Source organism: Mesorhizobium sp. CA12 (assembly GCF_020165255.1).
Taxonomy (GTDB): Bacteria; Pseudomonadota; Alphaproteobacteria; order Rhizobiales; family Rhizobiaceae; genus Mesorhizobium.
In genome coordinates this window covers 115,343-230,685 of record NZ_JAIUHT010000005.1, presented here as the reverse complement: position 1 = coordinate 230,685, position 115,343 = coordinate 115,343, and the positions used below count along the sequence as shown (strand labels likewise).

Annotated in this window: 99 protein-coding genes and 1 pseudogene (2 of these 100 running past the window's edge); 45 read left to right on the top strand and 55 right to left on the bottom strand. The window is 63.8% G+C overall.

Annotated elements, in window-relative coordinates:
• The 14 genes and pseudogenes from ctaD to LB520_RS11350 all read right to left on the bottom strand — a co-directional run.
• Positions 1–1,588, bottom strand: the 5' portion of a protein-coding gene (gene ctaD, locus LB520_RS11415) for a cytochrome c oxidase subunit I (protein WP_224637558.1). The gene continues 389 nt to the left of window position 1, outside the view; only the first 1,588 of its 1,977 coding nucleotides appear in the window; the start codon lies at positions 1,586–1,588; its stop codon lies off the left edge, out of view.
• Positions 1,585–2,598 (bottom strand): cytochrome c oxidase subunit II, encoded by a 1,014-nt coding sequence (gene coxB / locus LB520_RS11410; RefSeq protein WP_224637557.1) that lies wholly within the window; start codon positions 2,596–2,598, stop codon positions 1,585–1,587. Before coxB ends, ctaD begins: the two co-directional genes overlap by 4 nt.
• On the bottom strand, positions 2,595–3,128 hold the full coding sequence (locus tag LB520_RS11405) for a c-type cytochrome (RefSeq protein WP_140839289.1): 534 nt from the start codon (positions 3,126–3,128) through the stop codon (positions 2,595–2,597). Before LB520_RS11405 ends, coxB begins: the two co-directional genes overlap by 4 nt.
• A complete protein-coding gene (locus LB520_RS11400; RefSeq protein ID WP_140839287.1) occupies positions 3,125–3,994 on the bottom strand; it encodes a substrate-binding domain-containing protein in 870 nt (289 codons plus the stop codon). Before LB520_RS11400 ends, LB520_RS11405 begins: the two co-directional genes overlap by 4 nt.
• The gene (locus LB520_RS11395) at positions 3,975–5,807 is read right to left on the bottom strand and encodes a methanol/ethanol family PQQ-dependent dehydrogenase (RefSeq protein WP_210239540.1); all 1,833 of its coding nucleotides are present in this window, start codon (positions 5,805–5,807) and stop codon (positions 3,975–3,977) included. The genes LB520_RS11400 and LB520_RS11395 overlap by 20 nt, the downstream gene beginning before the upstream one ends.
• A gap of 41 nt (positions 5,808–5,848) precedes the next feature.
• Positions 5,849–6,586 carry a heme-binding protein gene (locus LB520_RS11390; protein ID WP_140839283.1) on the bottom strand — a complete coding sequence of 246 codons (738 nt, stop codon included), beginning with the start codon at positions 6,584–6,586 and terminating at the stop codon, positions 5,849–5,851.
• A 986-nt stretch (positions 6,587–7,572) separates the two neighbouring features.
• A pseudogene (locus LB520_RS11385) lies at positions 7,573–7,719 on the bottom strand (Arm DNA-binding domain-containing protein); the annotation flags it as partial.
• Between the two features lie 570 nt (positions 7,720–8,289).
• A complete protein-coding gene (locus LB520_RS29355) occupies positions 8,290–8,436 on the bottom strand; it encodes a MucR family transcriptional regulator (protein WP_224637630.1) in 147 nt (48 codons plus the stop codon).
• A 20-nt stretch (positions 8,437–8,456) separates the two neighbouring features.
• Positions 8,457–9,230, bottom strand: a complete 774-nt coding sequence (locus LB520_RS11375; protein ID WP_224637556.1) for an SDR family NAD(P)-dependent oxidoreductase — start codon at positions 9,228–9,230, stop codon at positions 8,457–8,459.
• A 5-nt stretch (positions 9,231–9,235) separates the two neighbouring features.
• Complete coding sequence (locus LB520_RS11370) at positions 9,236–10,570, bottom strand: dihydroorotase (protein WP_224637555.1); 1,335 nt, start codon at positions 10,568–10,570, stop codon at positions 9,236–9,238.
• 3 nt (positions 10,571–10,573) lie between these two features.
• A complete protein-coding gene (locus LB520_RS11365) occupies positions 10,574–11,503 on the bottom strand; it encodes a polysaccharide deacetylase family protein (RefSeq protein WP_224637554.1) in 930 nt (309 codons plus the stop codon).
• Positions 11,504–11,514: 11 nt separating this feature from the next.
• Positions 11,515–12,537, bottom strand: coding sequence for an NAD-dependent epimerase/dehydratase family protein (locus LB520_RS11360; RefSeq protein ID WP_224637553.1), 1,023 nt, complete (start codon positions 12,535–12,537; stop codon positions 11,515–11,517).
• Positions 12,538–12,561: 24 nt separating this feature from the next.
• Positions 12,562–13,323: an SDR family NAD(P)-dependent oxidoreductase gene (locus LB520_RS11355; protein WP_140839273.1), complete on the bottom strand. Its 762-nt coding sequence runs from the start codon at positions 13,321–13,323 to the stop codon at positions 12,562–12,564.
• Complete coding sequence (locus LB520_RS11350) at positions 13,323–14,510, bottom strand: MFS transporter (RefSeq protein WP_224637552.1); 1,188 nt, start codon at positions 14,508–14,510, stop codon at positions 13,323–13,325. The genes LB520_RS11355 and LB520_RS11350 overlap by 1 nt, the downstream gene beginning before the upstream one ends.
• A 293-nt stretch (positions 14,511–14,803) precedes the next feature.
• On the opposite strand from LB520_RS11350, the gene LB520_RS11345 reads away from it, so the two are divergent.
• Genes LB520_RS11345 through LB520_RS11315 form a run of 7 tightly spaced genes read left to right on the top strand, consistent with a single transcriptional unit; the run spans position 14,804 to position 21,926 of the window.
• Positions 14,804–15,154, top strand: a complete 351-nt coding sequence (locus LB520_RS11345; RefSeq protein WP_095768554.1) for a RidA family protein — start codon at positions 14,804–14,806, stop codon at positions 15,152–15,154.
• Between the two features lie 22 nt (positions 15,155–15,176).
• Positions 15,177–16,607: a dihydropyrimidinase gene (hydA, locus tag LB520_RS11340; protein ID WP_224637551.1), complete on the top strand. Its 1,431-nt coding sequence runs from the start codon at positions 15,177–15,179 to the stop codon at positions 16,605–16,607.
• Positions 16,592–17,506, top strand: a complete 915-nt coding sequence (locus LB520_RS11335) for a nitrilase-related carbon-nitrogen hydrolase (protein WP_224637550.1) — start codon at positions 16,592–16,594, stop codon at positions 17,504–17,506. Before hydA ends, LB520_RS11335 begins: the two co-directional genes overlap by 16 nt.
• Before the next feature lie 7 nt (positions 17,507–17,513).
• Positions 17,514–18,833: a Coenzyme F420 hydrogenase/dehydrogenase, beta subunit C-terminal domain gene (locus LB520_RS11330; protein ID WP_224637549.1), complete on the top strand. Its 1,320-nt coding sequence runs from the start codon at positions 17,514–17,516 to the stop codon at positions 18,831–18,833.
• Positions 18,830–19,990, top strand: a complete 1,161-nt coding sequence (locus LB520_RS11325; protein WP_224637548.1) for an NAD(P)/FAD-dependent oxidoreductase — start codon at positions 18,830–18,832, stop codon at positions 19,988–19,990. The genes LB520_RS11330 and LB520_RS11325 overlap by 4 nt, the downstream gene beginning before the upstream one ends.
• Positions 19,987–21,264: a Zn-dependent hydrolase gene (locus tag LB520_RS11320; RefSeq protein WP_224637547.1), complete on the top strand. Its 1,278-nt coding sequence runs from the start codon at positions 19,987–19,989 to the stop codon at positions 21,262–21,264. Before LB520_RS11325 ends, LB520_RS11320 begins: the two co-directional genes overlap by 4 nt.
• Positions 21,261–21,926, top strand: a complete 666-nt coding sequence (locus LB520_RS11315) for a cysteine hydrolase family protein (RefSeq protein WP_224543007.1) — start codon at positions 21,261–21,263, stop codon at positions 21,924–21,926. Before LB520_RS11320 ends, LB520_RS11315 begins: the two co-directional genes overlap by 4 nt.
• On the opposite strand, the gene LB520_RS11310 is transcribed toward LB520_RS11315, so the two are convergent.
• The 9 genes from LB520_RS11310 to LB520_RS11270 all read right to left on the bottom strand — a co-directional run bounded on the left by LB520_RS11310 (position 21,911) and on the right by LB520_RS11270 (position 33,269).
• Positions 21,911–23,401, bottom strand: a complete 1,491-nt coding sequence (locus tag LB520_RS11310; RefSeq protein WP_224637546.1) for an N-acyl-D-amino-acid deacylase family protein — start codon at positions 23,399–23,401, stop codon at positions 21,911–21,913. The two genes, LB520_RS11315 and LB520_RS11310, sit on opposite strands and share 16 nt — an antisense overlap.
• A gap of 9 nt (positions 23,402–23,410) precedes the next feature.
• Positions 23,411–24,952 (bottom strand): trimethylamine methyltransferase family protein, encoded by a 1,542-nt coding sequence (locus LB520_RS11305; RefSeq protein WP_224637545.1) that lies wholly within the window; start codon positions 24,950–24,952, stop codon positions 23,411–23,413.
• Between the two features lie 62 nt (positions 24,953–25,014).
• A complete protein-coding gene (locus LB520_RS11300; RefSeq protein ID WP_224637544.1) occupies positions 25,015–25,983 on the bottom strand; it encodes a D-2-hydroxyacid dehydrogenase in 969 nt (322 codons plus the stop codon).
• A gap of 7 nt (positions 25,984–25,990) precedes the next feature.
• A complete protein-coding gene (locus tag LB520_RS11295; RefSeq protein ID WP_224637543.1) occupies positions 25,991–26,899 on the bottom strand; it encodes a dihydrodipicolinate synthase family protein in 909 nt (302 codons plus the stop codon).
• 2 nt (positions 26,900–26,901) lie between these two features.
• Positions 26,902–27,483 (bottom strand): hypothetical protein, encoded by a 582-nt coding sequence (locus LB520_RS11290; protein WP_224637542.1) that lies wholly within the window; start codon positions 27,481–27,483, stop codon positions 26,902–26,904.
• The gene (locus LB520_RS11285; protein ID WP_224637541.1) at positions 27,484–30,339 is read right to left on the bottom strand and encodes a 2Fe-2S iron-sulfur cluster-binding protein; all 2,856 of its coding nucleotides are present in this window, start codon (positions 30,337–30,339) and stop codon (positions 27,484–27,486) included. It lies immediately after the preceding gene.
• On the bottom strand, positions 30,336–30,602 hold the full coding sequence (locus tag LB520_RS11280) for a sarcosine oxidase subunit delta (protein WP_224523179.1): 267 nt from the start codon (positions 30,600–30,602) through the stop codon (positions 30,336–30,338). The genes LB520_RS11285 and LB520_RS11280 overlap by 4 nt, the downstream gene beginning before the upstream one ends.
• A 20-nt stretch (positions 30,603–30,622) precedes the next feature.
• Positions 30,623–31,864, bottom strand: coding sequence for an FAD-dependent oxidoreductase (locus LB520_RS11275; protein WP_224637540.1), 1,242 nt, complete (start codon positions 31,862–31,864; stop codon positions 30,623–30,625).
• A gap of 7 nt (positions 31,865–31,871) precedes the next feature.
• Positions 31,872–33,269 (bottom strand): MmgE/PrpD family protein, encoded by a 1,398-nt coding sequence (locus LB520_RS11270; RefSeq protein WP_224637539.1) that lies wholly within the window; start codon positions 33,267–33,269, stop codon positions 31,872–31,874.
• Positions 33,270–33,438: 169 nt separating this feature from the next.
• Here LB520_RS11270 and LB520_RS11265 point away from each other — a divergent pair, with 169 nt between their 5' ends.
• The 4 genes from LB520_RS11265 (at position 33,439) to LB520_RS11250 (ending at position 39,708) form a co-directional block, all read left to right on the top strand.
• The gene (locus tag LB520_RS11265) at positions 33,439–34,332 is read left to right on the top strand and encodes a LysR substrate-binding domain-containing protein (RefSeq protein ID WP_095768685.1); all 894 of its coding nucleotides are present in this window, start codon (positions 33,439–33,441) and stop codon (positions 34,330–34,332) included.
• A gap of 177 nt (positions 34,333–34,509) precedes the next feature.
• Entirely contained in the window at positions 34,510–36,165 is a 1,656-nt protein-coding gene (locus tag LB520_RS11260; RefSeq protein WP_224600558.1) for an ABC transporter substrate-binding protein, read from the top strand.
• Positions 36,166–36,311: 146 nt separating this feature from the next.
• Positions 36,312–38,729: an FAD-dependent oxidoreductase gene (locus LB520_RS11255; RefSeq protein WP_224637538.1), complete on the top strand. Its 2,418-nt coding sequence runs from the start codon at positions 36,312–36,314 to the stop codon at positions 38,727–38,729.
• Between the two features lie 76 nt (positions 38,730–38,805).
• The gene (locus LB520_RS11250; RefSeq protein ID WP_224637537.1) at positions 38,806–39,708 is read left to right on the top strand and encodes an SMP-30/gluconolactonase/LRE family protein; all 903 of its coding nucleotides are present in this window, start codon (positions 38,806–38,808) and stop codon (positions 39,706–39,708) included.
• Between the two features lie 27 nt (positions 39,709–39,735).
• On the opposite strand, the gene LB520_RS11245 is transcribed toward LB520_RS11250, so the two are convergent.
• From LB520_RS11245 to LB520_RS11200, 10 genes are all read right to left on the bottom strand, one after another.
• Positions 39,736–40,653, bottom strand: a complete 918-nt coding sequence (locus LB520_RS11245) for an allantoinase PuuE (protein WP_224606358.1) — start codon at positions 40,651–40,653, stop codon at positions 39,736–39,738.
• 22 nt (positions 40,654–40,675) lie between these two features.
• Positions 40,676–41,752, bottom strand: a complete 1,077-nt coding sequence (locus tag LB520_RS11240; protein WP_224637536.1) for a pyridoxal phosphate-dependent aminotransferase — start codon at positions 41,750–41,752, stop codon at positions 40,676–40,678.
• A 255-nt stretch (positions 41,753–42,007) separates the two neighbouring features.
• A complete protein-coding gene (locus LB520_RS11235; protein ID WP_224637535.1) occupies positions 42,008–44,104 on the bottom strand; it encodes an ABC transporter permease in 2,097 nt (698 codons plus the stop codon).
• Positions 44,101–45,162, bottom strand: a complete 1,062-nt coding sequence (locus tag LB520_RS11230) for a glycine betaine/L-proline ABC transporter ATP-binding protein (protein WP_140839232.1) — start codon at positions 45,160–45,162, stop codon at positions 44,101–44,103. Before LB520_RS11230 ends, LB520_RS11235 begins: the two co-directional genes overlap by 4 nt.
• 93 nt (positions 45,163–45,255) lie before the next feature.
• Positions 45,256–46,194: an ABC transporter substrate-binding protein gene (locus tag LB520_RS11225; RefSeq protein ID WP_224637534.1), complete on the bottom strand. Its 939-nt coding sequence runs from the start codon at positions 46,192–46,194 to the stop codon at positions 45,256–45,258.
• An 83-nt stretch (positions 46,195–46,277) separates the two neighbouring features.
• The gene (locus LB520_RS11220; RefSeq protein ID WP_224637533.1) at positions 46,278–47,105 is read right to left on the bottom strand and encodes an SDR family NAD(P)-dependent oxidoreductase; all 828 of its coding nucleotides are present in this window, start codon (positions 47,103–47,105) and stop codon (positions 46,278–46,280) included.
• 18 nt (positions 47,106–47,123) lie between these two features.
• Positions 47,124–47,894, bottom strand: a complete 771-nt coding sequence (locus tag LB520_RS11215; RefSeq protein WP_224523148.1) for a glucose 1-dehydrogenase — start codon at positions 47,892–47,894, stop codon at positions 47,124–47,126.
• 8 nt (positions 47,895–47,902) lie between these two features.
• The gene (locus LB520_RS11210) at positions 47,903–48,409 is read right to left on the bottom strand and encodes an acetone carboxylase subunit gamma (protein WP_224637532.1); all 507 of its coding nucleotides are present in this window, start codon (positions 48,407–48,409) and stop codon (positions 47,903–47,905) included.
• Positions 48,410–48,415: 6 nt separating this feature from the next.
• The gene (locus LB520_RS11205) at positions 48,416–50,611 is read right to left on the bottom strand and encodes a hydantoinase B/oxoprolinase family protein (protein WP_224637531.1); all 2,196 of its coding nucleotides are present in this window, start codon (positions 50,609–50,611) and stop codon (positions 48,416–48,418) included.
• Between the two features lie 14 nt (positions 50,612–50,625).
• A complete protein-coding gene (locus LB520_RS11200) occupies positions 50,626–52,767 on the bottom strand; it encodes a hydantoinase/oxoprolinase family protein (protein WP_224637530.1) in 2,142 nt (713 codons plus the stop codon).
• Positions 52,768–52,877: 110 nt separating this feature from the next.
• On the opposite strand from LB520_RS11200, the gene LB520_RS11195 reads away from it, so the two are divergent.
• Positions 52,878–53,660, top strand: coding sequence for a helix-turn-helix domain-containing protein (locus LB520_RS11195; protein ID WP_224637529.1), 783 nt, complete (start codon positions 52,878–52,880; stop codon positions 53,658–53,660).
• Between the two features lie 456 nt (positions 53,661–54,116).
• On the opposite strand, the gene LB520_RS11190 is transcribed toward LB520_RS11195, so the two are convergent.
• Both LB520_RS11190 and LB520_RS11185 read right to left on the bottom strand, forming a co-directional pair.
• Positions 54,117–55,001, bottom strand: a complete 885-nt coding sequence (locus tag LB520_RS11190; RefSeq protein ID WP_224637528.1) for an NAD-dependent epimerase/dehydratase family protein — start codon at positions 54,999–55,001, stop codon at positions 54,117–54,119.
• A gap of 73 nt (positions 55,002–55,074) precedes the next feature.
• Positions 55,075–56,232 (bottom strand): mandelate racemase/muconate lactonizing enzyme family protein, encoded by a 1,158-nt coding sequence (locus tag LB520_RS11185; protein WP_224637527.1) that lies wholly within the window; start codon positions 56,230–56,232, stop codon positions 55,075–55,077.
• A 293-nt stretch (positions 56,233–56,525) separates the two neighbouring features.
• Here LB520_RS11185 and LB520_RS11180 point away from each other — a divergent pair, with 293 nt between their 5' ends.
• The gene (locus LB520_RS11180; protein ID WP_224600570.1) at positions 56,526–57,512 is read left to right on the top strand and encodes an aldo/keto reductase; all 987 of its coding nucleotides are present in this window, start codon (positions 56,526–56,528) and stop codon (positions 57,510–57,512) included.
• A gap of 77 nt (positions 57,513–57,589) precedes the next feature.
• On the opposite strand, the gene LB520_RS11175 is transcribed toward LB520_RS11180, so the two are convergent.
• Positions 57,590–58,285 carry a FadR/GntR family transcriptional regulator gene (locus LB520_RS11175; RefSeq protein ID WP_042638970.1) on the bottom strand — a complete coding sequence of 232 codons (696 nt, stop codon included), beginning with the start codon at positions 58,283–58,285 and terminating at the stop codon, positions 57,590–57,592.
• Positions 58,286–58,629: 344 nt separating this feature from the next.
• Between LB520_RS11175 and LB520_RS11170 the strand changes: the two genes are divergently transcribed.
• The 5 genes from LB520_RS11170 to LB520_RS11150 all read left to right on the top strand — a co-directional run bounded on the left by LB520_RS11170 (position 58,630) and on the right by LB520_RS11150 (position 63,653).
• Positions 58,630–59,910 (top strand): ABC transporter substrate-binding protein, encoded by a 1,281-nt coding sequence (locus LB520_RS11170; protein ID WP_224637526.1) that lies wholly within the window; start codon positions 58,630–58,632, stop codon positions 59,908–59,910.
• A 2-nt stretch (positions 59,911–59,912) separates the two neighbouring features.
• On the top strand, positions 59,913–60,836 hold the full coding sequence (locus LB520_RS11165) for a carbohydrate ABC transporter permease (protein WP_224637525.1): 924 nt from the start codon (positions 59,913–59,915) through the stop codon (positions 60,834–60,836).
• Complete coding sequence (locus LB520_RS11160) at positions 60,833–61,711, top strand: carbohydrate ABC transporter permease (protein WP_224637524.1); 879 nt, start codon at positions 60,833–60,835, stop codon at positions 61,709–61,711. Before LB520_RS11165 ends, LB520_RS11160 begins: the two co-directional genes overlap by 4 nt.
• Before the next feature lie 104 nt (positions 61,712–61,815).
• The gene (locus LB520_RS11155) at positions 61,816–62,571 is read left to right on the top strand and encodes a ribonuclease activity regulator RraA (protein ID WP_095768587.1); all 756 of its coding nucleotides are present in this window, start codon (positions 61,816–61,818) and stop codon (positions 62,569–62,571) included.
• A gap of 26 nt (positions 62,572–62,597) precedes the next feature.
• Positions 62,598–63,653 carry an ABC transporter ATP-binding protein gene (locus tag LB520_RS11150; RefSeq protein WP_224637523.1) on the top strand — a complete coding sequence of 352 codons (1,056 nt, stop codon included), beginning with the start codon at positions 62,598–62,600 and terminating at the stop codon, positions 63,651–63,653.
• A gap of 39 nt (positions 63,654–63,692) precedes the next feature.
• Here the strand turns inward: LB520_RS11150 and LB520_RS11145 are convergent, their stop codons facing one another.
• On the bottom strand, positions 63,693–65,285 hold the full coding sequence (locus LB520_RS11145; protein ID WP_224637522.1) for a GMC family oxidoreductase: 1,593 nt from the start codon (positions 65,283–65,285) through the stop codon (positions 63,693–63,695).
• Between the two features lie 207 nt (positions 65,286–65,492).
• On the opposite strand from LB520_RS11145, the gene LB520_RS11140 reads away from it, so the two are divergent.
• The 4 genes from LB520_RS11140 to LB520_RS11125 all read left to right on the top strand — a co-directional run bounded on the left by LB520_RS11140 (position 65,493) and on the right by LB520_RS11125 (position 70,203).
• The gene (locus LB520_RS11140; RefSeq protein WP_224637521.1) at positions 65,493–66,575 is read left to right on the top strand and encodes a sugar ABC transporter substrate-binding protein; all 1,083 of its coding nucleotides are present in this window, start codon (positions 65,493–65,495) and stop codon (positions 66,573–66,575) included.
• 163 nt (positions 66,576–66,738) lie between these two features.
• Positions 66,739–67,722, top strand: a complete 984-nt coding sequence (locus tag LB520_RS11135) for an ABC transporter permease (protein ID WP_224637520.1) — start codon at positions 66,739–66,741, stop codon at positions 67,720–67,722.
• 5 nt (positions 67,723–67,727) lie between these two features.
• Positions 67,728–69,230 carry a sugar ABC transporter ATP-binding protein gene (locus LB520_RS11130; protein ID WP_095768592.1) on the top strand — a complete coding sequence of 501 codons (1,503 nt, stop codon included), beginning with the start codon at positions 67,728–67,730 and terminating at the stop codon, positions 69,228–69,230.
• Positions 69,231–69,234: 4 nt separating this feature from the next.
• Positions 69,235–70,203 carry an ABC transporter permease gene (locus tag LB520_RS11125; protein WP_095768593.1) on the top strand — a complete coding sequence of 323 codons (969 nt, stop codon included), beginning with the start codon at positions 69,235–69,237 and terminating at the stop codon, positions 70,201–70,203.
• Positions 70,204–70,286: 83 nt separating this feature from the next.
• Here the strand turns inward: LB520_RS11125 and gloA are convergent, their stop codons facing one another.
• The gene (gene gloA / locus LB520_RS11120; RefSeq protein ID WP_224523124.1) at positions 70,287–70,700 is read right to left on the bottom strand and encodes a lactoylglutathione lyase; all 414 of its coding nucleotides are present in this window, start codon (positions 70,698–70,700) and stop codon (positions 70,287–70,289) included.
• Between the two features lie 162 nt (positions 70,701–70,862).
• Here gloA and LB520_RS11115 point away from each other — a divergent pair, with 162 nt between their 5' ends.
• Positions 70,863–72,305 (top strand): FAD-binding oxidoreductase, encoded by a 1,443-nt coding sequence (locus LB520_RS11115; protein ID WP_224637519.1) that lies wholly within the window; start codon positions 70,863–70,865, stop codon positions 72,303–72,305.
• 3 nt (positions 72,306–72,308) lie between these two features.
• Positions 72,309–73,085 (top strand): FadR/GntR family transcriptional regulator, encoded by a 777-nt coding sequence (locus LB520_RS11110; protein ID WP_224542975.1) that lies wholly within the window; start codon positions 72,309–72,311, stop codon positions 73,083–73,085.
• Positions 73,086–73,104: 19 nt separating this feature from the next.
• Here LB520_RS11110 and LB520_RS11105 read toward each other — a convergent pair whose 3' ends face one another.
• A complete protein-coding gene (locus LB520_RS11105) occupies positions 73,105–74,094 on the bottom strand; it encodes an NAD(P)-dependent oxidoreductase (protein WP_224637518.1) in 990 nt (329 codons plus the stop codon).
• 77 nt (positions 74,095–74,171) lie between these two features.
• On the opposite strand from LB520_RS11105, the gene LB520_RS11100 reads away from it, so the two are divergent.
• The 8 genes from LB520_RS11100 to LB520_RS11065 all read left to right on the top strand — a co-directional run bounded on the left by LB520_RS11100 (position 74,172) and on the right by LB520_RS11065 (position 82,066).
• Positions 74,172–74,921 (top strand): FadR/GntR family transcriptional regulator, encoded by a 750-nt coding sequence (locus LB520_RS11100; RefSeq protein ID WP_140839184.1) that lies wholly within the window; start codon positions 74,172–74,174, stop codon positions 74,919–74,921.
• Positions 74,922–75,182: 261 nt separating this feature from the next.
• Positions 75,183–76,169, top strand: a complete 987-nt coding sequence (locus tag LB520_RS11095; protein ID WP_140839181.1) for an aldo/keto reductase — start codon at positions 75,183–75,185, stop codon at positions 76,167–76,169.
• Positions 76,170–76,174: 5 nt separating this feature from the next.
• Positions 76,175–77,056 (top strand): amidohydrolase family protein, encoded by an 882-nt coding sequence (locus LB520_RS11090; protein WP_095768600.1) that lies wholly within the window; start codon positions 76,175–76,177, stop codon positions 77,054–77,056.
• 267 nt (positions 77,057–77,323) lie between these two features.
• Complete coding sequence (locus tag LB520_RS11085; RefSeq protein ID WP_224523109.1) at positions 77,324–78,556, top strand: ABC transporter substrate-binding protein; 1,233 nt, start codon at positions 77,324–77,326, stop codon at positions 78,554–78,556.
• Positions 78,557–78,642: 86 nt separating this feature from the next.
• On the top strand, positions 78,643–79,512 hold the full coding sequence (locus LB520_RS11080) for a branched-chain amino acid ABC transporter permease (RefSeq protein ID WP_095768602.1): 870 nt from the start codon (positions 78,643–78,645) through the stop codon (positions 79,510–79,512).
• Between the two features lie 7 nt (positions 79,513–79,519).
• Complete coding sequence (locus LB520_RS11075; protein WP_176477098.1) at positions 79,520–80,608, top strand: branched-chain amino acid ABC transporter permease; 1,089 nt, start codon at positions 79,520–79,522, stop codon at positions 80,606–80,608.
• Positions 80,595–81,323 carry an ABC transporter ATP-binding protein gene (locus LB520_RS11070; RefSeq protein WP_224637517.1) on the top strand — a complete coding sequence of 243 codons (729 nt, stop codon included), beginning with the start codon at positions 80,595–80,597 and terminating at the stop codon, positions 81,321–81,323. The genes LB520_RS11075 and LB520_RS11070 overlap by 14 nt, the downstream gene beginning before the upstream one ends.
• Positions 81,320–82,066, top strand: a complete 747-nt coding sequence (locus LB520_RS11065) for an ABC transporter ATP-binding protein (protein ID WP_224637516.1) — start codon at positions 81,320–81,322, stop codon at positions 82,064–82,066. The genes LB520_RS11070 and LB520_RS11065 overlap by 4 nt, the downstream gene beginning before the upstream one ends.
• Positions 82,067–82,238: 172 nt before the next feature.
• On the opposite strand, the gene LB520_RS11060 is transcribed toward LB520_RS11065, so the two are convergent.
• Entirely contained in the window at positions 82,239–83,141 is a 903-nt protein-coding gene (locus LB520_RS11060; RefSeq protein ID WP_224637515.1) for a LysR family transcriptional regulator, read from the bottom strand.
• A gap of 174 nt (positions 83,142–83,315) precedes the next feature.
• Here LB520_RS11060 and LB520_RS11055 point away from each other — a divergent pair, with 174 nt between their 5' ends.
• From LB520_RS11055 to LB520_RS11045, 3 genes are all read left to right on the top strand, one after another.
• Positions 83,316–84,596: a serine hydrolase domain-containing protein gene (locus LB520_RS11055; protein WP_224637514.1), complete on the top strand. Its 1,281-nt coding sequence runs from the start codon at positions 83,316–83,318 to the stop codon at positions 84,594–84,596.
• Positions 84,597–84,628: 32 nt separating this feature from the next.
• A complete protein-coding gene (locus LB520_RS11050) occupies positions 84,629–85,510 on the top strand; it encodes an NmrA family NAD(P)-binding protein (protein WP_224637513.1) in 882 nt (293 codons plus the stop codon).
• 488 nt (positions 85,511–85,998) lie between these two features.
• Positions 85,999–87,123, top strand: coding sequence for an FAD-dependent oxidoreductase (locus tag LB520_RS11045; RefSeq protein ID WP_224637512.1), 1,125 nt, complete (start codon positions 85,999–86,001; stop codon positions 87,121–87,123).
• Between the two features lie 156 nt (positions 87,124–87,279).
• Here LB520_RS11045 and LB520_RS11040 read toward each other — a convergent pair whose 3' ends face one another.
• The 4 genes from LB520_RS11040 to LB520_RS11025 are packed head-to-tail and all read right to left on the bottom strand — an operon-like array spanning position 87,280 to position 89,427.
• Positions 87,280–87,453, bottom strand: coding sequence for a hypothetical protein (locus LB520_RS11040; protein ID WP_181174704.1), 174 nt, complete (start codon positions 87,451–87,453; stop codon positions 87,280–87,282).
• A 34-nt stretch (positions 87,454–87,487) separates the two neighbouring features.
• On the bottom strand, positions 87,488–88,615 hold the full coding sequence (locus LB520_RS11035) for a WD40 repeat domain-containing protein (RefSeq protein WP_140839164.1): 1,128 nt from the start codon (positions 88,613–88,615) through the stop codon (positions 87,488–87,490).
• Positions 88,616–88,629: 14 nt separating this feature from the next.
• Positions 88,630–88,938: a hypothetical protein gene (locus tag LB520_RS11030; protein WP_140839161.1), complete on the bottom strand. Its 309-nt coding sequence runs from the start codon at positions 88,936–88,938 to the stop codon at positions 88,630–88,632.
• 12 nt (positions 88,939–88,950) lie between these two features.
• Positions 88,951–89,427, bottom strand: a complete 477-nt coding sequence (locus LB520_RS11025; RefSeq protein WP_224600591.1) for a hypothetical protein — start codon at positions 89,425–89,427, stop codon at positions 88,951–88,953.
• 549 nt (positions 89,428–89,976) lie between these two features.
• On the opposite strand from LB520_RS11025, the gene LB520_RS11020 reads away from it, so the two are divergent.
• From LB520_RS11020 to LB520_RS10980, 9 genes are all read left to right on the top strand, one after another.
• Positions 89,977–91,650 carry an aromatic/alkene/methane monooxygenase hydroxylase/oxygenase subunit alpha gene (locus LB520_RS11020; protein ID WP_224637511.1) on the top strand — a complete coding sequence of 558 codons (1,674 nt, stop codon included), beginning with the start codon at positions 89,977–89,979 and terminating at the stop codon, positions 91,648–91,650.
• 100 nt (positions 91,651–91,750) lie between these two features.
• Positions 91,751–92,809: an NADH:ubiquinone reductase (Na(+)-transporting) subunit F gene (locus tag LB520_RS11015; protein WP_224523078.1), complete on the top strand. Its 1,059-nt coding sequence runs from the start codon at positions 91,751–91,753 to the stop codon at positions 92,807–92,809.
• 52 nt (positions 92,810–92,861) lie between these two features.
• Positions 92,862–93,920, top strand: a complete 1,059-nt coding sequence (locus LB520_RS11010; protein WP_224523075.1) for an aromatic/alkene monooxygenase hydroxylase subunit beta — start codon at positions 92,862–92,864, stop codon at positions 93,918–93,920.
• A 17-nt stretch (positions 93,921–93,937) separates the two neighbouring features.
• Positions 93,938–94,306 carry an MmoB/DmpM family protein gene (locus LB520_RS11005; protein WP_112097527.1) on the top strand — a complete coding sequence of 123 codons (369 nt, stop codon included), beginning with the start codon at positions 93,938–93,940 and terminating at the stop codon, positions 94,304–94,306.
• 87 nt (positions 94,307–94,393) lie between these two features.
• Positions 94,394–95,416 carry an amidohydrolase family protein gene (locus LB520_RS11000; protein ID WP_224523074.1) on the top strand — a complete coding sequence of 341 codons (1,023 nt, stop codon included), beginning with the start codon at positions 94,394–94,396 and terminating at the stop codon, positions 95,414–95,416.
• A gap of 4 nt (positions 95,417–95,420) precedes the next feature.
• Complete coding sequence (locus LB520_RS10995) at positions 95,421–96,218, top strand: iron-sulfur cluster assembly protein (protein WP_224523073.1); 798 nt, start codon at positions 95,421–95,423, stop codon at positions 96,216–96,218.
• Positions 96,219–96,294: 76 nt separating this feature from the next.
• Positions 96,295–97,926, top strand: coding sequence for a molecular chaperone GroEL (locus tag LB520_RS10990; RefSeq protein ID WP_140839148.1), 1,632 nt, complete (start codon positions 96,295–96,297; stop codon positions 97,924–97,926).
• A gap of 29 nt (positions 97,927–97,955) precedes the next feature.
• Positions 97,956–98,999: an NAD(P)-dependent alcohol dehydrogenase gene (locus tag LB520_RS10985; protein WP_140535659.1), complete on the top strand. Its 1,044-nt coding sequence runs from the start codon at positions 97,956–97,958 to the stop codon at positions 98,997–98,999.
• 72 nt (positions 99,000–99,071) lie between these two features.
• A complete protein-coding gene (locus LB520_RS10980) occupies positions 99,072–99,761 on the top strand; it encodes an MIP family channel protein (protein ID WP_224523072.1) in 690 nt (229 codons plus the stop codon).
• Positions 99,762–99,836: 75 nt separating this feature from the next.
• Here the strand turns inward: LB520_RS10980 and LB520_RS10975 are convergent, their stop codons facing one another.
• The 3 genes from LB520_RS10975 to LB520_RS10965 all read right to left on the bottom strand — a co-directional run bounded on the left by LB520_RS10975 (position 99,837) and on the right by LB520_RS10965 (position 102,917).
• Positions 99,837–101,885 (bottom strand): sigma-54-dependent Fis family transcriptional regulator, encoded by a 2,049-nt coding sequence (locus LB520_RS10975; RefSeq protein WP_224523071.1) that lies wholly within the window; start codon positions 101,883–101,885, stop codon positions 99,837–99,839.
• Between the two features lie 113 nt (positions 101,886–101,998).
• On the bottom strand, positions 101,999–102,472 hold the full coding sequence (locus tag LB520_RS10970) for a hypothetical protein (RefSeq protein ID WP_224523070.1): 474 nt from the start codon (positions 102,470–102,472) through the stop codon (positions 101,999–102,001).
• A gap of 238 nt (positions 102,473–102,710) precedes the next feature.
• On the bottom strand, positions 102,711–102,917 hold the full coding sequence (locus LB520_RS10965) for a hypothetical protein (protein ID WP_224637510.1): 207 nt from the start codon (positions 102,915–102,917) through the stop codon (positions 102,711–102,713).
• Positions 102,918–103,268: 351 nt separating this feature from the next.
• On the opposite strand from LB520_RS10965, the gene LB520_RS10960 reads away from it, so the two are divergent.
• A complete protein-coding gene (locus LB520_RS10960; RefSeq protein WP_224637509.1) occupies positions 103,269–105,857 on the top strand; it encodes an EAL domain-containing protein in 2,589 nt (862 codons plus the stop codon).
• A gap of 167 nt (positions 105,858–106,024) precedes the next feature.
• Here the strand turns inward: LB520_RS10960 and LB520_RS10955 are convergent, their stop codons facing one another.
• The 8 genes from LB520_RS10955 to LB520_RS10920 all read right to left on the bottom strand — a co-directional run.
• Entirely contained in the window at positions 106,025–106,774 is a 750-nt protein-coding gene (locus LB520_RS10955; RefSeq protein WP_224637508.1) for a glucose 1-dehydrogenase, read from the bottom strand.
• Between the two features lie 89 nt (positions 106,775–106,863).
• Positions 106,864–107,868 carry a sugar-binding protein gene (locus LB520_RS10950; protein ID WP_224637507.1) on the bottom strand — a complete coding sequence of 335 codons (1,005 nt, stop codon included), beginning with the start codon at positions 107,866–107,868 and terminating at the stop codon, positions 106,864–106,866.
• 51 nt (positions 107,869–107,919) lie between these two features.
• Entirely contained in the window at positions 107,920–109,002 is a 1,083-nt protein-coding gene (locus LB520_RS10945) for an ABC transporter permease (RefSeq protein WP_224517261.1), read from the bottom strand.
• Positions 109,003–109,036: 34 nt separating this feature from the next.
• The gene (locus tag LB520_RS10940; RefSeq protein WP_224625716.1) at positions 109,037–109,777 is read right to left on the bottom strand and encodes an ATP-binding cassette domain-containing protein; all 741 of its coding nucleotides are present in this window, start codon (positions 109,775–109,777) and stop codon (positions 109,037–109,039) included.
• A 592-nt stretch (positions 109,778–110,369) separates the two neighbouring features.
• The gene (locus tag LB520_RS10935; protein ID WP_224625715.1) at positions 110,370–111,182 is read right to left on the bottom strand and encodes an NAD-dependent epimerase/dehydratase family protein; all 813 of its coding nucleotides are present in this window, start codon (positions 111,180–111,182) and stop codon (positions 110,370–110,372) included.
• 3 nt (positions 111,183–111,185) lie between these two features.
• A complete protein-coding gene (locus tag LB520_RS10930; protein WP_224637506.1) occupies positions 111,186–112,388 on the bottom strand; it encodes a pyridoxal phosphate-dependent aminotransferase in 1,203 nt (400 codons plus the stop codon).
• Entirely contained in the window at positions 112,388–114,004 is a 1,617-nt protein-coding gene (locus LB520_RS10925) for a hydantoinase B/oxoprolinase family protein (protein ID WP_224637505.1), read from the bottom strand. Before LB520_RS10925 ends, LB520_RS10930 begins: the two co-directional genes overlap by 1 nt.
• On the bottom strand, positions 114,001–115,343 hold the 3' portion of the coding sequence (locus LB520_RS10920) for a hydantoinase/oxoprolinase family protein (protein ID WP_224637504.1). 754 nt of this gene lie beyond the right edge of the window; only the last 1,343 of its 2,097 coding nucleotides appear in the window; the start codon falls outside the window, past its right edge — the gene reads right to left on this strand; it ends in the stop codon at positions 114,001–114,003. Before LB520_RS10920 ends, LB520_RS10925 begins: the two co-directional genes overlap by 4 nt.

The following is a 115,343-nucleotide window of genomic DNA, read 5'->3' as shown; positions in this document are numbered from 1 at the left end:
TCAATGCGCTGTGGACGAGGTTGAAGGCAAACAGCACGAAGCTCAGGAAGAAGAGCACCGCGCCGGCACTGATGAAGAGGTTGATGTTCCCCCAGCCGAGCTCGGCCGGATAGGTGTAGACCCTGCGCGGCATGCCCCACAGGCCGACGATGTGCATGGGGAAGAAAGCCGCGTTGAAGCCGACCATCGCCAGCCAAAAGTGCCAACGCCCGAGGCGCTCGCTCATCATGCGGCCGGTGATTTTGGGAAACCAGAAATAGGCAGCTCCGAGCAGCGGAAAGACCGAGCCGCCGATCAGCACGTAATGGAAGTGAGCGACGACGAAATAGGTGTCGTGCACCTGCAGGTCGAGCGGCACGGAGGCAAGCATGACGCCAGTCAGGCCGCCGATGACGAAGATGAAGAAGAAGCCGAAGACGAACAGCAGCGGCGTGCGGATCACCGGTCTGCTGTCCCAGAGAGTCGCCAGCCAGCAGAAGATCTGAGCGCCGTTGGGGATTGCGATCATCATGCTCGAGGCGGTGAAGAAGCTGGCCCCCAGTTTCGGCAGCCCGGTCGCGAACATGTGGTGGACCCAGAGGCCGAACGATAGGAAACCGACGGCGATCAACGACAGGACCAAGCCGAGATGGCCGAACATCGGGCGCCGGGCGAAGGCCGGGATGATGGCGGAGACCATGCCGGTCGCGGGCAGGAAGATGATGTACACTTCGGGATGGCCGAAGAACCAGAAGAGATGCTGGAACAGCAGCGCGTCACCGCCTTCCGCCGGGTTGAAGATATGCGTGCCGACCAGCCGGTCGAGGATCAGGAAGGTCGAGGTGACCATTACCGCCGGCATGGCGAAGACGACGACGAAGGACGTGACCAGCAATGCCCAGACGTAGAGCGGGATCTTGTCGAGCGACATGCCGGGCGCGCGCTGCTTGAATACGGTGACGATGGTCGCGACGGCGACCGCCAGGGATGAGACCTCGGTATAGGTGATCATCTGCGCCCAGACGTCTGCGCGCTTGCCTGGAGCGTATTCCGGCCCGGACAGCGGCACATAGGCGAACCAGCCGACATCCGGCGCCATCGAGAGGGCGAAGGACACCCAGGCGAAGAGGCCTCCTGAGACATAGACCCAATAGCTGAAGGCATTGAGGCGCGGGAAGGCGATGTTGCGGGTCCCGACCATTAACGGCACCAGATAGATTCCTGTCGCCTGGACGATGGGCACAGCGAACAGGAACATCATGGTGACGCCGTGCATCGTGAACAGCTGGTTGTAGAGATCCGGCCCGATCAGGCCGCGCCGCGGGCCGGAGAGTTGGATGCGCATGACAACGGCGTTGAGGCCGCCCAAACACAGAAACAGGAACGCGGTGATCAGATAACGCCGTGCGATGACCTTGTGATCGACGCTCGACAGCGCGCCGATGATACCGGGAGGCGTACGCCACGTCCGCGCCAGCCACCGATGCAGGCTGCTATCGTCCAAGCCGGTGTCGCGCGGCCCGTCGCGCTCGGGTGCAAGATCGCCTTTGGCGGACGCCTCGCGTTCGGGCGGCAGATCGCGTTCGCTGGTGAGATCCGCGCTGCTCATTTCAGCCCCTCGAGATAGGCGACGATGGCGTTGAGCTCGTCGCCGCTCAGATCGGCTACCGGCATGTGAGAACCCGGCTTGATGCCCTGCGGATCGGCTATCCAGGCGGCGAGATTGCCGCGGCTCATCGTCAATGTTCCGGCCGCAAGCGTTTGCCGGCTGGCTATATGCGTCAGGTCGGGAGCGACCGTTCCGCCTGCGGGGGTGCCGCCGACTTTGTGACACATGACGCAAGGGCGTTTCAGGAACAGGTCCTCGCCTGCCTTGGCCTCGTCGCTCATTGGAGCGGCGGCTGGTTGCAGCTGATCGTTCCACCAGGCGTCGAACTTTTCGCGCGGTTCGGCGATGATGAAGGTGCCCATGTTGGCGTGCTGCGCGCCGCAGAACTCGGCGCATTGGCCACGATAGACGCCCGGTTTATCGGCTTTGATGTCGAGCACGTTCATGTGGCCCGGAATGAGGTCGAGCTTGCCGGAAAGGCTCGGCACCCAGAAGGAGTGAATCACGTCGGTCGAGGTGATAAGAAGCCGCACCGGCTCGCCGGCTGGAATGTGGATCTCGTTCGCCGTCGTCAAGATGCGGCTCGGCGTAGCGTCCTCATAGCGCACCTCCCACCACCATTGGTGACCTGTGACGCGAATGGTCAGCGCGGCGTCCGAGCCGATCGCGGCGAGCGTCCTGTTGGCGAAGAAGCTTAGCAGAGTGAGGCCGACCAGGATCACGGCGGTCAGCCCGATAGCGGTCATCACCACGCGCAGCTTGCGATTGTCGGCATCGGCGTCGATTACAAGCGGCTCGGCGCGTTCTCGTGGACGCATCATCAATGGCAAGGCAAGGGCGATCATCACCAGCACCCACACCGCCGCGCACAGGCCGGTGAAGAACCAGATCAGCCATGCGAGCTCACTTGCCGCGGGACCTTTCGGGTCGAGCGCCGATTGCCAGCCTGCGCATCCCTGAAGAAACAGGGCGATTGCCGTGGCGAACGCAATCGGGGCGAAGCGTTTCACGGCGACTTCCCCAGCGTGGCGGCATTCGGCATACGGTTTTCCGATGGGTGCGCCATCATGTCGTCATTGCGGGATGGCGCGGCGGAGGAGGGCGCGTTGCCGCTCAACGAGCGAACGAAGGCCGCAAGCTCCCAGATCTGGTCGTCCGGGATCTTGTCGCGGAAGCTGGGCATGCCGTTCGGACGGCCGTCGCGGATGGTGGCATGAATGCTTTCCATAGAGCTGCCATAGATCCATTTTTCGTCCATCAGCGCCGGGCCCATGCCGCCGCCGCCATTGGCATGGCATCCTGAACAGTTGAACCAACCGAACAGGCGCTTGCCTTCGCTCAGATGAAAGGCATTGGCCTCGAAGCTCGCCGCTTTGTTGTCTGTGGGGGAGGGCCGCTGCCCGCCGGGTTCCAGAGTTGTCACCGGCGTCGGCTGCTCGCCCGAGCCGAGGGCCGATTGAGGGCGCGTGTCCCGTTCCTCGCGCTGGCAGGCAACGAGCATCAGCACCACAGGAAAGAGCAGAGCGGCAGCGCACCTCATCGCACCGTGCTCCCCAAGGCATCGAGGCGCGGCACGCCATACTGCGCCAGCAATGCATCGATCTCCGCCTTGTGCCTGGCCAAGGCATTGTTCACGTCGCCGCGCAAGGCGTCGTCCTCGCGTCGCACGCCCATCGAAATATCGTAGATCATGGGTAATTGCGGTCCGTCGATGCGAGGCGCAACCGGCGTGATGCGCAGCGGGACCTTCTGCTTCTGGGCAAAATAGCCGGCAAGCGGGCCCCATACCACGGCTAGGTCGATCTCGCCGCTCGCCACCGCCTCGACGATGCGGGCCGGCGGATTGGGGGCGGAGTAGTCGCCATAGACGGGATAGCCCACCAAGTGACCGATGATGCCGCGGCGGCCGAGCGCCTGGACCGGAGGCGAGTTGGCTCCGTCGTCGCCGATGAGTTGAACGCCGATGCGCATGTCGCGCAGCCGCGGGTCGTTGAAGGAGGCCACGTCGGGACCGTCCTGGCGGGTCACGAAGACATAGGACGATCGGTAGTAGGGAGTGGTGGTGCGCAGCATTTCGAGATTGGCCGGCGTGCCGGGCACGAGATCGCAGAGACCCGCCTTCAGCGTGTTGCGCACGAAGCCGCGGCGCTGCGCCCACCAGGTGTAGGTCAGCTTCGCGCCGAGATCGGCGGCAATGATTTCGGCGATCCTGTTCTCGAATCCCTGTCCAGCCGCATTGGAAAAGGGCAGGTTGTTCGGGTCAGCGCAGACCCTGAGCTCACGAGCGCCGGCCGTCGCCGGAAAGAGCAGCAAGGCGAGCGCGGTGATGCCGAGCGCTATCGGCGGGAAAGCCTTCCGCGCCACGCTGTGGATCACACCGAACACATCAGGGCAGCCGGAACACATAGAGCGTGCCTCCCGCCGTGGTCGCGTTCTTCAGGTCCTTCATCGCATTGACGAAACCGAGCGCGGCGGTGGCATCACGCGGGTCGAGGTCGCCCGACACGATGGCGCCTGCCCAACCGCCGACGCCGGACAAGATGGCGACGTATTGGTGGCCGTCCGGGCCGCGATAGGTGATGGGCTGGCCGATAATGCCGGACGAGGTCTTGAACTGCCAGAGCAGGTCGCCGGTCTTGGCGCTCACCGCCTTGAACCAGCCTTCCATCGTTCCATAAAAGACCACATCGCCGGCGGTGACGACCGCGCCGCTCCACACCGGGAAATTCTCCTTGAGGCTCCAGGCGGGTTTTTCGGCCGCGATATCCCACGCCGTGAAGGCGCCGCGATTGCCGCCCGGCCCCGGGATCATGCGTACGTTCATCCCGACGTAGGGCGTGCCGGCGATGTAGTTCACCTCGACACCTTCTTCGTCCATGCACAGATTGTTGTGCGGGATGTAGAGCAGACCGGTCTTCGGAGAGAAGGCGGAAGGCTGCCAGTCCTTGAGGCCCGACGCGGTCGGGCAGATGTCGCGGACGACCTTGCCGGTGCCCGTCAGCTTGTCCGGGTTTTCGATCAGGCGGCCGGTCTTGAGATCCACGCCCTTGCTGGAGTTGACGGGGCCGTAAGGCTTTGCGGACAGGACCTCGCCGGTGGTGCGATCAAGGACGTAGAGATAGCCGTTGCGTTCCGGCCGGACCAGCACCTTGCGCGGCTTGCCCTGCCAGTTCATGTCGAGCAGGATCTGCTCGTTGATGCCGTCATAGTCGTGCAGGTCGTGCGGGGTCCACTGGTAGAACCATTTCGCCGCCCCGGTATCGGGGTCGCGGGCGAAAATGCCCGATGTCCACTTGTTGTCGCCAGGCCGCAGATCGGGATTCCAGGGGCCGGGATTGCCGGTGCCGTGGAAGATAAGGTTGAGATCCGGATCGTAGGAAATCCAGCCCCACATATTGCCGCCGCCGATCTTCCAGGCCTCCGGCGGCCATGTCGTGACGCCGAGATCCTTGCCCTTGTCCATGTCGTAATGCGGCTTGAAATCCAGGCCGATCAGCACCTCCTTGTCGGGGCCCGTGTTGTAAGCCGTCCAGACGACATGACCGTCGCCAGCGTCGAGCGCCTTGACCCAGCCGCGAACGCCCATCTCGCCGCCGGAATTGCCGACCAGCACTTTGCCTTTCACCACAAGCGGCGCCATGGTGATGGTTTCGCCGATATTGATGTTGCCGACATGGGCGTTCCAGACCGGCTGGCCGGTGTTCGCATCGAGCGCGATGGTGTGGCCGTCGAGCGTGTTGAAGAATATGCGTCCATTCGCGAAGGCAGCACCGCGGTTGACGACATCGCAGCAGGCAACCCCTTGCGCGGCAGGCTCAGGATTGGGCTCGTATTTCCACTTGATCGGCGCGCCAGACTTGGAAAGGTCGAGCGCGTAGACGATGTTGGGAAACGGGCTCACGATGTACATCGTGCTGCCGACCACCAAGGGCGCCGCTTCCTGGCCCTTGTTCACCCCGGTCGAGAAGGTGAAGGCGACCTGCAGATTCTTGACGTTGCCTTCATTGATCTCGGCGAGCTCGCTATAGCGGGTCGAGGCGTAGTTCTTGGCGGGCATCGTCCATTGCCCGTCATCGGGCGGCGCGGCCGCGGCAGGCGGTGAGATCGCGGGTGCCGGCGGCGATTCCGAAGCGGCTGTCAGCAAGGGGGCGCAGACCAACAGCATCGCTGCAATGGCGCCCGGAGAATGTTTTCGGGGCGCCGACGAGCGCTTGGTCATCGGGGCTTCCCCGCAGGATCGTACCGGTTGCGCTGCTTGCTTCATTTCGGCGTCGAACCTCCGACGCCGGAACCGATTTCCGCCGCTATATCGGCCTCGTGCCCGGCACAAAGCGGGTGGCCCCAGCCCGAGGCGCTTTTCCCGCCGGGATCAAGATCGTAGATGATGGCATCCTTGCGGTTGGGATTGACGCCCGCCGGAACCTTATTGAGCCCCAGGGCGGCGCGAACGCGCCAGGCGACGTTGTGGTCAGCGCAGGAGGAATCGCCGCTGATCCCGAGGCCACCGACGATCGCCTTGCCGTCGTAGAGAGCCAGGCCCCCGCCGAACACGACGACGCCGCCGATCGGCTCGCCGATCAGCGGATCGTTGGCGCTGCCGAACGTCTTGGGGTCGCCTGTGTAAGCCGCTGCCTGGTTGACGGGATTGGTGGTCTGCAGACCGAACAGCGGTCCGCCTGGTTGCACCCCGGCATAGAGATTGGCTGTCGACAGCGCCATGTTCACTAGGCTGAGGCCATTGGCCGTATTGGCCTTCTCGGCCGCGATCAGCCGGCTGCCCGGCCATTGCGCATCGGCCGTGGGTCCACTGAAGGCAACGGCGCAGACGGTGCCGTCGCGGGCAACGATTGCCGCCCATTCATTGGTCTCGAAGCCGCCATTCGCGGGGCCGCCGCTCGCCTTGACGTTGGCCTTCAAGGCCGAAAGCAGCTTGTCGTGATCGGCCGGGCAGGGCGCTTGCGCGTGAGCGGCGTTTTGCTGCGTCGAGCCAAACGCCAAGACCAGAAGGCCCAAAGCTAGCAACGAAAACCGACGATGAGCCATGATCCGGAACAACTTGTTGAATGTTACCGAACTGACAGCCGGCTGCTTTGTTCCTCCTTCATGAAGAGGTTTGTAGCCGACCAAGACCGCTGGCCTGTAAGGACGCCGGGCAGCGGAACCAGTTTGGATCACTGGCCGCACCAATGCGTCGACGACAGGCCGAATTATGGCGTTGGACAGGCTTGGCCATTTGTTGCGACCTCGGCAGGTAGCAAAGCTACCTGACCTGTCTGAAACGCGAATTCCCTGAACCGCTCAGTACGCCGATCGAGATCGAGTTAAGTGGTTACATGCGCTTTTGCCGATTATCCCAGCCTCGCCAGAAATGCCTGGCGCAAGCAGCTGTTCCGGCGAGGGAAGACGGCCACCACGCTCGAACGCGGACTTGCTTCGCTCAAATCAAATTTTGATCCAAGTACTCGGGTTCGCGCAACAGGCTGCCGTGACCTGTTCTGGCGTTAGAGCAGCCACCCAACGTCCCCACAGCTTGTTCCTGCCTCGAGCTGGAAGCTCAGAACTTTTTACATTTGCCGGCAAATCAGGAAGGTCATATGCCGCTCGCATTGTTGCCCCTTGGAACAACTATGTTGGCGCATCGTTTGGGGCAGATGGAACAACTTCGCTCAGATTTCGCCGCAATAGCGCAGCCGGGCTATTGGATCGCTCTCGGACTTCTCATCATCCCTTATGGAGTGGGCGTATTTTTCCTTATTAGGATTTGCCACTGTATGTAATTGCGCGTGTCGTGCGGTCCAGGGGACGCATTGGTAGCTTTAATGGCTAAATCGCCGTTCAAAGGTAGGGCCGAGCGATACGGAGCCATCCTGGAGAGCTTCTGATCTTTGCCCGCGATAAATCAAGAACTTCGACGCACCCACGTCTATGTTGCGATCAACAAGCGGAAAGCTGGGCATCAAGCATCGACTTCACGGAGGCGCGCGCCGGTGCTTGCCGTCAAAGCGATATGCGAGGCGCCAGAGGCGAGATCCCGTAGGCTGCACCCACAGTTGGAGTCCGCAACTGTCAGAGAGTTTCACAAGCTTAGTAGCGGGGCGAGCGTTTCGGCATTTCACATCAGAAAGGGCCATTCGTGAGACCTCCCTTTGGCTGTTTCGATACCAACAGGATGTCCAATACCAACGAAAATACCATCCCCACCCGCCGTTGGACCAAATGCACTCGAAACGGCCCAACCGCGCTCAAATTCGCGAACTGACCCGAAAAGGCCAACAATTTCAGGCCTTTGCAGAGGCTGCGGCGTAGAAGCTATCGCCGATAGGGACTGTCGGGAGAAGAGGGGATGGTGCCCAGAGGCGGATTCGAACCACTGACACGAGGATTTTCAGTGAGCGATAGGGCGGTGTTGCCCGGAATACCGACCTTAACAACGTCAGGTGAGACTATAGCGAGCCCAAGTGGTGAACCCGGCAGGAATCGAACCTTCGACCTACGATTAGCGAATAAGAAGGTGGCTCATTTCGGGTTCTTATCCGGTTCGCCAGACCATGCGAGACGATACGAAGGATATGGGTTGGCTAACCATCCGCTAAGCCATTGATTTTCTTCGAAGGTCTCACACCCTCCGGGCCCACCATGACCTTTGATTTCATTGCAAAAAAATGGCTTTGCCCACGGCTTGCCCGCGCTTTGCCCACGCCCTAGAAACTCGAGGCCGGACGCCTTCCTTCGTTAGTTCGAGATTCCGATCGGGCGGCAGAATAGTTTGGGGCAACCATAGGGTAGTTCCTTCGCCAGTCCCCTCTTCGCCCGGTATTCGTAGGCGTCATCCCGTGCCTGGTTGCCAGAGCGGCCCGGCAATCACTCGTCAGCCGGCCATCCAGCCGCCGTCAACCATCAGGTTTATCCCGGTGACGTAGCTGGCCATATCGCTGGCCAGGAACAGCGCCGCGCCCGCCACGTCGTGAGGATGCCCGAGCCGCGGCCACGGCGTGCGCCGGCGCGAATACTCGAGCGCATCAGGATCGTTGGCGACGCCCGGCTTGCCGGTGATGATCTTGCCCGGCGCGATGGCGTTGCAGACGATCAGGTCGTCGGCATGGTCGACGGCGATCTGGCGCGTCATCTGCACGATACCGCCCTTGCTCACCGAATAGGGAAAATCGCCGGGGCAGGCAACCATGCCGTGCTGCGAGGAGATGTTGATGATCCGGCCGCGCACCTCATTGACCGGCGCCTGGGTCAGCATCTGCGTGACGGCGCGCTTGTTGCAGTAGAAGAACCCGGTCAGGTTGACGCCGATGACGCGGTTCCACTGTTCCGGCGTGGTCTCGATCAGGTTGGTGCTGGTGTAGATCGCCGCATTGTTGACCATCACGTCGAGGCGACCGAACCGCGCGACCGTTGCGCCCACCAGCGTATCGACGGCACTCCAGTCGGATATGTCGGTCTTGACGTAGATTGCAGCGCCGCCGGCCGAGCGGATCATGTCGGTGGTGCTCTCGCCGTCCTCGATCGGCTGCTCCACCATGTCGGCAACGACGACGCTCGCGCCCTCCGCCGCGAATTTCAGCGCGATGGCACGGCCGATGCCGGAGCTCGCTCCGGTGACGATGACGGTTTTACCTGCGAGCAAGGCCATGGTGTTCAGCTCTCCCGGGTGACGATCTTTCCCTGCGCCGGGCCGACCAGCCTGCCTGCGCGCACGATCTCGCGGCCGCGCAGGAAGACGTTGGTCAGGCGCGCTTTCACGGCCCAACCGTCGAAGGGCGTATAGCCGGCCCGAGACACCTGGTCGGCATTGGCGATCGTGCTGGGTTGGTGCGGATCGAGGATCAGCAGATCGGCGTCGTAGCCGGCGGCGATGCGGCCTTTGCGTCGGCCGAGGCCGAACCGCTCGGCCGGATGGCGAGAGCACATGCGCACCAGATCGGGGAGGGCGATGAGCCCGTCATCGACCAGCTTCAGCATGGTGGGAAGCAGCGTCTGCAATCCCGGCATGCCGCCCGGAATGTCAGCGAAAGCCGCATAAGGCGCCGCCTTCTCGGCCGGTGCGTGCGGAGCATGGTCGGTGGCGACGATGTCGATCAGTCCCGCGCCGAGCGCAGCGTGCAGCGCATCGACGTCATGCGGCGACCGCAAGGGCGGCGAAGCCTTCAGATTAGCGCCCAGAGCTTCGTAATCTTGCGCTGTGAAGAACAGGTTCTGCGGCGTCGTCTCGACGCTGGCGTCGGCCATGCCGCGCAGCCGGCTCCAGGTCTCGACACCCAGTTCGGAATTGATCTGCCGGACGTGGATTTTTGCCTCCGCCGAGGCCGCGACGACAAGGGCGCGGGCGATGCCGTTGGCTTCGGCCAGCGGCGGCCGGCTGTCCAGAAAGGCGGCGATGGCGCCCGAGCGGTCGCGCATAGCGCTGCCGTTCAGGATCGATTGATCGCCGGGTGAAATGCCGATCAGCGTATCGGCACCGGCAAAAGCTTTGAGCGCTTCGGCGACCGCGTCGAGCGAGGCAAAGAGGAAGACGTCCGGCACGTCGGCGGTGAACAGCTCGAACGACACCGGCGCAAGGCTAAGCAGGCCAGGGATGAGCGACAGGTCGCGGCTGATCACGGCCTGCAGGCCGACGTCGACATGGATGCGGCCTTCGGCGATCGCCATCTTGTCGGCGAGTTGCGTTGGCGTGGCCGTCCACGGTTCGTCGGTCGGCATGTCGAGCACGGTCGTCACGCCGCCGAGTGCGGCCGCATGCGTGCCGGAGGAGAAATCTTCCTTTTGAGTCAGGCCAGGGTCGCGCAGATGTGCATGCGCATCGACCAGACCTGGCAGCAAGAAGCAGTCTGAGGCATCGACGACCATCCTGGCTTCGGCGGCTTCGCCGGGCGCGATGATTGCGGCGACCTTGCCCGCGGCGATTCCGATATCGCTGTGGCTGATGCCTTCGGCATTCACCACCGTTCCACCGCGGATCAGCGTTTCGAACATCGCTCAGCCGCGCTGTTCGATGCGGGTATGGTTCGCATGCCAGAAGCGGGCGATGTCCTCGCGGCGCATGAAGGCGGCGCCGTCGCTTTGTTGGACATGCTCGATCACCTCGCGTAGACCCGATGCGCGGTTGGGCTGGCCCGTCCAGCGGGCGTGGATGCCGATGGTCAGCATGCGGCCGCCGGTCTCGTCGGCTTCGGAGAGCATATAGTCGATGGCCGAGCGGCAGTCCTCGGCGAAGTCGCGGGGATTGCTATAGCCCGGAGCCACCAGATAGCGGCTGTCGTTGAGCGTCTTGGAGTAGGGGACGACCAGTATCTCCGTGCCCCGGTGATCGAGGAAATAAGGCAGGTCGTCATTGCAGGGATCGGAGTGGTAAAGGAAGCCGCCTTCCTTCACCAGAAGGTCGCGCGTGTTGACGCTGGGCAGCGAGCGGCAGTTCCAGCCGAGCGGCCGCTTGCCGAGCAGCTTCTCGTAAAGCGCGATGGCTTCGTGCAGGTGACGCTCTTCCTCGCCGCGCTCCATCATCGTGTAGTCAATCCAGCGCAGGCCATGGCCCATCAGGTCTTGGCGGCGGCTCTTCATCCACTCGACCAAAGGCGGGTTGCGCTCCAGCGCCACGGCGCAGGCGGAAAAGGTGACCGGAATGTCGTAGCGATCGAAGAGGCGCACCAGGCGCCAGACGCCGGCGCGGCTGCCATATTCGAAATGCGTCTCGGTGCCGAGATCGCGCACCGGCGGGCTGCTGGTCAGATTGTATTCGCCCCAATTGTCGTTGCGGCCATCATCCAGCCAGTTGTATTCCGAACCTTCCTCGTAGTTGAGCACGAGGTTGACAGCGAGCTTCACGCCGCCCGGCCAGGTGACGAAGGGCGGATGCGGGCCATAGCCGACAAAGTCGCGCGGCTGGGCATGCTGGAGATCGATCGGCATCGGTACTCTCCTCAGCTTTCGTTGGCGGCAATCCAGTCCATATAGGCGTGGAAGGCTTCCTTGCCGGGACGCGGCCGCCATGTGGTGTCGCGCAGGATGCGGGCGATGTCATAGGCGCCCCACATACCGCCTTTCAGCGCCACGTCCTGGACGATGTTGGCGTCTTCTCCTGATGTCACCTCGGCCTTCAGCCCCGGCACGCGTTCCTTTGCCCAACCGATGATCTCGCCGATGGTCTGGCTGGAGCCGGAGCCGATATTGTAATGACGGTAATTGAGGTGCGGCGCGTCGATCAGCGCGAGGATCGCTGCGGCAACGTCGGTCGAGGCGACATAGTCGCCGACAGGCTCCAGGCTGTTCGGCCTGATCGTCTCGCCGGCCAGAGCCATATGCGCGACGCGGTTGGGGACATGGCGAAAGTTGCGGCTCTCGGTGGCGCGGTCCATCGGCCCGTAGACGGAAGCAAGCCGCACCGAGACCGCCGACAGGTTAAACAGGTCGGCATAGCGGTTGGTGACCATCTCGGAAGCGAATTTCGAGATGCCGTATAGCGTCAGCGGCGCGACATAGCCGTCTTCCGGCAGCGGCTCGCTACTCCAGTCGGGCCCGTTGTGGCGGTAGACCGAACCGGAACTGACATAGACGAAGCGCTTGAGGCCGGCCCTCGCACGCGCCCACTCCAGCATGCGCACGGTGCCCATCAGATTGACGTCGACGATGCGTGCCGGATCCTCGGCCTCCGGCTGGCGCTTGGCCTCCGAAGCACTGCCGCGTGAGATCGGCGTGATCGTCGCGCCGTGGACGATTGCCGTGATGCCTTGCTGGTCGAGCGTCGCGGACCAGGCTTGCGGGTCGAGGATATCGGCAGCGATTACCGTCAGCCGGTCGCGCACCGGCGCGAAATGCTTTTCAGCGGCTGCGTCGAGGCCGGAGCGGTCGAGGATCACGGCGCGGGCCAGAGGGTCGCGATCCAGCCAAGCGCGCGCAACCACGCTCATGACGAAGCCGGTGCCGCCAGTGACGAGCAGGGTCATGGGAACTCCTTTGAAAATACGGGCTCAGCGCGTCGCATAGCCGCCGTCCACGAGCATGTCGGATCCGGTGACGAAGGATGCATCCGAGGAAAGCAGGAAAGCCGCCGCCGCGGCGATCTCGTCAGGATCGGCGATGCGGCCGAGCAGGTGGGCGGGACCAAGGCCGGCATTGGCGGCCTCGAAATCGGCGAACCGGCGCAGCAGGCGGGTCGTGGCTACCGCGCCGGGCGACAGGCTGTTGACGCGAACCTTGTCGGGCGCGTGGTCCACGGCCATCGCCTTGGCGAGGTGGATCAGCCCGGCCTTGGCAGCGCAATAGGCGACGGCCTTGGTCGTGGCGACGCGCCCGAATTGCGAGCCGATGAAGACGATCGAGCCGCCGCCGCTTGCGGCGATCAGCGGCACGGCGAACTTGCTCATCAGAAAGGCGCCGGTCAGGCCGATATCGATCTCGTGCCGCCACGCACCTTCATCGAGATCGACGACGGTGGCGTTGGTGGAGGGGGCCGCGGCATTGTGCACCAGCCCGTCGAGCCGGCCGAATTTTTGCCGGGCGAACGCGACGGCCGCTTCGGCGGACTCGATGTTCGTCACATCGCACTGGCAAGCGGCCGCTGCAGGGCCAAGCGCTTCGGCAAGCTTCGTCGCAGCCTCAAGATCGTAATCCGCGCAGACGACGCTTGCGCCTTCGGCAGCGCAGCGGCGTGCAATCGCCGCACCGATGCCGCTGGCAGCGCCGGCGATGAGAATGACGCTGCCCTTCATGCGGTTCATTGCGTCCGTCATCAGACCTGCTCCTCGGCTGACTGCATCGTCGGCGCGATGACCGGCCGGCGTAAAAGATTGTAGCAGGCAGCTATCGTCACCAGCACGGCGCCGCCGCCGAGCAAGAGGAACATGGCCGGCGCGCCCATGCGGTCCATCAGGCCGGCGGAAATGCCGGGCGTCGCGACATTGCCGATCGAATAGAGCAGGAGCAGCGTGCCGGAAGCGCCGACCATGTGCCGGCTGTGCAATTGCGAGGCGCCGAAGGCCATCGCCACGGGATAGACGGTGAGCGCCGTGCAGCCATAGAGGAAGAACAGCACGAAGAGCAGCGGCACCGAAAAATTGCCGAGCCAGGCGATCGCAGCGCAGAGCGTGACGGACAGGACGCCCTGGACAAGCAATATGATTCGCCGCTCAAACCTGTCCGACAGCCAGCCGACTGGCGTCTGCGCCAGCATGCCGGCGATGCTGATGGTCGTAACCAGCCCGACCGTCGTTGCCGCCGACAGCCCGATCTGCGTGCCGTAGATCGGCGTCAGCACGAAGATGTTCATGTTGGTGATGCCGCCCTGGAAGATCGCCACGACCGTCACCGGCGCCAGCCGAAAGAGCGCCAGCGGGCCGAGGCGCTTGACCGGTCTCGCCGAACTTGCGTGCTCCGGATCGCTGGCCGGCAGCGCCGGCCAGCGACCGCCGATGAATTTGGAGATCAACGCCAGAAGCACCGTCGCCGCCGCGACCGGGAACAGATGCGGCGATTGCGGACCGACCAGGCCGACAAGGAGTTGTCCGAGCAGCACGGCGATCGCCGTCGTCAGCATGTAGAGCGAAAACAACGCGCCGCGATTGTGGTGCTCGGCGTAGAGGTTGATCCAGCTTTCGCAGACCACGAACAACGACGCCATCGCCATGCCGCCGAGCAGGCGGAAGCAGATCCAGCTCGGCAGGAAGTCGGTGAAGACAAAGCCTGAAGCGGCCAGCAGCGCCAGCACAAGGATCGCGACGAAGGTGCGCTCGTGGCCGTATTGGGCGACAGCCGGGCGCGTGACCAGGCACCCGACGAGGAAGCCCACGGGATAGGCGGTCAGCACGATCTGCACGACCTGGGGCGAAATGCCGGGCTTGCCGAGATGCAGCGACACGGCGGTGGTCAGCATGGCGCTGCCGATGCAAGCGAGGCAGACGCCGACCATGATCGGCAGCATGGCGCGGGAGCGCTCAGCATTTTGCCAAAGCCTCATCGCGGATTGAGCGATCGACCTCATGAATGCGGCTGCGGCGGCTCCCTGGCGGCACCGTTGACCGACGGCAGCCCGAGCTGAAGCTACACTTTATAGTGGCTGCCACAAACGAAGATTGACGCGGCTATGGCTTAAATTTTTTTGGCCATGCCGGCAAAGGAAAGCGGCGTCTCGGCGCGTCGCGGGCTTTACAGCGGTTTTGCACCCTCCTTACCATAGGCAAAAACCGGATCTGGAACCCAGCGGAAGGGAACATCATGACGATCGAACGCCTCGAAAACGGCCAGCGCTTCTGCCGGGTACTCCGCTATAACGGCACCGTCTATGTGGCCGGCCTGACCGCGGATGATCTTTCCGGCGACACCACCAGCCAGACCAAGCAGATCCTGGCCAAGATCGATACGCTTCTGGCCAAGGCCGGCAGCGACAAGTCGAAGCTGCTCAGCGTCCAGATCTGGCTCCGCGACATCGCCGATTTCGAGATGATGAACACGGCCTGGGACGCCTGGATCGACAGGAGCGCCATGCCGGTGCGCGCCACGGTGGAAGCGCGGCTTGCCGGCGACCAGTACCGTGTCGAGATCATGGTGACGGCGGCCGTCGGATGAGCCGGCCGGCGAGGGGACGCCAATGCATGAGCTGGTGATCAAAGGCGGGCGCGTGGCGCTCGACGACGGCTGGGCCGAGTGCGACATCGGCATCGACGACGGCCGCATCGCCGCGATCGGCAAAGGCCTGACCGGGGGGAAATCGATCGACGCCGGCGGCAGCTGGGTGATGCCCGGTGGCATCGACGCGCATTGCCATCTCGACCAGCCGGTCTGGGGCGGCGCGGGTAATGCCGACGATTTCTATTCCGGCACGATCTCCGCGGCCTTTGGCGGCACCACCTGCATCGTCCCGTTCGGCATGCCCGGGCAGGACATGACCACCATCGGCGCCATTGACCGCGCGCTGCAGCGCGCGGCGGGGCGTCCCGTGATCGACTATGGGCTGCATGCCGTGGTCACCATGGGCACTGGCGCCGATGTCGAGGCGCAACTTGCGGCGCTTGCGGTACGCGGCATCTCCTCGGTGAAGCTGTTCATGACCTATCAGGGTTTTGCCGTCGACGACGACCTGTTCTTCCGAGTGCTCGATACGGCGAGACGACTAGGCTGGATCGTCATGGTCCATGCCGAAAATGACGCCGCGATCCGGCGCACGCGACAGCGGCTCATCGATCTCGGCCGCACCGATATCCGCTATCATGTCGTCGCCCACAGCGAGACGATGGAGCGCGAGGCGACGCATCGCGCTTTAGCCTTCGCCGAGATGACCGGCGCGCGCATGACCATCGTGCATGTCTCCTCCTGGCAATCGGCGGAGGAAGTGGCGCGGGCAAAGACGCGCGGCGTGGCCGCCATTGCCGAGACCTGTCCGCAATATCTCTTTCTTGGGGCGGCTGACCTCGACCGCGACGCAGTCGACGCGGCCCGCTTCGTCTTTTCGCCGCCGCCGCGGTCGCCGCGCAGCCATGAGCATCTGTGGCAGGAGCTGATTAACGGCGGTATCGACCTCTGGTCGTCGGACCATTCGCCATATTATTTCGCCGACAAGATCGGCCGCTCCGAAACACCCGGTTTCACAACGACGCTGAGCGGCATTCCCGGCATCGAGACACGCCTGCCGCTGCTGTTTTCGGAGGGGCTGCTCACAGGCCGCCTGACGCTCGAGCGCTATCTCGACCTCACCTCGCGCAACGCCGCCTCGATCTACGGTTTCGCCGATCGCAAGGGCAGGATCGCCGTCGGGCTCGACGCGGACCTCGCGCTGTGGGATCCGGCTGCGCGCTGGACGCTCGGGCACAAGGCGCTGCATTCGCACGTCGATTTCACGCCCTATGAGGGCAAGGTCGTCACCGGCCGGCCGACCACCGTCCTGGTGCGCGGCGTGCCGGTGGTCGCCGACGGCAAGCTGCAGGCCGAACCGGGGTTCGGGCGCTTCGTGGCGCGCGCCGCCGCCGATCCGGCGCTTTTGGGAAAACCAGTCGAGGATTGGACACCATGGCTCGATGCCTGACCATCGCCGTTTGCCAGACCGGACCGATCCAGCGCAGCGCCACGCGCGCCGAGACAGTCGGGCGGCTGGTGCATCTGCTCGAAAAGGCAGCGGCTTCCGGCGCCGAGATCGCGGTGTTTCCGGAAATGGCGCTGACCACGTTCTTTCCGCGCTCGCGCATCAACGACCAGGCCGAGATCGATGCCTTCTTCGAAGTCTCGATGCCAGGACCCGAGACGCAGCGGCTCTACGATGCCGCCGCGCGGCTGAAGGTCGGCTTCGCGCTCGGCTATTGCGAGCTTGCGCATGAAGAGGGCCGCACACGCCATTTCAACACGATGGATCTGGTCGGACCGGATGGCGCTTTCATCGGCCGTTACCGCAAGATGCATGTGCCGGGCTCGAGCGAGCCGGAGGCGGGCACGACCACGCATCTCGAACGACGCTACTTCGAACCGGGCAATCTCGGCTTTCCGGTGTTCGACTATCGCGGCGTGCGCGTCGGGCTTGCCATCTGCAACGACCGCCGCTGGCCGGAGACCTATCGCATGCTCTGCCTCAACGGCGCCGAGGTGGCGTTGCTCGGCTACAACACGCCGCTGCTGCTCGACGAGGCGCCGGCGCTGGCGCATCTGAGAATGTTCCACAATCATCTGCCGATGCAGGCCGGCGCCTACCAGAACACGCTTTGGATAGGCGCCGCCGCCAAGGCGGGCCTGGAAGACGGGCAAGCGCTGATCGGCGGATCCTGCATCATCGCGCCGACCGGCGAGATCGCCGCGCAGGCGATGTCGCTCGACGACGAGGTCATTGTCCACCGCGCCGATCTCGATCTGATCGAGACCTGCCGGAAGGTGAATTTCAACTTCGAGCTCTATCGCCGCCCCGACCAGTACAAGCGCATCTCGGAGCCTGTCTGAGACCGCGATGGGCCTGATCGAAACCGGATACAGCCAGGGCACCGCGGCGCTCGCAGCCGACCCGCTGTCGCTTGGCGACATCGTGGAGAACGGACTTTGCATCGGTTGCGGCCTTTGCGTCTCGATTGCCGGTGCTGGAGAAATCCAGATGGTGATGACGCCGGAAGGCCGAGAGCGGCCAGTGGCGAGGCAGGCGTTGGATAAGGCGACCTTGGCGAAGATCAACGCCGTCTGCCCAGGAACGAGGATCGCCGGTCCGCCTCCGGCGCAAAGACGCGAGGCCAGGCTAGCGGATACTGTCTGGGGGCCTGTCGAACGGCTTGTGCTCGGCTCCGCTGGAAATCCCACAGTGCGGTTTGTCGGCTCCGGCGGCGGGACGCTGACGGCGCTCGGGCAGTTCCTGCTCGACTCGGGACGGGTCAAGTTCGTGCTGCACGTCGCGGCCTCGCGTTCCATGCCGATGCGCACGGAACGAAGGCTAAGCTTCGACAGCGCTTCGGTGCTCGAAGGCGCCGGCTCGCGCTATGGGCCGGCGGCGACGCTGGTGGATTTCAACGACATCCTCGACCGCGGCGAGCCGTTCGCCCTGATCGCCAAGCCCTGCGACATCACCGCGGTGCGAAACCTGGCGCGGCTCGATCTGCGTGTCGACGAATATATGCGCTATGCGCTCGCCTTCGTCTGCGGCGGGGCCTCTGACCTGACCAAGTCGGAACAGGTGCTGGAGCGTTTTGGCCTTCGTGAGGACGAGCTCGCTCTCTTCCGCTACCGGGGATATGGAAATCCTGGCCTGAACCGCGTCGAAACCAGAGACGGCCGCGCCTTCGAGATCAGCTATCGGCAGCTGTGGGAAGACGAGGACAAATGGATGATCCAGCCGCGCTGCAAGATCTGCCCCGACGCGATCGGGCAGGTGGCGGATATCGCGGTATCGGATTCCTGGCTGAACGGCGGACCGGCCGTCGAGGACGAGCCACTCAATGGCATCATCGTGCGCACGAAGCGCGGGCTGGAGCTGTTCGACGCGGCCGTTGAGACTGGCGTACTGCAGATCAAGCGGGAGAGCGGCATCGCCGAGATCAGCGAATTGCAGTCGCATCAAGTGCGCAAGCGGCGCGCCGTGTGGGCGCGGCTGACAGGCATGGCAATCGCAGGCAAGCCGGTGCCTTTTGTCAGCGACCTCGCTTTGCGGGATTGCGCCGTGCAGAACTCGCCGGCCGACAATCTGGCCGAAGGGCGGGGCGCCCGCGATCGCGCGCGCCGCGGCCGCCTGGGCGAGCCGCCAGCCGTGCCGCGCAAAATAGTCGTGGAGGATGAGCGCCGATGAGCGGGCAGACCGAAGTCATCATCATCGGCGGGGGCATGGCCGGCGCCGGCGCTGCCTTCGAGATTTCGCGCGATAAGAAGGTCGTGCTGCTCGAGCGCGAGAGCCATTGCGGCTATCACACCACGGGACGCTCGGCGGCGAGCTTCACCGAGAATTACGGCAACGGCGTCATCCGCCGCATCGTGCTCGCCAGCCGGGCGTTTCTCACCGAGCCGCCGACGGGTTTTTGTGACTATCCGCTGCTCAGCAAGCGCGGCATGATCACCGTGGCGCGCACCGACCAACTCGACCTTTTGCGTGAAGATCTGGCGGCCGCGCAGGCGCTCGTTCCCACGATCGTCGCGATGACGCCGGCGGAGGCGATCGCGCGCGTGCCGGTGCTGCGCCGGGACTACCTCGCCGGCGCCTATATCGAACCGCATTCGATGGACATCGACGTCAACGGCCTGCACCAGGGTTTTTTGCGCGGCGCGCGAGCGCATGGCGCGCGCATCGTCACCAAGGCGGGTGTACGGACCATCGGCCGACAGGGCGGTCTATGGCGGGTCGAGACGGAGGCGGGAACATTCCTTGCGCCGCTGATCGTCAATGCGGCTGGCGCCTGGGGCGACGAGGTCGCTGCGATGGCTGGCGTGCGCCCGGTCGGCCTGCAGCCAAAGCGCCGCACCGCCTTCAACATTCCCGCACCTGCGGGTGTCGACATTAGCGACTGGCCGCTGGTCAACGATGTCGGCGCGGAATTCTATTTCAAGCAGGATGCCGGGCAATTGTTCGTGTCGCCGGCCGACGCCACGCCGTCGACGCCGATGGACGCATTTGCCGAAGACATCGATGTCGCGATCGGCGCCGAGCGTCTCGAACGGGCAACGACAATCGAGGTGCAGCGCGTGTCGCGCTCCTGGGCGGGCCTGCGGACATTTGTCGCCGACGGGTCGCCAGTGGTCGGGCCGGATGACGAATTTCCGGATTTCGTCTGGCTGGTCGGGCAGGGCGGCTACGGCATCAAAACCTCGCCGGCGTTGTCGCGCATCTGCGCCAGCCTGATCGCCGGCGGCGGCCTGCCGGACAATGTCGCGAGGCAAGGCGTTTCCTTGGACGATCTGACGCCGCACCGGCTGCGCGGCGCCGAGGGCGAAGCTCGACGGGCCGCGCCATGAGCTCACTGACGGCCGGTGGGAAACTGGCGGGACGTATCCTGAACGCACTCGCCGAAGCCACGACGGACGCGCCGGGAATCACGCGCGTTGCTTACGGGCCGGGCGAGCGCTTCGCCCATGACTTTGTGCGCAAGGAGGCGGAAAAGCTCGGCGCCGTCGCGCGCGTCGATGCCGCCGGCAACCTCTATTTGACGCTGAAAGGCCGTGACCCCGATTTGCCGGCGATCGTCATCGGCTCGCATCTCGACAGCGTGGCGCATGGCGGCAATTTCGATGGGGCCGCCGGTGTCGTGGCGGGCCTGGCGGTCATGGCCGAACTGGTCGGGCAGGGCATCCGGTTGCCACGCGACCTCATCGTGTTGGCAACGCGGGCGGAGGAGGCCATCTGGTTTCCGCTGTCATACCCCGGCAGCCAGGCGGCGCTTGGCCTGCTGGATCCGCGGGCGCTCGAAGCCAGGCGGTCCGACAGCGGGCGCACGCTGGCCGAGCACATGCGCGAGGAAGGCTTCGATCCCGACGCCGTGTGGCGCGGCGTGCCCGGCATCGATGCAGGCCGGATCGCGGCTTTTGTCGAGGTGCATATCGAGCAGGGGCCACGCTTGACCGCCGCCGAAGCGCCGGTCGGCATCGTCACCGGGATCGCCGGCGGCTTCCGCTATGTCGATGCGAAATGCCTTGGCGCCTACGCCCATTCCGGCGCTGAGCCGCGCTTCGCCCGGCATGACAGCGTGCTTGGCTTTGCCGATCTGGTCGCCGCGCTCGAAACCGAATGGGATGCGCTCGAACGCGAAGGGCGTGAGGCCACCATCACCTTCGGCCGCGTGCAGTCCGATCCGACGCAGCATGGCGGCAGCCGTGTTCTGGGTGAGCTCGGTTTCACACTCGATGTGCGCAGCGCCGAGGCGGCCGTTCTGGAGCGGATCGAGGCCAAGCTTCAGAACATTTTCACTGAGATTGCCGGCAAACGCGGCGTCACCTTCGAGCCCGGGCCGCGCTTCACCTGGGATCCGGCCACGATGTCGCTGAATCTGATCGGCAGGCTCAACAGTGCCGCCATCGAACTGCAAATGCTGGCGCCGCATGTGCCAAGCGGGGCCGGGCACGACGCCGCGACGTTTGCCGGCGCCGGCATCCCAACCGCGATGCTCTTCGTGCGCAACGAGAATGGCAGCCACAATCCGCATGAAGCGATGGAGATCGCCGATCTCGATCAGGCGATACGTCTGCTTCTGCGCTTCGTCACCGACTTCGACAATGCCCTGGATCAGCCATGAACCTCGCCAAAACTGCCTTGCTCGTCATCGACCTGCAGAACGAATACCGCCCCGGCGCGGCATGGCCGGTCGTCGGCTACGACTCGGTGCTTGCCAACACAGCAGCATTGATCGAAGCCGCTCGGACGGCGGGCGTAGCCGTCATCCACGCGCAGGCCTGGGTGAAGCCGGAGGAACGCGACGGCTATGCGCGGCAGGAGGAGATCCTGACGGAGGAGTTCCGCTCCGCAGTCGCCGAAAGCGAAGGCGCCGCGATCTGCGCCGAGGTGGCGGCGTTGCCCGGCGACATCGTCATCCACAAGCATTGGCCGAGCGCCTTTCGGCGGACCGATCTTTCGCAAAAGCTCGCCGCGCTCGGTACGGAGAACCTGATCGTCGCCGGCGTGCTGACCGACAGCTGCGTGACCGAAAGCGTGTTCGACGCGGTCTACCAGGGTTTTCGCGTCTGGCTGGTCAAGGAAGCCTGCGGCAGCATGACGGAAGCGATGCATCGCACCGGCATGCTCGACATGGCGAATCGGCTCTATGGCGGCGGCATATTGCGTCTGCCGCAGGCACTGAAAGCGCTCTCCGGCCAGACTTTCGACGGTTGGCGCTGCATGCGGCCGGTTGAGTTCGCCTACACGCTGGAGACGGTCGACCGGATTTACGAGGCGCTGTGATCGGCGCCGCAGTTGCAAGCGCCCCTGACGATCGGCTTCGAGGCCAGAGGCCTGAGGACCGCGCCCGGCAGCGCTCCGGTGGCTCTGCCTTTTCGCCACACCGATACGCCATTCACAAAGACATGCTCAATACCGGCGGCGGGCCGGCGCGGCTCCTCAAAGGTCGCGCTGTCGATGATCGTCTCGGGATCGAAGATGACGAGATCGGCGAAGTTGCCTTCGGCCAGAAGCCCGCGTTGCGCGATGCCGAACTCCCGCGCGGGCAGGCCGGTCATTCGGAACACCGCTTCTTCTAGGCTGAACAGGCCGACATCGCGGGCATAGTGCCCAAGCACACGCGGAAATGTGCCCCACAGGCGCGGATGCGGATGGATGTCGTGCGGCAGGCCGTCCGAGCCGATCATGGTGCGCGGATGGGCGATGATGTTGCGCACGTCGTCCTCATCGAGCTGGAAATAGACCGCGCCCGCCGGCAACAGGCGCTCGCCGGCCTGGCGCTCGGTGCAGTTCCATTCGCGGGCAATGTCGGCGATCTCGCGCCTCGCCATCTCAGGATGCGCATCGGACCAGGTGATCAGGATCTTCAGGCCGGTATCGCAGCGCTCCAGCCGAAGCACCGTCGAACTCGCGGCATAGGGATAGACATCCATGCCGATGTCCATCGTCTCGCGCGCCCGATCGATGCGCGCGAGAGAGGGCAGGCTCTTGCCGAAATTGGCGCGGCCGGTGCACTGGTGATGCGAGATGAACAGCTTGCCGCCAGCATGACCGGCAATGTCGATCGCTTCCTCGATCGCCTCGTCCATCGCCTCGAAATAGTTGCGCGTGTGGGTGACATACGGACCGCCCAGGCCTGCCGCTGTGGCGGCCAGCGCCTTGACCTCATCGGTCGATGAGTTGACGGCCGGCGAATAGTCGAGCCCGGTGCTGAGGCCGAACGCACCTTCCGCCATGGCCTCGGCGACTGCCTCCTGCATTGCCGCCGTTTCGGCCTTATCGGCTGGCCGATCGGTCACCGGCATGCAGCGCTGGCGCAAGGTGGTGTGGCCGACGAGCAGGGCCGCATTGGTGGCGATGCCGCGGCGCTTCAGCTCCGCAACATAATCGGCAAAGCGGTCGAAGCGGAAATTCTCGCGGCCGCCGACCAGCGTGAAGGGCGGCGGCGGTGTCTTGTCGAGCAGCAGAGGCGCCAGGCTGACACCGCAATTGCCGGCGATCACCGTCGTCACGCCCTGGCTGATCTTCGGGTCCATGCCGCGCGGCGAAAGCAGCGCGCCGTCGTCATGGGTGTGCACGTCGATGAAGCCGGGCGCGACGACCTTGCCCAGAGCATCGATTTCCTCGATGCCGTGCTCATCGTCCAGCCGGCCGATCGCCGCGATTCTGTCGCCGGTAGCGGCGATGTCGGCCTCGAACGGTGCCGAGCCGTCGCCGGCGATCAGCGTCGCGTGGCGGATAACGAGGTCGTAAGGCATTGTAGTGTCCTAAGCTTCCGGATTGGCGGCGATCTCCTCGCGGCGGCGCGCGACATAGGCGTCGAGCTCCTCGCGGATTGCGGAATCCATGACCGGCTCCTCATAGTCGTGCAGCGCCTGCTGCCAGAGCTCTGTCGCCCGCTCCAGCGCATCCTTGCCGCCGGCTTCCTGCCAGGCGCCGTAGTTCTGCCAGTTGGAGAGCATCGGCTGGTAGAAGGCGGTGGTGTAGCGCGACATGGTGTGCTCGGCGCCGAAGAAATGGCCGCCGGCCGGCACCGATTTGATGGCTTCGAAGCCGAGGTCGTCCTCCTGGAAGGGCAACGGCCGCAGGAACTCCATCATGTTCTGCAGGATCTCGACGTCGAGCACGAGCTTTTCGTAGGACGCCGTCAGCCCGCCCTCCAGCCAGCCGGCGGCGTGATAGATCAAATTGGCGCCGCCGAGCACCGCGCCCCATGTCGCCATTTCGGTCTCGTAGGCGGCCTGCAAGTCGACCACGTTGGAGGCATTCGCATTTGAGGTGCGGTAGGGCAGGTTGTAGCGCCGCGCCAATTGGCCGGCGATGATGTTGGCCTTGGCGTTTTCCGGCGTGCCGAAGGCCGGCGCGCCCGACTTCATGTCGACATTGGAGGTGAAGGCGCCGTACATCACCGGCGCGCCGGGGTTGACCAACTGGGTCAGCGTCACGCCGAACAGCGCCTCGGCGTTCTGCTGGCAGAGCGCGGCGGCCAGCGTCACCGGCGTCATCGCGCCCATCAGCGTGAAGGGCGTCACCGTCACCGGCTGGCCGTGCTCGGCCATGGCGATCAGGCCTTCCGCCATCGCGTCATCGAACAGGCGCGGCGAGTTGATCGAGATGATCGTGGTGACGCCCGGCGAGGCGCGCATCTCCTCGACCGAGATGCCGCGCGCGACCGCCATCATGTTGATGCCGTCCATCGCCCTGGCGCGGCCGATCGCCGTGCAATGGAAGGAGAGATCGCTCAGTGTCAGATTGGCATGGTAGGTGTCGAGATGGCGGGAATTCGCCGGCAGCTCGATCGGCGCCACCACCTGGTTGCCGATGATGTGGATGGCGTTGAAGTGGTGCGCCAGCCGGATGAAGTTCTGGTAGTCGGGGAGGTTGCCCGGACGGCGGCCGTTGATGCGGTCATGCACATTGGGCGGACCGGCGACCAGGCCGAAAACCAGTGAATTGCCGCCGAAATGGATCTGCTTGTCCGGATTGCGGCTGGTCAGCGTGAAGGAGGAGGGCACGTTGCTCAGAGCTTCCGTCACGATGCTCTCGTCGATGCGGATGGTCCGCTCCTCGCGATCGACGATGGCGCCAGCCTTGGCGAACAGGTCCATAACCTTTTCGCTCATGACGCGGATCCCGAGCTCTGACAGGATGCGCATCGAGGTCTTGTGCAACTGCTCCATGCGCTCCTCGTCAAGGAGCTGCATGGGCGGGTAGGGATTCTTGACGCTCTGCCACGGCAGCTGCGCGATGCCGCCGCCACCGCGCCCGAGCTTCGATCTGCGGCCACCGCCGCGCCTGTCCTGTGACATAGCATTCCCCTTCGATTCTTGTTCTCGCACGGAAAACCGCTGCACTTTTCCTGGAATTGCCTTCAGTAGCCGCGTTCCGGATTGACCACATTCTCCAACGGCTCGCCGCGGCGGTAGCGCGCCAGATTGTCGGCGAACATGCGCACCGACTTGATCTCCCAGCCGTCATAAACCGCAGCGCAATGCGGCGTGACGGCAACGTTGTCGTAGCTCCAGAGCGGATGCTCCGCCGGGAGCGGTTCGGTCGCAAAGACGTCGAGCGCCGCGCCCTTGATCCGCCCCGCATCAAGCGCGGCGAGAAGGGCCTTTTCCTCGATGACGCCGCCGCGCGAAATGTCGATGAGAACGACGGGCGGCTTCATCGCGGCGAAAGCGGCCTCGCCCAGCAGGCCGCGCGTGGTGGACAGCAGAGGCACGCAGCAGACGATGAAATCTGCACGGCCGGTCAGAGGCAGCAGCGCGTCGGGCCCATGCACCTCGTCGAGCGGCGGCATCGGTTTCGGTCGCGCGCGGATGCCCAGGGTGCGCATGCCCATCGCCTGCGCGCGGCGCGCGACGGCCTCACCGGTCTTGCCGAGGCCGACGATGAGGACGGTCTTACCCTCAATCGGCTCGACGCGGCCGCCGCCCCATTGGCGGGCCTGTTGCCGGCGCTCGAAACCGCGCAGGTCGAGCGAGAAGGAGAGCATCGCTCCGAGCGCATATTCGGCCAGCATACCGGCGGCGACGCCGGCCGAGTTCGTCACCGTCACATGATTCGGATCCCAGCGACCGAGATGGTCGGTGCCAGAGCCGCCGATCGACACCCATTTCACCGTCGGGCTCTCGACGAGGGCCTGGCGCGGATAGTGCGGCGTGCCGTCGAAGCGGATCGAATAGACTACTTCCGCGGCGGTCCGCTCGATCAAAGCGGGAAGGCCGGCATAGGTGTCGCAGGCATGAACATCCAGATCCGGATGTGTCTCGGCAAGCACCGCGAGCGCGCCGGCAGGCTTGTCGGTGTGCAGGATGATTGTTGGGCGCGCCGACATCGCGATCTCAATCGCGGCCGATATGATCGGCGGCGCTGCCGAGGATGGCAAGCAGCGCCCGGCCGTTCTCGAGCGTCGCATTCTCATGCGGCGCGCGCAGGTTCAGCCAGCGCCGGTCGCCGGACTTGACTGCAAGCACCGCCTTCATCGCAGGGATCAACCCGGCATCCTGGATGACCTTCCGGAACGTCTTGATAGCGCCATCGGCTTCGGCGACGTCCTCGCCCTGCCGGGCCGCGTCATAGAGGCGGCGAATGGCGGCGGCGTTCAAATTGACCGTGGCCGAAATGCAGCCGGCCGCGCCGCTCGCCAGACCCTTGGTGAGCTGCGCCTCGGAGCTCGGAAAGACCGAGATATCGGGCGCGGCGGCGATGACGGCGGCGGTGTTGTTCCAGTCGCCGGCGCTGTCCTTGTAGGCGACAACGGTGTTTGGGAACGCCTTGCTCAGCCTGGCCGCCAGGGCAGGGCTGACCGGCACGCCGGAGTTCTGCGGGATGTGGTAGAGGATCACGCGCATCGAAGGTTTTGCCACCTTCTCGATCAGCTCGCTGTAGTAGCGCGCCTGGCCGTTATCGCCGGCGCCGGTGTAGAAGAAGGAGGGCAGCACCATGACGGCGGCGCAGCCGAGGCCGACGGCGTGGGCCGACAATTCGACCGTTTCGGGCAGCGCGGTGACGCCGGTGCCGGGCATAAGCCGGTCCGGCGCAATGCCGGCCTCGACCAGCCATTCCAGCGCCTGCATGCGCTCGCGCAAGGACACCGACAGCGCTTCGCCCGTCGTGCCGAAGGGCGAGAGGAAATGCGCGCCTTGGCCGAGCACCCATTTGGCGTGAGAGATCCACAGATCGCGCGCGATGCGGCCGTCATCTTCGAATGGCGTCAGGATCGGGGCGATGGTTCCTTGCGGGCGGGTCATGACTATCCTCTATGCTTGCCTGTGTGGCCGACCACCGCCGCGACGGCGCGGGCGAAGTAGGCCGAAGCGGTGATGTCGAAGAGTATGTCGAAACCCGCCGGCGAACGGAACGTCACGGCCTCGATATGGCCGACGCGTGTCTGCGCGATATCGTCGGCGCCGAATTTTTGCGGTCTCAGGTCCAGCGCGCAAAGCGCGCTCATCGCTTCGGCAAGGCGGGGACCGGAAAGGCGCATCCATGCCCAGCCTTCCTCGCGCCATGAGGAGTAGCCTTTCGGCGCCGTCGCGGCCTGCCAGGCCGCTTTGACTTCGGCGAGAGTCTCGACGGCGTCCTCCGCGAGAAGCAGGATGTCCTCGTTGCCGAGGCGCAGAACCCGCATGCCACGGTGGTCGCCGATGCGGTTGACGGCCGGCAGCGTAACGCCCTGCGCGGCAAGCCAGGCGGCACTGCCGCCGCCTTTCAGACCAAAGCGCGGGCGGCCCGTGAGGTCGCTCAGCACGACCGCGTCGGAAATCAGCTTCGTGCTGCCGGCCGCGCCGCCGGGCATGAAGGGGTAGATGCGCATCGCGGTGCTGGCGGCCATCTAGATCTCCTGCCGCGCGTTGGTCGGGTCGAAGAAGGCATGGGCGACGACCGGCACTTCGACCAGTTCACCATTGCGGCACTTCACCGTCACGCGGCTGCCTTCCGCCTGGTCGTCGACATGGACATAGGCGAGCGCGATGTGTGTCCCTAGAGATGGTGAAAATCCCACCGAGGTGATCTGGCCGACAGGCGCGCCGCCGCGCAGCACCAGGCAGCTCTCGCCGGGAATGTTGCGGGCGTCGGCGGAGAATTGCAGGCCTACCAGCTTGCGGGTATGGCCGAGCCTTGCGCGCATCTCGATAGAGCGCTTGCCGACGAAGAACGGCTTCTTCTTCGAGACCGCCCAGCCGAACCCCAATTCTTCAGGCGTGGTGATCGCATCCGTATCCTGGCCGATCAGGATATGGCCCTTCTCCAGCCGCAGTATACGCGACGCCTCCAGTCCGTAGGGAAGCAGGCCATGCGGCCGGCCCGCCGCCATCACCGCATCCCAGAGGCTCGGCGCCAGGCTCGAAGGGCAGTGCAATTCATAGCTGAGCTCGCCTGTGAAGCCGATGCGCATCACCCGCACCGGGACGCCTGCGACCATGCCTTCGCGGCCACTGAGATAGGGGAAAGCGTCGCGGCTGAAGTCGACGTCGCTCTCCAGCGCCTCCAGCACCAAACGCGCCTTGGGTCCGGTGACGTTGAGGCCCGAGAACGCGCCGGTAAGGTTGAGCACATCGACCTTCAGACGCCACTCGGCATTCCAGAACAGCATGTCGGCATAGACGCGCGCGACGGCGCCGGTGGTTGCCGTCACATAGAACTGATCCTCGGCCATCCGGTAGGCGACGCCGTCGTCGACCACCGAGCCCATCTCGTTCAGCATCAGGCAATAGCGGACACGACCCACCGGCTGATTGGCATGCGCCATTGTGTAGAGGCGGTCGAGAAATTCGCCGGCATCCGGCCCGCGGATCTCCAGCTTGCCGAGCGTCGAGACATCGAGCAGGCCGACGCCTTCGCGCACGGCCAGGATTTCCTGGCGGACAGACTCGTCGGCGCTGCTTGCGTCACCATAGTAATAAGGCCGCCACCATGCGCCGACCGGCTTCATTGCGGCGTTCAGCGCGACGTGCCGCGCATGCAGCGCCGTGCGGCGCTCCAGCACCTCGTGATGGCCGGCGAGCACGCCGAGCGTTTCCGGCCCGACAGGAGGCCGCGCCGTGGTGATGCCGATTTCGCCGACCGTCCGGCCGGTCGCCTCGGCGACGATGCGAGCAGTCGCCAAGGCCGAATGGCGTCCCTGGCTCGGGCCCATGCCGACGGTGGTGAAACGCTTGACGAGCTCGATCTCGCGATAGCCGTCCTTGGTCGCGTTCTGCAGATCCTTGACCTGCAGATCCTCGTCGAAGTCGACGAAGTCACGTCCGTTGGGGTCGGCGACGATGGGCTGCACATAGCGTGGTCGGGCGGTCTTTGGACTGACCGGAGGTTCTTCCGCGACCGCATGGCCGAGCCGGGAAAGCGCGGCTGCCGCCGCGCGCCGGCCGCTGGCGATCGCATCCTCAAGATCGTCCGATCCGGCAACGGCGCCGGCGAGATGGACGGAGCCTTGCGGAAGCGCAATCGTCATGGCTCCCATCGCGGCATCATAGCCGACCTTGCCGCCGGCCTGACACGGCAGTTGCCATGCCGGCGCCTGGCCGATCGAAACCGTCAGCAGGTCGCAGGCGATCCAGCTTCCACCGACGCGGACGCGGGCGAGGTGGTGGTTGCCGGCCGTGCCTTCCGCCGCTTCGATAGTCGCGCCTTTGCGGATGGTGACGCCCTTGCTGCGCAGTTCGGTTTCCAACCGACCGGCCTCGCCAGCGGGTCTCGGATCGACAAGCTCGACGACCGATACGCCGGCATCCAGCAGGTCGAGCGCCGTCCGGTAGCCGTCGTCATTGGCGGCCAGCACCACGGCGCTCTGACCTGGCCGCACGCCATAGTGGCGGATCAGGCGCTGCGCGGCTCCGCCGAGCATGATCCCAGGCAGGTCGTTGTTGCGGAAGACGGCTGGCTGCTCGATGGCGCCGGTCGCCAGGATCACCTCGCGGGCGCGTGTGCGGTGAAGCCGATTGCCCTCGATCAACGGCAGCCAGTTGTCCTCGTACCAGCCATTGCAGACGGTGTCGGTCAGCACCTTGAGATTGGGCAGCGACTCGAGCCTTGCCAACAGACCGGAGAGGATGGCCGGATCGTAGCGGCCATAGCTCAGCGCGCCGCCGATCTCCGGATTCTCGTCGCACAGCACCACATCGACGCTGGCCTCCGCGGCGGCGATCGCGGCGCTTAATCCCGCCGGGCCGGCGCCGACCACCAGCACGTCGCAATGCAGATGCGTCTTGTCGAAATGCCGGTGCGGCGCCTTGGTGTCGACCACGCCAAGGCCCGCCTTGCGGCGGATCATCGGCTCCCAGAATTTCAGCCAGCTGTCGCGGCGCGGACCCATGAACGTGCGGTAGTAGAACCCGACCGGCAGGAAGCGGCCGAACCTGTCCATGATGGCATCGCGGTCGCGCTCAAGCGAGCCGTTGACGTTCTGTGCGCTGACCCGCAGCCCTTCTCTGATCGGCGTGCGCTCGGCTGCAGCGTTCGGTTCGAATGGCAATTGCACCAGCGCGTTGGCGTCGGCTCCGGTCATCGACAGGATGCCGCGCGGGCGATGATATTTGAACGAACGCGACAACACCCATTGGCCGGAAGCGGCGAGGGCGCTGGCGATGCTGTCGCCTTCATAGCCTTTAAAAGGCTTGCCTTCGAAGGTGAAGCGGATAGGCCGGCTTCGATCGATGCGGCTTCCGAAAGGAGCGAGCAGCCGGTTCATGCGCGGTCCCGCAGCTCGGAGGCGTCGAAGGTGCGGATGATCTCGTTGCTGACAAGATCGCGCTCGGCCAGGAAGAAATAGTTGCTCGGCACGTGCCGCCACCACTCGGTCACGATACCTTTGCGGTTTTCTGCGCGGAACAGATGTCGCGACCATTCGGTATCGGCGGTTGCGTCCGGATCGGGCCGCGCGCGCACCGGGCCGAAGGACTGGAACTCGTCGATGTTGCGCAGGCCGTTCATGGGGCAGGTAAGCAGTTTCATCGGTCAGTGTGGTTTCATGGCTAATGGCTGGCGGCAGTCGCGCCCATTTCATTGAGCAGCCGGAAGGTTTCGAAGCGCTCCAATGCAAATGGTTTGAGGATATCGGGCACCCGGCCGTCGGCGATGGTCTGCGCCATGCGCTTGCCGGCGACAGGCGTCGCCTTGAAGCCCCAGGTGCCCCAGCCGCAATCGAGCCAGAGATTGGTAAGCGGGCTGGCACCCATGATCGGGCTGTAGTCCGGCGTCATGTCGGTGATGCCGGCCCACTGCCGGAGCAGGCGCACACCTTGCAGAAAGGGGAAGAGGTGGACGGCGCCTTCGGCAAGATGCTCCTTCATGTCGAGCGTCGAGCGCGTCGAATAGAGCTGGTAGGGATCGGAGCCGCCGCCGATGACGATTTCGCCGCGCGAGGATTGCACGAGATAGGTGTGCAGGGAAACGGACGAGACCAGCGTGTGCAGCCAGGGTTTCAAGGGCTGGGTCACCATTGCCTGCAGCGGATAGCAGCGGATGGGAAGCTCGACGCCGGCCTTCAGCGCGACGTCATAGTTCATGCCGCCGGTGGCGATCAGCACCTGGCCGCAAGCGACGCGGCCCCTGTTCGTCCTGACGGCCTGGACCCGGTCGCCGACGACCTCGAAGTCTTGCACCTCGGTGCGCTGGTGGATCTCGACGCCACGTCGCGACGCCTGGGCGGCGTAGCCCCAGGCGACGGCGTCATGGCGCGCCGTTCCGCCGTCGGCATGCCAGAGCCCGCCGAGGATTTCGAGCGGGCCGCCATAGTCCATATTCAAAAGCGGGCAGAGCTCCTCGACGCCCTTCTGGTCGACGACCTCGGTGCGCGTGCCCATATGCTTGCCCATTTCGGCGCGCATGTGGAAGCTGCGCATCGTCGCCTCGCTATGCGCCAACGTAAGCTGGCCGCGCTGCGAGAACATGACGTTGAAATCGAGCTCGTGCGAGAGCCGCTCGAACAGCTCGACGCCTTCCTTGTAGAAAGCGATGCCTTCCGGCGTGATGTAGTTGGAGCGGATGGTGGTGGTGTTGCGCGCCGTGTTGCCGCCGGCGAGATAGGCTTTCTCCAGCACCGCCACACTCTTTATGCCGTGGTACTTTGCAAGATGATGCGCGCAGGACAGTCCATGCCCGCCGCCGCCGATGATGACGACGTCATAGGCCGGCTTCAGCTCGGGCGTGGCGGGGATGTCGCCGCTCACCGGATAGTCCCTGCTGAGACCGTATTTCAGGAGCCTGAGGGGCATTGCGGGCTCAGCTCGAAATCTTGGGAGGATCGTAGAGCAGCGCCGAGAGATCGGAGAAGCGGCTGTTGCGGTCGTCGAGCGAAAGCACCGCGTCGCGGATCGCAGCGGCGCGGCTAGATCCGAGCACGGGCGCGGCGAACTCCATGTATTTGGCCTCGACGTCCTGCCTGGTCATCGGCGCTTCCGGGCCGCCGCGCGCATGCACGTCGCCGGACGCCAGCACACGTCCGTCCGTCGTCGTGATGACGACGTCGGCCCAGCGGCCGGCCGGGAAGCGGGCGCTGTGGCGCTCGGTTTCGGTCACGGTGATGCGCGTCAGCATGTCCGCGACCGCGGCGTCCACGAGCCCGGAGCCGGAAATATGCTCGAGCCCGATGCGCCGATGGAGGATGAAGGTCGCCACGGCGAAGCGCAGGCTGTATTGCGCCTTCGAGGTCGTGTCCGGCATGCCGTCGAAGAGCGTTGCGGCATAGTGGAAGCTGTTGACCTGGACATGGCCGATGTCGGACGGGGCAAGGTTGTGCGCCAGGCAAAGTCCACGCACGGCATCAATGGCCGCATGCGCCCAGCGGCAGATCGGGTAGGGTTTAAGGTATTGATGGAGCGACTGCCAGAAGACGCCGAGGTCCTGCCAATGGGTCGCGACCTCCGGCGCCTCCACCGTGATCGCCGGCGCGCCGGTGAAGCCACGTTCGGCAAGCACCGCCGCGGAGAGGCCGACGAGAGCGCCGAGGCCGGAGCCGTCATGCAGCATTGTTGGCGTGGCGATCTCGCGCATCATCTGGCTGCGCGGGCCGTGATACTCGGCAATGCCCAGCGCCTCGCGCAGTTGCGTTTCGTCGAGCCGCCGCAAGCGTGCCGCCACGGCCGCCACGCCCAATGCATTCCAGGCGCCGGAGGTGTGGTAGTCGCTCACCGTCGCATGCAAGGCGACGCCGGCCCGGCCGGCGACTTCGTAGCCGACGACCAGGGACGCCAGCGCCTCCGGCCCGGTGAGGCCGGGCCTCGCCTCCGCCAGTGCTGCAAGCGCCGGCACGACCGCCACGCCGATATGGCCTTTGGTGGGGCTGTAGCCGTCGTGGGCGTCGAGATTGTCGATCTGCGTGGCGACGGCATAGGCCGCGCCGGCAATGCTGGCGCGCCGTCCGTCGAACAGCATGCGGGCGGAATATTGCGGGTCGCCCGAGCCATAGAGCAGGACGGCGGCGTCGCGGGCGATGCGGCCTGCCTCCATCGGTCCTGCCGCAACGGCGATGCCCAGCGTGTCGAGCAGGAGGTAACGGGCCTGTTCGAGCACCGGCTGAGGGAAGACGGAAGCTGGACGCCGCAGCACGAAATCGGCCAGGCGTGTGAACGTGTCGGAACTGACGACAGGCCCCTCACGCCGGTATGACGGCACAGCCACGCGCTTATCTCCCCTGTCTTCTCACAACATCATTAAATTGGGTTCATCGCGCAGGCACGCGATTAGTTTGGCGGCTTTGGCCAAAAATATTGATGCCATGTCGCTTGTCTGCGATTGAACGCCCGGTTGCCCATGCGATAGCTAGGCAACTGTGGAACAGGAGACCGGGATGAAGCCGCCACCCCCCTTGAACTATATCCGCTCGTTCGAGAGCTCGGCCAGGCATCTGAGCTTTACCACCGCTGCCAAGGAACTGGGCTACACGCAAGCCGCGGTCAGCACGCATGTGCGCGCGCTCGAACATTATATCGGCCGGCAGCTGTTCATCCGCTATCCGCGCAGCCTGAAGTTGACCGAGATGGGGGAGGCGTTCCTGCCGACCTTGCGCCAGGCGCTCGATCAGATCGACCAGGCGACTGAGGCGATCGTCGCGTCCTCTCGCAACCGGACAGTCGTGGTTTCGTGCCCGATGAGCCTTGCGGAAAACTGGCTGGCGGGCTGCATGGCCGCCTTCCGCAAGAGGCATCCTGAGATCGAGATCGTCCTGCACGGCACGATCTGGGAGGATCTGAACGAGCAGATCGCCGACATCACAATCTCCACGCGGCGTTTCGATGACAGGCCGCCGGCGGCGATCCCGCTCTGGAACGACGAACTGGTGCTGCTCTGCGCCCCTGCCTTGCTCGAGGGCGAGCATGCGCTGAAGACGCCGCAGGACATGCTAAAGGTGGACTGGATCTTCGTGCATGGCCGCCAGGAATACTGGCAGGCGGTGACCGAGGCGCTCGGCGTTGACATGGAGGACCATGACAAGGGCCTGTCGACCAACGCCTCCAACATCGCGCTCGAGCTCGCCGCGATGGGGGCGGGGCTCGTTGCCACGCAACGCTCGCTGGCGCATGCCTATATGCGCCGCGGGCTTCTCGTCGAGCCGTTTCCGGTGCGGCCGCCAAGTCCCTGGAATTACTATCTCACCGAGAGCCAGCTTTCGAAGGGAAATATCGCCCGAACAGTGAGGGAATGGATCTTGTCCAGGGCCAAGGAAGACGCCGCCCGACCATAGGGCTATCCGCTCCTTCAAAAATTTAGCTAGCCAATGCCATTGTTTTTTTAGGCCTCAAGGGCCGGTTTTCTGCGGTTTGTGAAGGGTCGAGCCCTTCCGCGATTTTTGCATCACCCCTAACATGCTGAGCCGCAAGGGGAATGCAACGGGCGGAAAGCCCTGAACCGGAGAACAACGATGACAATGTTCAAGAGCAACGGTGACCGCGTGCCGGCGGTCATCGAAAGCTACGCAGCTGAAGTCAAAGGCGGGCGGATGGACCGCCGCGAATTCCTAGCCATGGCAAGCGTGATGGGTGCTTCAACGGCGCTTGCCTATGCGATGGCAGGGATGGAGCCGGCCAAGGCCTCGGCAGCCGTGCCCGGCAAGAAGGGCGGCATCCTGAAGATGCAGATGATCATCAAGGACATGAAGGATCCGCGCGCCTGGGACTGGTCGGAAATCGCCAATGTCATGCGCCAGTGCAACGATTACATGATCCGCTACACCACCGACTTCACCTTCGAGGGCCATCTGGTCGAGAGCTGGGAGGTGAGCGACGACGCCACCGAATACACGCTGCATCTGCGCAAGGGCGTGAAATGGTCGAATGGCGACGACTTCAACGCCGACGACATCGTCTACAACATCGAGCGCTGGTGCGATAAGGCGGCCGAGGGCAACTCGATGGCCGGGCGCATGGGCTCGCTGATCGACGCCGCTACGAAAAAGGCTACCAAAGGCGCCATCACCAAGGTCGACGACCATACGGTGAAGCTGAAATGCAATCAGTCCGACGTTACCATCATCCCGGGCTTCTCCGACTATCCGGCGGTTATCGTCCATCGCGACTTCGACAAGAACGGCGCCAATATGCTGAAGACGCCTGGCACCGGCCCGTATGAGCTGATCTCCTACAAGGTCGGCGAGTCCGCCTCGGTGCGGCGGCGCAAGGATTTCACCTGGTTCGGCGGCGAGCCCTATCTCGACGGCGTCGACTGGATCGACTACGGATCCGACGCATCCAACCCCGCCATCGGCAGCGCCTTCGAGGCCGGCGAGATCGACTGCAACTACCAAACGGTCGGCGGCACGGTCGATCTCTATGACAGCATGGGCCTGGTCAAGGAGCAGGTTGTCACCGCCGGCACGATCGTGCTGCGCACCAACGTGACCAACAAGCCCTATGACGACAAGCGCGTGCGCAATGCCATCCAGCTTGCGGTCGACAACGAGACGGTGCTGAAACTCGGCTATAGCGGCTTGGGGCAAGTCGCCGAAAACCACCATGTCTGCCCGATCCATCCGGAATATTACGAACTGCCCAAAGTCCCGCGCGACCTGGCCAAGGCAAAGGCGCTGATGGCCGAGGCCGGCCTGACGGATCACGAGTTCGAGCTGATCTCCTACGACGCCGACTATGTGAAGGATCCGGCCGATGTCGTCGCTGCGCAGATGCGCGACGCCGGATTCAAGGTCAAGCGCACCATCATCCCGGGCTCGTCCTTCTGGAACGACTGGACGAAATATCCGTGGTCGACCACCGACTGGGGCATGCGGCCGCTGGGGGTGCAGGTGCTGGCGATCGCCTATCGCAGCGGCGAAGCGTGGAACGAGTCCGGCTATGCCAATCCGGAGTTCGACAAGAAGCTGAACGAGGCGATGGCCATTGCCGACCCGGCCAAGCGCAAGGAGCTGATGAAGGACGTGGAGTTCATCCTGCAGGACTCCGGCATCCTGGTCCAAGCGTTCTGGCGCTCGCTCTACCGCCACCACGCCACCTATGTGAAGAACCTCGGCATGCACCAGACGTTCGAACTGCAGCTCGACAAGGTCTGGTTGGATAGGGCCTAGACCGGCAGCTCAAACACCATTCAGGGGCGCGGTTTGCGCCCCTGAATTCGCTGGCGACTGCGACCGATCAGTCAGCTAATTGAAATGCCAAAGCGCTGCCAAAGAGCGCGAAGCAAAGTCGCCGAACAAAGGGAAGAAATCTCGATATGCGTACTCATGCACAAGCCGTTGTCATTGGCGGTGGTCTGATCGGCTGCTCGATCCTCTATCATCTCGCCAAGTTCGGCTGGACGGATGTCGTGCTTCTGGAACGCAGCGAGCTGACCTCCGGTTCGACCTGGCACGCGGCCGCCAACATCCACGGCCTGCATGATTCCACCAATATCAGCCGGCTGCAGCACTACACGATGGCGCTCTACAAGGAGCTGGAAGCGGAGACCGGCCAGGGCTGCGGTATCTTCCAGCCGGGTTCGCTCTATCTCGCCCAGACCGAGGCCCGCGAGCATCAGCTGCGGCTGCAGGAAGCCAAGGCGCGGCGCTACAAGATGAACTTCTACGAGGTCGGTCGCGACGAAGCGGAGCGACTGCATCCGCTGGTCGATTTCGACGGCATTCGCTGCGTCATGTATGAGCCGGAGGGCGGCAATGTCGATCCGTCGGGCGTGACTGCGGCTTACGCCGCGGGGGCGCGGCAGCGCGGCGCGGAAATCCATCGCTTCACCCCGGTCACGGCGACCGAGGCGCAAGCGGACGGCAGCTGGATCGTGCGCACGCCAAAGGGCGATATCCGCACGCAATGGGTAGTCAACGCCGCCGGTCTGTGGGGCAGGGAGGTCGCCGCCATGGCCGGGCTGCAACTGCCGCTGATCCCGACAGAGCACCAGTATTTCGTCACCGAAACCATTCCGGAAATCGCCTTGATGGGACGACGGCTGCCATCGGTCGCCGATCGCGACGGCGAATATTATCTGCGCCAGGAAGGTTTGGGGCTGCTGATCGGCGCCTACGAACGCAACATGAAATTCTGGGCCGAGGACGGCACGCCGATGGATTTCGGCCACGAGCTGTTTCCCGACGATCTCGACCGCATCGAGGAAAACATGATGCGCGCCATCCAGCGCGTGCCGGCGGTCGCGGCCGCCGGCGTCAAGAAGGTGATCAACGGTCCGATGATCTGGTCTCCCGACAGCGCGGTGCTGTTCGGACCGGCGCCGGAGCTCAGCAATTATTTCTGCTGCAACGGCATTATCCCCGGCTTCTCGCAATCAGGCGGCATGGGCAAGCTCGCCGCCGAGTGGATGATCGAGGGAGAGCCTTCGCTCGACATGTTCGGCTGGGATATGGCGCGCTTCGGCCATTGGGCCGGCAAGGCCTTCACCAAGGCGCGCGTGCAGGACCAGTACAGCCACCGTTTCAAGATCCATTTCCCGAACGAGGAGCGCGCCGCCGGCCGTCCGGTGCGGACACGGCCGGTTTACGAGATGCAGAAGGAGATGGGCGCCGTGTTCGGCCTCAATTTCGGCTGGGAGCATCCGCTTTGGTTCGCGGCCGAAGGCGAGCCGCGCGAGGAAACGATCGGCTTCACTCGGCAGAACTGGTGGGGGCCGGTCGGCCGCGAGGCGCGTATGCTGCGCGAGTATGCCGGCATCATCGACATCTCCAATTTTGCCAAATACGAGATAAAGGGGCCGGACGCGGAAGCCTGGCTGAACGCGCTCTTCGCCAATCGCATGCCGGCCAAGGTCGGCAACTCTTGCCTGACGCCGCTGATCGGCAAGCGCGGCGGCATTGCCGGCGACTTCACCGTGACCAGGCTGGCGGAAGACGAGTTCATGGTGATCGGCTCGGGCATGGCCGAACGCTTCCACCAGCGCTTCTTCAAATCGGTGCCGCTGCCGGAAGGCACGACCTTCCGCTCGCGTACCGAGGATCTCGGCGGCTTCAACGTCGCCGGCCCGAAATCGCGCGAGCTCCTGCAGCGGCTCACCAATGATGATCTGTCGAACGAGGCCTTCCCGTTCATGCGCTCGCGGCAGATCACCGTCGCCGGCGTCGATGTCGTGGCGTTGAGGGTTTCCTTCACCGGCGATCTTGGCTGGGAGCTGCACTGCAAGTCGGCCGACCAGGTCGAGCTCTACCGCGCGCTGCTCAAGGCGGGCGCGGAAGTCGGCGCTGGGCCGGTCGGCTCACGGGCGCTGATGTCGCTGCGCGTCGAAAAGGGCTATGGCAGCTGGAGCCGCGAATACTCGCCGGAATACTGGCCGCAGGAGGTCAAGCTCGATCGCCTGATCAAGACGGACAAGCAATTCCTCAACCGCGACGCCTATCTCGCCGTCGCCGATAAGCCGGCGCGGGATGAACTCATCATGCTTTCCGTGTCGGCCAAGGACGCGGACGCCACCGGCGGCGAGCCGATCTTCCTGCCGGACGGCACGCCGATCGGCCAGGTGTCATCGGGCGCCTATGGCTATTTCGTCGCTCAGTCGCTGGCGATGGGCTACGTCAAGGCCGGAACCGCCAAGGCCGGCGACAAGGTGACCGTCGCCATTCTAGGCCGGCCGCATGACGCGGTGTTGCTCGCGCATCCGCCCTTCGACCCGGAAGGCAAGCGGCTGCGGTCGTAAGGCGCGAACAGCCGGCCACCGCGAGCACACCAGTTTAGAAGAGGACTTCAGACAACTAAAAACAAAGGGGAATCGCATGATCAAACGGCATTTGCTGGGCACGATGCTCGCCCTGGTCCTGACGTCCGCCGCACAGGCGGCCGACATCAAGGTCGTCAACGACGACGCCTGGTTCGCCGAAGGTCCTATCTGGTATCAGGACAAGCTGTTCTACGTCGAATATGGCCGCGGCACGGTCACTGTCTGGGACGGCAAGAAGAACGACATTTTCTGGAAGATGGATGGCTGCGGCCCCTCGGCCGTGCTGCCGACCACCACCGGCGAGTTCCTCGTCACCTGCTACGACAACAACACGATCGGCCGCATCTCGGCCGACGGCAAGACGCTGCCTGCCTATGACAAGGACACGGACGGCAAGCCGTTCAGCGGACCGAACGATTTCGCGCCGGACAAGGATGGTGGCGTCTATTTCACGGGCTCCGGCAAGGGCGGTCCGCTGATCGACGCTTCGGCCTATTACATCGGCAAGGACGGCAGCGTGAAGAAGGTCGCCGGCGACCTGCACAATGCCAACGGCCTTGTCATGTCGAATGACGGCAAGATCCTCTATCTGGTCGAGACCGAGGACAACCGGATCATCGAGTTCGACGTTTCGTCCGACCACACCTTGAGCAACCGCCGCGTGTTCCTGCGGCTCGACGATCTGTTCCCGAACCAGCCGCATATCTGGCCCGACGGCATCAAGATGGACAAAGAAGGCGAGATGTATATCGGCCAGAGCCCGCGCTCGCTCGACTCGCCAGGCAAGATCATCGTCGTGGACAAAGACGCCAAGCTCTTGCGCACGCTTTCGGTGCCGTCGCCGTCGATGCCGAACTTCGCCTTCGGACCGGACGAGAAGGTGCTTTATGTGATGGCGCTCGACCAGATCGATGCAGCACCCTGGCACGGCAAGGTTTATGAGGTGCCGAATAAATAGAGACTTCGCTGGTAACGGCTCGGTGGCTTAGCCGCCGAACCGGTCCAGCCAGTGGCGGGCGAGGTCGGAGCGGCGGCAGACCCAGATGTCGGGATTGGCGGTGATCTTGTCGAGGAAGCGATCCAGCCCGACCATTCGCCCCGGCCGCGCCGCCAGCCGGCAATGCAGCGACACCGTCATCATGCGCGGGGTCTTCTGGCCTTCCTTCAGCAGCCAGTCGACGCCGTCGCTGACATAGTCGAAGAACTGGCTGCCGGTCTCCAAGCCTGAACCGCGCGAAAAGCGGCTGTCGTTGTTGTCGAAGCTGTGCGGCACGACGAGGTGCCGCTTGGCGCCGACATCGACGAAATAGGGCAGGTCGTCATTGTAGTCGTCGCAGTCGAACAGGAAGCCGCCATGCTCGACCACCAGCCTTCTCGTGTTGAGGCTTGGCCGGCCGGTGTACCACCCGAAGGGATCGATGCCGGTGATGTTTCGCACCGTGTCCACCGTCATGGCGATGTGCTGGCGCTCTTCCTCCTCGCTGAGCGGGGCGTAGTCGATCCAGCGCCAGCCGTGGCAGACGATGTCGCTGCCAAGTGCTGCGATCGCCTTGCCAGCCGCCGGGTTGATCTCAAGCGCGCGCCCGACAATGTAGAAGGTCGGGATGACGCCCTTGTCCCGGAACAGCGAGATGAGCCGCCAGACGCCGACACGCGAACCGTATTCATAAAGCGATTCCATGTTGCGGTTGCGCAGGCCCGGCACGGCGGGCGCGACGGCGAGATCGGACAGGATCGTTTCGGAGACGCCGTCGCCTTCGCCGATCGAGTATTCCGCACCTTCCTCGTAATTGACGACGATGTTGAGCGCCAACTTTGCGCCGCCGGGCCACTCGGCCGGCGGAGGCCGCTCGCCATAGCCGATGAAATCGCGAGCGGGCAGGTACGGTGCGTCTGACGTCATGAAATCCCCTCGGATGAAGCCCTTACCAGCATTGCCGGCCGCGCAGGGCGGTCAGGATACGCAGCGCGCGGTCCATGACTTCCTGCGGCCCGATGGTGATGCGCAGGCAGTCGGTCAGGCCGTAACCGGAGAGGCCGCGCACGATAATGTCGACGCCGCGCAGGGCACTGTCGGCGGCGGCCGCTGCCGCCGCGTCGGCAAAACGCGCCAGAACGAAATTGGTCCGGCTTTCGGGGACTTCGTATCCGGCGGCTCGCAAGCCTTGCGCGAAGCGGTCGCGAATGTCGGCGGTGCGGGTTACGATTGCGCGCGTATAGGCTTGGTCCTCTAGCGCCGCGGCGGCCATGGCGAGGCTCACCGTCGAGACCTGGTTGGAGTTCTGCATCTTGCGCACCTCGGCGGCGATCCGCGGCGCGAACAAGCCCCAGCCGATGCGGGCGCCGGCCAGCCCATATGCCTTGGACAGACTACGCAGGATGACGGTGTCGCCGCGCCCGGCCAGCGCGAAGACGGCTTGCGGATCCTGATCGTCGAATTCGCCATAGGCTTGGTCGACCATCAGGAGAACGTCGCCGGGAAGGGCCGCGCGCAGGCGCAGCAGCTCCGCGTTCTTGATGCGCGTGCCGGTCGGGTTGCCCGGATTGCAGACGAACACGATACGTGTCGCCGACGTCACCGCCGCCAGGACGGCGTCGATCGAGACCTCAAAGCCGCGCTCCTGCGCTTTGGCATAGGTCGCCCCGACGCGCGCGGCCGCCGAGGCGGCGAAATTATAGGCATAGTCCGTACCCAGAACGTCAGCGCCCGGTCCGGCGAAGGCCGCGATGGTGCAGGCAATCAGCTCCATCGAACCCGCGCCGCACAGGATGAGATCGCGCTCGATCCCATAGGTTCTTGCGATCGCGTCGCGCAGCAAGGTCCAGTCCGGGTCCGGGTAGAGATGGCTGCGTGCCACAGCGACCCGGCCGGCTTCGATTGCCTTCGGGCTAGGCGGGAAGGCGCTCTCGTTCTGGGCTAGCGTGGGCCGGTCGAAGCCACCGAAATTCGCCAAGGCAAAAGCGGACATGGCCTGGACATGGGTAGTTGCTTTCACAGGCACGGCATATCCATGCAGGTCTGGCGACCAAATTTGTCGGCAAGGTCTTCCGGAACGGAAGCTATGGCACCGCGACCAAGCCGCAAAGCAAAATTAGCCGGTGCAATGACTGCGGGAATCTGGCCCATGGGAGGGGCCATGTCCAGGCTCTTTTCTTGGATCACATAGGCCGGCCTGAAGTCTCCGCTATCGGCGCCTCCGGGCCAATCATGTTGTTTTTCAATGCCTTAGCGGTTTCGCGGCTTTGTGGCGTCAGATTCAGCTGACTTCGTCGGCCCTGCCGCTGACGCCCGCCTGGATCAGCCGGTCGGCGAGGATCGCCAGGAAGGCGATCGACAGGCCGGCGATCAGGCCCATGCCGGCATCGGCCTTGCCGAGCGCGACATAGACTGCCTGGCCAAGATCGCGCGTGCCGACGAGCGCGGCGATTGCCAGCATCGACAGCGTCGCCATGATGGTCTGGTTGAGGCCAAGCATGACGACCGGCAAAGCCAGCGGCAGCTTGGCCTGCAGCAAGGTCTGCATCGGCGTCGCGCCCATCTGCTCGACCGCCTCGACGACATCGGGACGGACATGCCGCAGCCCGTGCTCGACATAGCGGATCGGCGGCACGATGGCGTAGAGCATGATGGCGATCAGCGCCGTGAACTCGCCCACCTTGAAGAACATCAGCGCCGGGATGAGGAAGACGAATTGCGGCATCGTCTGCAGCGCGTCGCAGATCGGCTTCAGGATATGCGAGACGCGATCGCTGTGCGCCGCCCATGTGCCGAGCGCGCCGCCGATCAGAAGGCAGAGCAGGACCGCCAGCGTGCAGAGATAGAGCGACTGCACTAGTTGCGGCCACAGCCCGTTGACCAGGATCAGCCCGAAGCCGACAAGCGCGAAAAAACCGAGCCGCGGCCCGGCCACCTGGCCGGCAAGCAACGCGACGGCAAGGATGAAGGCAGGCCAGGGGAGATCGAGAAAGCCGGTATAGAGAACAAGGCCGGCGGCCAGCACGGCCAGCGCCCCGCGCCAACCGAAGCCGCGCAGCGCCAACACGGCCAAGGCCAGCACCAGGACGAGATAGGCGGCGAGCACCGAAGATGGCAATGTGAAGCCCCACATTGCCGGCGTCGCCGAGCCGGCGATGCCGACGCGCATCGGCAGAAGCAGGCAGTAGAGCACCGCATTGCGCACGCCGTTGAAGAACCAGGCGTAGTCGCGCACGAGCGCCAGCAGCCATTGGTTGACGGCGCCCATCTGCATGCGCAGACCGGTTTCCGGCAGAAGCGCCGCATCTGGCGCGGCCAACCGGATGACCACGGCGAGAGCCAGCGCACCCGCCAGTGACAAGGCCAACCGGCGCGGCGTCATCCAGCGCATGGCGGGCGTCGGCCCGGTCTCCGGCGCCTTCGCGAAGCCGATGGTGAGGCGGTCGATGAGGATGGCGAGCAGCGCGATGACGAGGCCGGAGAGGATGCTCTGGCCGAACTCGGCCTTGCGCATCGAGGAGAGCACCTCCCAGCCAATATCCTCGAAGCCACCGATAATGGCGGCGACGATGACCATCGACAGCGCCGCCATGGTCGTCTGGTTGAAGCCGACGAGAAGCTGCGGCAGCGCCGTCGGCACCTCGACCTGCCAGAATTGCTGACGGCGTGTGCAGCCGCTCATCAAGCCGGCCTCGCTGATGGCCGCCGGCACACGGTCCAATCCGAGCATGGTGTTGCGGACCATCGGCGGCGTCGCATAGATCGCCGAGGCGATCAGCCCAACCACCGGACCGAAGCCGAACAGGAGCAGGAGCGGAATGAGATAGGCGAAGGCCGGCACCGTCTGCATCAGGTCGAGCGCGCCGAGCAGGACCGGACGCCAGCGCGGGCGGGCGTAACCCAGAAAGCCAAGCAGGAAGCCGAGCACGGTGGAGATCGGCACCGCCAGCAGCACCAGCGCGAGCGTGTTCATGCTCTGCGGCCAGTAGCCGGCGAGCAGGATATAGGCGAGCGTGGCGAGCGCGAAGATCGCCAACCGCTCACCGCCCGACTTCAGCGCAAGGGCGGCGATCGCCAGCATCACCGCCGGCCAGGGCAGCCAGGCGAGCGCCAGCCGCGCGCCGCGCATCGGCGCATCGAGCAAAGCGGACAGCGCCCGGAAGGCTGGTTGGATGACGGCGACGACAATGTCGGTCACGGCATTGATGTAGGTAGCCAGCGGCAGCGTCCATTGCTTGGGGAAATTGACCAGCCAGGGAAGCTCGGTTTTGAGAAGCAGGCAAAGCGCCGTCAGCACGGCCAGGCCGCACCAAGGCAGAAGCGCCGGTTCCACCACGAACCGCGATGAGGGTCGAAATGCCGCGGCCGGCGCCGTCATGAGTTCTTGCGCCTTGCCTGCTCGCGTTCGAGCACCGCGAGCACGGCGCTGGCGTCGAGCACCGCCGGCGGGCTGTCACCCACCCCGGAAACGGTGAAGGCCGTGGCGCCCGCGGCGAGTTGCGGGATGAGCGCCTCGAGGCTGGTGTCGGCGACGACGCTTCGTTCCGGCAACAGCGCGCCATTGGCGGGCGTGGCGATGTCGCCGGCCGTGATGACGCGCAACAGCGGCATGTCCTCGGTGAACTGCGCGACATAGTCGTCGGCCGGGTTGAGCACGATGTCGGCGGGACGGCCGATTTGCACGATCTTGCCGGCCCGCATGATCGCCAGCCTGTCGGCAAGCCGGAAGGCCTCGGCGATATCGTGGGTGATGAAGATGATGGTCTTCTTCAGCATGCGCTGCAGGCGCAGGAACTCATCCTGCATCTGCTTGCGGATCAGCGGATCGAGCGCCGAGAACGGCTCGTCGAGAAACCAGAGCTCCGGCCCCACCGCAAGCGAACGGGCGATGCCGACGCGCTGCTGCTGGCCGCCGGAGAGCTGGTGCGGGAAGGATGCCTCGCGGCCTTCGAGTCCGACCAGCGCGATCATCTCGCGGGCGCGCGCCTCGCGTTCCTTCGCCGGCTTGCCCTGAATTTTCAGCGGGAAGGCGACATTGCCCAACACGTTCAGATGCGGCAGCAGGCCGAAATTCTGGAACACCATGCCCATGGCGTGGCGGCGCAGCTCGATCAGTTCCTTGCCGCTGGCGGCAAGCAGGTTCCTACCGTCGAGCAGTATCTCGCCAGCGCTCGGCTCGACCAGGCGCGACAGGCAGCGCACCAGGGTCGACTTGCCGGAGCCGGACAGACCCATGATGACGAATATCTCGCCGGTCGCCACCTCGAAGCTGGCATCGACCACGGCCGGCAGATGCGCCTCGGCGCGCAGGCGCTCGGCCAGCGCATCGGGATCGATGATATAGCCGCGCGAGTCGAAGTAATAGGCCGGGCGCCGGCCATAAACCTTCCAGACATTTCGGCAGGCAAGCTTTATCGGACGCGCGGCCGTGTTCATCCTCAACCACCCGTGCCGATCGCCCGCCCGGCTCCGCGCAGTGCGGAAACCGGGCCTATGGTGCCCTCAGCCTTTGCCAGGCACATCGGCGAATTATCCTTTGGCGGCGTCGAGCCAAGGTTTCCACACCGTCTCGTTCTTGTCGATCCATTCCTTGACGACGGCGTCGAGATCCTTGCCTTGCTTGTCGACGGCCAGCATCATCTTCTGCTGCTCGGCTGCATCCATCTTGAAGGCCTTGAGGAAGGCGTAGGCCGCCGGCCATTTGCCGCCAAAGCCCGACCAGACGATCTTGTCGACATCAGGTGGGGTGATGCAGTGCTCGTTGGTCTGTTCCTTGCAGGGCGGCATCGTCACCCAGCCGACGTCGTTCTCGGCCAGCGCGTAGTGCGGACCCCAGAACATCATGATGAGCGGCGTCTTGGCGGCTTCGGCGGCTTCCAACTCGGCCACCAGCGCGCCTTCGGAGCCCGACGGCACAGCGGTGTAGGGCATGTTGTTGTCGGCAAGGATGGTGGCCGCGCGCGAGCCCCAATCGGCCGGGTAATCGAGGAAGCGGCCATTGGGCGCGGTTTCGGGCGTCGCCAATGCCTGCACGCATTCGGGCTTGTTCAGCGCAGTCCAGTCCGGCAGGCCGGGGCAGACCTTTTCCATGAATTTCGGATAGATCCAGCCTTCCTGCGTCTTCAGATCGAGCTTGCCGATGTCCTCGATCTGCTTGGCGGCCAGCACTTTCGGATAGATGTCGCCGACATTGTTCAACCAGATCTCGACCGATGCGCTGAGCGAGCCGTCGGCGAGGCCCGAAAATTGCGGGAAATTGCCGGCGGTGACGTATTCGACCTTATAGCCGAGCTTCTCCAGAAGCTGGCCTGCGATGTGCGTGGAGACGTGCGCGCCCGTCCATTCCAGCATGGCGAGCTTGATCGGCTCGTCCTTCGCGCCAAGATCGGCGCTTTGCCCGGCCGTCGTTGCGGCAAGCATCAGCGCGAGGCCAAGACCGGCCCCTTGCAAGGCATTTCTTATTTTCATGTCAGTTCCCCTGTCTGTTGATGGTCCTTCCGTCTATGCCGGTCTCCTCCCACGAGACCGGAATCCATCGCCCCCCACCGACGCTACCACAAGGCGCCGCCGGTGATCTGGATGTTTTCCATGGTGATCCCCCTGGCGAGGTACGAGCAAAGGAAGACGGCGAGCGCCGCGATTTCCTCCGGCTGCATCATGCGCCCCTGGGGATTGCCTTTCCTGAACTCGTCCATCAGTTCCTCTGCGCTGCGGCCCTTGCCTTCGCGCTCGACGACCTGCGCCACGTTGCGGCGCATCAGCTCGGTCTCGACCCAGGTGGGACTGATCATGACGCAGGTGACGCCGTGTGCTGCGCCTTCGAGCGCCACGCAACGCGTCAGCCCGAGCAGGCCGGCCTTGGATGCGCAGTAAGCAGGATTGTCCTTCCAGCCGACGGAAGCCGCGGTCGAGCCGATGTTGACGATGCGGCCCCAGCCGCGTTCGATCATGCCGGGCAGGACCGCGCGGGTCGTACGGAACGCCCCGGTGAGATTGGTGTCGACGATCTTATCCCAGAGCTCGTCGGAATGGCCGCAGACCGGTTGCTCGGCCGTGGTGCCGGCGGCGTTGACCAGGATGTCTGCCGGACCGACTGCCGCCTGGGCTTCGGCAAAGAAGAGATTGGTGAGCGCGCTGTCGCGCACGTCGAGATGGGCGGCGTGCGCCTTGGTGCCGTGGGCGGCCAGCGCCGACGTCACGCGCTCGATCTCGTCGGCGCCGGGATAGTAGGCGGCATCCGCCCTGTCCGCGTGCGGCGGCGCCACGTAGGAGCCGACGGCGACATTGGCGCCGGCCTTGGCGAGCGCCGTGGCGATGGCAAAACCCATGCCGGAAAAGCCACCGGTAACGATGGCGCTGCGGCCGGTGAGGTTGGTCATCGCGAACGTGCTCCGTGTTCACACTGCAAGATAGCCTCCGTCGACGACCATTTCGGAGCCGGTGACGAATTTCGATTCGTCCGAGGCGAGGTAGAGGACCATGTAGGCGATGTCGTTGGGTTCGCCGAGGAAGCCGATCGGATGGCGCGACAGCGCCTTCGCCTTCTCCTGCTCGAGCGTGCCCAAATCGCGCAGATAATTCTCGGTCTGCGGCGTCCAGATATAGCCGGGGTGGATCGAATTGCAGCGGATGCCGTAGCGCTGCTCGGCACAGTGTACGGCCACCGCCTTGGTCAAGGTGCGCACGCCGCCCTTGGAGGCGCAGTAGGCGGCAAGATCCGCCTCGCCGATGACGCCGTCGATGGAAGAGAGATTGATGATCGATCCGCCGCCGGATTTCTTCATCAGCTTGATGCCTTCCTGGCAGCCGAGGAAGACGCCGTCGAGGTTGATCGCCATGGTGCGCCGCCATTCGGCTAAAGAGGTATCCTCGATGTTCCGAGCGATGGCGATGCCGGCATTGTTGACCAGCACGTCGAGCCGGCCGAAGCGCTGCTCGATCGCCGCCATGGCGGCAGACCAATCCTCGGGCTTCGAGACGTCATGGCGAAGCGCCAACGCCTCGCCGCCAACTTTGACAATCTGCGCCGCCGTATCGCCGGCGAGCCTCTCGTCTATGTCGCTGACGACGAGCCTGGCGCCTTCCGACGCCAGCAAAAGCGACGACGCCCGTCCGAGGCCGAGACCGGCCCCGGTAACGAGCGCCACCTTGCCTGCGACGCGGCCCATTTGCGGCATCAGCCTCCTTTGTTCGACGGCTCCAGCGGCTTGCCAAGCCAATCGCGATAGAATCCTTCGAGATCGGGCTCGAAATCATGCACGATCGGGTAGCCGGGCGCCGCCGCCTCGACTTCATGCAGCGTGCCACATTCAGGGCAGATGAATTCGCGGATCTCCATCCAGTCCGGATCCGGCAGATCGCTGTTGGGGTAGATCTCGCGCAGCGTCTCCTCGCTGTCGCGCACGATGATCGCCGCCTTCAGCTTCCAGTTCTTGCGATAGTCGCCGAAGGAATGGCCGCATTCGCATTTCGTCACCCGCTCGTCGCCGCTCTGGCAGATGAAGAGATGGTCGCCGACCGGAAGCAGGATCGGATCGCTCCAGCCGACGCGGTCCTGCAGCACCGCGACATATTTGAAGAAGCGGTCGTCGTCCTTGTAGGCGCTCATGATGCGGCGCGTCTGCGGCCAGGGCAGCGTGCCTGCAACCAGGTCGGCGATGACTTCCTTGCTGTATGAGGTCATGGTCCCTTACTCCGCGCCGAAGGTCGATTTGGCATCGACATCCCAGAAGGTCGAAAAGTCTTTTGCAAAGCGCGGCGAAAGCTTGATCGCGCTGGCATACATCTTCCTCACCTCGGGCGCGAAATCGGCCGCCTTCACCCTTTCGCGCTCCCTGGCGATCCACTCCGAAACCGGCTTTGCACGGGCCAAACGTCGCGCCCGCATCTCGGCACGATGGCGGTTGGTGGCCTCCAGATTGGCGATCGGGAAGCCTTCCTCGTCCTCATCGAGCACGATGCCGAAGATGCCTTCGGCTGCCTCCTTGGTGAGGAAGCCGTTCTCGACATCCCAGGCGGTCTTGACCGGATCGCGCTCGAGCACATCGCCGTAACCGCCGCCGCCATTGTAGGAATGGGTGAAGACGTCGCCCGTCTTGTGGGGTGCTGTGATGTATGGCCCTTCGAGCGTCACATGCTCGCCTTCCAGCCGCATTTCCAGCTCCGAGCGATACGGATTGGTGCCGGTGTGGTGGGCCAGCGGCGCGCCATTTTCGGCCAGCTCGAAGATGTTGCTCTCGCGCACGGCGCGGTGCTTCTGGCAGGTCGGCGCCGGATAGCCGCCGCACAGACCGCCATTGTCGAAGACGCGTGACGAATGCTCGGACGTGACCAGCCTCAGGTGATCGGTCTTCGAGACCAGCCATGTCGACAGGAAGGAGCAGCCGCCGCGATATTTGCCGGCGCCGCCGGAGTTGGGGACGATGGAGCGGCCGATATAGAGCATCGGCATGTTCTGTTCCCATATCTCGATGTTGCCCATGTCGGATTCCGGGTTCCAGCCGACATAGGCGGTGTCCAAGCCGTCCTTGATCGCGAGCGCGCCGGACCCGGCGGCGGCGCATTCGAAATGCGCCATGCCGAAGGGCGTGCCGTATTGGCTGGTGCCCCCCATCTCGATCATCGGGCTGTTGACCTGGCCGACAAAGGCCTCCTCGACGAAGCCGCGGGCGATGAAGGAGCGCGACAGGAGCCGCTGGAAGACGCCATAGGCGGGCAAAAGCAACGCCCAGGAAGTCGCCGTCGCCACCATCTCGTTGTCGGGGTTGGTCCAGGTGCCCTTGGGCAGCTTCAGTTCGGTCGCCATCCAGGCGCCGTCATTAACGAGACCTTCGAAATTCATGTGCTGCGTCAGCGTCACGAACATGCCGCCATCCATGCCGGCCGGCGTGCAGTTCATCGAATGGTAGCCCCAGGGCTGCGTGCCCTCGAAGTCCATGACGATCTTGCCGTCGGTGGTGATCTCCATCTCGATCGGCATGTTGTAGAGCCAGTCGGGATCGCCGAGCGGCTGGTAGCCGGGCTTGCCCTTGGTGACGTGCCCGTAAAAAGTGTGGCCGCGATAGATGCCGGGCACGGTGAGCTGACGGGTGCGGGCGAGCTGGGCGCGGCGGCCCTCCTCGATGAATTCCTTCGACACCTGCATCCAGTAGTCGAGGCCGATCTCGTCGATCAGCGCCTTGACGCTTTCGCGCATGTCGATGCACGACGCCACCTTGGCCTTCTCGTCCAGCACCCAGTAGATCGGCATGCGGAGATTGCGCTCGCAGCGGATGACGTAGTCGCGCCGAAGCTCGTCGTTCTCACCGACCTTCTCGGCGCAGACGAAGAGGCCCTCGGTGAAACGTTCCTGCGCCAGCGCAACGTCGCCGCCCGGCGTGATGCCGCCGGCTTCGAGCTCGTGGCAGACCGCACCGGCCCAGCCGACGAGCTTGCCGGAATGGAAGATCGGCACCACGTCCATCACATCCGGCACCTGCACGGTGCCGATGAAGGCGTCATTGTTGGCGAAGATGTCGCCATCACGGATCTGCGGGTTTTCCTCGTAGCCGTTGCGGATCATCCATTTGATGAAGCGGCTCATCGTGTGCACATGCACCATGATGCCGTTGGAAAGCGCGATGGCATCGCCTTCCGGCGTGTAGATGGCGACGACCATCTCGCCGACCTCGCGCACGCCGGGCGAGGCGGAGATGCGGCGCGCCATCTCGCGGGCCGATACGCAGTAGGCGCGCAATTTGGTGTGCAGCGTCTCGAATTTCAGCGGATCCTGGTTGCGCAGCTTGAGCTCGGTGATGCCGTCATAGCAGCCGGTCTCGTCCATCAGCCGTTCGGATTCGAGCAGCCTTTCGCGGATGCGCAGCGCAGAGGCGGGTTTGTCCAGCATGACGTTCGCCCTTCTCAAGCGTGAGTGTAGTGCAGCAGCGTCCATTCATCGACATGGACGCGATCCTGCGGATGGACGACGAGCGTCGTCGCCGGATGTTCGATGATGGCGGGGCCGACAACTTCGTGGCCGGGTTGCAGCAAGTCCATCTCGTAGAGATTCGCCTTGTGCCAGCGGCCCCCGATATAGGCCTCGCGCACGCCCTTGTGGGCGGACGCCGGATCGGATTTGCCGAGCGGCCGCTTGACCAGCATCGGCTTGACCTTGTCGGCGGTGGCGATCAGCCCGAGCTCGGTGATCGAGAAGCCGGCCTCGCCATAGCGCGAGACGCGGTGGTTGACCTTGGCATAGACCGCCTCGAACTCGGCGATGACCTTGCGCATGTCGTCGGCCGAGCGAACCGCCGACAGCGGCGCCATGACCTCGACGTCCTCGAGCTGGCCGGTGTAGCGCATCATCAGGAACGGCACGGTCTTGATCTTGTCGTGGCTGTGGCCGTCGGCGATCATTTCGTCGACCGCAGCCTTGGTGAGATCGTCCCAGACATTGGTCACCTTCTTGCCAAAGGCCTGCAATTCGTCATCGCTGGCGCGGGCGCCGATGTCGATCTGCGTCGACACCGAATGGCGGCGCATGAAATCGGCCGTGGTGCAGCCGAAGGCCGAGAAGGCTGCGGCGAACTGGAAGGTGATGATGTCCTTGAAGCCGATGCCCCTGGAGCAGCCGGCGAGATGCAATGGCCCCGAGCCGCCATAGGACAGAAGCGTGAATTCCGAGGGGTGAATGCCCTGGCCGGAGATGACGCGGCGGAGCGCATTGTTAGCGTCGGCCTCCAGCATGTCGATCATGCCTTCGGCAGCTTCCTCGACACCGACGCCGAGCACGCGGGCGCATTTCTCCTCGAAGGCTTTGCGCGCCTTCTCGACCTGCAGCACGACCTTGCCGCCGAGGAAGTAATGCGGGTTCAAGCGGCCGAGGATAGCATCGCAATCGGCGATGGTTGGTTCGGTGCCGCCCTTGGCGAAGCAGATCGGGCCGGGATCGGAACCGGCGCTTTCCGGTCCGAGCGAGACTTTTCGGGTCAGCGGGTCGACCTTCAGGATCATGCCGGCGCCAGCGCCGATCGTGTCGAGATGCAGCGTCGGCACGTTGAGCTTGAAGCGGTCCATCAGCGGCTCGTTCTCGATCCGCGTCTGGCCGCGCGTGATGACGCCCATGTCGAAGGACGTGCCGCCCATATCCGAGCAGATCAGCGAGTCGTTGCCAATCAGCTTGCCGACATAGGCCGCGCCGAGAATGCCGCCGATCGGCCCGGAGATCATCGTCTCGTGCAGGCGCGGATGGTCGATCGAGGTCAGGCCACCGAAGGAGAGCAGCGTCTGCACGCCATATTTGAAGCCGTATTTCTTGGAGACGTCCTCAATGCCCTTGAGCTGCTTGCGGCCGCGCGAAGTGGCGTAGGCCTCGATCAGCACCGAGTTCAGCCGCGACTGCTCGCGGATGACCGGACGCACCTCATGGCTGGTGTAGACGAGGATGTCGGCGCCGGCGGTGGCGATCTCCTCGCGGCAGATCTCGGCAATGCGTTTCTCATGCGCCGGATTGACGTGGGAGAAGATGGTCATGATGCAGATCGCCTCGACCTTGTCGGCGATCAGCTTCTTGGCGGCCGCATGCACCTCGTGCTCGTAGAGCGGCAGGATGACGTCGCCGAACTGGTCGATACGCTCGGTGACGCCGTGGGTGCGACGGCGCGGCACCAGCGGGTCGGGATGGTGATGGGTGACCGCGTGCAGGCGGTCGGCATAGGAATAGTCGGCCCAGGCCTGCAGGCCGCGCCCCATCAGGATCATGTCCTCCAGGCCCTTGGTGGTGATCAGCCCGAGCCTGCGGCCGGTGCGCGACAACAGCGTGTTGAGCATGCCGGTGCCGGAATAGAGCACGACATTGACGCCTGAGAACAGGTCCTGCAGCGAGATGCCCCAGGCATCGGCCGCATCCTCGGCGGAGGCGAGGAAGCCCTCGGCCTCGTTCTTCGGAGTGGTCGCCGACTTGCCGATCTTGAAGTGCCCGTCCTGATCGACAAGGATCGTGTCGGTCATGGTGCCGCCAGCGTCGATGCCGATGACGATTGGGTTGGTGGTAATCTGGTCCACGGGTCGCTTTCCCTTGCCGAGAGTGACCGCAGGCTAGATTCCCAAAGCCGGATCGCGCCATATGCCTAAAGACACAATGACGCTTGGGCCGGGTTCGCCGAGAAAAGGGCATGCGCATGGGCAACATCTGGGCGCCGCTGGCCAAGGCGATCGCCGCCACCGGCACCGACCGGCATGTCGACTGCCTGATCGACCTGATCGGCGCCGACATCGCGCATGACCTGGTGACGGTGACGCGCTACTCGGCGACCAAGACGCCGGAATTCGTCAAGCACCGGCGCTTCTCCGACGAGATGGTGCGGCGCTATCTCGACAATTACTACGTCTTCGATCCGTTCTATGCCTCGTGGCGCAGCCAGCGCCGGCTAGGCATCATGCCGCTGAAAGGCCTGGCCAATGAGGAGGCCAAACGCGGGCAGTACATAGCCGGTTTCCTGGCGCAGTCGGAAATCTGCGACGAGGTCGGCATCATGCTGGCCGATGGCGGCGACTGGTGCCTCGGCATCTTCCTCGACCGCTCGACGGTGTCGTTCAAGGACAGCGAGATCGCGCTGCTCACCGAGCGATTGCCGGTGTTCGAGGCGCTGCATGCGCTGGACATCAAAGCACGCGGCTCAGACTTCTCCCGCACCTCGGCGCCCAGTGGTCCCGGCGCCTCGCCGCAGCAGAAGCCCAGAGTTCCGGAAAGCCTCTGGCCCGAGCTTTCATCGCGCGAGCGCGAGTTGGTGCAGCTCATCCTCGCCGGCCATCCCACCGCCAACATTGCCGAGCGGCTCGGCATCACCGTCGGCACGGTGAAGAACCACCGCCGCCGCATCTATGAAAAGCTCGACATCACCACCGAGCGTGAATTGTTCCTGCAGTTCTTCCAACATCTGGGCCCAGTAGCGTAGCTGACATCGGTCAGGAGCAGCGAATCGCTGAACCGGATCGATTCAATGCTCTTGCGGCCGGATATCGGTTCTGAGCCAGATCACAATGCGAGAATAATGTCCGTTCTTGAAGGTTCGCTGCCCTAAGCTGCCGGCCCGCTTGCGGCCCAAACGCCGACCGCAGCTTATCCTTTGACTTCGGGGGTTGAAAGGTCCCTACAGGTTTAGTCGCTGTAAATCTCTCGACCTCGACAAGAACTGACTGCGCGGACGGACCTTGCCCGAGGTGAGAGGTACCTTCATCGCTAGTAAGCTCGGAAGAGAAATCATGTTGACGCTCTGCCGATTGTGATACGGCGCGGCATTCGGCCTGGGTGGCTTGTCACCGGCCTGACGCTTGGAACGAGCTGGTCAGAGATCGGCCGGATATAGTGGCTCTATCAAGCCGGTCGCCGCTGCCCGTGGGGCACGATCGGGTCACTGTGTCCGCCAGTCATACTCTTGCCGGAACCCAAGGACGTCGCGCAGCTTCCGGTTGGAGATCAGTCCCTCAAATGCGTCCATGGCGCGGGTGACCGGTATGTTGGGCACATGCTTCCTGAGAAACTCCGCCGTCGGCAATTCAGACACGATGGTGTCGTTGACGGCGTTGAATATCTGGAATCCCAAGCCGTCCCTCTCGACGCACAGGTCGACGATCTGACCGAGATCGCGCACGTCCATATAGGTCCAGGCGTCGCGCCGCCGCTTCGAGGGATCGGCCAGGAATTCCGGAAAGCGGGCATAGTCCTTCGGCTCGACGACGCCACCGATCCGCAGGGCATAAATGTCGGCTCCCGTGCGGGAGGCGAAAGATCGTGCGATTTTTTCGCCGAGCAGTTTGGAGAGGCCGTAGCTGTCGGTCGGATCGACGTCGTAGTCCTCATCCACCGGAAACGATGAGAAGTCGCGTTCGCCTTCGGCAAAGCAGACGCCATAGACCGTTTCGCTGGAAGCCGTGACGATCTTGCGGATACCGAGCTTGGTGGCGGCTTCGATCACGTTGTAGGTCGACTGCACATTGGCGGCGAACATGGCGTTGTCCGGCCGCAGGAATATCCGCGGCAGCGCCGCGAAATGGACGACGGCGTCGACCGGGCGGCGGCCCTTGCCGCCGAAATACTCGCTGAACCCGAAATGCAGCGTCAGCGCATTGTAGGTTTCGCCGGTGTCCGCAAGGTCGGTGATGACGGTGTCGACACCCGGCAGATCGAGCGGCGTCAGATCGAGGTTGAGGACCTGATGCCCGCGTTTCAGCAGATAAGGTATGACGTGGCGGCCGATCTTGCCGCTGCCGCCGGTGAAAACGATCCGCTTGCCCATGGCCTCCTCCTGACGGTCTCTTTTTGCCGAGCAGCGCAGTGCCCGGCCAGAAGAGTCTCCATCCGATCATCCGCTACTCAAAAATGCCGAAGCCAGGAACCGCGTGCTTGCACACACCCTCCATGTCGAGCTCGACGCCGATGCCGGGAACGTCGGACACCGCGATATGGCCGTCCTCGACGATGGACCTTGCGCCGTCCGGCAGGCGGACATAGCTGTCCCACGCGTCCCGTTCCTCGAGCGCGTGCCATTCCAGCACCAGGAAGTTCGGCACACTGGCGCAGACATGGCAGGTCGCCATCGTGCCCAGCGGCGTCGACACCAGATGCGGCGCGAAGGGCACATAATACATCTCGGCGAGGTTGGCGATCTTGCGGCTTTCCGCAAGGCCGCCGCATTTCGGCACATCGGGCATGACGACGTCGGCCCCGTAATTCTGGAACAGCTCGCGAAAGCCCCAGCGCAGATAGAGGTTTTCACCGACGCAGATCGGCGTTTTCGTACGCATTCTGATCTGCTTCAGAGCCTCGACATTTTCCGCCGGGATCGGCTCTTCGAGCCACAGAAGATTGAAGCGCTCCATCTCGGCGGCGATGCGGCTGGCGCTCAACACATCGTAGCGCGCATGCAAATCGATGCAGAGATCGACGTCGGGACCAACAGCGTCGCGCACCGCCGCCACACGTTCCACCATGAAGCGGAGTTCCGCGCCGTTGATGGTGTGGTTCATCCGGTCGAATTTCGTTGGATGGTGCAGATTGTCGATGTCGAACTTGAGCGCGGTGAAGCCCTCCTCAACCATGCGGCGCGCGCGCGCCGCACAGCCCTGCGGCGATCCCGATTCGTCATCGCCGTCGCCGCAATCCGCGTAGAGCCTTATCCGGTCGCGGAACTTGCCGCCGAACATGCGGTAGAGCGGCTGGCCGGCGGCTTTCGCCGCCACGTCCCACAGGGCCATTTCGAGCCCGGTGAGGGCGATGAGAAAGACGCCGGCCTGCGCGCCGGAAAACACGTGATCGCGGCGGATCTTGTCCCAGCAATATTCGACATTGCGCGGATCCTGGCCGATCAATTCCGACTTCAGTTCCGAAATCAGCCCCACGATTGCGGCGGCACCTGCATCGGGGTTGGCTTCGCCATAACCGGAGATACCGGCGTCCGTATCGATCCGGATCAGCGTCGCCTTGCCGTGATAGGCGACGACCGCTGTCTTGATATCCACGATCTTCATCGGATCCTTCTCCCCGTAATGGCGTCGCACTTTACAGCACACAATTCTGGCTAAATGCCAACTTGTCTAATAAGCATACAAGATTGCCGAATAAGGCGTAAACCCCCTTTGAGAGATTTTGCGTCAGCCGGCTTCAGAGCCTCCCGCCTTACCTTGAATTATTTGGGAATTTGCGGTTTTTGGCGACGAATTGCGATTCCCGGAGAACGCACTTGTTAGACGAGTATATAAGCGTATAAATTGGGTAACGGCAGGGCCATGGCCCATATATGCCGCCAATCGGGAGGAACAGGATGCAACAGCGACAGCTGGGATCGTCGCCGGTCAAGGTATCGGAAATCGGACTTGGGACTTGGGGCATGTCGGGCGCGTTTTGGGGCGCGGCCGACGATAAGGAATCGATCCGGGTGATCCGACGCGCGCTCGAGCTTGGCATCACGCTAATCGATACGGCCGAGGCCTATGGACACGGCCATGCCGAGGAAGTCGTCGGCGAGGCACTGGCCGGCCGCCGCGACAAGGCCGTCATCGCGACCAAGGTCGCGCCCAATCATCTGGAACCCGCCGCGATAGAGGCGGCGCTCGACGGTTCGCTGAAGCGCATGCAGACAGACCATGTCGACGTCTATTTCGTCCACTGGCCGAACTCGGAGTTTCCGATCGGCCCGACCATGGAGATGATGGAGCGGCTGCGCGCGTCAGGACGGATCAAGGCGGTCGGCGTCTCGAATTTCAACACCGCCGACATGGACAGCGCCCGCCAGCATGGCGTCATCGACGTGCTGCAGCCGCCCTACAACATGCTCTGGCGCGAGGTTGAGGCCGAAACGCTGCCCTATTGCCGCAAGCACAATATCGGCGTCATGCCATACAGCGGCCTGGCTCAGGGACTGCTCACCGGCACGCTGTCACCGGACACGAAATTCGTCGAGGGCGATGAGCGGCGCACAACGGTGCTGTTCCAGCCGGGCACCTATGAACGGGCGGTGAATGCCGTCGACCTCCTCAAGCCGATCGCGGCGCGCTACGGCAAGACTGTTCCGCAGCTTGCGATCCAGTGGCTCACCAGCAGGCCAGGCGTCAGCTCGCCGCTGGTCGGCGCCCGCACCGTCAAGGAGCTGGAGGAAAACGTCGAGAGCGCCGGCTGGACGATTTCCGACGCGGACATTGCCGCCATCGACAGGATCACGGCCCCGATTTGGGCGGAAATCAAGGACAAGGGCGACATGTTCGGTTTCCGCGCACGCCAGCGCCAGGAACAACAAGCGAAGAGGGCCTAGGGCCCCCCTCAATTCAACGCCGTGTCCTCCCGGCACGCTGCGGCGCGGCCAGCGCAAATGCTGGCTGCGCTGCTTCTTCACCGAGGCAAGCCGACCGCGGTGGTTTTCTTGAGGTGCCGGCGCATCGCTTCTTCGGCTCGCTTTTCATCGCGCGCCACGAGCGCCTCGTAGATTGCCCTGTGCATTTCGGTCGCGGAGGGAAGCGCATGGGGCATCTGATTGCTGATGCGCCTGCTTGCCATCTGCCACCATCGGGACGAATACATGAAACGGTCGAGAATCCTGTTCTGCGCCGCGCGGCAAATCTCCATGTGGAAATCCAGATCGAGCTTCAGATAGGCATCCGGATTGTCCTCGCTGGCCGACATCGCCGCCAGCAAGGTGCCAAGACGCTCGAGGTTTTCTTTGGTCATATGCTTGGCCGCGATGGCGGCGATGGCCGGTTCGATGATGATCCGCGTGGCGTGCGCTTCGGCCAGGATCTCGCGCATCTGCTCGTGCGGCAGCCAGTCGATGAGCAATGGGCTGAGATAGTCCCACTCCTCGGCTGGACGCAGCACCACGCGCCGGCCCTGCGCGATCTCGATCATATCGAGCGAGGCCAGGATCTTCAGCGCCTCTCGCGCGACCGCGCGCGAGACCCCGAACTCCTGAAGGATCTGCTGTTCCGACGGCCCCTGGGCGCCGGCGACACCGCTGCCGGCGATGCGTCGCGCCAGCACACCAGCTACCTGCTTGGGCAAAGTTTGAAGCTTGACCTCGACGGTATCCATCACTAACATCCACTTGTCTGATAAGCTTATAGGCTGATAGCTAGATATGCAGTCAACTTATCTCATAAAAACGCTCACTAGCCTATAACACGGCCTGCGGAAAGGGATCGAGCGGTGTCCAGTCGCCGTGCCCTGTTGCCGCTGTCCGAGATCAAGATCGATACGCCTTACCAACTGAGGCGTGTTGGAGCGCAAGTGCCTGATCGCCCGGAGGCTCGCAGGCGTCGTCCGGGAACCCATACAGGCAGTCTCGCCGCGGGAGGAGCACGCCGGCGAACTGTCGAGGGCGAAAGTCGTCGGCCGTCCCTGGACGGACCGATCCATCAAACCAGGAGGAGATTGTGATGTCTGGAACCTTATCGAGACGCAAATTCCTTGCCGCGAGCGCGGCGGTGACGGCCGGCTCGCTTGCCGCGCCGTGGGTTGCCAGGGCAGACGCTAAAGAGATCACCGCATTGCTGATCACGGGCGGCCCGCTCTATCCCAAATATTGGGAGAAGATCGTCCAGGACTTCACCGCCAAGACCGGCATCAAGGTTCGCTACGACCTCCTGGAATTCACGCCCCTGACGGCGAAGGTGGTCACGTTGAGCGCGGCACGGTCGAGCCAGTACGATGTCTACAGCACCCACACGGCGCAGATCGATTCCTACTTCAACCATTTCGCGCCGCTGAACAGCTATTTCAGCGACTCCGAGCTGGCAGATTTCTATCCCGTCGCGGTTAAATACCTGCGCGATCCCAAGACCGGAAATCTGGCGGCGATTCCGCGCAACATGGATGCGCGCGTTCAGTATTACCGCAGCGACATCTACCAAGAGAAGGGCCTGAAGCCGGCCGGAACCTGGGAAGAACTCGTCGATGTCGGGCTAAAACTCACTGGCAACGGGCACTATGGCCTTGTCGTGCCGGGGCAGGGGGACCCCGCCCAGCGCACCTTCAGCGACCTGCTTTGGCAGGCAGGCGGCGACTGGGTCGACCAGGCCAACAAGCCGGCGTTCAATTCCGAAGCCGGCATCAAGGCGCTCACCTTCTATCGCGATCTGATCCAGAAGCACAAAATCGTGCCGCCCGACGCCGTTGGCTATCAATGGAACGAGAACTCGACCGAATTCTCGTCCGGCACGGTCTATGCCACTTTCGATTGGCCGGGCGCCTTCGCCACCCTGTCTAATCCGGAAACCTCGCGCGTCGTCGGTAAATGGTCGACGGCGCCCTATGTGCGGGACAAGGCGGCGATCTCATGCGCCATCTCGCACGCCATGGCGCTGAACGGCCAATCCGGACGCAAGGAACCCGCCGTCGAGTTCATCAAATACACGGTCAGTACCGACGCCCAGCGGCTCCAGTTCGACCAGTTCACCAACTTCCCGAGCAGCCAGAGTCTGGCCAAGGAAGTGATCGCTGCGGCCAAGGGCCCGCAGGCCACTTGGCTGCAGCAGCTCGAGACGACGATCGCGAACGGCAAGGAATGGCCCAAGCTCGCCGGCTTCTCGAAGGTCTGCACCTTGATGTTCTCGGCCATCGAGCAAGCACTGTCCGATCAGGTTTCGCCCGCCGACTCGCTCAACCAGGCGGCGACGGAAGCGGAAGAGATCATGCGCCGGGCCGGAGCTTACGACTGAGAATGTCGGCCGCAGCGCAGCACCGGGCGCCAAGGCGCCGGCGACGTTCGCCGCTGCCCTACAGTTGGCAGAGAGGTTACCTCCTGGCCAGCCCGGCGCTTCTCGTGATGCTGGCCATCCTGATCTATCCGCTCGGATACTCCTTCGTCATGAGCTTCTTCCGCTGGGATCTGAGCGGCTCGGCGCCATTCATCGGAACGGGAAACTACACCGACGAGCTCTTTGGCCGCCAGTTCAACCAGGCGCTGCGAAACCAGACCATTTTCAGCGTCGTTTCCATCACGATCGAAGTGGTGGCTGGCATGGCGATCGCCGTGCTGGTCAACGGCAAATTGCGCGGCATGCGACTTGCGCGCACGTTGCTTCTGGTTCCGCCGATGATTGCGCCCGCCGTCGTCGGCCTGAACTTCCGATGGCTGTTCAACACCCAATACGGCTTGATCGATGCGTTGCTGCGCATGTTCAACCTGCCTGACATTCCGTGGCTCAACCACCCGACCTGGGCGCTCGTCTCGGTGATCGTCGCCGACGTCTGGCAGAACACGCCACTGATGGTGCTTCTGTTCCTTGCCGGCCTGCAATCCCTGCCGCAGGAGCCGCTCGAGGCAGCCACGGTGGATGGCGCGACGCCGTGGCAGCGCTTCTGGCACATCGTTCTGCCGCTGATGCGCCCGGTCATCATGATCGCGCTGATGCTGCGCATCATCGACACCTTCCGCACCTTCGACGTCGTCTGGCTGATGACGCAGGGCGGCCCGGGCGGCGCCACCAATCTGCTCACGGTCTATTCCTACCTGCTGGCGTTTCAGGCGGTGGATTTCGGACACGCGGCGGCGGTCTCCTACATCGCGCTGGGCATGTCGCTGTTCGTGCTCGCCCTGCTCTACGGAGTGCCGTGGCTGATTGCGAAACGGAGGGCTATATGAGCGAAGCCGTCATCGTCGACGCACGTTCCATGCCAAAGCGCCGGCGCCGCCGGTTCACGGCGGGAATCGCCGGTCAGTATTTGGCGCTAGTCGTCACAGTCGCGCTCACCGTCTTTCCGCTGGTGTGGCTGTTCCTGACCTCGATCCGAAGCTCGGCCGATATCTTCTCGGTTCCGGTGCACATCATGCCCGAGACAGCGACGCTGACGCAGTATGTCGCGGTCTTCGCCCAGTACGACACAATGGGCTATGTCTGGAACACCGTCATTGTCTCGGTGGCGACGGTCATTCTTGTCCATCTGCTGGCCATCCCCTGCGCCTATGCGCTGTCGCGCTTCAGGATGCCGGGCGCCATGCTGATCTTCGGGCTGCTTTTGATCATGCGCATGATCCCGGTCATCGCGCTTGCTATCCCGCTCTTCGCCGTGTTCGCCGCCATGGGCCTGCTCGACACTGTCTGGGCGCTGATCCTCAGCCATACGGCCGCCAAGCTGCCGGTTGCCATTTGGCTGCTTCTGGGCTTCATCCAGGATGTGCCGAAAGAGATCGAGGAGGCTGCCCAGTCGGATGGCGCCGGCACCGTGCGCACGCTGGTCCAGATCGTCGCGCCTCTGATTGCGCCGGGCATCGGCGCCAGCGCTGTCATCACCTTCCTCTTCACCTGGAACGACCTGCTGCTCGCGCTAACGCTGACCTCGAGCAAGGCCGCGCAGACGCTGCCGGTCGGCCTCACCAATTTCGTCTCGCAGTTCGGCATCGATTGGGGCGCCATGTCGGCTGCCGGCGTGCTCATGGTCATCCCGACTTTGGTGTTCGTCTGGTTTGCCCAGGGGCTGCTGGTCAAGGGGCTCACGACCGGCGCGGTTCGCGGCTGAGTAGCGGACATGGGCCACAACGCGCTCGACGGCTTTGCTGGGCGTTGAACGCAACTGAGTGCGATCGATGAGGTTAGAACTCACCGCGCATTGGAGGAAATAGAATGGAAGCTGACCAGATACCGGCGATACAGGACATTTCCCGGCCGCCACGAGAACTGGTCGACGCGCTGGCGGCGATCGGTTCGGCGACGCTGGCCAGTGAGCTCTACCACAAGATGGGCATTCGCGACCCGCAGATCCGTGGGCCGCGTCCGCTGAGGCTCGGCAGCACAGCGGCGGGGCCGGCCCTGACCCTCCAGTGCATGCCGAAGCGCGAGGATCTGTACAACGAGACGGAATACGAGGAGCCGGAGCGGCAACTGCACCGGCACGTGCTTTATCCCACTCAGCCCGGCGACATGGTGGTGGTCGATGCCCGTGGCGACATGGGCAGCGGCATCTTCGGCGAGATGATGCTGACCTATTTCGCCGGGCGTGGCGGCGCCGGCGTCGTTATCGACGGCTGTATTCGCGATTCCGCCCAGGCGGCGGCGCTCGACATCGGCATCTGGGTGAGGGGCGTCACGCCGAATTTCCATGCCCAGACCAACATCGTTCCCTTCGCCGTCAACGTTCCGATCGCCTGCTCGAACGTGCTGGTCATCCCGGGCGATATCATCGTCGCCGACGACGATGGCGTGGTCGTCGTGCCGGTCGGCCTTGCCCCCAAACTGGTCGAACTCGCCGGCGCGCATATCGAGTGGGAAGAGTTTTCGCGCTTGCGGCTCGCGCAAGGAGGAGACCTGCGGAAATACTACCCGTTGAGCCCTGAGGGCGAGGCTGAATACCGCGCATGGCGCCAGGCTCAACGAAAATGAGCCGTGCCGGTACGGGAGAAGAATAGGTGTCTGCAATCGAGATAGAACAGCTCGGCAAGAGCTTCGGGGCGGTGGAAGTTCTGCGCGACGTCAACATCGAGATCGCCAGCGGCGAGTTCGTGGTCCTGGTCGGTCCGTCGGGCTGCGGCAAGTCGACGTTGCTGCGCATCATCGCGGGGCTCGAAGAGCATACGACTGGCGAGATCCGCATCGGCGGACGCGTCGTCGACGAGATGCCGGCCAAGTCGCGCGACATAGCCATGGTGTTCCAAAGCTATGCCCTCTATCCGCATATGAGCGTGGCCGACAATATGAGCTTCGCGCTGCGGCTGGCCAAGGTTCCCCGGGAAGAGATCGTTTCCAGAGTGAAGGCCGCGGCCGAGATCCTCGGTCTGCAGGACCTGCTCGGGCGCATGCCGCGTCAACTGTCCGGCGGCCAGCGCCAGCGTGTCGCCATGGGCCGCGCCATCATCCGCGACCCTGCGGCCTTCTTGTTCGACGAGCCGCTCAGCAATCTCGATGCCAAGCTGCGCGTGAAGATGCGTGCCGAGATCAAGAAGCTGCACCAACGGCTGGGACGAACCAGCATCTACGTCACCCATGACCAGACAGAAGCAATGACGCTCGCCGACCGCATCGTGGTGCTGAACAAAGGCCGCATCGAACAGATCGGCACTCCCTCCGAACTCTACGAGAACCCGGCCAATCTGTTCGTCGCAGGCTTTATCGGCTCGCCGGAAATGAATCTCATCAACGGCCGCATCCAGAGTGGCGCATTCATCGCGGAGCAGGGCCTGCGCCTGCCCTTGCCGCACGTGGCAGGGGTGGGGGACAAGCAAGGTGTGGTTTACGGGATTCGTCCTCAGCACATCGCTGTCGGAGGCAACCACGCACAGGCGAGAGTCCAGGTTGTCGAGCCGACCGGTGAAGCGCAGGAAATCACCTTGACCGCCGATGGCGTCGACCTGATGGCGGAGATCCGGGGCCGGCCGCCCTTCAAGCCGGATCAGGAGGTGAACCTGGAGATCATGGTGAATAAGGTGCACCTGTTCGATGCCGAGAGCGGCAGGAGGATAAATTAAGGGAGCCTGTCCTCTCCGGAGTGTCCCGCTTCGAGTGAGCTATGCCGCTGGTGTCTTCCCGGTGATCATATCCGCCGCCTTCTCGGCCATCATGATCACCGCTGCGTTGGTGTTCGATGATACGATGCGTGGCATCACCGAGCTGTCGCAGACGCGTAAGCCTTGCAGCCCGCGCAGGCGCAGTTCCGGATCAACGACGCTGTCGGCATCGCCGCCCATGCGGCAGGTGCCGACCGGATGGTAGGCGCTGCGGCCATGCTGGCGGGCAAAGGCTTCGAGCGCCGCGCGGCCCTTCGTCGCCGCTCCAGGCAAATGCTCGCGGCTGATGTATTTGGCGAAGGCCGGCTGAGAGAGGATCTCGCGGCTGATCTCGATGCCGTCGATGGCGCGTTCGACGTCGTAGCGTTCGGCGAAGGGATTGGGGTCGATGACCGGCGCATCGCGCAGATCCGCCGAGCGCAACGTGACGCTGCCGCGCGAACGCGGGCGCACATGGTAGGAATTCAACGTGCAGCCATTGCCGCCGGGGACCGAGCCGATGCCTTCCTCGACACCGGCGCCGGGCAGGAAATGAAATTGTATATCTGGCGTCTTTTCCGAGCGGTCGCCCCACCAGAAACCGCCGGCTTCGACGATGTTGGAGGCAACCGGTCCTTTGCCGAAGAGCGCATATTCGAGGCCGGCGACGGCCTGCCAACGCTTCTTCTTGTAGCGGTCGATGCCGTGCGGCCCGTTGAGTTCCGCGACGACGTCCACGTCCATGTGATCGTGTAGATTCTGGCCGACCCCAGCGAGATCATGCACAGCTTTGATGCCATGCTTTTCGAGATGCGCGGCAGGGCCGATGCCGGACAGCATCAGGAGTTTCGGCGAGCCGATGGCACCGGCGGTGACGATCACCTCGCGCTCGGCGTGCAGCAACTCGGCGCGACCATTGGCGATGATCTCGACGCCGACGGCCCGACCCTTCTCGACGACGACGCGGCTGACCGTGGCGCCGGTGCGCAGCGTCAGGTTCCCGCGGCCGAGCGCCGGTTTCAGATAGGCGACCGCGGTGCTCGAGCGCCTGCCATTGCGCGTCGTCGTCTGATAGAAGCCGGCGCCTTCCTGCTCGCCGGCATTGAAATCGGCGCGGAAGGGCAGGCCAGCCTGCTGCGCCGCCTTGACGAAGATCCTGGTCAGCGGGTGCGGCGTGCCGCTGGAAACGCCGAGCGGTCCGTCGATGCCGTGCTGGGAACCGGCAAAAGTGTCGTTGCCCTCGGAACGAACGAAATAGGGCAGCACATCGGCGTAGCTCCATCCTGTGCAGCCGAAGTCTGCCGCCCAATCGTCATAGTCCTGCGGGCAGCCGCGCGTGAACACCTGGGCGTTGATCGAGGAGCCGCCGCCGAGCACGCGCGCCTGCGGGTAGACCATGACGCGGCCGTCGATCTCCTTGCCGGGTGCGGCGTCATAACCCCAGATCAGCGGCCCGGACGTCATCTTGAAGAAGCCTACCGGCATGTGGATGTATCGGTCGGTGTCGGGCGGCCCGGCCTCGAGCAGGACGACGGACAGGCCTGGATCCTCGCTCAGCCTCGCGGCAAGCACGCAGCCGGCCGAACCGCCGCCAACGATGATATAGTCCGCCATTCTCGCTCCCTTGCCGAGGCAAATCCGGCCTCGCGCTTTTACGCGCGACGATCTCAAGTCGCTTGTGCCACGTCAAGAGAAAGGGTATGGTTGCCGTGTTGAAGGGTTGTCGTACAAGTAGAGGGACCTGACGGCCCGTCTCCGGAGGACCCGGCCGCGCTCCCTGCGCACGAGCCGGGCGGAAACAATTCAATCGGGAGGTTCGAAATGAAGGACAGCAATGGTCTTGTTTTTTCCGGCAGGGTGAGCCGCCGGACGCTGATGCTGGGCGCTGCCGCCGGGGCGGCGACGCTGGCCATGCCGAATGTGTTGCGCGCGGCCGACAAGCCGACGCTGGTGACGTCGATCCGCTCGTTGTCCAATCCCTATCACGCGGTGTGGAAGACCGGCGCCGAGGCTTATGCCAAATGGGCCGGGCTGGAGCACGTCACGCTGGTCTCGGAAGGCAACAGCGAGAAGGGCATCGCCGACATCAAGGCGATGCTGGCCAAGACCAACGGCAACATGGTGCTCAACTCCGATCCCAACGACACGCCCGACGCGCGCCCGATCGTCGAAGCCTGCGCCAAGGCCGGCGCCTATGTGGTGACGCAGTGGAACAAGCCTGCCGACCTGCACCCCAAGGACTTCAACCCGAACTATGTCTCGCATATCGAGTTCGACGGCATCGCCAGCGGCAAGACCATCGCCGAGATCCTGTTCAAGGCCATCGGCGGCAAGGGCGGCATCGTCGCGCTCGGCGGCCTGATCTCGACCACGGCCGCGATTGAACGCAAGAAGGGCCTCGATGCTGCGCTCGCCGCGAACCCCGACATCAAGCTGCTCGACTTCCAGGTCGCAAACTGGAAATCCACCGAGGCCTTCGACCTGATGGGCAATCTGCTGACCCGTTTCGGTGACGACATCAAGGGCATCTGGGCCGCCAATGACGACATGGGCTCCGGTGCGCTCGAAGCGCTGCGCGCCGAAAACCTCGCCGGCAAGGTGCCGATCGTCGGTGTCGACGGCATCAAGACGGCGGTCGACGCGGTGCGCACCGGCGAGTTCGCCTGCACGATCACCTCGGATCCGTTCTGGCAGGGCGGCATGGGGCTGGCTATCGGCTACAACGCCAAGATAGGCAAGTTCGACCCGGCCAAGGAGCCGCCGGAACACCGCGAATTCTACGGCAAGGCGGTGCTGATCTCGCACGACAATGTTGAGGAATATTACAAGACCAATGTCGAGGCGAAGCCCGAGATCAACTGGAACGATCTCTGGGGCCGGGTGACCGGAGCGATCCGGGCCTGACCCGTTTGGGGCGGGCCGGCTTCTCCCTGGCAGCGGCCGCCCCTTTTTGCCGGCGTCTTGCGCCCGCGGCCACGACGCCTGTCACCAGCAGACGGGAAGCGGTTTGTTGACAATCGATACAGAACCTCTGAAGTCCGTTTCGGACATCGAGCGGACAGCGCTTATGACATTCCTCCCCGGCCGCATCGCCATCATGCTCGGCGGCAGGCGCTGGCGCAGGCTCGCGCCGCTGGCGGTGCTGGTCGTGCTGTGCGTGCTGATCACCATCGCCAATCCCAATTTCATCGAGCTGCGCAACTTGGTGCGGCTCGCCAACTCCGCCGCCGTGCCGCTGACGCTGGCGATGGGACTGACCTTCATTATCGTGATGGGCAGCATCGACCTTTCGGTCGAGGGTACCCTGTCGGTGGCGGCGATGGTGGTGGTGCTGCTCGCCGCCAATGACAGCAACGGCAACGATTATGGTTGGTGGGCAGTGCTGGCGGCGATCGCCGCCGGCACGGTCATGGGCCTCATCAGCGGTCTCGTCCAGACGATGCTGCGCATCCCGTCCTTCATGGCGACGCTCGGCATGTGGTTCATCGGACTGGGCCTGTCGGTCTATATGCTGGGCGGCTCGGCCATACGACTGAACGACGCCTCGATCCGCAATCTCGCCTTGCACCGTTTCCTCGGCCTGCCGCTGGCGGTCTGGGTCGCGCTCGGCGCGTTCGCGCTTGCAGCGGTCATCCAGTATTACACCCGGCTCGGCCGCCACATATTGGCGATCGGCGGCGACGAGGACGTGACCAGGCTCTCCGGCGTCAACGTCACGCGCGTGCGGATCGCGGCGTTCGCGCTGGCCGGCTTCTTCTTCGGCATTGCCGGTGTGCTTGCCGCGGCGCAGCTCGGTCAGTCGCATGCCGTCATCGGCGACGGCAGGCTGTTTGCCGCGGTCACCGCGGTGGTCGTCGGCGGCACTGCGCTGACCGGGGGCGAGGGTGGCGTCGTCAATACGCTGATCGGTGTGCTGATCGTCACCGTTTTGGCCAATGGCATGATCCTGCTCGGCATCTCGCCTTACATCCAGCAGACGGTGCAGGGCCTGATGATCATCGCGGCGGTGGCGCTGTCGCTCGACCGCGTTCGCCTGAAGATCGTGAAGTAAGCGCCATGCTGCAGGCAACCGGCATCATCAAGAATTTCCCCGGCGTCCAGGCGTTGCGCGACGTCTCCATAGAGGTGCGGCCGAACGAGGTGGTCGGACTGATCGGCGAGAACGGCGCCGGCAAGTCGACGCTGATGCGCCTGCTGGCCGGCGGCTATCGGCCGGATGGCGGTACGATCACCCTCGACGGCGAACAGCTCAAGCTACGCAACGCCCGTGACGCGGCCAGGAACGGCATCGGCATGGTGTTCCAGGAACAATCGCTGGTGCTCAACCTGACCGTCGCCGAAAACATCTATCTCGGCGAAGAAGACCGCTTCACCCGCTTCGGTCTTGTCAACTGGCGCGCCATGAATGCTGCGGCGCGCCGGCAACTGGCCAAGATCGGCGTCGACATCGACGTCACCGCGCGCACCTCCGAACTGACCTTCGCCGCGCGCCAGATGGTCGAGCTCGCCAAGGCGCTGACGCTGGAGGAGATGGTCGAGCGTCCGCTGCTCATCTTGCTCGACGAGCCGACCTCGGTGCTCAACGCCGCCGATATCGAGGTTCTGTTCGCGCGGGTGCGCTCGCTCAAATCCCGCGCCAGCTTCGTCTTCGTGTCGCATCGCCTCGACGAAGTGCTGGCGATTTCCGACCGCGTCTACACGATGAAGGACGGCGCGGTCGTGGCCGAACACCGCGCCGCGGAAGTCACCGCGCCGGAGCTGCACGAGATCATGGTCGGGCGCGGGCTGCAGGCCGAATATTATCGCGAGGCCCGTCAGCAGCCGCCGGGCGATAAGATCATGGTCGAGGCCAGGGGCCTGGGCGCCAGCGGCTTCTATCATGGTGTCGACCTTTCGATCCGCGCCGGAGAGATCGTTGGCATTGCCGGCGTCGTCGGCTCCGGCCGCGAGGAGGTGACGCGCACCGTCGGCGGCTTCCTGCCACATGATGCGGGCGAGATGAAGATCGCCGGCGAGACGGTTCGCTTCAGCTCGCCAGAGCCGGCAGTGCGCAAGGGCATCGGCTATGTGCCGCGCGAGCGCAGGCTGGAAGGCCTGGTGATGTTCCTGTCGATCGCCGAGAACATTTCGCTGGCGGATCTCTCGAGCGTCATGCGCAACGGGGCCATCGATTACGGCAAGGAGCGGCGGCTTGCCGCTGACTGGATCAAGCGGCTCAGCATCAAGGCGCCAGGACCGGACGCCGCCTGCCGCAAGCTCAGTGGCGGCAACCAGCAGAAGGTGGTGCTGGCGCGCTGGATGACGGCGGGCTCGCGCATCCTGGTGCTCGACCACCCGACGCGCGGGCTTGATGTCGGCGCCAAGGAAGAGGTTTACGAGCTGGTGCGCGACCTCTCGGACCAAGGCGTGGCGATCCTTCTGATCTCCGACACGCTGGAGGAGACGATCGGCCTGTCGCACCAGGTTCTGGTGATGCGCGACGGCGAGATCACCGCGCGCTTCGATGCTAGCCCCGGCAACAAGCCGGATCAGGTCGAGTTGCTACGAGCGATGGTGTAAGCCGATGAATGAAGGTTTTTCCATCAAGCAGGTCTTCGAGGGCAAGTGGACGCAAGGCGCCATCCCGCTGGTGCTGCTTGTCGCCCTTTTGCTGATCATCGAGATCGCCGCGCCCGGCTTCCTGACCGGCGAGACGCTGGCGCTGCTCTTTGCCAACACCGCCGTGCTGTTTATGCTGGCGACCGGCGTCACCTTCGCCATCCTGCTCGGCGGCATCGACCTGTCGATCCAGGCGGTCGCCTCGCTGGCGAGTGTGATGCTGGCGCAATTGCTGCCCTCGCTCGGCTTCGCAGCGTTCCCGGTGGCGATCCTGTCTGGCCTCGCCTTCGGGCTGCTGAGCGGCATCGTTCACGTCAAGCTGCGCGTGCCGTCCTTCGTGGCGACATTGGCTACCGGCGGCGTGGTCACCGGCCTGGCGCTCTGGGTCTCCAACGGCCGCGCCATCACCATCGAGGAAGCCGGGCGTGAAAAGACGGCGTGGATCAACGCTACGATTTTCGGCCTGCCGATGGTGGTGCTGATTTCGGCACTGATCGGCATCGTCAGCTTCCTCGCGCTGCGTTACACCCGCTTCGGCCGCCAGGCGATCGCGGTCGGGGCCGGCGAACCGGCGGCGTGGGCGGCCGGCATTAATGTCGACCGCACCAAGATCATCGCCTTTGCCGCATCGGGCATTCTGGCGGCCATCGCCGGCGTCGTGCTGGCGGCCAGGCTGTCCAGCGGCTCGCCGGTGCTCGCCAACCAGCTGCTGCTCCCCGCCATCGCCGCCGTCATCGTCGGCGGCACGGCCATCACCGGCGGACTGGGCGGCGTGGCGCGCACCGCGGTCGGCGCGCTGATCATCTCGATCGTGCGCATCGGCATGACCTTCGTCGGCGTCAACATCTTCCTGGAAAATATGGTGTTCGGCGCGGTGCTGATCGCCGCCGTCGCCATAACCATCGACCGCAGCAAGATCGCGGTCATCAAGTGACGAACCTATCCGCACCGCCTCCCAAGCAGACGCGGACCAAGTGGGACCGCATCGGCAATGAGCCGGTGCGGTCCGGGCTGAATTTACTGCATCGTGTCCAGGCCGATCAGCTCGATCTTGTAGCCGTCCGGGTCCTCGACGAAGGCGATGTGGGTGGTGCCGTGCTGCATCGGTCCGGGCTTGCGCGGGATCTTGGCACCGCGCCTCTCGAGCTCGGCGCAGACGGCGTAGATATCGTTGACGCCGAGCGCCAGATGGCCGAAGCCGGTGCCGATCTCATAGGGCTCCTCGCGGCCCCAGTTCAGCGTCAGCTCAACGACGGCTTCCTTGTCCTCGGGTCCATAGCCGACAAAGGCGTTGGTGAACTTGCCGCCGGGATAATCCTCGCGGCGCAGCAAGGTCATGCCGAGCACTTCGGTGTAGAAGGCGATCGATTTGTCGAGGTCGAGCACCCTGATCATGGTATGCATATAGCGAAAGCCGGGGGCGTCGCTCATTGGGAAAGTCCTCCGAATTCAGTGATTTGCCCGTCTGACCATCCACATCAAGCGGCTTCGGGAAGAAGCATGCTATCGCTTGATGTTCTCAATCAGGGTTGTATGATAACACGACAAGATTAGTGGTTGTCCAGTCGTTTCCGGAAGGTCCAGGTTCAATTCATGAATGCAGTGCCGCCCATTTCCGCATCGCAGATCGCCGCCCTCGCCGGCGTGCTGTCCGATGACGGGCTGCTGACCGAACCGCAAGACCTGGCGCGCTACAGCCGCGACTGGTCGGGCGACCATTTCGGCCGCCCGCTGGCGGTGGCGCGGCCCAGCTCGGTGGAAGAAATGTCGGCGCTGATGCGGCACTGTCATGCCGAGCGCATCCCCGTCGTGCCGCAGGGCGGGCTGACCGGCCTTGTCGGCGCGGCGGTGGCGGCTGACGGCAATGAGGTCGTCGTCTCGCTGGAGCGCATGAACAGGATCCGCTCGATCAGTCCGATCGACTTCGCCATGGTGGTCGAGGCCGGCTGCATCCTCGAGGACGCCAAGCGCGCGGCGGAGGAGAGTGACTGCATCCTGCCGATCACCTTTGGAGCGCAAGGCAGCTGCCGCATCGGCGGCAATGTCGCCACCAATGCCGGCGGCTTCAACGTGCTGCGCTACGGCATGACGCGCGACCTGGTGCTTGGCCTCGAAGTCGTGCTGGCCGACGGCCGGATCTGGAACGGGCTGAAGGTGCTGCGCAAGGACAATCGCGGCTACGATTTGAAGCAGGTCTTCATCGGCTCGGAAGGCACGCTCGGCATCGTCACCGCGGCGGCGCTGAAACTCTTCCCCAAGCCGACGCAGATCGAAACGGCGCTTGTCGGCCTACGCTCCGTCGAGGATGCAATGGCGCTCTATGCGCGGGCGCGGCGCGGCTGTAGCGACTTGCTAACCGCCTTCGAGTTGATCCTGCGCGGCGGTATCGAGATCACCATGCGCGAGGGCAAGGATTTCCCCGATCCGCTCGGCAAGCCTTATCCCGCCTATGTGCTGATCGAGGTTTCGTCCGGTGGGCTTATCGACCTCAAGGATATGCTTTTGAGTTTTCTCGCCGGCGTCGAGGATCTTGTCGAGGACGGCATTGTGGCATCGGCCCGGGCGCAGGCCGAGCGCCTGTGGCTTTACCGCGAGATCATGGTCGAGCGGCAGGGCCGCGGCGGCCGCTATCTGCGCACCGATGTCTCGGTGCCGATCTCCAAGCTTGCCGATTTTGTCGCCGACGCGCTCACCGAACTTGGACGGGCGAGACCCGACGCGCTGCCCGTCACCTACGGCCATGTCGGCGACGGCAACATCCATCTCAACGTCGTGCCGCCGGAGGGCATGGGGGCCGAGGCGATCGAGCATCTGTTCGAGGAGGCGGAAGCGGAGATTTTCGCCGTCGTCGACCGCTATGGTGGCTCGATCAGTGCCGAGCACGGCATTGGCCGGGTCAAGCAGCGGGCCTTCCTCGACCGCATCGATCCGGTGACGCTCGATCTCGCCGCAGGCATCAAGGATGCTTTCGATCCGCGCCATATATTGAGCAACGGCCGCATTCTGGCGTCCGCATCCGCGCTCGACTATAGGTGAGCGATGACGCTGAAGCTCGACAAGGTCAATCGCGGTCCGCACCTCTCCACGCTAGTGGCGAGTTCCATCTCGCGCGAGATCGCGCAAGGACGCCTCAAACCCGGCGATCAGCTGCCGACCGAACAGGCACTGGCGACCACCTTCGGGGTCAGCCGCAACGTGGTGCGCGAGGCGATCGCAAGGCTGCGCTCCGAAGGCCGCATCTGGTCGCAGCAGGGCAGGGGCGCCTTCGTTGCCGACGCTACCAACGCGACGGTGCTGACGATCGACTATGAGACCTTGCAGCGGGCGGATTCCTTTCGCAATCTTTTCGAGCTGCGCGGCATGTTGGAAGTGCAGATCGCCGCGCTGGCCGCGACCCGCCGCTCCGACGCCGACATCGAGGCGATGGAACAGGCGCTCGATGGGATGCGCGCCGCGCCTTATGGCAGCGTCGCCTGGCTGAAGAACGATCTCGGTTTCCACCGCGCCGTCGCCGAGGCGACCCAGAACCCCTATATGGGCCAGTTCCTCGTCTTCGTCTCGGAACGGGTGCGTGAGAGCATCCTTGCCGCCGGCAACCAGCAGAAGTCCGACGACATGGCGCGCACGACCCTGGGCGAGCACGAGCGCATCCTGGCGGCGATCAAGGCCGGCGACGCGAAGGGCGCGAGCGCCGCCATGACGCGGCATCTCGCGGGGGCGGCCTCACGCGTCGGACTGCCTGGCGGCGACGCTGAGGCCGCGTCGCCGACACGGCATTCGAGGTTGCGAAAGGCCGTGCGCGGGCGGGCAGGGTAGGGCCGCGCAGCCACCTCCCTCACTCGGCCGCAGCCTCAATCAATGAAACGCCGTTGAGCTCAGCAACAATATCCGACAGCGCCGGCACGAATTTTTCTCCGTGCCCCGTAGCGACCGCCGTGGCGAAACCATTGCGGACCACGGCGCCGACCGGGTTGGCGATGCCGGCGGCCTGGGCGAAGGAGGCGAGATAGGTCATGTCCTTCAGCGCATTGGCGATGGCGAAGCGCTGGGCGTTCTCGTTGCGGTTGAGCACGAAGTCGAAGAAGGCCTGGTAAAAGCCGCAGTCCATGCGGCTGCCGGAAATGACGCTGTTGAAGACCTGCGGCGTCAGCCCGGCCTTTGCTCCCAGCGTCAGCGCTTCGGAATAGATCGCCGAATAACCCATAGAGACGAAATTGTTGAGCAGCTTCATGGTGTGGCCGCTGCCGGTCGGGCCGGCGTGGATAATTCGCGCGGCGAAGGCTTCGAGCACTGGCCGCGCGCGGGCGACCGCTTCCGCCGCACCGCCGACCATGACATCGAGCTTGCCTTCGGCGGCTTCCTTGGGCGTGCGCGCCAACGGCGCGTCGATCAACGTCACGCCATTGGCGGCGAGTTCGCCGGCAAGCGCTATCGTCGAGGAGGGGTTAGAGGTCGAGCAGTCGACTATCAATAGCGGCTTGCCGGAGGCTGCAAGCCCGTCCGGTCCTTTCACGACCGCCTCGACCTGCGGCGAACCGGTAACGCAGATCAAAACAATGTCGCAACCTTCAGCGAGCGCGCGTAGTGTCGCCGCCTGGCGGGCGCCGGCGTTGACCAGCTTCAGCGCCGCATCCTGGTTTCGGTGCGCCCAGACCGTCAGAGGCCAGCCCTTAGCCAGAAGGTTGGCAGCCATGCCCGAGCCCATCGCGCCCAGGCCGATAAAGCCGATTTTCTGCTTCATGTTGGTCTTCCAGTGCTGTTGGAATTTCTGTTTTGATGCATGTCGTTGTCCGGGAACCGCTGTGCACTTCCGGGGGGCATGCATTGGAAACGAAAGATTGCCGTTGCAACCAAGCGGTGCGATCCTTGGCCTGAGAATCGATTTAAGAGGCCGGTTTTCCGATGACGGATCGCCAGGGAGCAATGTTCGGCGCCATTCGCCAGTCCCCCAATCTCAGGGGCGAACTGGTGGAGAAATTTGCCGCGCAGATCGAGGCCGGCGATCTTGCGCCTGGCCAGCGGCTTCCCACCGAGCAGGAGATCGTCAACGCGACGGGCGTCAGCCGGACGGTGGTTCGCGAGGCGCTGGCATCGTTGCGCGCACGGGGGCTGATCACGACACGGCAGGGCCTCGGCGCCTTTGTGGCCCAGGAGCCCCCGCCGAAAACCTTTTCGATCGTGCCGACGGATGTCGAATCGATCGACGAGATCCTGGCGGTGCTGGAGCTGCGCAGGGGCGTCGAGGCGGAGGCGGCGGCGCTGGCGGCCACGCGCCGGACCGCCAAGGACCTTGGGCTTATGGCTAAGCAGCTCGACGCAATCGACCGGGCGATCGCCGAAACGGGTCTCGCCGCGACCGAGGATGCGGCTTTCCATCGGGCGATTTCGCTCGCCTCGCACAACGCCTACTTCAGCCGGCTCTTCGACACGTTCGGCACTGCGATGATCCCGCGCCAATGGACGCAATTCGACCAGATGGAGTCCGACGAGCGCGAGCGGCATTTCGAGCGGACGCGGCGCGAGCACCGGGCGATCCATGATGCCATCGCGGCGCAAGACGCCAAGGCGGCGCAGCGCGCGATGCGGCTGCATCTTTCCCGTTCCTACAAGCGCTTCGAGCAGCTCCGAGACGGAACCGCACATCTGAAATAGATCGGGCGAGGGCGCCCGAGCGGCGCATGGCGCACCGCGAGAGGCAGCTACGACGCGACTTTCAAAGTGCGGCCGGCCGTGATTGGCATTATGCGCCCATGCCAGGAACATTCCGTCGTCCTCCAGCCTGCCGGTAGATCCAAAACCAGCATTTCCGTCATCACCTTTTGCATGCTTACAGGGTTGTCATACAACCATTCGATCTGATATTCCTGCGGGCATGACCCGTCAAGAGGACGTGGTCTTTGAGGAGTGGTTTCTATGCATCAAAGGCGATTTGGCCGCACCGGCTGGCAAGTGTCGGAAATCGGCTTCGGCAGTTGGGCGATCGGGGCCGATTGGGGCGACGTCGAGGAGAAGGACGCCATCGCGGCGCTTAATGCGGCGCTCGATTCAGGCGTGACGATGATCGACACGGCCGATGTCTATGGCGACGGCCGGGCGGAAAAGCTGATCGCCAAGACGCTGAAGGGGCGGGGCGGCGCGAGGCCGATGGTCGCCACCAAGGCCGGCAAGCGGCTGAACCCGCATGTCGCCGCAGGCTACAATCGCCAGAACCTGACCAGCTTCGTCGAGCGCAGCCTGCGCTATCTTGAGGTCGACGTGCTGGACCTGGTGCAGCTTCATTGTCCGATGACAGAAGTCTTCTATCAGCCCGAGACCTTCGATGCGCTGGAGAAGCTGGTCGAGGAAGGCAAGATCCGTCACTACGGCGTCAGCGTCGAGAAGGTCGAGGAAGGCATCAAGGCGCTGCAATATCCCGGCGTCGTCAGCGTCCAGATCATCTACAACATTTTCCGGCAGCGGCCCGCGGAACTGTTCTTCGACATGGCGCGCCAGAAGGACGTTGCCATCATCGTCAGGGTGCCGCTGGCCAGCGGGCTCCTGTCCGGCAAGTTCAAGAGCGATTCCAGCTTCAGCGCCAAGGACCACCGCAGCTACAACCGGCAGGGCGAGGCCTTCGACGTCGGCGAGACATTCGCCGGCGTGAATTACGAGGAAGGCCTGCAAGCGGTCGAGGAATTGCGGGCGCTGCTGCCGCCAGGCGCCACCATGGCGCAATGGGCGCTGCGCTGGATCCTGATGAACCCGGCGGTGACGGTCACCATTCCGGGCGCCAAGTCGGTCAGGCAGGCGCAAGAGAACGCCGCCGCGTCCGACCTGCCGGCGTTGTCGCCGCAATTGATGGAGCGCATCGCCGACATCTATGAGCGGCGCATCAAGGCCTCCGTCCACCAGCGCTGGTGAGCGCCATGACAGCCGGTCGGCCCCTGGTTGCTGGTAAGCAACTGATCATCGATGGGCATCAGCATTTCTGGGATCCGGCGGATGGATCCTGCGGCTGGATGACGGAGGACTACGCCGCCATACGTCGCGTGTTTGAGCCCGACGACCTCAGACCGGCGCTTGCCGCAGCCGGCGTGGACAGGACCATCCTGGTCCAGACATGGCATTCGCTCGACGAGACACGCGCATTCCTTGAGACGGCCAGCCGGACCGATTTCGTCGCTGGCGTCGTGGGATGGGTGGACCTCGCCGATCCCGAGGTGGCGGCCACGCTGTCCGAGCTGAAGGCGCGGCCAGATGGCCGTTACCTGGTCGGCATCCGTCACCTCGTGCACAACGAGGCGGATCCGAACTGGCTCTTGCGCGCCGATGTCCAGCGCGGGCTGGCGGCTGTCGCCGAAGCAGGGCTCGCCTATGACCTGCTGTTGAAGGAGCCGCAGATTCCGGCTGCCCTGGAGACGGTGGCGCGGCATCGCAATTTACGTTTCGTGGTCGACCACGTCGCAAAACCGCGCATTGCGCAGCACGCGATGGAGCCGTGGGCCGGATTGATGCAGGGCTTCAGGGCGCATCGCGACCATGTCTGGTGCAAGCTGTCCGGGATGGTCACGGAAGCCGACTGGCGGCACTGGAAGCAACAGGATCTGCAGCCCTATGTGGACGAGGTCCTTTCCATTTTCGGCCCGTCGCGATGCCTGTTCGGCTCGGATTGGCCGGTCTGCCTGGTCGCAGCCGACTATCAGACGGTCAAACGCACCCTTGGCGAGTGTCTTGCCGGGCTGGCCGAAGAGGAACGTTCGCAGATTTTCGGCGCTTCCGCCGTCGAGGCCTACCGCTTGTCGCTGTGACGGCGGCAAGGCTCTGAGTCCTCCCGCCTTGCGGTTGCCCGGCCACATTCATCATCACCACGATCGCTACGCATATCTCTGCGTTGGGCATCTTTGTCCAGCGCCTCGCACCGACTGCAACCCTTCCTCGCCCAAGCTGAGATCAGATAGGGAAGAACCAAAGGCGCGGCACGCAACTTGGCCGCTAGCTCCGCGCCGGAGTTGACACCACTGTTACATGGTAATAGGGTTGTATGACAAGTCGGCCGTGTAACGGGAGGAACATGCATGAGACAGCTAGGACTTGGATTGACCATCGCGGCCGCGGGGCTCGCCATGGCTTTGCAGACGGCCCGCGCCGACGAGGAACTGCCCATCGGCGTCATCGCCGCGCAGTCGGGCTCGTTCGTTTCGGCCGGCAACACCATCGTCGGCGCCGCGAACCTGGCGGCGCAGCAGATCAACGACGCCGGCGGCATCAAGGTCGGCGACAAGACCTACAAGATCAAGCTCTATATCCGCGACAACCGCACGGATGTGAACGTCACTATCGCGGCCGCGCGCGAGCTGGTCAACGACATCGGCGTCAAGGCGATCTGGGGCACCGAGACGCATGACTTCTCGGTATCCATGGCCAAGATCACCGGCCCGGCCAAGGTCCTGCAGTTTTCCGGCAACAGCTCGCTCGGCGCCGTGCTCGACGACAAGGCCGTCGCCGAGGATGGCTGGCTTCACTACACGTTCCAGAGCGAGCCGCAGGAATGGCAGCGCAGCGGCAGCACCGCCAAGGGCGTGCTCTCGCTTCTGACGCCGCAGCTGAAGTCGCCGCCGAAGCATTCGGTGGTGTTCGTCGGCAATGACGCGACCGGGCAGTATCTGTCGTCGCACTATGTCAAGGCGCTCGAGGCGGAAGGCCAGAAAGTCGACCTTGTGCAGTATCCGCCGGATACGACCGACTTTTCGCCGCTGCTTACCCGCATCAAGGGCATGAAGCCCGATATCGTGCATTTCTGGTACAATGGCGATTCAACGCTCACCGCTTTCCCGCAGGCTCTCAAGCTCGGCGTGGCGCCGTCCTATTTCCTGTTCGGCGTCGATCCGGGCATCTATCAGGAGCGCAGCCTGAAGGCTGATGTGCCGGTGACGCTGAGCTGCGTGCCGGTCTGCTGGGGTTCATCGCCATACCCCGAAGTGAAGCAGTATTTCGACAAGTATTTCGGCCTCGGCGCCGCCAAGGGCCCGCAGTCCTCGGTCTCGCTGCTCTATTACGATTACTTCTTCTGGTACGCCAAGGCGCTGGAGAAGGTCGGCAAGATCGACGATCCGGACGCGGTGGTCGCGGAGCTCCTGAAGTCGGACTACAAGGGCGTCGTGTCGCCGGTGCCGCTTGTGTTCAACAAGCACCACCAGGTCACCTTCGCGACCGAGGTTTGCATGGTCGAGCCCAACACATCCGACCAGTTCAAATGCGCGGTCGAGCAGCCGCCGGCCGCTCCGCCGCCCGGCGACAACGGCGGCTGAGCCGGCCCGCGACAAAATCCGACATCGGGATGGGCGGCGAGGTTCCGTCCATCCTCCCCTTGCAGGCTCGCCACCCGGATACGACGATGGACATTTTTGTGCAGCAACTGGTGAACAGCCTCTCGGTTGCCAGCGTCACCATTCTCATCGGCATCGGCATCACGCTGATCTTCGGTCTCGCCGGCATCGTCAATTTCGCACATGGCGAGTTCCTGATGGTCGGCGGCATGGCGACCTGGTTTATGGTCGGCGCCGGCATGAACTTCTTCGTGGCCCTTGTGCTCGCCGGGCTGCTGGTCGGCGCGCTCGGCTTTGCCGCCGAAAGATGCCTGTTCCGCTTCACGCTCAACCGGCCGATGAACGGCTTCATCATGTCGATCGGCCTCAGCGTCATCCTGCAGCATGCGGTCATCCGCGTGTTCAACGAATTCCAGAAAAGCATCACCGACCCGGTCGGCCTGGTCTGGACGATCGGCGGCGTCGACATCATCGCCATGCGCGCGATCGTCGTCGCGATAACGGCCATCATCGTGGCGATCACCTATTTCGGCATCTCGCGCAGCCGCTATGGGATGGCGTTGCGGGCGAGCGTTGCGGACCGCGACACCGCCGAGCTGATGGGCATTCCGGTGCGCCGCTACGTCACCGGCGTCTTCATTTATGGCAGCCTGCTTGCCGGAATAGGCGGCGCCTTGATGATCTCGCTGTTTCCGATCACACCGTTTACCGGCAGCGTCATCATCATCCGTGGTTTCGCCGTCTCGCTGATCGGCGGCCTCGGCAATGTCGGCGGCGCGGTCGTCGGCGGCCTGGTGCTCGGCTTGGTCGACGGTCTCAGCGCCGGCTACGGCTATCCGGAATGGACCGACGCCTATTCGCTGGTCGTGATGATCCTGATCCTGGTGCTGCGGCCGCAGGGCCTGCTCGGCGGCACGCTCGGCCCCAAGGCATCGTGAGATGTCGATGCCAGTGACCGACAACAGCGCCGGCAAGACAGGCGCCGCGCCAGAAGGCGCCAGAGCACGGGATCGCCTGGCGCTTCTGACGGCGGACAACGCCGCCGTTCCCCTGCCGGCCGGCGTCCAGGCGATCACGGCCATCCTTTTGGCGGTGCTGCTCATCGCCTTGCCCTGGCTCGGCCTCGGCTACCGCTTCCTGTCGATCGCCATCACCACGCTCTATACGGCGATCGGGCTCTACGGCCTCGGCCTGCAGTTCGGCCAGGCCGGCATCATGTCGGTCGGCCATGCGGCGCTGATGGGCGTCGGCGCCTATGCCTCGGCGATCCTGTCGGTGCAGCTCGGCCTGGGTTTGTGGGCATCGCTGCCCTTCGCCATGGCGCTGTCGGCGATCGTCGGCGGCGTCATCGGCCTGCCGACGCTGAGGGTCGGCGGCCAGCATTACATCATCATCACCTTCTGCTTCTGCGCGCTGTTCGTCATCGTGCTGACCAATGGCGGCACCTTCACCGGATCGGCGACCGGCCTCGACGTCGGCTCGGTGACACCCTTGCCTGGCATCAATTTCGACAAGCTCTCCAACAATTACTACCTGGTCCTGGCGGCGCTGTTCCTGGCGGTTGTGGCAACCTATCTCATCGGCAATTCGCGCTACGGGCGGACGTTGCGGGCCATCCGCGAGAACGAGCAACTGGCGCGTTCGGTCGGCATCAATGTCGACCTGCACAAGCTCGGCGTGCTGATGGTCTCGGGCCTGTTCGCGGGCCTCGCCGGGGTGCTGCAGCTCTACTATCTGCGCCACATCTCGCCGACCCTGTTCGGCGCCTTTCCCAGCCTCTACCTCGCGCTGATGGTCATGCTGGGCGGCGCCCGCTATCTCTACGGGCCGCTGATCGGCGCGGTCGTCGTCAATTTCCTGCCCGAGGTGCTGAACCTCGATCCGGTCGATTCCCGCATCGCCTACGGCGTCTGTCTGCTCCTGGTGATCCTGCTGCTGCCGGGCGGCGTCGGCGCCGGCATCAAGAACATCTACTGCGCGATTACCGGCGGCTTCGAGACGCAAAAGCAAAGAGGTTCGAATGGCCGCGCTTGAGGTGAGGGGCCTGCGCAAGCAGTTCGGCGGCGTCGTCGCGCTCAACGGCATCGATCTCGACATCGACACCGACCGTGTCGTCGGTATCGTTGGCCCTAACGGCTCCGGCAAGACAACTTTGTTCAACGTCGTCACCGGCGTCCATCCGGCGACCGGCGGCACGGTGTTCTGGCATGGGCAGGACATCACCAATATCGGCGCGCATCGCATCGCGCGAAAGCGGCTGGTGCGGACGTTCCAGCAGGCGATGTCGTTTCCGGGCCTGACCGTCGACGAGAACGTCCGGATCGCCTGGGAGCAGGGCAGGAGGGGAGACGGCCGCTGGGCGTCACCGGGCATGATCCTCGAGTTTGTCGGCCTGGCGCCGCTTAGCAAGGCGATTGCGGGATCGCTGCCCTTCGGCAGCCTGAGACGCCTTGGGCTGGCCGTCGCGCTCGGTGTGTCGCCCGAACTCCTGCTCCTGGATGAGCCCGGCGCCGGGCTGAACGACAGCGAAGCCCAGGCCTTCGCGGCGGTCATCGCGCAGCTGCCGCCGCAAGGCATCGGCGTGTGCCTGATCGACCATGACATGGACATGATGGCCGACCTCTGCGACCGCCTCATCGTGCTCGATTTCGGCACGAAGATCGCCGAAGGTCCGCCGGGCGAGGTGCTCGCCGACCCCAAGGTCCGCGAGGTCTATCTCGGTCCCGACAAGAAGGCGGCCGCGTCATGAGCCTGCTTGCCGTCGAGCATGTCGACACCGGCTACGGGCCCGTCGCCGTCAATCGCGACGTCTCGCTCGCGGTCGGCCAAAACGGGATCGTCACCATTCTGGGACCCAACGGCGCCGGCAAGACGACGCTGCTGCGATGCATCGCCGGCCTGGTGAAGCCGCGGCGCGGCACGGTGACCTTCGAGAGCCGCGACGTCACCAAGCTTCACGCCGACGAAAAAGCAACGCTCGGCATCGTGATGGTGCCGGAAGGCCGCCGCGTGTTCGCCGACATGAGTGTGCGCGAGAACCTTTTGCTCGGCGCCTACTGCCGCAAGGACCGGGATGCTATCGAAGCCGACATCGCCTTGATGGAAAGCTATTTCACCATCCTTGCCAAGAAGCGCGGCGCCAAGGCCGGGACGCTCAGCGGAGGCCAGCAGCAGATGCTGGCCATCGCGCGCGGCCTTGTGGCCAGGCCACGCATCCTGTTGCTCGACGAGCCGTCGCTCGGGTTATCGCCATTGCTGGTCTCGGAGCTGCAGGGCATCATCATCGACGTGCGCGAGAAGTTCCGCGCCGCGGTGTTGCTCGTCGAGCAGAACGCCGGACTGGCACTCTCGGTGGCCGAGCAAGGCTATCTCATGAATTCCGGGCGCATCGTAGCTTCAGGCGGCATCGAAGAGTTGCAACAGTCGTCGGTCATGCAGGAGCTCTATCTCGGCAAGAGGGCGCGGCAGAACCAAAGTTCCTCGCAGGCTTAATATTCGCAGTGTCTAACGGCGACAGCCCGAAGTGGGTTCGGGTCCGATGCCTGCAGAGATCCGCCGGCGCCGGAAGATCGTGGGAAGACCTCACGATGCCCAACCCGCGTTGGACGATTGTCCCTTATCTTCAACGCGTATCACGACGATCAGCGCGTGAAATAAAAGCAAATCACAATCCGGCAGCGACCTCTTGGATGAAGTCCAGAAACGCTCTGACCTTTGCAGGGGGTAGATGGCGCGAGGGATGGTAGGCATAGAGTGGATAAAGCTCCTCCGACCAATCCGGCAAAATCCGCACCAATTCGCCGCGTGCCATGAAGGGCGCGAGACCCACGGCAAGGCTCTGGAACACCCCTTGACCCGCCACGCAGGCGGAGACCGCGACGGAAGGATCGTCGAGCACCAGGCGGCTTGTGACCTTGACCGCAACGATCTCGCCGCCGCGATAGAATTCCCACGGAAACGGCAGTCCCGTCTGAGGATCGCGGAAGAGCAGAGCCTCGTGATGGACGAGGTCATGAGGCGAGCGCGGCTCGCCATGACGATCGAGATATACCGGCGCGGCGACCGTCAGGATCGGCGTTTCGAGGAGTTTTTGTACGATGAGCCTTGAATCGTCCGGGGGGCCGAAGCGTACCGCGACGTCTATCCCCGCCATCATCTCCTCGCGATAGTTGCTTGTGGATAGGTCGAGTTGCAGCATTGGATAGCGTGCCAGGAACTGCCTAAGCGTCGGCGCGAGCACCATGCGCGCGAACCAGGGATCGACTGATACGCGCAGCCTGCCGCGCACGACCGCAGCGGCACCTGCCACCTCGGCTGCCGCCTCGTCGAGGCCGGCAAGCAATGGCATTACCTGCGCATGGAAGCGCCGCCCTTCTTCGGTGAGGCTTACCTCGCGCGGATTGCGGTCGAAGAGGCGGACGCCGACCCTCGCTTCCAGGCGCGCCACCGCCCGGCTCACGCCCGAGGGCGTTACGCCGAGCATTTCGGCCGCCCGGGCGAAATTCCCGGCCTCCGTCACCGCCGCAAGGACGCCGACGCCGGTGAGGAGCCGCGTGTCGAAAACCATTCCTTCTCCTTACCGTCCACTAACGGACGCCACCTCGAAAACGCAATGATTTTGAGTCACCGTAGCACTGATCTTAATGCGCGTGAATCACGTTATATCTCGGCATACACACGGCTCCATTGTCGGGTGAGCAGCCATCGGCCGCCCTCCTGAGAACCTTCAAAGGAGCCAGTCATGAACCAGTTGACACGCAGAACCATTCTCCAGCGCGGAGGCCTGCTCGGTGCCATTCTGGCGCTCGACACCGTGAGCCCCGCTCTGGCTGCAACGAAGCCCGTCGCATCCCTTCTGAGCGCGAGCGCAATCGACGCCGCCTTGCGCGCCGGCGTCTCCCGTGACGACGTCTCCGGCGTCGTCGCCATGGCAGCCACCCGCAATGGCCTCGTTTACGAAGGCAGCTTCGGCAGGTCGAACGTTGCGACCGGCGCGCCGATGACGGCCGACACGGTGTTCTGGCTGCTCTCCATGACCAAGGCCTTCACGGCCACCGCCTGCATGCAGTTGATCGAACAGGGCCGCATCGACCTCGATGACGACGCGGCCAAGTATCTGCCCGAACTTACCGCGCCCCAGGTCCTTGAAGGCTTCGCCGCCGACGGTGCGCCGCGCCTGCGCCCCGCCAAACGCGCCATCAAGGTGCGGCATCTGCTTACCCACACCTCCGGCTTCACCTATTCGATCTGGAGCGAGGCGCTGAGCCGCTACGAGCAGGTCACCGGCATGCCCGACATCGCCACCTGCAAGAATGCCGCCTTCACGGCGCCGCTCGAATTCGATCCCGGCGAACGCTGGGAATACGGCATCAGCATGGATTGGGTCGGCAAGCTGGTGGAAGCCGTCTCGGACCAGTCGCTGGAAGTCTATTTCCGCGAAAACATCTTCGCGCCGCTCGGCATGCGGAACTCCGGTTTCCTGATCGGGAGCGAACAGAAGAAGCTTGTCGCCACCTTCCAGAACCGGCGCGCAGATGGCGGGTTGGAGCCGGCGCCGTTTGAGATGCCGCAGCGGCCGGAATTCTTCATGGGCGGCGGCGGCGCCTTCTCGACCCCGCGCGACTACATGACGTTCCTGCAGGCCCTGTTGAACGGCGGGACGCTAAATGGCGCGCGTATCCTCCGTCCGGAGACGGTCTCGCTGATGATGCAGAACCAGATCAGCGAACTGAACGTCCACGAGATGCGCTCGGCGCATCCGTCCTATTCGCGCAGCTTCGACCAATTCCCCGGCCAGCCGCACAAATGGGGCCTCTCCTTCGACATCAACACGCAGCCTGGGCCGAACGGCCGCTCTGCGGGCAGCATCTCATGGGCGGGCCTGCTCAACTGCTATTTCTGGCTCGATCCGGTCAAGCATGTCACCGGCGCGCTCTTCACACAGATCCTGCCCTTTTACGACGAGCGGGTCGTCGCCCTCTACGGTGCCTTCGAGCGCGAGCTCTATGCCGGACTCGCCTGAGTCGGCGCGATCCCAACCAAAGGAGAACCGATATGTTTGCAATCACCGGAATCACCGGCAAAGTCGGCGGCGCCTTGGCGCGCACTTTGCTTGCCGACGGGCTTTCCGTCCGCGCAGTCTTGCGCGACGAGGCTAAGTCTGGGCCATGGATCAGACAGGGCTGTGAGGTCGCCCTTGCCGAGATGAATGATGCGGAGGGCCTCGCAGCCGCCTTCCGCAGTGTCGAGGGCGTCTTCATCCTGCCGCCGTCGGAATTCGATCCCGAGCCAGGCTTTCCCGAGGCGCGGCGCGTAATCGCGGCGCTGGTGGCGGCCCTCATCGCGGCCCGTCCCGGCAAGGTGGTGTGCCTGTCGACCATCGGCGCCGACGCTGCGCACGAGAACCTGCTGACCCAGCGCACCCTGCTTGAGGAAGCGCTCGGCGAGCTCGACTTGCCGGTAACCTTCCTTCGGCCCGCCTGGTTCATGGAGAATGCGCTGTGGGACGTTGCCGCCGCGCGTGATGAAAGCGTGCTGCGCAGCTGCCTGCAGCCAGCCGACAAGGCCTTCCCGATGGTCGCGACGCAGGATGTCGGGCGCACCGCAGCTGCGCTCTTGCGCGAGGACTGGACCGGAACGCGGATCGTCGAGCTGGAAGGGCCTCAGCGCGTGTCGCCAAACGACCTCGCCCATGCCTTCGCCAAGGCGCTGGACCATCAGGTGCGGGTCGAGATCGTGACGCGCGACAGTTGGGAAGCGCTCTTCCGCGGGCAAGGCACGCGCAATCCGCTGCCCCGAATTCGCATGATCGACGGCTTCAACGAGGGTTGGATCGCGTTCCGCGACGACGGCAGGTCGGCGATGAAAGGTACCGTGACACTCGAAGACGTTGTCACGGACCTCGTCGGCCAGAACTGCTCCGAGGCGGCTGGCTGAGGTCGATAGCTGCGGGCACGAAACACCGGCGGTGCAGCGTCCCCCCGAAGCATCAACTCAGAAAAGCGAGTTCATGGACACCATCATCACAAGGGGCGTCGCAATCCCTCGGCTCGGCTTCGGTACTTTCCGCGTGCCGGGGGCAGACGCCCAGCCGGTCGTCGAGAGCGTCTCTTCTCGGGCGGCCCGTCGGTGACAATCAAGTCGCACCACAATGTCGGCGGCCTGCATGGACGTCGGCCCCCGATCGTTGAAGCCGACGAGGGCGCCAACGTCGAGCTTGGGCGAAGCGGACACCCGACTTGCGTTGTCGGGTGCAAAGCCGTAAGACCTGCACGTCGCGAAAAACGACGCCCGCATCACTGGGCTTCGCGCATACGCCGACCGTTTCGCGGTCGGCCAGCGGCTCCAACAGCACGAGCCTGACGACAGATTGGGCTCCCGATTTCGTGCTCCGTCGGCACGGATCGCAAGACATGGAGCGCGCTATGCAATATCCCATCACGATTGTGGGCGCAGGTTTGGGTGGCCTCACCCTGGCCCGCATTCTCAATCTCAATGGCATCGCCGCCGTGATCTACGAGGCAGAGGCATCGCCCAGCGCCCGCGTGCAGGGCGGGCTGCTCGACATGCATGAAGCTACCGGCCAGCATGCCCTGAGGGTGGCCGGTCTGTTCGAGCAGTTCGAGCGGCTGGTGCGTCCCAGCGAGGACGCGAAGCGCGTCGTCGATCGAGATGGCACAGTGCTGCTCGACAAGCCCGGTAATCCCTTCAGCAAGCGCCCGGAGGTGGACCGCGGTGAGCTGCGGAAGATGCTGATCGATGCCCTGCCGCAGGGCACGATCCATTGGGGACACAAGGTCGCGTCGGTGTCGTCGAGAGGCGACGGCCGAAACGAGCTCCGATTCGTCGACGGCACTGGCACGACGACGTCGCTGCTCGTAGGCGCCGATGGCGCGTGGTCGAGGGTGCGGCCGCTCTTGTCCCAGACGAAGCCTGAATATTCCGGGACCTGCTTCATCGAGACGCATCTGTCGGCGGACGATCCGCGCAGCGTCGCAAACGCTGAGATCATCGGCACAGGCACGCTGATGGCAGTGGCGCCGGGCAAGGGCATTCTTGCCCATCGCAACGCGGACGGCAGTGTTCACGTCTATGTCGCGATCAACAAGCCGGAAAGCTGGGCATCAAGCATCGACTTCACGGAGGCACGCGCCGGTCTCGCCCGGGTCGCCGAGCAGTTCGACGGTTGGGCCGCACCGCTGGTCGCGCTGATCACAAACACCGATATCTCGCCCGTGATACGGCCGATCTACGCGCTGCCGGTCGACCATCGCTGGCGCCACGTGCCAGGCGCGACGCTGCTCGGCGATGCCGCGCACCTAATGTCTCCCTTCGCTGGTGAAGGCGCCAACTTGGCGATATATGACGCCGCTGAGCTGGCTGTTGCGATCGCCGTCAAAAACGACAACGAAGCCGCCATCGCCGAATACGAACAGCGTCTGTTCCCTCGCAGCACCAGCGTTGCGCAAACCAGCGCGCAGAACCTCACTCGGTTCTTCGGACCCGAGGCTCCTCAGAGCGTCGCCGACCTCTTCAGCGCCTTGGGCTGAGAGATACGGCCCAAAACGAGGGCTCGACCCCCCTTGATCGCCGCTTCGGAAGTTTGGTCGGCAAAGCACCTTCGAGACAAATAGGCTGTTTCGGTCTTTCCAGCGAATTTCGAGGAGCTGATGTTGGAGCGCGACCTGTCACGAGCGTCTTGATGGTCAATTGGTCTTCAATTGACCGACACGGTTCTCCGCAATCCAGCGGGCAGCCAGCACCAGCGCGCCCATGCTGAAATCCTTACCGTGCTTGGCGACCATTTCTTCCGACAGTTTGGCGAGCCGTTCGAAGAATTCATCCTTGCTCTTGTCCTCAGGGGTAAGTTCGGTCTGCATCCTTCTTCTCCTGTCGCTTGCGGCCCGTATTGGCCTATTTGAACATCTGGGCGGGAAAGGTGATGATCGCGGCGGTACCGTCGACGGCGCCTAACGCCAGGTGCCGTCCGTCGCCGGACCAAGCAAGCGCGGTCACCGCGCTGCCCAGGGGTCTGACGAGGAGTTCGTCCCGCGTTCCGATCTGGGCGATGGTGATCCGACCGTTGGCATAGCCGGCCGCAATCAGTTTCTTCTGCGGATGGGCGGCCACGGCCTCGACCGGAACCAACCCGGCGCGGCCAGTCTCCAGAGCGCCGGAGGTTTCGCCGTCAAGTGGCGGCGCGGTCATCGACCAGCCGGCAATCCGGAATGCGCCCGACGCAAACAGCGCGTCCCCCGGCGCGCTCCAGCATACCGTCCGGACTGACGATGGAAATCCCGCCACGATTGCAGTTCGGTCATCACTTGCGCTGACCAGAGCAAGGCCTCCGGTTTCGAGCCCACAGGCCAGCCAGGCGCCGTCGCCACTCCAGCAAATTGACATCGGGTGCGCTGAAAAGGCGAAATCGCGCATCGGGGTGGGCTCGCCTTCGACTATCCAGGTCGACAACCCGTGCTCCTGACCACAGGCAAGCCTCCTCCCGGCTGGTGAGAAGGCAAGCGCGTCCGTGGATGGTGGCGCGTCGCGTTGCAGCCTCACTGGCTCGATCCCGCCGCGCGCCAAAAAGATGTCCTGCCCGCTGCTGACGGCCACCATGCCCGTCCGAGGACTATAGTCGATTGCGACGGCAGGTCCGGCGATCTTGACCAGCGTCTCCATCACAGAGCCGTCCGCGTTCAGCCGGGCCACATCGCCGGCCGCCGTCCCGACGAGAAAGTCGGACCCAAGGTAGCTTGCGAGCGGAACATCGCCATCAGCCAGAACGGCGGTCGCTACCAGTGGCACCGGCGGCTTTTCCCTTGGGCGGATCGTCGTTTGGCCGAGATCGCCGCTCACCCTGATCCGCTGCTCCGGCGGTTCCTGGTCCGCGACTGCCGCTATGGCAACCGTTCCGTCGATGCACGTGAAGGCGACGGTCGAGCCATCGGCGCTGAAGCGCAGATCGGCGATCGCCGATGGACGGCACCAGCTTCTCGCCAGCAGGTCGAACAAGGTGAGGTTCTGTATCGCGTGCTGGTTCATGGCCACTCCCTTCGTCAGTTCACGGTCTTCGCCAGGCGACGGTCGACATCGTCAATGTCACCTTCGGCGGCCGCGATACGTTCCTCGCACGCCGTGCATGCGTTCCTGAATGCCGCGGCACTCTCCTCGGCTTCATGCAAGTCCTGCACCAGTTGCGCGTTCGTGCCGCGTCTGCCGATCTCGAGTTCCAGGCGCAGCACATCCATCTCGACGCCGGCAAGTTTCTGGTTGAGACGCTGCGCCTCGGCGGTGAGCGCGCAGACGCTCGCGACGAGATCGAGGCGGCGGGCGAGCAGCGCGTCACGGCTTTCGGTTTGCCCCATCGGACCCTCCTGTCACTTTTCGTTTCCAGGCACCGGACCTGGCGGTTGCTCGAATGCCGCCAGCAGCCCGGGCAGTGTGCCGGCCTGTGACTGGAACTGCTTTTCGGCCGTCTCGATGTGGCTCTTGAGCTGGTCCCAGATGTCGACGCGCATCATCGCAGTCGTGTCCCCGGTGAGGCGCTCGATTTCTTCGACGCGGAACTGGCGCGACAGCGAAACGCCGGAAAATACGAAGTCGCGCAGCAGGATGGCGTGGCTCTCGATGAACAGATGGATCATGGGATGCGTTTCGGCGGTGACGCCGCCGGCCGCAAGTTCGGCCCGGATGAAGCTCTGGAAGTGGCTCTGCAGGCGCAATTGGCTCTCGCCCATGAAACGCATGACAAACACCAGATCACGGGGCATCAGCCTTACCAGATCGCCGGCAACGCCGTCGGACAGATCGGATGTTGGCGGCGGACGGCTCCGGTTGTCCCTGTCGTTCGGCATAGCCTCTCTCCTGCTGAGCCGCATGGGCCGTCACGTTGAAATAATAGAGAGACCAGAAGAATTTAATAGATGGCGTGTATTTTTCTGCATGCTGCAGGTGCTAAGTAAATATATTGCGATTGCGAATAGAAGAAAATCATTACAGCCGTAAGTTACAATTGTAAAATAACGTTACAGTTGATGGCGATCTCTGCCGTCGAAATGCGCGTGGGTTGTTCCCAACGGCCGGATGCGCCCTTATTTCCAAACTGGCACGGCGCTTGCTTTGTCTATTTCCATAAGAAGCCCATCGCGCTCTCGTCGCGGTGCTAAAAGAACGAAGGAACGGAGGAAGCAGGTCCGCTTCGATACGCCATCGCAAGTGCGGTTGGCGTAGCGAGCCGCGCCAGACCCCTCACAAACCTTTGCCGCGATCCACTTGAACAGCCGGCCGTCGGTCGCGCCTGAATGCGCAACCCTTTGTCGTGCCGTTCGCACTCTCACTGGCGGCGCTGTTTGCCGTCTCACGCCCGGATCAAGGGATCCTCGGCTCAAACCTGGTGGAGGCTTATGACGATGTCGTCTTTGACGCTCAACAAGATTACCTCGCAACGCGGCATTTCCGTAGGCGAGGCGACGAAGAAGATTTCCGACCTCGGTTGGAACCCGAGCTATGTCCAGGAAGCGATGACGTTTCCGACCGACTACAAGATCGCCAAGGCGCCGCGCGATCCGATGAAGCAGGTGCTGCGCTCTTACTTCCCCATGCAGGAGGAGAAGGACAACCGCGTCTATGGCGCGCTCGATGCCGCTCTTCGCGGCGACATGTTCCGCAATGTCGAGCCGCGCTGGGTGGAATGGATGAAGCTCTTCCTCGCCATCATTCCCTTCCCGGAAATCTCCGCCGCCCGTTCGATGGCGATGGTGGCGCGGCTGGCGCCGGGCGAGGATCTCAGGACCGGCTTCACCATGCAGATGGTCGACGAGTTCCGCCACTCCACGATCCAGATGAACCTGAAGAAGTGGTACATGGAGAACTACATCGATCCGGCGGGCTTCGACATCACCGAGGAAGCCTTCGGCAAGTGCTATGCGACGACCATCGGCCGCCAATTCGGCGAAGGCTTCATCACCGGCGATACGATGACGGCCGCGTGCATGTACCTGACCGTCGTGGCCGAGACGGCGTTCACCAACACGCTCTTCGTCGCCATGCCCTCGGAGGCCGCCCGCAACGGCGATTACGCGCTGCCGACTGTGTTCCTTTCGGTGCAGTCTGACGAGAGCCGGCACATCGGCAACGGCCACTCGCTGCTGATGGCCGCGCTCAAGGAGCCTGAGAACCACCTGCTGCTCGAGCGCGACATGCGCTACGCCTTCTGGCAGAACCACGCCATCGTCGATGCCGCAATCGGCACCTTCATCGAATACGGCACCACCAATCGCGACAAGTCGAAGGAATCCTATGCGGAGATGTGGCACCGCTGGATCTACGAAGACTACTATCGCACCTACATGCTGCCGCTCGAGAAGTACGGCATCAAGATCCACCATGACGATGTCCAGGCAGCCTGGGAGCGCATCACCAAGAAGAACTACGTCCACAAGGTCGGCCAGTTCTTCGCGGTTGGCTGGCCGGTGAACTTCTGGCGCATCGAGGCTCAGACCGACAAGGACTTCGAGTGGTTCGAGCACAAATATCCGGGCTGGTACGCCGAGTTCGGCGACTTCTGGAAATGGTATGCCAAGCTCAGCCACAAGGGCGAGAAGGTGCTCTTGTTCAACAGCGATGTCGGTTACGTCTATCCGCACCGCTGCTGGTCCTGCCTCGTGCCTTGCCTGATCCGCGAGGACATCGTGGTCGACGAGATCGACGGGCAGCTGCATACCTTCGCCCACGAGCTCGACCGCTGGACCGCTGTCGAAGCCTTCGCCGACGAGTATCAAGGCCGTCCGACGCCCGCGATGGGCCGCTTCAGCGGCAAACGCGAGTGGGAGACGCTCTATGACGGCTGGGATCTCGCCGATGCGATCAAGGACCTCAACTTCGTCCGTTCCGATGGCAAGACGCTGATCCCGCAGCCGCATTTGCGCTTCGGCGCCGACGAGCAGTGGACGCTCGACGACGTGCGCGGCAACGTCCTCGGATCGCCGCTCAAGGCGCTTCGCGGCATGTCGCCGGCCGATCGTGAGAAGCATCTGGCCGAGTATCGGGCCGGCTTCACGATCACGCCCTTCAACTGACCATACGAGCGCGGGGGCCGGGTTCCGACCCCCGCGACATTCCAGAGGAAGGCCATCTCCTGTCCTGCGGACGGGCCGGAGAGGAATTGGGAGGTTATCGATGACTGGTGCTCACACCGTGCGCCTGGAGCCGGTCGGCGTCGAGTTCGAGGTCGAAAACGGCGAGACGGTCCTGAACGCGGCATTCCGCCAAGGCATTGCGCTGCCGCATGGCTGCAAGGAAGGGCAATGCTCGGCCTGCAAATGCGTGCTGCTCGAAGGCGAGGTCGACATGCTGAAATACTCGACCTTCGCCCTCAACGACACGGAGAAGGATACCGGGCACATCCTGCTGTGCCGGTCCATCGCCTATTCCGACATGCATGTCGAGCTTCTCAACTACGACGAGGAGGTGCTGGCGAAATCAATCGCGGTGAAGACATTCAAAGGCCGGATCTCAAAATTCGAACATCTGACCCATGACATCCGCGGCATCGAGATCGAGCTCGGCTCGCCGATAAAATTCTGGGCTGGGCAATATGTCGACATCACGGTCACCACGCAAAAAGGGGAGACGATTACGCGCTCGTTCTCCATGGCAAATACGCCGGACCAAACCCAAAAACTTTCCTTCATCATCAAGAAATATCCCGAAGGAAAGTTCTCCGGAGAGCTTGATTCCGGAGGCATCCGCGTCGGAGCCGAAGTCACTGTCGCCGGACCCTATGGAACCTGCTTCCGGCGGGAGGAACGGCAAGGTCCCCTGATCCTGGTCGGCGCCGGCTCCGGCATGTCGCCGGTTTGGTCGATCCTCAACGATCACCTGAAGAGCGGCGAGAAGCGGGACGTGTTCTTCTTCTACGGCGCGCGGACCCCGACCGACCTGTTCTATCTCGACAGGATCGCCGAGCTTGCCGGCCGCCACCCGGAGCTGAACTTCATCCCGGTGCTGTCGCATGTGAATGGCGAGGCGTGGGACGGCGAGCGCGGCTTCGTCCACCAGAGCGTCGATGCCAAGCTCAAGCAACTGGCGGTCGACGGGCAGGGCGACGTCTACGCCTGCGGTCCGCCGCCCATGATCGATGCGCTGCAGCCGGTCCTGTTCATGAACGGCTTCGAGAGCGAACGCATCTTCTTCGACCGGTTCACCACGTCGTCCAGCGCCACCCCGGGCCATTGAGACGGCCCGGAGCCAGCGACACCAAAGCAACTGCAACAAGGGAGTGAAGACAATGGTAGCAACGTCGAGTTCAGTCGGATCGGGAGCCGCGGGAGCCGCGATCTTCGCCGATTCCGACAGCCGCAAATATCGGTATTTCGATCCGAAAGGCCAGCGCGCCACCCATTACGAGGATGTCACGGTCGACGTGCAGCCCGACCCCGAGCGCTACCTGATCCAGGACTGGATCATCTCCTTCTCGAACGGCAAGGGCGCCTACATCAAGGATAATACGGCTGCCAAGAGCTCGAACTGGCATGCCTTCCGGGCTCCCGACCAGGAGTGGGAGCGCACGCATTATCAGCGCCAGTCGAAAATCGAGACGATGGTGCAGAGCGTGATCACCAATGCCCGCCGCGCCGGCGCGCCGAAGACCTTCGACAAGGTTTGGGCCAAGCTCCTGCAGGCGCATCTCGGAGCGTGGAAACATGCCGAGTTCGGCCTAGGCACTTCGCTGATGCAGGCGCAGCGCTACGGCTACACGCAGATGATCAACAACGCCACGCTGACCAATTCGTCCTACAAGCTGAGGCTCGCCCAGGACATCACGCTCTATCTCGCTGAGATCGGCATGGACATCGCCGGCTGGGACGACGAACTCGGCAAGAAGCACTGGCTGGAGGACGGTGTCTGGCAGGGCACCCGCGAGGCGGTCGAAACCATCATGGGCACGACCGATTATCTGGAACAGTACTTCGCCATCAACATCGTGTTCGAACCGCTGGTCGGCGAACTGTTCCGCTCCGGCTTCCTGATGCAGGCTGCGGCGGCCAACCACGACTTCATCACACCGCCGGTGATCTCGGCGGCCGAAGCCGACTACGAGCGCAACCTCGCCAACACCATCGACCTGGCCTACCTGCTTGCCAATGACGAGAAGCATGGCGCGGCGAACAGGAAGCTCTTCCAGGGCTGGGTGAACAAGCACGGCGCGCTTGCCGACAAGGCAGCCACCGGCCTTCAGCCGATCTGGTCGATGCCGCATTCCAAGCCGATTTCCTTCACCGACGTTCGCGCCCAATCCGAGGAACGGATCGGCCAGATCCTCGGCGAACTCGGCCTCAAGCGCTGAACAGGGAGAAGACCAACATGTCAGTAGCAGCACGCGACGCCTCGCAGTCCAACATCTTCAAATCGATGAAGGACATCACCTTTGAGCAGACGATTTCGCACCAGTGCGGCGTCACCATGAACGACTCGGTCGAGGCGCGCGCCATCGCCGAATTCATGGGCAAGAAGCCGGGGGTTATCGTCACTTACCAGCCGGCCATGATCCGCATCGACGGCAACGGCAAGCTGATCTTCAAGATGGACGAGATCAGCGAATATCTCGGCCGCGACATGACCGCCGAGATCTTCGAGGTCAACACCTCCACCCACTACGGCCGCATGGTGCGGGTCGACGACAACACCGTGATCCTGTTCGGGAACATGGACGAGGTCTTCGAATACATCTGAGGAAGCCGGGCACCGGCGCGCCGCCCGATCGCGGCGCGCCCACTCCATCAACAGGACGGCATCAACGCGACGATTGCGGAGGCAAGAATGTACAGGACACCTGAAGGCAAAGACATTTTCGTGGTCGATGGCCACACCCATTTCTGGGACGGCAGCCCGGAGAATCAGAGGAACATCCACGGCAAGCAGTTCATCGACTGCTTCTACGCCTATCATACGGGGCTGAGCCCGAAGGAGCAGCTTTGGGAGAAGGGCAAGTTCGAGAAATACAGCGCCGACGATCTCTATCGCGACCTGTTCATAGACGGTCCGGACGACGTGGCGATCGTCCAGTCGACCTATCTGAAGGATTTCTACAAGAACGGGTTCAACACGATCGAGCGCAACGCGGAGGTCGCCAAGCGCTACCCGGAGCGCTTCATCATCAATGGGTCCTTCGATCCGCGCGACGGCGAGAAGGCGCTGGAATACATCCACTTCATGAAGGAGACTTACGACGTCAAGGGCGTGAAGATGTACACTGCCGAGTGGAACGGCGCCTCCAAGGGCTGGAAGCTCACAGATCCCGACGCCTACAGGTGCTTCGAACTCTGTGAAAAGCTCGGCATCAAAAACATTCACGTTCACAAGGGCCCAACGATCATCCCGCTCAGCAAGGACGCGTTCGACGTGCATGATGTCGACCACGCAGCGACGGATTTCCAGGGCTTGAACTGGATCATCGAGCATTGCGGGCTGCCGCGCCTCGACGATTTCTGCTGGATCGCGACGCAGGAAACCAATGTCTATGGCGGCCTTGCCGTGGCGCTGCCCTTCATCCATTCGCGCCCGCGCTATTTCGGCGAGGTCATTGCCGAGCTGCTGTTCTGGATCGGGCCGGAAAAGATCCTGTTCGGCTCCGACTATGCGATCTGGACGCCGCGCTGGCTCGTCGAGAAATTCTGGGCGTATCAGATCCCCGAGGACATCGCCGCGGAACGCGGCGTGCAGCTGACCGACGAGATCAAGGAGAAGATCCTCGGGCTGAATGCCGCGCGGCTCTACGAGATCGACGTCGAAGCGAAGAAGAAGGCGCTCGCAAGTTCGCCCTTCAGCATCGCGGCGGAGTAGGGCCATGGCAACCGCCAGCGTTTCCGACAGCCGCGAGAAGGAACTCTGGCGGCGCCTTGGCGAGGTCAATGACCCGGAACTCGACGAGCCGATCACCGAGATGGGCTTCGTCGAGCGGGCCGAGATGACGGGCGACGGCAGCGTGGAGGTCGATTTCCGCCTGCCGACCTACTGGTGCTCGCCCAACTTCGCTTTCCTCATGCTCGACGGCGTCCGCAAGGCGCTCGACCAGCTTTCCTGGTCGCCCGCCTATCGCGTGAAACTGCACGATCATATGTTCGCGGAGGAGGTCAATCGCGGCATCGAAGCCGGCAAGGCATTCGGCGACATATTCGCCGAGTTAGCCGCAGACGCGGATCTCGGCGCCGTGCGCGAAACCTTCAGGATGAAGGCATTCAAGCGCCGCCAGGAAGCGGTCCTGCGCGGTCTGCGCCAGCACGGCCTGACGGATGTCGAAATCCTCGGCATGGACCTGCCGTCATACGATGCCGCCAGCTTCGAGCCGGGCGAGGCGGCCATGCAGAAGCCACGGTACCGGGCAGCGCTGCTGCAGCGGTTTCCCGATCGCCGTATGGACGATCCCGTCTTCGTCACCTGGGAAGGGCGGCAAATTCCGCCTGCCGCGCTCAGTGCCCATCTCGCCGAGTTACGCGGCGTGCGTGTCAACATGGAGTTCAACGGTGCGCTTTGCCGTGGGCTCAAGCAGACAAGATACAAGGAACTGAGCGTGGTCGAAGGCGAGCCGACGCTGGTCGACTTCATCATGGATCGCGTGCCGGCGCGAAACGCGCCGGCCGTCTAAGCAGCGTCGAAAGCAACGGCCTCCCTCGCACGAGGCCCCCAACCAACAACCCGCCCGTAAGGCGGAAGGAGGAATCATGCCTAAAATTATGCTTCACAATTCCGAGGCCCGCCGGGCCCTTGCCCGTGGCGTCTTTAGGCTGGCGGCGGCAGTTGAACCGACGCTCGGTCCCAAAGGCATGAACGCCATGATCGACCGGCCGATCGGAACGCCGATGGTGACCCGCGACGGCGTCAGCATCGCTTCCGAGATCGAGCTGCATGACCGTTTCGAGAACATGGGCGCGCAGGTCGTCCGCGAGGTGTCGATGCAGACCAACGAGGTCGCCGGCGACGGCACGACGACCGCCATCGTGCTCGCCAACGCGCTGATCCAGGGCGGCATCGAGGCCAATGAGCGCGGCGCCAAATCAGTCGATCTCTGCAAGGGCATCAACCTTGCCGTGGCGGCGGTCGTGACGGCCCTCAAGGCATCGGCCAAGCCCGCCAAGGGCAATGGCGTCCTCGCCTCGGTTGCCAACATCGCCGCAACCGATGCCAAGCTTGGCGCGCTGGTGGCCCAAGCGCATGAGCGCGTCGGCGCGGAAGGTGTCATTACCACCGATTTCAGCGTGACCACCGAGACCACGCTGGACGTGGTCGAGGGCATGTCCTTCGACCGCGGCTACCTCTCGCATCACATGGTGACGGACCAGGAGAAGATGGAGGCCGTGCTCGAGCGGCCCTTCATCCTGATGACCGATCTCAAGATCAAGGAGCCCACGGCGCTCGAGACTGCGCGCCGTATCGCCGACGAGGCGGGGCGCCCGTTGCTGATCGTGTCCGAGGAAGTGTCGCCGGAAGTTGTGGTCACACTGCTCGGCAAGCAGGGGCCAGGCAAATACCTCGTCGTCCATCCGCCGGAGTATGGCCATTGGCGAAAGGCCATGATGGAGGACCTGGCGATCATCACCGGCGGTAGGGTGATAGCCCGCGACCTCGGCGGCCGGCTGGAGGACATCACAGTCGACGATCTTGGGACCGCTGACCGGGTGAAAACCAGCTCATCCTACACCTCGATCATTCGCGGCGGCGGCGACCATGACGCGATCGCGGCGCGCCGCGCCCAGGTGCAGCGGCAGTATGAGGCCGCGCCGCCGAACATCGAGCAGGACAAGCTGCGCGAGCGCCTGGCCAAGCTCTCCGGCGGTACCGCGATCCTCTATGCCGGCGGCGTCACGCCGGTCGAGCAGAAGCGGACCATCCAGCTGATCGAGGATTCGCTGAATGCGGTGCGCGCGGCGTCCGAGGAGGGCGTGGTTGCCGGTGGCGGCTCGGCGTTGGCCCAGATCGCGCCTCTGCTCGACAAGGTGGCGACCGGTGTCGACGGCGATGTCGCCGAAGGCGTGCGCCTGGTCCGGTCGGTGCTGACACGGCCGCTCTGGCGCATCGCCGCCAATGCCGGCGCCGATCCCGAAGCCGTGGTGGCCGAGGTGACGCGCATCAACGGCGGCTACGGCTATAACGCATCCGCCGGCAGCTACCAGAACATGTTCGAAGCCGGGATCATCGATCCTGTCCGCGTCACCTACACCGCGCTGGCCAATGCCGCCTCCGTGGCGACGCTGATCCTGACCACCGAGACACTCATCGGCGATCTTGCCGAGGATGAGGACCCGACGGCCGGGCCGGCGCTCGGCGGCGGCGCGGAAAAGCTTGGCCGCGCCTGAAACAATTCCGGACCTGAAAGGACACGACGATGAAAGCCGCAAGACTTTACGAATACGACCCGCACATGAACGTCAAGCTCAAGATCGAGGAGGTCAAGGCGCCGACGATCACGGCCCCGGACGAGGTCATCGTGCGGGTAGGTGCCGCCGGCCTCTGCCGCACCGACCTCCATATCATTGAAGGTGTGTGGAAACCGACCATGGACCCCGACGGCAGCCTTCTGCCTTACATCATGGGTCATGAGAACGCCGGCTGGGTCGAGGAGGTCGGCAGCGGCGTCAGATCGGTCAAGCGCGGCGATGCCGTGATCTGCCATCCGTTCCGCTCTTGCGGCATTTGCCTCAACTGCCGGCACGGCGAGGATATGTACTGCGACAATGGCCAGTTCCCTGGGCTGGGCATGAATGGCGGCTTCGCCGAATATTTCATCACTAGTGAACGTTCGCTGATCAAGCTCAATGCCAATGTCACGCCGATCGAAGTGGCGCCGCTGGCAGATGCCGGCATCACCGCTTATCGCGCCGCCAAACGAGCGGCGAAGCTTTTGCGGCCGGGGAGCTACTGCGTCCTGCTCGGCATCGGCGGGCTCGGACACATCGCGCTGCAGTCGCTGCATGCGATTTCAGGCTGCCGGATAATCGCCGTCGATCGTGAGCCTGCCGCGCGCGTGCTGGCCAAGGATCTCGGTGCCGACTTCGTCCTCGATGGCGGGCCGAACGTCGTCGAAGAAGTAAAGGCGATCACCGGCGGCGGCGCCCATGTGGTCATCGATTTCGTCGGCGAGCTTGGCGTGGAAAACATCTGCTGGAAGATGGTGCGCAAGGGCGGCCAGCTGTTCGTGGTAGGCTATGGCGGCGCCGTCAACGTGCCGACCGCGCATCTGGTCATCGAGGAAATCAACATCGGCGGCAGCCTGGTCGGCAATTTCACCGAGCTCGTCGAGCTGATGGAGCTCAACGCCGACGGCAAGGTCAAGATGCACTACACCGAATACAATCTCGCCAGCATCAACACCGCGCTCGATGACTTCAAGAACCGGCGCTTCACCGGCCGCGGCGTCATCGTTCCCTGAAAGCCTTGGGCCCGGATGGCGCGCGGAAAGCTGCGGTATCCGGTCCAGGCGTCACAATCCGGAGAGGAAAAAATGAACAAATACATCTGTGAATTCGTCGGAACCTTCGCGCTGGTCTTCTTCGGCTGCGCTACGGTTCTGTTCATGCGTTCCGAGGTCGGACTGCTCGGTGTTGCAATGGCCTTCGGCCTGTCGGTGATTGCGATGGCCTATTCGATCGGGCCGATTTCCGGCGCGCATCTTAACCCGGCGGTAAGCCTTGGCGTCTTTGTTTCCGGCCGGATGAAGTCCAACGATCTCGCCGGCTACGTGGTCGCGCAATGTCTGGGGGCGATCGCTGCCTCGGCGGTGCTCTACGTGATGGCGCAAGGCAAAGGCGGCGGCTATGACGTCGCGGCGAATGGTTTTGCCCAGAACGGCTGGTCGGCCTATTCGGCGACTTCGGCGTTCTTGTTCGAGGCAGTCGCCACATTCCTCTTTCTGCTCGTCATCTTGCGTGCCACCGCGGAGGACGGCGCGGGTGCTCTGGCCGGCCTGGCGATCGGTTTGACGCTGGTCATGATCCACCTCGCCGGCATTGCCGTGTCAGGGTCTTCGGTCAATCCGGCTCGCTCGCTAGGGCCCGCGTTGTTTGCCGGCGGAAGCGCGCTGTCGCAGCTCTGGCTCTATATCGTGGCGCCTTGCCTGGGCGCTGCCGCGGCCGGACTGGTGCTGCGCACCGGGATGATCGGCGCCGGCGAACCGGCACCGCAGCTCGCCTGATCGGCCGCTGCCTTTTTGTCGGTAAGATTCCCAAGCCCATGGCGGAACGCCATGGGTTTCTTTTTTACTGCGTGTTCAGACGAAGCCGCGCCGGATGCCATATTGCTCGAGCTTGCGGTAGAGCGTTGGCCTGGAAATGCCCAGCCGCTGCGCCACCCGGCTGAGATTGCCGCCCTCCGCGGTCAGCGCATTCTTCAACGCTTGGTGTTCCGCCTCGGCTAGCGTGCCAGCGGGCTCTTCGGGGGAGACTGCCGTGTTGCTGCCCGGCTGCGGCTCGGAACCGCCATCCGTGATTTCCTCGGGAAGGTCGTGCAGTCCGATACCACGGCCGCGCGCCAGGACGTGCAGCCGTCCGACGAGGTTCTTCAGCTCACGCACATTGCCCGGCCACCGATAGGCGAGCAATGCAGCGACAGCTTCCTGCGAGAATTCCAGCGGCTCGTCGCCTGATGCAGCGGCGATCTTCCGGTTGAAATGTTCGATCAGCAGCAGCACGTCCTCGCCGCGATCGCGCAGCGGCGGCACAGTGATCGAGACGGCGCCGATCCGATAATAGAGGTCGCGGCGGAAACGACCCGCAGCGACTTCCTGCTTGAGGTCTCGATTGGTCGAGGCGACGAGCCGGACGTCGACTGGCCGGCCTCGGTTGTCGCCGATACGGTGGACCACGCGCTCTTCAAGGACACGCAACAGAAACGGCTGGATCTCGAGCGGCATCTCGCCGATCTCGTCGAGGCTGAGCACGCCGCCATTGGCAAGCTCGAAGACACCCGGTTTGCCGTCGCGTGATGCGCCGGTGAAGGCGCCGGCGACATGGCCGAACAGCTCGCTGCCGAACAAGTCCTTTGTGATAGCGCCGCAATTCATCGCGATGAACGGGTCGTTGTCCGTACGCCGGCTGCCGGCATGGACGAGCCGCGCGAACAGCTCCTTGCCGACGCCGGTCTCGCCTTCGACCAGCAGCGAGGCGACGCTTTTCGATCGCGCGACGCGGCAGGCGACATCGACTGCGGCAAGCAGTGCCTCGCTCTCGCCGACTATCATTGCGGCTGCGTCTTGAAGATGCTTGTCCGCCTCCCGCTTGATCACGGTCGAAACTGTCGGCGCCGACGGGAACACCAGCGCAGCGCCGCGCAAGTCGCCATCGAGCTTGAGCGGTGTGATGTGGCAGGAACGCAGATGAGCCGGCAGAGCCCTGGCGATATCGGCCTCCGAACCGGACGACGGAAGGTTCATCAGCCAGCGGCCGCGACCCGCGTCTATCGGGCCGCTGGTCATTTCGGCGGCTTCGCCGTCGGGCAGGTTGTTTCGGTAGATCGCGCGCCCGCGATGATCGACGATCACCAGTCCATCTTTTCGGCGATAGCCGGGAGCCGAGGAAATGAAAGCTTCGAGCAGGCGTGTGCGCTGCTCCTGTTGCTGCTCTGCCAATGCTTTTTCGATCTGGCGGGCCGTGGCGGCGACAAGCGCGGTGTTGTGGGGTCGGAAGATCGGCGAGTAGCCTGACAAGTCGACGACCCCGACTATCTTGCCGTCCAGCGGATCGCGGATCGGCGCCCCGGCGCAGGTCCAGGACTTGATGCCGGCGCAGAAGTGCTCCGCCGCATGGACGAAAGTCGGTTCCCCGGTCCACAGCGCCGTGCCGATGCCGTTGGTCCCGACGGCGCCCTCATTCCATTTGCCGCCGATGGCCAGATGAATATCCATGCCGTCATGCAGGGTCTTCTTGTCGCCGATGGCATCGATCAGCACGCCGTCGCTGTCGGCAAGAACCAGCATCGCGCCGGTGCCCTCCAGCAACTGACCGATGGAAGCGAAGGATCGGCGCGCCGCCGAGAGCAGTTCGGCATTGGCCCGGGTCAGGTACTCGATTTCGTCGCGATCGCTGCTCAGCGGCGCTTCGATCCCCTGAGCGTTGATGCCGCCGGTGGCGCTGCGATACCAAGAGTCGTGAATGAGGGAGCGGACGTGGCTTGGGCGGATCGGATCGCGGACACATTTGGGCTCGTCCGCCAGAAAATCTTCCCAAGCGCGCATGGTGGCGCGCTCGTCATAGTCGATGCTGCCCAGAGCGATTTGATTGCTGGCCAACGACGCACGCGTCGGAAGAGCATCGATCTTCATCTGATTAGGTCCAGGATCGCGTTTCATTCAGTCATTACGGAACCTTCGAGGCATGCCAATGCTGTATGCTGTCTTGGATCGGACGTGCCGAAGCCGGTCCAATCGCTTACCGGTCAATTGATGCCTAGTTTCGCGCCGATGTCGGTGGCGAGCTGTTCTTCGGAGTAGGTGGCGGTGAGGCGACGCCCGTCCATTTCGGCAAGCTTCGCGGCGACGGCTTCGTCGACCGGCGCGAAGTAGCCGTTCTGCTTGGTGGCCAATACGAAAATGTGCTCGCCGCCGCGATCGCGGATATCGCCGATATGATGAAGCTGACGGCCTGTGTCTTGATCCTTCGAGATCACACGCCCATTGAGGCTGACATGCACGGACGGGTTGGCCTCGGCCACAGATCCGGTTGCGCCGCCAACGTGAAAGATAAGGCCTTGAGCTTTCGGTTTCTGACGTGGCTGTTTCGAAGCTGAATAACCGCCGGCGCTGAGCTGGTCGGCAAGGCGCACGATGGTTGAGCGGTTCTGCTCAATCAGCCTTTTGACTTGAGCATCCTCGCGCCGCGGGCCATCCCGCTTGGAGATGATCTCGACCATGAATCCTCCCAGATTCGTCGGCAGTGCCGGTATGGCAATTTTTCTTGCTTGCAGCGGACCTTACACTGCCACAGTCGAGTCCGCCATTCATATTAGCTAGTGCCGAAATGGATGTCGTTGGTAGCAGGTGGCTGCTACACCGGGGTATTCGTAGGTTGAGCAATGCCCGTGTCATGCCGCCTTGCTCTTCGATTCCGAGGGCTCGCTGTTGAATGCGTGTGCTGTTGCAGGAGACATTCTATTTCCCGTATCGCTGCTCCAGCGCTTCGGCAATATGTTCGCAAAGCAACTCCCCGGTGACGATGGTGACGTGGAGACGGATGCGTGCGCCCTGCGGATCGACCATCGTGACCACCGCGCCGCGGTCGGAGTATTCGAACGTGTCCAGAACCTTGTGAATGACGAAGTCAGCTACATTGGGTGCCGAGCCGGCGTGATTTTCCACGGCTTTCCTCCATCCCGAAATCAGCGGATCCCTTTGGCAGCAGTCGCGTGCCTAGGCGGTCTCCTTCGACAGCTGCCCGATCGTTAAATATGTAGCGGATTACCTCAACGTCCAGAAGAGTATTGACCCGCCATCCCTGTTGAGTGGCGAATATCTCTTTGTTCAGAAGCGCAAAGGATAAGTGCTCCGGTCGTCATATCGTTGAAGCAGACAACGACGAAGTGCAGATTACGCTAAACGCCATCTTAAGTCAGCCTTAATACATTTCAGCGCGAGATTGGCGAGGCGCTTCCAATCAGTCCCGCTAGTGGCGCCTGCGGGCGGGACTGACCTTATCAGGTCAGCGTTAACATGAAACGGTTCAAGGACATAAGTGTCGGCAGCAAGCTCACGCTGGGCTTTGGATTGGCACTGCTTTGCACCGTGACGGTCGGGGTATTTGGGGTCGCACAGCTGCGGTCGCTCAATAAGGTCACGAGCGAGATCACCGGAGTTTGGTTGCCCCAGGTGCAGATCGTCGACGAGATGAAGCGCAACCTTGCGGAGCACCGGCTCTACGCGACGCTGCGCATGCGTGCCGAAAACTCTCAGCAAATCGCTGACATCGACAAGGAGATGGCGAGAGAGAGCGAAGAAATGCTCCAAGATCGGCGCGCCTACCGCAGGAGCGCCGGATCACCTGCCGAGCAGGAACTGTTCGATCAGTTCGTCAACCTCTGGACGGCGTATCAAGATTCCCTGTCGTCGATCATTCCACTTCTCGATACCGCGGAGCGAACGAAGGCAGCTAACGAGTTCGAGGCGGTGTCGCTCCCCACGATTGCGGCGGCGGCTCAGCGGCTGGATGGCCTCTTGGCACTCACCAATCAGCGCAGCAAGGCTGCCGCAGCCATGGCGGACCGCACCTACACCATCGCGCAGCGGCTCGTTTGGGCCGCGATCGCCTTTGCTGCCGTGTGCCTTGGCGTGCTTGTCGCCTGGATTCGCCATAATGTCAGCAAGCCGATCCTGGCCGTGAGCGAAGCGATGCACCGGTTGACGCGAGGGGAACACCGCTCGACGCTGGTTGCGCTCAGAAAGGATCGGCGCGACGAGGTCGGAATATTGTTCACGGCCTTTGCCGGCTACCGCGCCAGCCTGGAGCGCAGCATCGCCCTGGCTCGTGATGCCGAGTTGGAGCGGCAGAATCTGGCTGCCGCTGCCGCGAACATGCCTGTGGGCCTGTGTATGTTCGATGCCGGCCGACGGCTGGTTTTCTGCAATCAGGCCTATGCCGACTTCTATCGCCTGCCGGAGGCCCTGACCCACCCTGGTTCCCGGTGGGACGATTTGATGCATTTCCGGATTGCGGCGGGACTTTATGTAGGCCAGGACCCGGACAGATATCTGGAAGAGCTCTCGGCGACCATCGACCGCGCCGAGCGCGTCGTGAGCCTGGTGGAGCTCAGGGACGGGCGCACCATCGACCTCATTCATCAGCCGCTGCCGGGCGGCGGATGGCTTGCCACGCATCACGACGTGACCGACTTGCGGCGCAGCGAGGCTCGCATATCGCACATGGCTCGCCATGACGGGCTTACCGATCTTCCAAACCGGATATTGTTTCGCGAACGCGCCGAGGACGCCTTGGCCGAGATGGCTCGCAGAGATGGCAAGGTCGCCTTCCTTTGCCTCGATCTCGATCATTTCAAGACTGTCAACGACACGCTAGGGCATCCGGTCGGCGACGCCTTGCTCAAGGAGGTCGCCGCAAGGCTGAAGCAGATCGTGCGCGAGGACGACACTGTTGCCAGACTAGGTGGCGACGAGTTCGTGATCATTCAAAATGGGGTCGATCAGCCGGTCGAGGCCACCGCCCTTGCGCAACGCGTCATTGATGCGCTGAGCGCCCCTTATATCGCCGACGGCCATGGCGTCACCGTCAGCGCCAGCGTCGGCATCTCGATTGCGCCTGACGACGGCACAAACGCCGACCAGTTGCTCAAGAACGGCGACATGGCGCTATATCGGGCAAAGGCGGAGGGTCGCAGAACATACCGGTTCTTCGAGCCGGACATGGATGCCCGCATGCAGGCGCGGCGGGTTCTCGAACTCGATCTGCGCGACGCGTTGGGACGGCAGCAGTTCGAGATCTACTACCAGCCGCTCCTCAATCTCGAAAGCGGCGAGGTCAGCTGTTTCGAGGCGCTGTTGCGCTGGCATCACCCGACGCGGGGCATCGTTTCGCCGTCCGAGTTCATCCCCTTGGCTGAAGAGATCGGCTTGATTGTTCCGATTGGGGAATGGGTGATCAAGCAAGCCTGTCTCGACGCAGCAAGCTGGCCCGAAGGCATCAGGGTTGCCGTCAACCTGTCGCCGACGCAGTTTCGCAATGCCCGCTTGCTCTCGACGATTGTCGCAGCGTTGGATGCCTCGGGATTGCCCGCGAGCCGTCTCGAACTTGAAATCACCGAGACCGTGCTGCTGGCCAACACCCAGGCCACTCTCGCGATGCTGCAACAGATCCACTTGCTGGGTGTCCATATCGCGATGGACGACTTCGGGACCGGATATTCGAGTTTGAGCTATCTGCGCTCGTTTCCGTTCGACAAAATCAAGATTGACCAGTCCTTCGTAAAGGACGCCGAGGATATCGACAGCTCCGTCGCCATCATCCGGGCCGTCACCAGCCTCGGCAACAGCCTTGGGATGCAGACCACCGCAGAAGGGATAGAGACGGCCGAGCAACTGGAACGGGTGCGAAGAGAAGGCTGCACGGAAGCGCAAGGCTTCCTGTTCAGTCGGCCACTACCGGCTCGGGAGATCCCCGCGATGCTGGAGCGCACACGTGCCGTCGTGGCCGGCGACATCAGCGAGCTTGCGCCCGAAACGACAGGCGAGCGGAAGAAAGAACAGGTCTCCGCCGGCCGGCTTGGCAGGAGTGCGTCTGCCCGGGGTTGACTGAAGTCGGCAAGATGCCCCGCGCAGAGAACAAACCTGCTCGCGGTACTTGCATAGCCAACGCACTGGCTCATATCGGCGGGTCCTAATGAACGCGCCGGCGCGGCCGTGAGGCCGAAGCCGACGGTGTCATCCGGAATAGGCTCTGACGGGCTGCGGTTCGCAGATCAGAGGGAAACCGATAGTCCGCCGTCAACCGCCAGCACATGTCCATTGACGTAACCGGCAGCGTCAGAGGCGAGAAACACCACGGCTCCGCCGAGTTCCTCAGGCTTGGCCCAGCGGCCTGCAGGGGTTCGTGCCTCGACCCATTTGGTGAAAGCCTCATCGTTGATAAGCGCGGTATTGAGCTCGGTGGCGAAATAGCCGGGGGCGATCGCGTTGATTGTTATGCCGTGACGGCCCATCTCGGCGGCGGCGGAGCGCGTCAGTCCATGCAGGCCCGCCTTTGCCGCCACATAGGCGTGAATGGTGGGACGGCCAAGGATCGCCGCAACCGATCCAGTGTTTATGATGCGGCCGAATTTGTTCGGCAGTATCAGACGCACTGCATCACGCATCATGCGAAAGCAGGCCGACAGATTGACGGCAATCACACGGTCGAAATCCTCGTCCTCCCATTCGACCAAAGGCCTGCGATGCTGGATGCCGGCGTTGTTGATCAGGATATCGAGGCGGCCGTGGCGTTCGACGATTGCTTGGAGCGCCGCCCTTGAGACCGCCGCGTCGGCAACGTCGAACGGCAGGGCTTCGGCCCCGATGCTTTCCGCCGCCGCGGAGAGGGCGTTCGTGCCGCGGGCGTTGACGATTACCGTCGCACCGTTTTCCGCAAGTGCTTTGGCCATGGCGAAGCCGAGGCCGCGCGAAGCACCCGTGACCAATGCGACACGGCCCTTGAGCGAGAACAATTCCGACATTGAAGCCCCTGGAGCGAGATGAGAATGCTTCAATCTAGCCGCATCTCGCTTCAACGAACGGGCGGGAGTTGCCTCCCGCCCAAAAAACCCTATTTGGCGACGCAGGTATCCGCCGTCTGCGGAGTGCAGACGTCGAGGCCGGTGTAGGTCGGGTCAGCCGGCGGAGCCTTGCCGTCCTTCATATCCTTCAATGCCATCATCGTCTTGTAGCCCATTTCGAACGGCCGCTGGCCGACCTGGCCAAGGGAGAGACCTTCCTTCATCTGATCGATCTGGACGGGAAGCGTGTCGGCGACGACAAGGGCCAGGGCCTTCGAGGCGATCTTGTCCTTGTACGGGGCTACCGCAGCTCGGTTGGCATCTGGGATGAACTGCGGGAAGCCACCGGTTGGGATGAATGCGTCGAGGTTCGGGTTTTTCCCCATGATGTCCTCGAATTGCTGCACCGAAAGCGGGAAATCATCGTTGGTATAGAGCGGACAGCCTTCGATTTCGGTCCAGCCATTCTGGCCCGTCAGCCGATCCCCGGGCGAGGCTGCCGATTTGGTGCCCGAAAGCGTATCGCGAATGCCCTGCATGCGCTCATTGTGGTTGGCCGCCGCCGCGCCGCCCGACTGGATACAGATCGTGCCGCCCTTGGGCTTAATCTGCATGGCAAGCTTGGCAAGGTTCACGCCGATCTCATAATTGTGGGTCCCGATATAGGCGGCGCGAAGATCCTTGTTCTCGGGCAGGAGGTCGGAATCCCAGGTGAGGACCGGGATGCCGGCTTCCTTGGCTGCCTGCAGCGCGACTGCCATCGCCGCGGCATTCGATGGCGACACGGCGATGCCGTCCACCTTCTTGGCAACGAGGTCCTGCACGATCTGTACCTGCTCGTCGCCGCCCCCATGCTCTCCGGGGCCGATATACATGCACTCCAGGGCCCCATTCGATTCGGCTTCGGCTTTCTTGCAGCCGTCGCGTGCCTGGTCGAAGAAAGGATTGTTCATGTTCTTCGGCACCAGGGCGAAGATGTATTTCGCCTGGGCGCCGGAAACGGCGAGCACCATTGCGCCAAGCGCCACGGCCGCCGTCAACAGATGTTTTCTCATGGGACGTTCTCCTCCTTGGTGTGATCCCGCAGGCCTCCCGCCGGCGGGTTTCTAACGGCTTCGTTTGGGCATCAAGGCTGCCAGCGACGCTGCGAGCATCGATCTGCCGCCGGTTTGCATGCCCAAAAGAACCGCAAGAACGATGAAGGCGCCCACGAAGGCACCCTGCCAATTTGAATCGATGCCGGCCATCAGCAGTGCATTCCTGATCACCTCGAGGAAGGCCGAACCGATTATCGCGCCGAACGCCGTGCCGGCGCCGCCCATGAGGCTGGCTCCGCCAATGACTGTCGCGGCGATCACGCGCAGCTCATAACCTTGGCCCATGGCATTGATGGCCGAGCCGTTGTAACCAAGCAGCAGCAGCGAGGCGAGCGAGGCGGTGAAAGCCGAGAAGACATAGGCCTGGAATTTGATCCAGTCGACCGGCACGCCGGTAAGCCGGGCGGCCTCCTCGTTACCACCGATGGCGAAGAGATGTCGGGCCCAGGCGGTGAAATTGAACACGAAGCCGACGATTAGGGCCAGAATCACCATAGTCCAAAACTGCGATGACAGTCCCGGTATCCAGTGGGGTGCCCAGTCCTGCGGCCCATGCAGCGGCCATCTCGCCTGACCGATCGCCTTCACGATCGGAGCATCGGGCCCGAACTGGTAGAGCATCTGGTTGGCCGAGAACACGACCGCCAGCGAACGCGCCACGGACAGCATCCCGAGGGTGACCACGAAGGACGGCATTCCGACATAAGCAACAAAGAACCCGTTGACCGCGCCGCAGGCCAGACCGGAGAAAAGGCCGATGGCGAAGGCGACGTACCAAGGATAGTGCCAGGTCAGGAACAGGCCGGCGACGATGGCCACCAGGCCCATGATCGACCCGACCGACAGATCGATGCCACCGGTGATGATCACCACCGTCATGCCGAGCGCCATGAGGCCGAAAGGTGCGAAGTTGCGCGTGACGTTGGCGACGTTTTCGGAGGTGCCGAAGCTCGGCTCGATGGCTGTCATCAACATGACGAGAGCAATGAGCGCGATTGTCACCCAGAATGGCTGACTTGAAACCACACGCTGCAGCGCCGTCTTCTCCTTGGTCGGGATGAAGTCCGCCATGGCCGGGCGGCTGGTTTCCACGAGCGACTCCCTGACGCTAACCGACTGCCGAGCACTATTCGCCACGGATGGCCCCCGTTATTAGTCCGGTGATTTCCTCGGGCGAGGTGTCGTCGACCTGCTTGTCGGCAACCTTCGAACCTCGCCTCAGCACGATGATACGATCTGCGACGGCGAAAACGTCAGGCATGCGGTGGCTGATCAACATGACCCCGACTCCTTGCGCCTTGAGGCGTCGGATCAGTTCGAGCACTTCCGCCACCTGGCGTACGGAGATTGCGGCGGTCGGCTCGTCCATCAACACCAGCTTGGCGTTCGAAAGCCGGGTTCGTGCGATGGCTACCGCTTGGCGCTGCCCACCCGACATCTTCCTGACCAGGTCGCGCGGTCGGGTTTCCGATTTGAGTTCTTCGAACAGCGCTGCCGAGCGGTCGATCATCGCCTGCTTATTGAGCACCCTGATCGGCCAGAAGCCCTTCTTGATCTCACGGCCAAGAAAGACGTTCTGCGCGGCCGTTAGATTGTCGGCGAGCGCCAGGTCCTGATAGACGACTTCGATTCCTTTAGCACGCGCCTGGACGGGTTTGTGGAATTGACAAACCTCGCCGTCCACTACGATTTCGCCGTCGTTCGGCGGGAAGTTCCCGGCCACTGTCTTGACTATCGTCGACTTGCCGGCGCCGTTGTCCCCCATGAGACCCACGACTTCGCCCCGCTCTACCTGGAAGCTGACGTCGGTCAGGGCCTGGATGGCTCCAAAGTTCTTGGAAACATGGCGAACTTCAAGCACCGGCATCGCGGTCCTCCCCGGACAACATTGCCAACCCTGTCCCGGACTTATGCAAGACAGCTAATCAGCGAAACGCATTCAACACAATCATTATTAGATCAGGATTTTGGGGGCGTTGGAGCAAGGGTGCGACTTGCGGCGCAATAGGATCTTTGATACCGCCGGCTCGTCTCTGCTTGTGCGCAACGAAGGGACTCCGGGCGTGCACCGGCCAGCATGCCGTTGAGAATAGCGCAACCGATGGCAATCTTGGCTTTCGGGCGACAAGGCGCGGACTCGTAGACGTCGGCCGATGTGTCCCTTATAGCGCCGAAGACGAGCACGTCTTCAATCTGCTCGCCTTTTCTTATCTCGAAGGTCGAATGAGCAGTTTACAACGGCTGACTGAGTTTGGCGCCCAGCTTTGCGCCTGATGCCGGCCATTCCAGCAGAGCTTTGCCTCCTCCGGGAAGCGGACATCGCAGGGTGACAATGCCGGATGTCGTCGGATTCCAGAGGCAGACGACGCGAAATTGAATCCGCCACCCTCGGTGCGCTTGGTTCGGCGCCTCCCTACTGGTGACGCGGAGACGGATGCGTGCGCCCTGCGGATCGACCCTCAGGACGGCTTGTCGTCCGGATGGCCGAGCTCGCAGAACCAGCCGCCGAGATATTTCACTGACGGTCTTTTCGGATCGGGAACCGGCGTCTTCGCCTCGACGGCGGCGCGGAATGGCTCGGCGCTGTCCTGTGGGATAAATCCCAGATGGTTCGCGCCGCTGTTGTCGACCATCTTCAGCTTGTTATCGGAAATGCCGTAAGAGATGGTGTGGCCGACGCGCGGCGCGGTCAGCGATGCCTCGACCAGGCGCACGCAATCGGCAAAGGATAGGTACGACCACAGCATACGGCGGTCGGCCGGTTCAGGGAAGGACGAGAAGATGCGCAGGCATACCGTCTCGATGCCGAACTTGTCCCAATAGAGCCGGCTGAGACTCTCGACAAAGTTTTTCGACACGCCGTAGAGGCTGTCGGGACGCACCGGCGCGTCGACGCCGATATGCGCCTCGACCTCGTGGTAGCCGATGGCATGCACCGACGAGGCGTAGATGACGCGCTTGACGCCATGTTTCCGGGCGCCTTCATAGATGTGGTAGGAGCCGCGGATGCTGGAATCGAGGATGGTCTGCCACTCGCATTCGAGCGGCGCGCCGCCGAAATGCACGATCGCGTCGCAGTCCTTGGTCGCTGCGATCGCGGCTTCCATGTCGGCGAGATCGAAAACCGCTTCCTCTTCGTGAGGCGCGAGATCGCCGAACGGGTGGCGCCCCGCCAGGCGAATCGTCTTGGCCAGCGGCACCAGCCCCTTGCGCAGCTCCGATCCAAGCCGGCCGGCGGCGCCGGTGATCAGGATACGTTCGTAATGCGGCATCGTTTACTCCACTTGCGCTACGGCGGTATTGATCCGCGAGATCGCCTCGGCCAGCACCTCTTCGTTGGTCGCGGTCGAGATGCGGAAATAGGGTGACAGTCCGTAGGCGCCGCCGGGCACCGACGCCACCCGGCCTTCACTCAGCAGGTAATTCGCAACCGCGGTATCGTCTTCCAGCACGACGCCCTTCGGGGTCTTGCGGCCGATCAGGCTGGCGCAGCCGATATAGGCATAGAAGGCACCTTCCGGCGGCGACAGCGTCAGCCCGTTGATCTTCCCGATGCCGTCCACGACCAGATCGCGGCGCCTCTCGAAAGCCTGGCGGAAGCGCGCGACTTCGTCCTGCGGACCGTTGAGCGCGGCTACGGTCGCGGCCTGCGCGATCGAGCACACCGAGGTGCAGGACTGGCTCTGGATCGTCGACATCGCCTTGACGAGCGGCGCGGGTCCCGCCGCGTAACCGACGCGCCACCCGGTCATCGCGTAGGATTTCGAGACGCCGTTGACGATCAGCGTGCGGTCCTTGAGCTCGGGGCAGGCCTTGCCGAAGGAAACGAACTCGCGCCCGTCGAACAGGATGTGCTCGTAGATCTCGTCGGAGAGGACGAGCACTTGCGGGTGCACGGCTAGAATGGCGCCGAGTGCGCGCAAATCCGACTCCGAATAGACCGCGCCGGATGGATTACCCGGCATGTTGAGGAAGAGCCATTTCGTCCTCGGCGTGATTGTTTTTTCCAAGAGCGCTGGGGTCAGCCGGAAACCGGTGGTCTCCGGGCATTCGACGACGACCGGCGTGCCGCCGAGCAGCTTCACCATTTCGGGATAGGAGACGAAGTAGGGCGCCGGCAGGATCGCCTCGTCGCCCGTCTCCAGCGTTGCCATCAGCGCGTTGAAGATGATCTGCTTGGCGCCGTTGGCCACCACGATGTCATCGGCCGTGTAGTCCAGGCCGTTCTCGCGTCGGAATTTGCCGGCCACAGCCTGGCGCACCTCGGCCGTGCCGGCAGCGGCGGTGTAGAGGGTTTGTCCCGCTTTCGCCGCGAAATGCGCGGCATCGATGATGTGGAGGGGCGTCGGAAAGTCGGGCTCGCCCAGGCCGAGATCGATCACGTCCACACCCCTGGCGCGTAGCGCCTTGGCGGCCTGCGAAGCGGCCATTGAGGCCGAAGGCTTCACCACCGAGAGGCGCGAGGCAATATAGCTCATCAGTCGTTCTCCGTGATGTAACCCTTGGACCGGTCATTGGCTCGTGCGGCCGCATTGCGTTTGACCGGATCGCCATAGCCGCCGCCGCCTGGCAGTTCGAGGATCAGCCGGCGTCCCGCCGGCACATGCTGCCAGCCCTTGGGCCGCATCTTCGTGCCGTCGTCGAGCTTGACCACGCCGGCAACGCCAGACTTCCCGCCATTGCGGCCGTGGGCCGGATGGTTGACGCGGTCGAACATGGCCGAGAAGTCGAATTCGTGGCCGTCGGTCGCTGCGATCTCGATGATCTGTCCGAGGCCGCCGCGGAATTCGCCGTCGCCGCCGGAGTTCGGGCGCAGCTCCTTACGCCAGATTACGATCGGGCCAGTATGTTCCGTCGCTTCGATCGGCATCGTGTGCACGCCGGACGGAAAGGCCGTCGCCGACAAGCCGTCGAGCTCGGGGCGGGCGCCCATGCCGCCGGAATTGAACATAAGCACTTCGGCGCGGCGACCGGATGCGCCTGAAACAGGGCGCGCCGAAATATGGATGTTCCAGAGTGCGCCGGCGCCTTCCGCGAGGATTTTTCCGGGTAACGCCTTCGAGAAGGCGCCGAGCACCAGATCGGGAACCATGTGGCCGAAAATATGCCTGAGCGCCACCGGCGCCGGCCGCACCGCGTTCAGGATGTTGACCGGTGAGGATACGGTGAAGAAGGCGAGCGAGGCGGCATTGTTGGGAATGTCGGGCGCCACCATGCATTTCAGCGCATAGCAGGCATAGGCCTTGCTGTAGATGATCGGGCAGTTGATGCCCCAGCGGCTCATCGGATCTGTGCCGGTGAAATCGACTTCGACATGGTCGTCGCGGACCGAGACCGTCGCTGCGAGCTTGACCGGCTCGTCATAACCGTCGGTCACCAGCTCGTTCGACCAGCTTCCCTTGGGCAACGCCTCGATGCGTTCGAGCATGGCGTCGCGGGTGCGCGAGAAGATGAAGTCGCCGAGCCCGTCGAGCGAAGTGAGGCCGATCTCCTTCATCATATCGACGAGGCGGCGATGGCCGACCTCGTTGCAGGCTGCAAGCGAATAGAAATCGCCGACGACCTGGTTGGGCTCGCGGACATTGGCGCGCAGGATGCGGACCAAGTCAAGGTTGACCTTGCCCTTCTCGGCAAACTTCATGATCGGGATCTGGATGCCTTCCTCATAGACCGATTTGCCGTCGGCGCCGAAGCCGCGGCCGCCGACATCGACGACATGTGCGGTACAGGCGAAGAAGGCGACGAGCTCGCCATTGAGGAAGGACGGCGAGACCATGGTGATGTCGTGCAGGTGGCCGGTGCCGAGCCACGGATCGTTGGTGACGTAAGTGTCGCCCTCGAACATTTGATCGCGCGGGATCTCGTTCATGAAATGCAGCACGGCTTCGGCCATGGTGTTGACGTGGCCGGGCGTGCCGGTCACCGCCTGCGCCAGCATCTGGCCGCGCGGATCGAATACGCCGGCCGACAGGTCGCCGGATTCGCGCACCGAGGTCGAAAAGGCGGTGCGCAAAAGCGTGAGCGCCTGCTCCTCGACCACCGAGATCAACCGGTTCCACATGACCTGCATGCGGATCTCGCCAATATCGCTCATGCCTGGCTGCCTTTGCGGGTCAGGAGGATCGCGCCGTCGCTCTGGATGACGGCGTCGAAGCTGGTGGTGACAACGGTCGATGTCTCGCGCTCGACGATGACGGCCGGGCCAGCGATGCGATCGCCGGGGCACAGCGCCTCGCGTTCGACGATGCCGTAGCTCTGCGGCGCCCCCGTTGCCGGATCGAAGACCGCGCGGGTCGTCGTCGGTTGGCTGGTCTTCTTGCCTGCGGTGAGCTCGTGCCTGGTGCCGGCCGGACGAATATCGGTCGCCTTCACCGACCAAGTGACGATCTCAATCTCCAGCCCGTCGAGCCCGTCGATGGCGCGGCCGAAGAAGCGCTGATAGCTGGTCTCGAACAGCGCCTTGAGCCTGGCGGCCGCATCGTCGCCGAACGGCTCGTCCGATACCGGCACGGGGATTTCCCAGCCCTGGCCGGCATAGCGCATGAAGGCGGTGATCTCGCAGACGATCTGGCCACTGGCGCCGGTGCGGACAAAGCCTTCGGCGGAGGCTTTGAGATCGGAGAGCAGGGCGTTGACTTCGGCCGGCTTGAAGCGCGAAAGGCGCGTCAGTTTCGAGGCCAGCGCCTCGTAGCCGAACGGCGCCTTGAGGAAACCGATCGCCGATCCAACGCCGGCGCCGCGCGGCACGATGCACTGATCGATGCCGAGCTTTTCGCAAAGCCTTGCCGCATGCAGAGGCGCTGCGCCGCCAAAGGCGATCATCAGATTGTCGGAAATGTTCTTGCCGTTCTCAACGGCGTGTACGCGGGCGGCGTTGGCCATGTTCTCGTCCACCACCTCGCAGATGCCGAAGGCGGTCGACATGGCATTCAGCGACAGGCGCTCGCCGACATCGCGCAGGATCGCCTGCTCGGAAGCGGAGATGTCGAGCTTGATCGCGCCGCCGGCGAAATTGTGCGGATCAAGCTTGCCGAGCACCAGGTCGGCGTCGGTGATCGCCGGGCGTTTGCCGCCGCGGCCGTAGCAGGCCGGGCCGGGTTCCGAGCCCGCGCTTTCCGGCCCGGTCTGGATACGGCCCATAGCGTCCACCCACGCGATCGAGCCGCCGCCGGCGCCGATCTCGATCATCTCGATCACGGGGATCGAGATCGGCATGCCGGAGCCCTTGGAGAAGCGATAGGTGCGCGCCACTTCGAAGGTTCTCGCCGTGCGCGGCGCAAAATCCTCGATCAGGCAGATCTTGGCGGTGGTTCCGCCCATGTCATAGGAGACGACCTTCTCCAGGCCGAAGCGCCGAGCGATGTCGGCGGCAAAAATGGCGCCGCCCGCGGGACCGGACTCGACCAGCCGGACAGGGAATTCAGAAGCAGTTT

Coding starts and splice junctions, on each gene's coding strand:
- LB520_RS11275 (WP_224637540.1), bottom strand. CDS start 31,864: ATGCCCCTCAGGCTCCTGAAATACGGTCTCAGCAGGGACTATCCGGTG.
- LB520_RS11220 (WP_224637533.1), bottom strand. CDS start 47,105: ATGACCAACCTCACCGGCCGCAGCGCCATCGTTACCGGTGGCTTTTCC.
- LB520_RS11225 (WP_224637534.1), bottom strand. CDS start 46,194: ATGAAAATAAGAAATGCCTTGCAAGGGGCCGGTCTTGGCCTCGCGCTG.
- LB520_RS11085 (WP_224523109.1), top strand. CDS start 77,324: ATGAGACAGCTAGGACTTGGATTGACCATCGCGGCCGCGGGGCTCGCC.
- LB520_RS10975 (WP_224523071.1), bottom strand. CDS start 101,885: ATGAAGATCGATGCTCTTCCGACGCGTGCGTCGTTGGCCAGCAATCAA.
- LB520_RS11030 (WP_140839161.1), bottom strand. CDS start 88,938: ATGGGGCAAACCGAAAGCCGTGACGCGCTGCTCGCCCGCCGCCTCGAT.
- LB520_RS11305 (WP_224637545.1), bottom strand. CDS start 24,952: ATGTCACAGGACAGGCGCGGCGGTGGCCGCAGATCGAAGCTCGGGCGC.
- LB520_RS11315 (WP_224543007.1), top strand. CDS start 21,261: ATGAACCTCGCCAAAACTGCCTTGCTCGTCATCGACCTGCAGAACGAA.
- LB520_RS11265 (WP_095768685.1), top strand. CDS start 33,439: ATGAAGCCGCCACCCCCCTTGAACTATATCCGCTCGTTCGAGAGCTCG.
- LB520_RS10970 (WP_224523070.1), bottom strand. CDS start 102,472: ATGGTCGAGATCATCTCCAAGCGGGATGGCCCGCGGCGCGAGGATGCT.
- LB520_RS11165 (WP_224637525.1), top strand. CDS start 59,913: ATGTCGGCCGCAGCGCAGCACCGGGCGCCAAGGCGCCGGCGACGTTCG.
- LB520_RS11125 (WP_095768593.1), top strand. CDS start 69,235: ATGAATGAAGGTTTTTCCATCAAGCAGGTCTTCGAGGGCAAGTGGACG.
- LB520_RS11045 (WP_224637512.1), top strand. CDS start 85,999: ATGCAATATCCCATCACGATTGTGGGCGCAGGTTTGGGTGGCCTCACC.
- LB520_RS11205 (WP_224637531.1), bottom strand. CDS start 50,611: ATGCTGGACAAACCCGCCTCTGCGCTGCGCATCCGCGAAAGGCTGCTC.
- LB520_RS11065 (WP_224637516.1), top strand. CDS start 81,320: ATGAGCCTGCTTGCCGTCGAGCATGTCGACACCGGCTACGGGCCCGTC.
- LB520_RS10960 (WP_224637509.1), top strand. CDS start 103,269: ATGAAACGGTTCAAGGACATAAGTGTCGGCAGCAAGCTCACGCTGGGC.
- LB520_RS11025 (WP_224600591.1), bottom strand. CDS start 89,427: ATGCCGAACGACAGGGACAACCGGAGCCGTCCGCCGCCAACATCCGAT.
- LB520_RS11260 (WP_224600558.1), top strand. CDS start 34,510: ATGACAATGTTCAAGAGCAACGGTGACCGCGTGCCGGCGGTCATCGAA.
- LB520_RS11010 (WP_224523075.1), top strand. CDS start 92,862: ATGGTAGCAACGTCGAGTTCAGTCGGATCGGGAGCCGCGGGAGCCGCG.
- LB520_RS11180 (WP_224600570.1), top strand. CDS start 56,526: ATGCAACAGCGACAGCTGGGATCGTCGCCGGTCAAGGTATCGGAAATC.
- LB520_RS11015 (WP_224523078.1), top strand. CDS start 91,751: ATGACTGGTGCTCACACCGTGCGCCTGGAGCCGGTCGGCGTCGAGTTC.
- LB520_RS10940 (WP_224625716.1), bottom strand. CDS start 109,777: ATGCCGGTGCTTGAAGTTCGCCATGTTTCCAAGAACTTTGGAGCCATC.
- LB520_RS11255 (WP_224637538.1), top strand. CDS start 36,312: ATGCGTACTCATGCACAAGCCGTTGTCATTGGCGGTGGTCTGATCGGC.
- LB520_RS11135 (WP_224637520.1), top strand. CDS start 66,739: ATGACATTCCTCCCCGGCCGCATCGCCATCATGCTCGGCGGCAGGCGC.
- LB520_RS11195 (WP_224637529.1), top strand. CDS start 52,878: ATGCGCATGGGCAACATCTGGGCGCCGCTGGCCAAGGCGATCGCCGCC.
- LB520_RS11280 (WP_224523179.1), bottom strand. CDS start 30,602: ATGAAACTGCTTACCTGCCCCATGAACGGCCTGCGCAACATCGACGAG.
- LB520_RS10990 (WP_140839148.1), top strand. CDS start 96,295: ATGCCTAAAATTATGCTTCACAATTCCGAGGCCCGCCGGGCCCTTGCC.
- LB520_RS11345 (WP_095768554.1), top strand. CDS start 14,804: ATGACGATCGAACGCCTCGAAAACGGCCAGCGCTTCTGCCGGGTACTC.
- LB520_RS11070 (WP_224637517.1), top strand. CDS start 80,595: ATGGCCGCGCTTGAGGTGAGGGGCCTGCGCAAGCAGTTCGGCGGCGTC.
- LB520_RS11020 (WP_224637511.1), top strand. CDS start 89,977: ATGACGATGTCGTCTTTGACGCTCAACAAGATTACCTCGCAACGCGGC.
- LB520_RS11230 (WP_140839232.1), bottom strand. CDS start 45,162: ATGAACACGGCCGCGCGTCCGATAAAGCTTGCCTGCCGAAATGTCTGG.
- LB520_RS11310 (WP_224637546.1), bottom strand. CDS start 23,401: ATGCCTTACGACCTCGTTATCCGCCACGCGACGCTGATCGCCGGCGAC.
- LB520_RS11235 (WP_224637535.1), bottom strand. CDS start 44,104: ATGACGGCGCCGGCCGCGGCATTTCGACCCTCATCGCGGTTCGTGGTG.
- LB520_RS10930 (WP_224637506.1), bottom strand. CDS start 112,388: ATGAGCTATATTGCCTCGCGCCTCTCGGTGGTGAAGCCTTCGGCCTCA.
- LB520_RS11075 (WP_176477098.1), top strand. CDS start 79,520: ATGCCAGTGACCGACAACAGCGCCGGCAAGACAGGCGCCGCGCCAGAA.
- LB520_RS11250 (WP_224637537.1), top strand. CDS start 38,806: ATGATCAAACGGCATTTGCTGGGCACGATGCTCGCCCTGGTCCTGACG.
- LB520_RS11295 (WP_224637543.1), bottom strand. CDS start 26,899: ATGACCCGCCCGCAAGGAACCATCGCCCCGATCCTGACGCCATTCGAA.
- LB520_RS11095 (WP_140839181.1), top strand. CDS start 75,183: ATGCATCAAAGGCGATTTGGCCGCACCGGCTGGCAAGTGTCGGAAATC.
- LB520_RS11400 (WP_140839287.1), bottom strand. CDS start 3,994: ATGTGTTCCGGCTGCCCTGATGTGTTCGGTGTGATCCACAGCGTGGCG.
- LB520_RS11300 (WP_224637544.1), bottom strand. CDS start 25,983: ATGTCGGCGCGCCCAACAATCATCCTGCACACCGACAAGCCTGCCGGC.
- LB520_RS11285 (WP_224637541.1), bottom strand. CDS start 30,339: ATGAACCGGCTGCTCGCTCCTTTCGGAAGCCGCATCGATCGAAGCCGG.
- hydA (WP_224637551.1), top strand. CDS start 15,177: ATGCATGAGCTGGTGATCAAAGGCGGGCGCGTGGCGCTCGACGACGGC.
- LB520_RS11145 (WP_224637522.1), bottom strand. CDS start 65,285: ATGGCGGACTATATCATCGTTGGCGGCGGTTCGGCCGGCTGCGTGCTT.
- LB520_RS11110 (WP_224542975.1), top strand. CDS start 72,309: ATGACGCTGAAGCTCGACAAGGTCAATCGCGGTCCGCACCTCTCCACG.
- LB520_RS11050 (WP_224637513.1), top strand. CDS start 84,629: ATGTTTGCAATCACCGGAATCACCGGCAAAGTCGGCGGCGCCTTGGCG.
- LB520_RS11365 (WP_224637554.1), bottom strand. CDS start 11,503: ATGCCGATCGATCTCCAGCATGCCCAGCCGCGCGACTTTGTCGGCTAT.
- LB520_RS11210 (WP_224637532.1), bottom strand. CDS start 48,409: ATGACCTCATACAGCAAGGAAGTCATCGCCGACCTGGTTGCAGGCACG.
- LB520_RS11080 (WP_095768602.1), top strand. CDS start 78,643: ATGGACATTTTTGTGCAGCAACTGGTGAACAGCCTCTCGGTTGCCAGC.
- LB520_RS11130 (WP_095768592.1), top strand. CDS start 67,728: ATGCTGCAGGCAACCGGCATCATCAAGAATTTCCCCGGCGTCCAGGCG.
- LB520_RS10980 (WP_224523072.1), top strand. CDS start 99,072: ATGAACAAATACATCTGTGAATTCGTCGGAACCTTCGCGCTGGTCTTC.
- LB520_RS11355 (WP_140839273.1), bottom strand. CDS start 13,323: ATGACGGACGCAATGAACCGCATGAAGGGCAGCGTCATTCTCATCGCC.
- LB520_RS10925 (WP_224637505.1), bottom strand. CDS start 114,004: ATGAGCGATATTGGCGAGATCCGCATGCAGGTCATGTGGAACCGGTTG.
- LB520_RS11325 (WP_224637548.1), top strand. CDS start 18,830: ATGAGCGGGCAGACCGAAGTCATCATCATCGGCGGGGGCATGGCCGGC.
- LB520_RS10995 (WP_224523073.1), top strand. CDS start 95,421: ATGGCAACCGCCAGCGTTTCCGACAGCCGCGAGAAGGAACTCTGGCGG.
- LB520_RS11175 (WP_042638970.1), bottom strand. CDS start 58,285: ATGGATACCGTCGAGGTCAAGCTTCAAACTTTGCCCAAGCAGGTAGCT.
- LB520_RS11405 (WP_140839289.1), bottom strand. CDS start 3,128: ATGAGGTGCGCTGCCGCTCTGCTCTTTCCTGTGGTGCTGATGCTCGTT.
- LB520_RS11155 (WP_095768587.1), top strand. CDS start 61,816: ATGGAAGCTGACCAGATACCGGCGATACAGGACATTTCCCGGCCGCCA.
- LB520_RS11330 (WP_224637549.1), top strand. CDS start 17,514: ATGGGCCTGATCGAAACCGGATACAGCCAGGGCACCGCGGCGCTCGCA.
- LB520_RS11215 (WP_224523148.1), bottom strand. CDS start 47,894: ATGGGCCGCGTCGCAGGCAAGGTGGCGCTCGTTACCGGGGCCGGTCTC.
- LB520_RS10955 (WP_224637508.1), bottom strand. CDS start 106,774: ATGTCGGAATTGTTCTCGCTCAAGGGCCGTGTCGCATTGGTCACGGGT.
- LB520_RS11090 (WP_095768600.1), top strand. CDS start 76,175: ATGACAGCCGGTCGGCCCCTGGTTGCTGGTAAGCAACTGATCATCGAT.
- LB520_RS11000 (WP_224523074.1), top strand. CDS start 94,394: ATGTACAGGACACCTGAAGGCAAAGACATTTTCGTGGTCGATGGCCAC.
- LB520_RS11335 (WP_224637550.1), top strand. CDS start 16,592: ATGGCTCGATGCCTGACCATCGCCGTTTGCCAGACCGGACCGATCCAG.
- LB520_RS11035 (WP_140839164.1), bottom strand. CDS start 88,615: ATGAACCAGCACGCGATACAGAACCTCACCTTGTTCGACCTGCTGGCG.
- LB520_RS10935 (WP_224625715.1), bottom strand. CDS start 111,182: ATGCCGCATTACGAACGTATCCTGATCACCGGCGCCGCCGGCCGGCTT.
- LB520_RS11060 (WP_224637515.1), bottom strand. CDS start 83,141: ATGGTTTTCGACACGCGGCTCCTCACCGGCGTCGGCGTCCTTGCGGCG.
- LB520_RS11290 (WP_224637542.1), bottom strand. CDS start 27,483: ATGGCCGCCAGCACCGCGATGCGCATCTACCCCTTCATGCCCGGCGGC.
- LB520_RS11040 (WP_181174704.1), bottom strand. CDS start 87,453: ATGCAGACCGAACTTACCCCTGAGGACAAGAGCAAGGATGAATTCTTC.
- LB520_RS11185 (WP_224637527.1), bottom strand. CDS start 56,232: ATGAAGATCGTGGATATCAAGACAGCGGTCGTCGCCTATCACGGCAAG.
- LB520_RS11360 (WP_224637553.1), bottom strand. CDS start 12,537: ATGACCCTGCTCGTCACTGGCGGCACCGGCTTCGTCATGAGCGTGGTT.
- LB520_RS11100 (WP_140839184.1), top strand. CDS start 74,172: ATGACGGATCGCCAGGGAGCAATGTTCGGCGCCATTCGCCAGTCCCCC.
- LB520_RS11350 (WP_224637552.1), bottom strand. CDS start 14,510: ATGCTGCCGATCATGGTCGGCGTCTGCCTCGCTTGCATCGGCAGCGCC.
- LB520_RS11105 (WP_224637518.1), bottom strand. CDS start 74,094: ATGCATGCCCCCCGGAAGTGCACAGCGGTTCCCGGACAACGACATGCA.
- LB520_RS11375 (WP_224637556.1), bottom strand. CDS start 9,230: ATGGCCTTGCTCGCAGGTAAAACCGTCATCGTCACCGGAGCGAGCTCC.
- LB520_RS11245 (WP_224606358.1), bottom strand. CDS start 40,653: ATGACGTCAGACGCACCGTACCTGCCCGCTCGCGATTTCATCGGCTAT.
- LB520_RS11115 (WP_224637519.1), top strand. CDS start 70,863: ATGAATGCAGTGCCGCCCATTTCCGCATCGCAGATCGCCGCCCTCGCC.
- LB520_RS11140 (WP_224637521.1), top strand. CDS start 65,493: ATGAAGGACAGCAATGGTCTTGTTTTTTCCGGCAGGGTGAGCCGCCGG.
- LB520_RS11320 (WP_224637547.1), top strand. CDS start 19,987: ATGAGCTCACTGACGGCCGGTGGGAAACTGGCGGGACGTATCCTGAAC.
- LB520_RS11055 (WP_224637514.1), top strand. CDS start 83,316: ATGAACCAGTTGACACGCAGAACCATTCTCCAGCGCGGAGGCCTGCTC.
- LB520_RS11190 (WP_224637528.1), bottom strand. CDS start 55,001: ATGGGCAAGCGGATCGTTTTCACCGGCGGCAGCGGCAAGATCGGCCGC.
- LB520_RS11160 (WP_224637524.1), top strand. CDS start 60,833: ATGAGCGAAGCCGTCATCGTCGACGCACGTTCCATGCCAAAGCGCCGG.
- LB520_RS11395 (WP_210239540.1), bottom strand. CDS start 5,807: ATGACCAAGCGCTCGTCGGCGCCCCGAAAACATTCTCCGGGCGCCATT.
- LB520_RS11170 (WP_224637526.1), top strand. CDS start 58,630: ATGTCTGGAACCTTATCGAGACGCAAATTCCTTGCCGCGAGCGCGGCG.
- LB520_RS10985 (WP_140535659.1), top strand. CDS start 97,956: ATGAAAGCCGCAAGACTTTACGAATACGACCCGCACATGAACGTCAAG.
- gloA (WP_224523124.1), bottom strand. CDS start 70,700: ATGAGCGACGCCCCCGGCTTTCGCTATATGCATACCATGATCAGGGTG.
- LB520_RS11370 (WP_224637555.1), bottom strand. CDS start 10,570: ATGTTCGAAACGCTGATCCGCGGTGGAACGGTGGTGAATGCCGAAGGC.
- LB520_RS10950 (WP_224637507.1), bottom strand. CDS start 107,868: ATGAGAAAACATCTGTTGACGGCGGCCGTGGCGCTTGGCGCAATGGTG.
- LB520_RS11005 (WP_112097527.1), top strand. CDS start 93,938: ATGTCAGTAGCAGCACGCGACGCCTCGCAGTCCAACATCTTCAAATCG.